83 protein-coding genes, 2 tRNA genes and 2 rRNA genes (2 of these 87 only partly in view) are annotated in these 102,571 nt (G+C 66.4%); 49 read left to right on the top strand and 38 right to left on the bottom strand.

The window, feature by feature from the left end; translation table 11 throughout:
• From BXU08_RS13385 to BXU08_RS13375, 3 genes are all read left to right on the top strand, one after another.
• Positions 1 to 1,291 (top strand): 23S ribosomal RNA (locus BXU08_RS13385) (it extends 1,504 nt beyond the left edge of the window).
• A gap of 154 nt (positions 1,292 to 1,445) precedes the next feature.
• Positions 1,446 to 1,560 (top strand): 5S ribosomal RNA (gene rrf / locus BXU08_RS13380).
• Between the two features lie 98 nt (positions 1,561 to 1,658).
• Positions 1,659 to 1,735 (top strand) — tRNA-Met (locus BXU08_RS13375).
• 200 nt (positions 1,736 to 1,935) lie between these two features.
• On the opposite strand, the gene virB11 is transcribed toward BXU08_RS13375, so the two are convergent.
• Genes virB11 through BXU08_RS13335 form a run of 8 tightly spaced genes read right to left on the bottom strand, consistent with a single transcriptional unit; the run spans position 1,936 to position 9,661 of the window.
• Complete coding sequence (gene virB11, locus BXU08_RS13370) at positions 1,936 to 2,931, bottom strand: P-type DNA transfer ATPase VirB11 (protein WP_077510506.1); 996 nt, start codon at positions 2,929 to 2,931, stop codon at positions 1,936 to 1,938.
• Complete coding sequence (locus tag BXU08_RS20370; protein WP_253190376.1) at positions 2,928 to 4,007, bottom strand: TrbI/VirB10 family protein; 1,080 nt, start codon at positions 4,005 to 4,007, stop codon at positions 2,928 to 2,930. The genes virB11 and BXU08_RS20370 overlap by 4 nt, the downstream gene beginning before the upstream one ends.
• Positions 4,007 to 4,696 carry a TrbG/VirB9 family P-type conjugative transfer protein gene (locus BXU08_RS13360; protein ID WP_171982519.1) on the bottom strand — a complete coding sequence of 230 codons (690 nt, stop codon included), beginning with the start codon at positions 4,694 to 4,696 and terminating at the stop codon, positions 4,007 to 4,009. The genes BXU08_RS20370 and BXU08_RS13360 overlap by 1 nt, the downstream gene beginning before the upstream one ends.
• Complete coding sequence (locus tag BXU08_RS13355) at positions 4,693 to 5,487, bottom strand: virB8 family protein (RefSeq protein WP_077510504.1); 795 nt, start codon at positions 5,485 to 5,487, stop codon at positions 4,693 to 4,695. Before BXU08_RS13355 ends, BXU08_RS13360 begins: the two co-directional genes overlap by 4 nt.
• Positions 5,484 to 6,722 (bottom strand): type IV secretion system protein, encoded by a 1,239-nt coding sequence (locus BXU08_RS13350; protein WP_077510503.1) that lies wholly within the window; start codon positions 6,720 to 6,722, stop codon positions 5,484 to 5,486. The genes BXU08_RS13355 and BXU08_RS13350 overlap by 4 nt, the downstream gene beginning before the upstream one ends.
• Positions 6,719 to 9,073 (bottom strand): VirB4 family type IV secretion/conjugal transfer ATPase, encoded by a 2,355-nt coding sequence (locus tag BXU08_RS13345; RefSeq protein ID WP_077510502.1) that lies wholly within the window; start codon positions 9,071 to 9,073, stop codon positions 6,719 to 6,721. The genes BXU08_RS13350 and BXU08_RS13345 overlap by 4 nt, the downstream gene beginning before the upstream one ends.
• The gene (locus tag BXU08_RS13340; RefSeq protein ID WP_077510501.1) at positions 9,052 to 9,336 is read right to left on the bottom strand and encodes a type IV secretion system protein VirB3; all 285 of its coding nucleotides are present in this window, start codon (positions 9,334 to 9,336) and stop codon (positions 9,052 to 9,054) included. Before BXU08_RS13340 ends, BXU08_RS13345 begins: the two co-directional genes overlap by 22 nt.
• 1 nt (position 9,337) lies before the next feature.
• Positions 9,338 to 9,661: a TrbC/VirB2 family protein gene (locus tag BXU08_RS13335; protein ID WP_376787759.1), complete on the bottom strand. Its 324-nt coding sequence runs from the start codon at positions 9,659 to 9,661 to the stop codon at positions 9,338 to 9,340.
• 161 nt (positions 9,662 to 9,822) lie between these two features.
• Between BXU08_RS13335 and BXU08_RS13330 the strand changes: the two genes are divergently transcribed.
• The 3 genes from BXU08_RS13330 (at position 9,823) to BXU08_RS13320 (ending at position 13,546) form a co-directional block, all read left to right on the top strand.
• On the top strand, positions 9,823 to 12,972 hold the full coding sequence (locus tag BXU08_RS13330) for a YdbH domain-containing protein (RefSeq protein ID WP_077510500.1): 3,150 nt from the start codon (positions 9,823 to 9,825) through the stop codon (positions 12,970 to 12,972).
• An 83-nt stretch (positions 12,973 to 13,055) separates the two neighbouring features.
• A complete protein-coding gene (locus tag BXU08_RS13325; protein WP_253190375.1) occupies positions 13,056 to 13,175 on the top strand; it encodes a YnbE family lipoprotein in 120 nt (39 codons plus the stop codon).
• Entirely contained in the window at positions 13,175 to 13,546 is a 372-nt protein-coding gene (locus tag BXU08_RS13320) for a YdbL family protein (protein ID WP_077510498.1), read from the top strand. The genes BXU08_RS13325 and BXU08_RS13320 overlap by 1 nt, the downstream gene beginning before the upstream one ends.
• A 178-nt stretch (positions 13,547 to 13,724) precedes the next feature.
• Here the strand turns inward: BXU08_RS13320 and BXU08_RS13315 are convergent, their stop codons facing one another.
• From BXU08_RS13315 to BXU08_RS13305, 3 genes are read right to left on the bottom strand one after another with little or no spacing between them, the layout of a single operon-like run.
• Positions 13,725 to 15,254, bottom strand: coding sequence for a DHA2 family efflux MFS transporter permease subunit (locus BXU08_RS13315; protein ID WP_077510497.1), 1,530 nt, complete (start codon positions 15,252 to 15,254; stop codon positions 13,725 to 13,727).
• A gap of 12 nt (positions 15,255 to 15,266) precedes the next feature.
• On the bottom strand, positions 15,267 to 16,415 hold the full coding sequence (locus tag BXU08_RS13310; protein ID WP_077510496.1) for an efflux RND transporter periplasmic adaptor subunit: 1,149 nt from the start codon (positions 16,413 to 16,415) through the stop codon (positions 15,267 to 15,269).
• Positions 16,408 to 17,874, bottom strand: a complete 1,467-nt coding sequence (locus BXU08_RS13305) for an efflux transporter outer membrane subunit (protein ID WP_077510495.1) — start codon at positions 17,872 to 17,874, stop codon at positions 16,408 to 16,410. The genes BXU08_RS13310 and BXU08_RS13305 overlap by 8 nt, the downstream gene beginning before the upstream one ends.
• Positions 17,875 to 17,963: 89 nt before the next feature.
• Here BXU08_RS13305 and BXU08_RS13300 point away from each other — a divergent pair, with 89 nt between their 5' ends.
• On the top strand, positions 17,964 to 18,614 hold the full coding sequence (locus BXU08_RS13300; protein ID WP_077510494.1) for a TetR/AcrR family transcriptional regulator: 651 nt from the start codon (positions 17,964 to 17,966) through the stop codon (positions 18,612 to 18,614).
• Here BXU08_RS13300 and BXU08_RS13295 read toward each other — a convergent pair.
• Positions 18,611 to 19,777 carry a phosphatidylserine/phosphatidylglycerophosphate/cardiolipin synthase family protein gene (locus BXU08_RS13295; protein WP_077510493.1) on the bottom strand — a complete coding sequence of 389 codons (1,167 nt, stop codon included), beginning with the start codon at positions 19,775 to 19,777 and terminating at the stop codon, positions 18,611 to 18,613. The two genes, BXU08_RS13300 and BXU08_RS13295, sit on opposite strands and share 4 nt — an antisense overlap.
• A gap of 214 nt (positions 19,778 to 19,991) precedes the next feature.
• Here BXU08_RS13295 and rpoZ point away from each other — a divergent pair, with 214 nt between their 5' ends.
• Positions 19,992 to 20,336, top strand: a complete 345-nt coding sequence (gene rpoZ / locus BXU08_RS13290) for a DNA-directed RNA polymerase subunit omega (RefSeq protein WP_077510492.1) — start codon at positions 19,992 to 19,994, stop codon at positions 20,334 to 20,336.
• A gap of 155 nt (positions 20,337 to 20,491) precedes the next feature.
• Here rpoZ and BXU08_RS13285 read toward each other — a convergent pair whose 3' ends face one another.
• Both BXU08_RS13285 and BXU08_RS13280 read right to left on the bottom strand, forming a co-directional pair.
• The gene (locus BXU08_RS13285; RefSeq protein WP_077510491.1) at positions 20,492 to 21,169 is read right to left on the bottom strand and encodes an RlmE family RNA methyltransferase; all 678 of its coding nucleotides are present in this window, start codon (positions 21,167 to 21,169) and stop codon (positions 20,492 to 20,494) included.
• Positions 21,166 to 22,221: a Ppx/GppA phosphatase family protein gene (locus BXU08_RS13280; RefSeq protein WP_077510490.1), complete on the bottom strand. Its 1,056-nt coding sequence runs from the start codon at positions 22,219 to 22,221 to the stop codon at positions 21,166 to 21,168. The genes BXU08_RS13285 and BXU08_RS13280 overlap by 4 nt, the downstream gene beginning before the upstream one ends.
• 153 nt (positions 22,222 to 22,374) lie before the next feature.
• Here BXU08_RS13280 and BXU08_RS13275 point away from each other — a divergent pair.
• Positions 22,375 to 22,448: transfer RNA gene (locus BXU08_RS13275), tRNA-Gln, on the top strand.
• A 953-nt stretch (positions 22,449 to 23,401) separates the two neighbouring features.
• On the opposite strand, the gene BXU08_RS13270 is transcribed toward BXU08_RS13275, so the two are convergent.
• Together BXU08_RS13270 and glf are read right to left on the bottom strand one after the other, a co-directional pair.
• Positions 23,402 to 24,349 carry a manganese catalase family protein gene (locus BXU08_RS13270; protein ID WP_077510489.1) on the bottom strand — a complete coding sequence of 316 codons (948 nt, stop codon included), beginning with the start codon at positions 24,347 to 24,349 and terminating at the stop codon, positions 23,402 to 23,404.
• A gap of 40 nt (positions 24,350 to 24,389) precedes the next feature.
• Complete coding sequence (gene glf / locus BXU08_RS13265; protein WP_253190374.1) at positions 24,390 to 26,783, bottom strand: UDP-galactopyranose mutase; 2,394 nt, start codon at positions 26,781 to 26,783, stop codon at positions 24,390 to 24,392.
• Positions 26,784 to 27,022: 239 nt separating this feature from the next.
• Between glf and BXU08_RS13260 the strand changes: the two genes are divergently transcribed.
• A complete protein-coding gene (locus BXU08_RS13260; RefSeq protein ID WP_077512394.1) occupies positions 27,023 to 29,227 on the top strand; it encodes a sugar nucleotide-binding protein in 2,205 nt (734 codons plus the stop codon).
• Positions 29,228 to 29,304: 77 nt separating this feature from the next.
• On the opposite strand, the gene BXU08_RS13255 is transcribed toward BXU08_RS13260, so the two are convergent.
• Positions 29,305 to 29,505, bottom strand: a complete 201-nt coding sequence (locus BXU08_RS13255) for a hypothetical protein (RefSeq protein WP_077510487.1) — start codon at positions 29,503 to 29,505, stop codon at positions 29,305 to 29,307.
• Positions 29,506 to 29,969: 464 nt separating this feature from the next.
• Between BXU08_RS13255 and BXU08_RS13250 the strand changes: the two genes are divergently transcribed.
• The gene (locus BXU08_RS13250) at positions 29,970 to 33,080 is read left to right on the top strand and encodes a helicase-related protein (protein WP_077510486.1); all 3,111 of its coding nucleotides are present in this window, start codon (positions 29,970 to 29,972) and stop codon (positions 33,078 to 33,080) included.
• Positions 33,081 to 33,368: 288 nt separating this feature from the next.
• Here the strand turns inward: BXU08_RS13250 and BXU08_RS13245 are convergent, their stop codons facing one another.
• Both BXU08_RS13245 and BXU08_RS13240 read right to left on the bottom strand, forming a co-directional pair.
• Positions 33,369 to 34,526 carry a cellulase family glycosylhydrolase gene (locus BXU08_RS13245; RefSeq protein ID WP_253190373.1) on the bottom strand — a complete coding sequence of 386 codons (1,158 nt, stop codon included), beginning with the start codon at positions 34,524 to 34,526 and terminating at the stop codon, positions 33,369 to 33,371.
• A gap of 239 nt (positions 34,527 to 34,765) precedes the next feature.
• Positions 34,766 to 35,209 (bottom strand): copper chaperone PCu(A)C, encoded by a 444-nt coding sequence (locus tag BXU08_RS13240; RefSeq protein WP_171982518.1) that lies wholly within the window; start codon positions 35,207 to 35,209, stop codon positions 34,766 to 34,768.
• 103 nt (positions 35,210 to 35,312) lie between these two features.
• On the opposite strand from BXU08_RS13240, the gene BXU08_RS13235 reads away from it, so the two are divergent.
• From BXU08_RS13235 to BXU08_RS13195, 9 genes are all read left to right on the top strand, one after another.
• Positions 35,313 to 36,386 carry an ABC transporter substrate-binding protein gene (locus BXU08_RS13235; protein ID WP_077510484.1) on the top strand — a complete coding sequence of 358 codons (1,074 nt, stop codon included), beginning with the start codon at positions 35,313 to 35,315 and terminating at the stop codon, positions 36,384 to 36,386.
• A gap of 8 nt (positions 36,387 to 36,394) precedes the next feature.
• A complete protein-coding gene (locus BXU08_RS13230) occupies positions 36,395 to 37,000 on the top strand; it encodes an SCO family protein (RefSeq protein WP_171982517.1) in 606 nt (201 codons plus the stop codon).
• 7 nt (positions 37,001 to 37,007) lie between these two features.
• A complete protein-coding gene (locus BXU08_RS13225; protein ID WP_216352872.1) occupies positions 37,008 to 37,454 on the top strand; it encodes a hypothetical protein in 447 nt (148 codons plus the stop codon).
• A 154-nt stretch (positions 37,455 to 37,608) separates the two neighbouring features.
• Complete coding sequence (locus BXU08_RS13220; protein ID WP_077512388.1) at positions 37,609 to 38,418, top strand: ABC transporter permease; 810 nt, start codon at positions 37,609 to 37,611, stop codon at positions 38,416 to 38,418.
• Positions 38,408 to 39,139 carry an ABC transporter ATP-binding protein gene (locus BXU08_RS13215; protein ID WP_077510482.1) on the top strand — a complete coding sequence of 244 codons (732 nt, stop codon included), beginning with the start codon at positions 38,408 to 38,410 and terminating at the stop codon, positions 39,137 to 39,139. The genes BXU08_RS13220 and BXU08_RS13215 overlap by 11 nt, the downstream gene beginning before the upstream one ends.
• Positions 39,140 to 39,516: 377 nt before the next feature.
• A complete protein-coding gene (locus BXU08_RS13210; RefSeq protein WP_077510481.1) occupies positions 39,517 to 41,742 on the top strand; it encodes a TonB-dependent receptor in 2,226 nt (741 codons plus the stop codon).
• A gap of 12 nt (positions 41,743 to 41,754) precedes the next feature.
• On the top strand, positions 41,755 to 42,756 hold the full coding sequence (locus tag BXU08_RS13205; protein ID WP_077510480.1) for a 4Fe-4S dicluster domain-containing protein: 1,002 nt from the start codon (positions 41,755 to 41,757) through the stop codon (positions 42,754 to 42,756).
• Positions 42,753 to 43,979, top strand: a complete 1,227-nt coding sequence (locus tag BXU08_RS13200; protein WP_171982516.1) for an MFS transporter — start codon at positions 42,753 to 42,755, stop codon at positions 43,977 to 43,979. The genes BXU08_RS13205 and BXU08_RS13200 overlap by 4 nt, the downstream gene beginning before the upstream one ends.
• A gap of 62 nt (positions 43,980 to 44,041) precedes the next feature.
• Positions 44,042 to 45,574 (top strand): tryptophan halogenase family protein, encoded by a 1,533-nt coding sequence (locus BXU08_RS13195; RefSeq protein ID WP_077510478.1) that lies wholly within the window; start codon positions 44,042 to 44,044, stop codon positions 45,572 to 45,574.
• Between the two features lie 334 nt (positions 45,575 to 45,908).
• On the opposite strand, the gene BXU08_RS13190 is transcribed toward BXU08_RS13195, so the two are convergent.
• Entirely contained in the window at positions 45,909 to 46,814 is a 906-nt protein-coding gene (locus BXU08_RS13190; RefSeq protein ID WP_077510477.1) for a LysR family transcriptional regulator, read from the bottom strand.
• Between the two features lie 120 nt (positions 46,815 to 46,934).
• Here BXU08_RS13190 and BXU08_RS13185 point away from each other — a divergent pair, with 120 nt between their 5' ends.
• The gene (locus tag BXU08_RS13185; protein ID WP_077510476.1) at positions 46,935 to 47,264 is read left to right on the top strand and encodes a nuclear transport factor 2 family protein; all 330 of its coding nucleotides are present in this window, start codon (positions 46,935 to 46,937) and stop codon (positions 47,262 to 47,264) included.
• A gap of 542 nt (positions 47,265 to 47,806) precedes the next feature.
• On the opposite strand, the gene BXU08_RS13180 is transcribed toward BXU08_RS13185, so the two are convergent.
• Positions 47,807 to 48,409 (bottom strand): TetR/AcrR family transcriptional regulator, encoded by a 603-nt coding sequence (locus BXU08_RS13180; protein ID WP_077510475.1) that lies wholly within the window; start codon positions 48,407 to 48,409, stop codon positions 47,807 to 47,809.
• A gap of 101 nt (positions 48,410 to 48,510) precedes the next feature.
• Between BXU08_RS13180 and BXU08_RS13175 the strand changes: the two genes are divergently transcribed.
• Positions 48,511 to 51,477, top strand: a complete 2,967-nt coding sequence (locus BXU08_RS13175; protein WP_253190597.1) for a DUF2339 domain-containing protein — start codon at positions 48,511 to 48,513, stop codon at positions 51,475 to 51,477.
• Positions 51,478 to 51,479: 2 nt separating this feature from the next.
• Positions 51,480 to 54,917, top strand: coding sequence for an acyl-[ACP]--phospholipid O-acyltransferase (locus tag BXU08_RS13170; protein ID WP_253190372.1), 3,438 nt, complete (start codon positions 51,480 to 51,482; stop codon positions 54,915 to 54,917).
• 25 nt (positions 54,918 to 54,942) lie between these two features.
• On the opposite strand, the gene BXU08_RS13165 is transcribed toward BXU08_RS13170, so the two are convergent.
• The gene (locus BXU08_RS13165) at positions 54,943 to 55,500 is read right to left on the bottom strand and encodes a TlpA disulfide reductase family protein (RefSeq protein ID WP_366926559.1); all 558 of its coding nucleotides are present in this window, start codon (positions 55,498 to 55,500) and stop codon (positions 54,943 to 54,945) included.
• A 16-nt stretch (positions 55,501 to 55,516) separates the two neighbouring features.
• Here BXU08_RS13165 and argH point away from each other — a divergent pair, with 16 nt between their 5' ends.
• The 5 genes from argH to BXU08_RS13140 are packed head-to-tail and all read left to right on the top strand — an operon-like array spanning position 55,517 to position 60,109.
• Entirely contained in the window at positions 55,517 to 56,896 is a 1,380-nt protein-coding gene (argH, locus tag BXU08_RS13160) for an argininosuccinate lyase (protein WP_077510473.1), read from the top strand.
• Complete coding sequence (locus BXU08_RS13155) at positions 56,893 to 57,135, top strand: hypothetical protein (RefSeq protein ID WP_366926558.1); 243 nt, start codon at positions 56,893 to 56,895, stop codon at positions 57,133 to 57,135. The genes argH and BXU08_RS13155 overlap by 4 nt, the downstream gene beginning before the upstream one ends.
• 9 nt (positions 57,136 to 57,144) lie before the next feature.
• A complete protein-coding gene (lysA, locus tag BXU08_RS13150; protein ID WP_077510472.1) occupies positions 57,145 to 58,404 on the top strand; it encodes a diaminopimelate decarboxylase in 1,260 nt (419 codons plus the stop codon).
• Positions 58,401 to 59,159, top strand: coding sequence for a bifunctional precorrin-2 dehydrogenase/sirohydrochlorin ferrochelatase (locus BXU08_RS13145; protein WP_077510471.1), 759 nt, complete (start codon positions 58,401 to 58,403; stop codon positions 59,157 to 59,159). The genes lysA and BXU08_RS13145 overlap by 4 nt, the downstream gene beginning before the upstream one ends.
• Entirely contained in the window at positions 59,156 to 60,109 is a 954-nt protein-coding gene (locus BXU08_RS13140) for a zinc transporter ZntB (protein WP_077510470.1), read from the top strand. The genes BXU08_RS13145 and BXU08_RS13140 overlap by 4 nt, the downstream gene beginning before the upstream one ends.
• Here BXU08_RS13140 and BXU08_RS13135 read toward each other — a convergent pair.
• Both BXU08_RS13135 and BXU08_RS13130 read right to left on the bottom strand, forming a co-directional pair.
• Entirely contained in the window at positions 60,106 to 60,690 is a 585-nt protein-coding gene (locus tag BXU08_RS13135; protein WP_077510469.1) for a two-component system response regulator, read from the bottom strand. The two genes, BXU08_RS13140 and BXU08_RS13135, sit on opposite strands and share 4 nt — an antisense overlap.
• 76 nt (positions 60,691 to 60,766) lie before the next feature.
• Positions 60,767 to 61,303: an NADPH-dependent FMN reductase gene (locus BXU08_RS13130; protein WP_077510468.1), complete on the bottom strand. Its 537-nt coding sequence runs from the start codon at positions 61,301 to 61,303 to the stop codon at positions 60,767 to 60,769.
• A gap of 96 nt (positions 61,304 to 61,399) precedes the next feature.
• On the opposite strand from BXU08_RS13130, the gene BXU08_RS13125 reads away from it, so the two are divergent.
• The gene (locus BXU08_RS13125; RefSeq protein ID WP_077510467.1) at positions 61,400 to 62,017 is read left to right on the top strand and encodes a YbhB/YbcL family Raf kinase inhibitor-like protein; all 618 of its coding nucleotides are present in this window, start codon (positions 61,400 to 61,402) and stop codon (positions 62,015 to 62,017) included.
• Between the two features lie 48 nt (positions 62,018 to 62,065).
• On the opposite strand, the gene BXU08_RS13120 is transcribed toward BXU08_RS13125, so the two are convergent.
• From BXU08_RS13120 to BXU08_RS13105, 5 genes are all read right to left on the bottom strand, one after another.
• Positions 62,066 to 62,923 (bottom strand): SDR family oxidoreductase, encoded by an 858-nt coding sequence (locus BXU08_RS13120; RefSeq protein ID WP_077510466.1) that lies wholly within the window; start codon positions 62,921 to 62,923, stop codon positions 62,066 to 62,068.
• A 94-nt stretch (positions 62,924 to 63,017) separates the two neighbouring features.
• The gene (locus BXU08_RS20475; protein WP_290439627.1) at positions 63,018 to 63,143 is read right to left on the bottom strand and encodes a hypothetical protein; all 126 of its coding nucleotides are present in this window, start codon (positions 63,141 to 63,143) and stop codon (positions 63,018 to 63,020) included.
• A gap of 289 nt (positions 63,144 to 63,432) precedes the next feature.
• On the bottom strand, positions 63,433 to 64,494 hold the full coding sequence (locus tag BXU08_RS13115; RefSeq protein ID WP_077510465.1) for a GGDEF domain-containing protein: 1,062 nt from the start codon (positions 64,492 to 64,494) through the stop codon (positions 63,433 to 63,435).
• Positions 64,495 to 64,626: 132 nt separating this feature from the next.
• Positions 64,627 to 65,172 carry a peroxiredoxin gene (locus tag BXU08_RS13110; protein ID WP_077510464.1) on the bottom strand — a complete coding sequence of 182 codons (546 nt, stop codon included), beginning with the start codon at positions 65,170 to 65,172 and terminating at the stop codon, positions 64,627 to 64,629.
• Positions 65,173 to 65,200: 28 nt separating this feature from the next.
• Positions 65,201 to 66,259, bottom strand: coding sequence for a phospholipase A (locus BXU08_RS13105; RefSeq protein ID WP_077510463.1), 1,059 nt, complete (start codon positions 66,257 to 66,259; stop codon positions 65,201 to 65,203).
• 66 nt (positions 66,260 to 66,325) lie between these two features.
• Here BXU08_RS13105 and hisN point away from each other — a divergent pair, with 66 nt between their 5' ends.
• The gene (hisN, locus tag BXU08_RS13100) at positions 66,326 to 67,108 is read left to right on the top strand and encodes a histidinol-phosphatase (RefSeq protein WP_077510462.1); all 783 of its coding nucleotides are present in this window, start codon (positions 66,326 to 66,328) and stop codon (positions 67,106 to 67,108) included.
• A gap of 104 nt (positions 67,109 to 67,212) precedes the next feature.
• Here hisN and BXU08_RS13095 read toward each other — a convergent pair whose 3' ends face one another.
• A complete protein-coding gene (locus tag BXU08_RS13095; protein ID WP_077510461.1) occupies positions 67,213 to 69,354 on the bottom strand; it encodes an AsmA family protein in 2,142 nt (713 codons plus the stop codon).
• Between the two features lie 217 nt (positions 69,355 to 69,571).
• On the opposite strand from BXU08_RS13095, the gene rpmI reads away from it, so the two are divergent.
• The 10 genes from rpmI (at position 69,572) to BXU08_RS13045 (ending at position 78,712) form a co-directional block, all read left to right on the top strand.
• Positions 69,572 to 69,775, top strand: coding sequence for a 50S ribosomal protein L35 (rpmI, locus tag BXU08_RS13090; protein ID WP_077510460.1), 204 nt, complete (start codon positions 69,572 to 69,574; stop codon positions 69,773 to 69,775).
• A 15-nt stretch (positions 69,776 to 69,790) separates the two neighbouring features.
• Entirely contained in the window at positions 69,791 to 70,156 is a 366-nt protein-coding gene (rplT, locus tag BXU08_RS13085; protein ID WP_056616278.1) for a 50S ribosomal protein L20, read from the top strand.
• Positions 70,157 to 70,357: 201 nt separating this feature from the next.
• On the top strand, positions 70,358 to 70,975 hold the full coding sequence (locus BXU08_RS13080; RefSeq protein ID WP_077510459.1) for a LysE family translocator: 618 nt from the start codon (positions 70,358 to 70,360) through the stop codon (positions 70,973 to 70,975).
• 91 nt (positions 70,976 to 71,066) lie between these two features.
• Positions 71,067 to 72,155, top strand: coding sequence for a phenylalanine--tRNA ligase subunit alpha (gene pheS / locus BXU08_RS13075; RefSeq protein WP_077510458.1), 1,089 nt, complete (start codon positions 71,067 to 71,069; stop codon positions 72,153 to 72,155).
• Positions 72,152 to 74,518 (top strand): phenylalanine--tRNA ligase subunit beta, encoded by a 2,367-nt coding sequence (pheT, locus tag BXU08_RS13070; RefSeq protein WP_077510457.1) that lies wholly within the window; start codon positions 72,152 to 72,154, stop codon positions 74,516 to 74,518. The genes pheS and pheT overlap by 4 nt, the downstream gene beginning before the upstream one ends.
• Before the next feature lie 4 nt (positions 74,519 to 74,522).
• The gene (locus tag BXU08_RS13065; protein WP_077510456.1) at positions 74,523 to 74,933 is read left to right on the top strand and encodes a hypothetical protein; all 411 of its coding nucleotides are present in this window, start codon (positions 74,523 to 74,525) and stop codon (positions 74,931 to 74,933) included.
• Positions 74,934 to 74,936: 3 nt separating this feature from the next.
• Positions 74,937 to 75,680: an SDR family NAD(P)-dependent oxidoreductase gene (locus tag BXU08_RS13060; protein ID WP_077510455.1), complete on the top strand. Its 744-nt coding sequence runs from the start codon at positions 74,937 to 74,939 to the stop codon at positions 75,678 to 75,680.
• Positions 75,681 to 75,682: 2 nt separating this feature from the next.
• Positions 75,683 to 76,558, top strand: a complete 876-nt coding sequence (locus tag BXU08_RS13055) for an aldose 1-epimerase family protein (protein ID WP_077510454.1) — start codon at positions 75,683 to 75,685, stop codon at positions 76,556 to 76,558.
• Between the two features lie 102 nt (positions 76,559 to 76,660).
• Entirely contained in the window at positions 76,661 to 78,238 is a 1,578-nt protein-coding gene (locus BXU08_RS13050) for a peptide chain release factor 3 (RefSeq protein WP_077510453.1), read from the top strand.
• A gap of 36 nt (positions 78,239 to 78,274) precedes the next feature.
• Positions 78,275 to 78,712, top strand: a complete 438-nt coding sequence (locus BXU08_RS13045) for a hypothetical protein (RefSeq protein ID WP_077510452.1) — start codon at positions 78,275 to 78,277, stop codon at positions 78,710 to 78,712.
• Here the strand turns inward: BXU08_RS13045 and BXU08_RS13040 are convergent.
• Together BXU08_RS13040 and BXU08_RS13035 are read right to left on the bottom strand one after the other, a co-directional pair.
• Positions 78,709 to 79,962, bottom strand: coding sequence for an MFS transporter (locus BXU08_RS13040; protein WP_077510451.1), 1,254 nt, complete (start codon positions 79,960 to 79,962; stop codon positions 78,709 to 78,711). The genes BXU08_RS13045 and BXU08_RS13040 overlap by 4 nt on opposite strands.
• A 77-nt stretch (positions 79,963 to 80,039) precedes the next feature.
• Positions 80,040 to 82,283 (bottom strand): TonB-dependent receptor, encoded by a 2,244-nt coding sequence (locus BXU08_RS13035; RefSeq protein ID WP_077510450.1) that lies wholly within the window; start codon positions 82,281 to 82,283, stop codon positions 80,040 to 80,042.
• Between the two features lie 113 nt (positions 82,284 to 82,396).
• Here BXU08_RS13035 and BXU08_RS13030 point away from each other — a divergent pair, with 113 nt between their 5' ends.
• Together BXU08_RS13030 and BXU08_RS13025 are read left to right on the top strand one after the other, a co-directional pair.
• Entirely contained in the window at positions 82,397 to 83,053 is a 657-nt protein-coding gene (locus tag BXU08_RS13030; RefSeq protein ID WP_077510449.1) for a TetR/AcrR family transcriptional regulator, read from the top strand.
• On the top strand, positions 83,034 to 84,089 hold the full coding sequence (locus BXU08_RS13025; protein WP_171982515.1) for a DUF4440 domain-containing protein: 1,056 nt from the start codon (positions 83,034 to 83,036) through the stop codon (positions 84,087 to 84,089). Before BXU08_RS13030 ends, BXU08_RS13025 begins: the two co-directional genes overlap by 20 nt.
• 21 nt (positions 84,090 to 84,110) lie before the next feature.
• On the opposite strand, the gene BXU08_RS13020 is transcribed toward BXU08_RS13025, so the two are convergent.
• Together BXU08_RS13020 and BXU08_RS13015 are read right to left on the bottom strand one after the other, a co-directional pair.
• On the bottom strand, positions 84,111 to 84,638 hold the full coding sequence (locus tag BXU08_RS13020; RefSeq protein ID WP_077510447.1) for a DUF177 domain-containing protein: 528 nt from the start codon (positions 84,636 to 84,638) through the stop codon (positions 84,111 to 84,113).
• Positions 84,635 to 85,147 carry a ubiquinol-cytochrome C chaperone family protein gene (locus BXU08_RS13015; protein WP_077510446.1) on the bottom strand — a complete coding sequence of 171 codons (513 nt, stop codon included), beginning with the start codon at positions 85,145 to 85,147 and terminating at the stop codon, positions 84,635 to 84,637. The genes BXU08_RS13020 and BXU08_RS13015 overlap by 4 nt, the downstream gene beginning before the upstream one ends.
• 121 nt (positions 85,148 to 85,268) lie before the next feature.
• Between BXU08_RS13015 and BXU08_RS13010 the strand changes: the two genes are divergently transcribed.
• Entirely contained in the window at positions 85,269 to 85,739 is a 471-nt protein-coding gene (locus tag BXU08_RS13010) for an outer membrane protein assembly factor BamE (RefSeq protein ID WP_150125531.1), read from the top strand.
• Positions 85,740 to 85,843: 104 nt separating this feature from the next.
• Positions 85,844 to 86,365: an RcnB family protein gene (locus tag BXU08_RS13005; RefSeq protein WP_077510444.1), complete on the top strand. Its 522-nt coding sequence runs from the start codon at positions 85,844 to 85,846 to the stop codon at positions 86,363 to 86,365.
• Positions 86,366 to 86,525: 160 nt separating this feature from the next.
• On the opposite strand, the gene pbpC is transcribed toward BXU08_RS13005, so the two are convergent.
• Together pbpC and BXU08_RS12995 are read right to left on the bottom strand one after the other, a co-directional pair.
• Entirely contained in the window at positions 86,526 to 88,628 is a 2,103-nt protein-coding gene (gene pbpC, locus BXU08_RS13000) for a penicillin-binding protein 1C (RefSeq protein ID WP_077512380.1), read from the bottom strand.
• A 243-nt stretch (positions 88,629 to 88,871) separates the two neighbouring features.
• Positions 88,872 to 94,628, bottom strand: coding sequence for an MG2 domain-containing protein (locus BXU08_RS12995; RefSeq protein WP_077510443.1), 5,757 nt, complete (start codon positions 94,626 to 94,628; stop codon positions 88,872 to 88,874).
• A gap of 187 nt (positions 94,629 to 94,815) precedes the next feature.
• Between BXU08_RS12995 and BXU08_RS12990 the strand changes: the two genes are divergently transcribed.
• From BXU08_RS12990 to BXU08_RS12970, 5 genes are all read left to right on the top strand, one after another.
• Entirely contained in the window at positions 94,816 to 96,207 is a 1,392-nt protein-coding gene (locus BXU08_RS12990; RefSeq protein WP_253190371.1) for a glycosyl transferase family protein, read from the top strand.
• Positions 96,204 to 97,214 carry a hypothetical protein gene (locus BXU08_RS20365; RefSeq protein WP_253190370.1) on the top strand — a complete coding sequence of 337 codons (1,011 nt, stop codon included), beginning with the start codon at positions 96,204 to 96,206 and terminating at the stop codon, positions 97,212 to 97,214. Before BXU08_RS12990 ends, BXU08_RS20365 begins: the two co-directional genes overlap by 4 nt.
• Before the next feature lie 48 nt (positions 97,215 to 97,262).
• Positions 97,263 to 98,177, top strand: coding sequence for a sulfite exporter TauE/SafE family protein (locus tag BXU08_RS12980; RefSeq protein ID WP_077510442.1), 915 nt, complete (start codon positions 97,263 to 97,265; stop codon positions 98,175 to 98,177).
• A 44-nt stretch (positions 98,178 to 98,221) separates the two neighbouring features.
• Positions 98,222 to 98,944 carry a TIGR02186 family protein gene (locus tag BXU08_RS12975; protein ID WP_077512374.1) on the top strand — a complete coding sequence of 241 codons (723 nt, stop codon included), beginning with the start codon at positions 98,222 to 98,224 and terminating at the stop codon, positions 98,942 to 98,944.
• A 92-nt stretch (positions 98,945 to 99,036) separates the two neighbouring features.
• Positions 99,037 to 100,710, top strand: coding sequence for an ATP-binding protein (locus BXU08_RS12970; protein ID WP_077510441.1), 1,674 nt, complete (start codon positions 99,037 to 99,039; stop codon positions 100,708 to 100,710).
• 27 nt (positions 100,711 to 100,737) lie between these two features.
• Here the strand turns inward: BXU08_RS12970 and BXU08_RS12965 are convergent, their stop codons facing one another.
• Together BXU08_RS12965 and BXU08_RS12960 are read right to left on the bottom strand one after the other, a co-directional pair.
• Positions 100,738 to 101,172, bottom strand: a complete 435-nt coding sequence (locus BXU08_RS12965) for a hypothetical protein (RefSeq protein ID WP_077510440.1) — start codon at positions 101,170 to 101,172, stop codon at positions 100,738 to 100,740.
• 40 nt (positions 101,173 to 101,212) lie between these two features.
• Positions 101,213 to 102,571: the 3' portion of a M23 family metallopeptidase gene (locus BXU08_RS12960; RefSeq protein WP_077510439.1), read on the bottom strand. 129 nt of this gene lie beyond the right edge of the window; the window shows 1,359 of its 1,488 coding nt (coding positions 130–1,488); the start codon falls outside the window, past its right edge; the stop codon is at positions 101,213 to 101,215.

Below are 102,571 nucleotides of genomic sequence, written 5' to 3'. Positions count from 1 at the left end.
TCCCGGGAAATAGCCCCACCGTATAGACCGTACCCGAAACCGACACAGGTGGTCAGGTAGAGTATACCAAGGCGCTTGAGAGAAGTGTCCTGAAGGAACTCGGCAAATTGCCTCCGTACCTTCGGAAGAAGGAGGCCCTCACTGAGCGCAAGCTTTTTGAGGGGGCACAGGCCAGGGGGTAGCGACTGTTTAGCAAAAACACAGGGCTCTGCTAAGTCGGCTTCAAGACGACGTATAGGGTCTGACGCCTGCCCGGTGCCTGAAGGTTAAGTGGAGGGGTGCAAGCTCCGAAATGAAGCCCAGGTAAACGGCGGCCGTAACTATAACGGTCCTAAGGTAGCGAAATTCCTTGTCGGGTAAGTTCCGACCTGCACGAATGGCGTAACGACTTCCCCACTGTCTCCAGGACATGCTCAGCGAAATTGAATTCTCCGTGAAGATGCGGAGTACCCGCGGTTAGACGGAAAGACCCCGTGCACCTTTACTGCAGCTTCAGAGTGGCATTAGGAAGAAACTGTGTAGAATAGGTGGGAGGCTTTGAAGCATGGGCGCCAGCCCGTGTGGAGCCACAATGTGAAATACCACCCTGTTTGTTTCTGATGTCTAACCACGCACCGTTATCCGGTGCTGGGACCCTCTGTGGCGGGTAGTTTGACTGGGGCGGTCGCCTCCTAAAGAGTAACGGAGGCGCGCGAAGGTTGGCTCAGGCCGGTTGGAAACCGGCTGTTAGAGTGCAATGGCATAAGCCAGCCTGACTGCGAGACTGACAAGTCGAGCAGAGACGAAAGTCGGTCATAGTGATCCGGTGGTCCCTCGTGGAAGGGCCATCGCTCAACGGATAAAAGGTACGCCGGGGATAACAGGCTGATAACCCCCAAGAGCTCATATCGACGGGGTTGTTTGGCACCTCGATGTCGGCTCATCACATCCTGGGGCTGGAGCAGGTCCCAAGGGTTTGGCTGTTCGCCAATTAAAGTGGTACGTGAGCTGGGTTCAGAACGTCGCGAGACAGTTTGGTCCCTATCTGCCGTGGGCGTCGAAATTTGAGAGGAGTTGACCCTAGTACGAGAGGACCGGGTTGAACATACCTCTGGTGTACCTGTCGTCGTGCCAACGGCGCAGCAGGGTAGCTATGTATGGACGGGATAACCGCTGAAAGCATCTAAGCGGGAAGCCTCCCTCGAGATAAGATTTCTTAGGACGGTCGAAGACCACGACCTTGATAGATCGGATGTGGAAGTGCGGTAACGCATGGAGCTAACCGATACTAATTGTCCTATTCGCGCTTGAGAGTCTCACCATCAATGACAGCTCTGGATAACCTCCAGCGTTCGTCGCTTGATCGGATGATCATCTACAGCTCGCAATTACACCGGTGCACGGTATCGATTTGAACCCGAATTTGCGCTCAGGATGTCCTTGGACATCCCACACGGGCTCCATTGCCTGGTGGCTATGGCGTCTGTGAACCACCCGATCCCATCCCGAACTCGGCCGTGAAACCAGACTGCGCCGATGGTACTATCGCTCAAGCGATGGAAGAGTAGGTCGTCGCCAGGCATTGAAGCCCGTGTGCGCGCAAATCCAAATTCTCGAAAAACCCATTCACAACGTCAGATCGCACAAGCGCTCCGGCGCTCGACTGGCAAATCAATTGCCGCGGGATGGAGCAGCCCGGTAGCTCGTCAGGCTCATAACCTGAAGGTCGCAGGTTCAAATCCTGCTCCCGCAACCAAACACAAAAGCCCGCCTGGCTAACCCCTCGCGGGCTTTTCTGCGTCTAAAACGCAGCGCCCCAGGAATCGCGGGCGAAGTCGCACCTCCGTCGTCGGAGGCCGCGCTTACCTGTTTCCGGCGGCCGACCATGACGTCCCGCAACTCGCGGACGCCGCACGTTTTTGTCGCGATCCTTCCCCGCAAACGATCGCGCAGGTTCTACGCAAGCAGGATCTCGGCAACGCGCCGCTTGCCGCCGCTGCGCGCGAGATGCACGAATACGTCAACCGTGCTGCGGACATACTCGCGCACGTCCTCGCGGCCCAGCCTCGTGCCGGCCTGGAGCACCAGCAGCGCGATCTGCTCGACTGCCCGCTCGGCGGAATCGGCGTGAACCGAGGTCATCGAGCCCGGGTGCCCGGTGTTGATCGCGCGCAGAAAGGCATAGGCCTCCTCGCCGCGCAACTCGCCCAGGATGATGCGGTCGGGGCGCATGCGCAGCGACGCCGCGAGCAGGTCGGTGACGCTGGTCTGAGCCTCGCCCAATGCCCCGCGCACGGCGAGCAGGCCGACGAGATTGTCGTGGTGCTGCTTAAGCTCGGGCGTGTCCTCGATGAGGATCAGGCGCTCCTCGGCCGGAATCTCGCGGATCAATGCGTTGAGGAAGGTCGTCTTGCCCGTCGATGTGCCGCCGGACACCAGAATGTTCTTGCGAGCGCGGACCGCAGTGGCGAGGGTTCCGGCGATGTCTCCGTTAGCCAGGAGGCGGGCTAGCTGCGCGTCGACCTCGCTGGGGCCGCCGGCCTTGCCGCGCATCGTAGCGTCGAAGGCGCCGGCCGAGACATAATCCTGCAGCGTCAGATCAGACGAGAGATGCTTGCGGATCGCAATCGCCATCGGGCCGCGCGTCGCCGGCGGGCCGGCCACCTGCACCCGGGCGCCGTCGGGCAGGCTCGCCGAGAGCAAGGGATGCTCGCGGCTGATGCCCTGGTGCGAGAGCGCGGCGATCTGACGCGCAAGCCGCTCGAGCGTCGGCGTATCGAGCCCGGGTGCATCGTGGCGCTCGATCGCTCCGCCCAGCGTCTCGATCCAGACTTCGCCCGGCCGGTTGACATAGATGTCGGTAACGTCGGCGCGCGCCAGCATGCCGGTGAGCGGCGCCAGGTACGAACGGAGATAGACCTGGCCTTCGCGCTCCAGCGCGGCGGCGCTCATCGCGCTTCGACGCCGGTGAAGTCGAGGTCTCGCGCGACGAAGATCGAGATGCTCGTCGCAGCCTTGACCTTGAGCGTCGGCCGCACCTGATTGGGAAAGCGGACGATCCCCGCCTGCGACTGCGGCAGCACCACGACGGGTGAATCGACTGAGCGCGAAGCGAGATTGACGCCGATATCGAGCGCCGATTGCAGGATGGCGCCGGCAAAGCGTTCGAAGAAATGGCTGTTGACGCTGGCCTTGATGCCGGCGCCGCCCAGCGTGTCGCTGGCGGGCGAACCGATCGCGATCGTCGCGCCGTCGGGGCGGATCAGCCGGACCCAGTTGACCAGCATCCGGTTCTGGCCCGCTTCCGCGTCCGAACGGTATTCGCCGATCAGCCGGCTGCCGCGCGGAATCAGGATGCGGCTCCCGTCGAAGCCTCGGACATCGCGAGAGACGATCGCGCGGGCGAGGCCGGGCCGAGTCGAATCGAGCGCGGTCTCGAGCACCGCGGGAATCAGCGTCCCCTGCGGCACCGTGGTCGGGCGGTTCGCCAGCACGCCGGCGCCGACGCGCGCGCCGGCGATGTTCATATTAGCCGGACCGCCGATCTGCGCGATCTGGCCGGGAGCGCCCTGCTGTCCCGGGCCTGTGGCGGGTGCCGGGCCGGTGGTGTCGATCACCAGCGCGGCTTCCGACGTCACCCGCGCCGGCGGTATCGGCATCGGCGGCGGTGGCGGCTGCTGGGGCATGTAGACGACTTGCGGCGGCGGCTGCCGATAGGGCGGCGCGGGCGCGGGGACCTGAACCTCGCGGACGATCACGGTCGGCGGCGGTGGTGCCGGCTCCGGGGGGACATAGAGCGAAGGCGGCGGTGCGGGCGTCGTCACCAGATCGGCCGGGCGGGGCCGTATCGCGGGCGCAGTGAGCGCGCGGCGCCGGGCATCGAGCACGACGAACAGCAACAGGCCGACCACCGCCACGCTGAACACGATCGCCCAGACCGGCGGCCCCGAGCGCGGCCGCGCTACCATCGGGAGGACAGTCGCCTCGCTGGTCGAGCGCGGATCGGCGGCGGGCGGAAGCGTCGCCATCAGCGGCCTCTGGCGACGACGCGCACCGCGGTCGCGCTGCGATTGTCGATGCGGAAGATCAGCTTGGCCTGGATGCTGTCGATCACCATTCGCCCGTCGCGCATCATCCCGTTGACGAGGGTTTCCTTGCCCTGGTCGTTGACGGCATAGATTGCCGGCAGCGAGCGCTCGGGCGGCCATTCGATATAGGTGTGGACGCCGTCGTCGTGCATGCCGCTCGGGAGCAGCGCCTTGGTGCCGCGCATCTTGTACCGGCCCAGCTGCGGCTCGGGCGCGGCCTCGGCCGTCGCCCCGGCGGGCGTCGGATATCGGAAGCGCAGGGCATAGGCCATGTCGGGCTGTGGCCCAGGCAGCGGCACCAGCTCGAACGAATAGAGCCGCGCGTCGGTGATCACCGTCATGTTGGTGCTCACGTCGCCGCGCACCGCCTTGACGAACAGCCGATCGCCGCGGCGGTTGGCGGTGACTTGCCAGCCGCTGCTGTCGCCGACCGCGACATTCTCGACGCGTTCGTCGGGCGCGAGTTCGACGATGATCTGATAGCCCGGGGCGGCGCGCAGGGTGAACACCGTGTCGGCGCTATATTCAACCGACTGGAAGCGCGGATTGGGCGGCGGCGGCAGGGTATCGGCCTGCGCCAGCGCAGCCGGCGGCGCGAGCAACAGCAAGGCGGCGAGCCACGCCCTCACAATTCGACTTCGGGCTGCGCCGGGCGCGGAGCCGGCAGCGGCGAGGGTGTAGCGGGAACGAGCGCAGCAGGGGTCGCTTGGGTTTTGGGCAGCGGAGTCGGTTCGGGCGTCGGCGCGGCTTCGGCGTTGCGCTGGTAGCGCGTCACTTCGAAGCCTAGCGGATTCACGAAGCGATCTTCCAGGCTCATCGGCTCGCCCGAATAGCGATAGCGGATCACCGACACCCAGGCGCGCGGCGCCTCGGTGCGGCCACCGGCATCGCGCCGCACCGTGTCGAAGCGAACCAGCGCGGCATTCTGCCCGATCGGCGAGACGCTCTTCACCCGCGTCTCGATCACCGTGGTGCGGGGGAGCCGCGCGAGCGGGCTGTCCGGGTTCGAAGCCTGGACGCCTGCGATATACGCGGTCCGCGCATCGCCCTGCGACCAGAGCGAGACCTTGCGGTAATTGGACTGCACTGCGGAAATGTCGAAGCTCTCGCGCGCGATGACATATTGGACGAGGAAGCTTTGGGTAAGCGCGGTATTGCCGCTGACCTGTTGCGCATCGAGCGGCTTGAGCGCCTGGACGAAGCCGGTCTGCTTGTCGACGAGCAGCGTATAGGGCTCGACTATCTTGAGCGGCGTCAGCATCAGCAGGGCGAGCGCCAGCATCAGCGACACCGCGACGGCGACGCTAGCGACGATCCATGCCGTGCGGCGCGATGCGCGCAAGGCAGTCTGCTGGTCCTCGGCCCAGCTGCCCGCTTCACGATAATAGGCGTCGAGCGCCTCGCGCGACTTGTTCTTCATGCGGTGCGGTCCCTTCGCCCGGCGCTGGCGGACACGCGGCCCTGCGCGCGGCGGCGATGGCTTTGGCTCTGGCCGAGCGGGGCAGGGGGCGATTGCGGCATGTCGCGTCCCGATGCCTTGGTTGTCGCGCTATGGGAAGCCGTCCCCGACATGCTCGCCTGCGCCGCTGCTGCTTCGCGCCGCTGGACGTGCGCGACGGCTTCCGCCACCGCGGCGGCGCGCGAAAGCTGCGCCGAAGGCACTTGCGTCTCGCGGGCAGGCTGCACTGTCTGGAATGCGTCGCCGCCGCGCCATCCGGTAGCGATCTGGCCCGGCGCCGCGCGCCAGGCGGCCGGCAGGCGGAAGCCGAGAACGAGGCGCGCGGCCATGCCGAGCCCCGCCAGCAGCGCAAGGGCGAAGGCCAGCGCGACGACCAGCAATTCGGTGGCCGCGCCGCCGATGCCGAGCTGCGCGCCCCGACGGGCGATCAGATCGGCGAGCCAGGGTTCGAGCAAGGCGAGCTCGACGGCGAGCAATATCGTCACGGCGATCGCGCCAAGTGCTGCCGCGGCGAGCGCGCGAATCCACCCCTCGAACAGGCTGCGCGTTCCATCGAACAGTAGAAAGGCTATGAAGAACGGGCCGAGCGCGAGCAACAGCCCGGCGACCAGCCGCACGGAGGCAAAACCGGCGATCGTCGCGGTAAGGTACACCAGCCGCGCGGTGCCGAGTGCGAAGGAGCCGAAGATGCTGGGCGGTTCCTGCGGCACCGGCGTGACCACTTCCTGCCCGTCGACGCCGGAGCGCACCGCTACTGCCGGACCGTTGCCGAGGCGACCGAGCTCGATCAGCGCGTCATCGACCAGCTCGAGGCGGACGGCCATGTCGCCGGTGGTGCCGGGCAATCCGGCAGGGGCGCCGATACCGGCGACCAGCTCGGCAGGACCGTGGAAGGCGATGTCATAGGCGAGCGTGCGATAGGCGGCCCAGCTCGTGGTGAGCGCCAGAACGATGCCGATCTTGACCAGCGCCAGCACGCCATCGCGCGCGCCCGGCATATCGCCGAACAGCATGCGATAGCCGAAGAACGCGACGAACAACGTCAGCATGCCGGTGAGAAGCAGTGCCAGCGGCGAGCCCGGTGCGGACAGCGCGAGATAGCCCTGCGCACCCAGCGTCTGCGCCTGGCAATCGACGAACAGCAGCACGCTATGCAGGAACGCGCCGTCGGTAATGCCGGGGCAGGCGATGCTCATGCGACGTCCATCAGCAGCGGCAGCCAGACGGCGGGGTCGTCGCCGCTGTGCGCGCGGATTTCGTCGAGCAGGCGGACGGTGCGCTCGCGGCCTGAAAGGATCGTCAGGATCTCGCGCTCGCCGGTCAGGTTGAGCCGCGCAACGACGCTTTCATTGCCATGCTTGATTAGGAAGCAATGCGCATTGTCGGGCAGCGTGCGAACCAGCTCGAATTCGTGCGCGGTGAGCCCGAAGCCCTCGATATAATCGGCCGCGCGCGCCTTGGGATTGGCCATGAAGATCTGCGTCGCGGCCTGCTCGATGATTGCACTGGCGATGCGGCTCTCCAGCGCGTCCTGCGCGCTCTGCGTGGCGAAGCCGACGATGCCGTTGCGCTTGCGGATCGTCTTTTCCCAATCCTTGATCCGCCGCACGAACACGTCGTCGTCGAGTGCCTTCCAGCCTTCGTCCACCACGATGATCGCCGCAGTTCCGTCGAGCCGCTCCTCGACGCGGTGGAACAGATACATCATCGCCGGGGTGCGCATCGCCGGATCGTCGAGGATCTGGGTCATGTCGAAGCCGACGGTGCGCGCGTCGAGATCGGTCTCGTCGCGCTCGTTGTCGAACAGCCAGGCGCGCTCGCCTTCGCCCCACCACGGCCGCAGTCGCGCCCAGAGATCGGCGGCGTGCGGGCGATGGCCGCCGCGGAACAGCTCGGCGAGGTGGCGCAGGCGGCGCTGTTCGAGCGGCTGATCGAAATTGGCGTCGATTGAATCCTTGATCCGCGCGATCTCCTCGATATCGGCGCCGCCGACGAGCAGCGATATCCAGTCGATCAGGAACTGGCGGTTGGCCGGAGTGTCGTCGATCTGGAGTGGGTTGAGGCCCGAAGGCGTGCCCGGGCGCAACAGATCGTAGCGCCCGCCGATCGCGCGCAGGAACAGCTCGGCGCCCCGGTCCTTGTCGAAGAAGATGATCCGCGGATCGAGTTTCCGTGCCTGGGCAAGCAGGAAGTTGAGCACCACCGTCTTGCCCGAGCCCGACGGCCCGATCACGGTGAAGTTGCCGAGATCGCCCTGGTGGAAGTTGAAATAATAGGGCCCGGCGGCGGTGGTCTCGAACAGCGTGACTGCATCGCCCCAGTGATTGCCGGTCGCGCGGCCCTGGGGGAGATTGTGCCCGCTGGCGAAACCGGCGAAGTTCCCGGTCGAGACCAGCCCGCGGCGCGCGATATATTTGAAGTTGCCGGGAAACTGCGCCCAGAAGGCGGGTTCCAGCGCGATCTCCTCGCGCACCGCGATGATCCCCATGTCGGCGAGCACCGCCTGCGTCTCGGCCACCCCCTCATCGACTTCGGCGGGGGTGTCGCCGCGTACTGCGATCGTCATGTGATGTTCGCCGAAGCCGGCGCGGCCGGCGGCGACATCGTCCTTGGCGCCGGACAGCTCGGTGCGCAGGCTGACCGCCTCGTCTTCGGCCGAGCGCATCCTGCGCAGCGCGAGGTTCATCCGCGACAGCGCCGCCTGACGCTCGACGAAGCCGAAGCTCTGCGAAATGGTCAGCTCGAAGGGCAGGCGAAGCAGCTCGTCGAGCATCCCCGGCGCAGTCTGGCCGGGATAGTCCTTGATCGAGACCAGGCCGGTGAAGCTGCGCGGCTGCGTGCCCGTCGGGCCGAGCTCGACGGTCTCCTGCCCGAAGCTGACGCGGCGATAGGGCAGATAGGCGCCGAGATCTTGCAACGGCAGCAGCACCGGGCGCAGCTCGCCATTGTAGAGCGAGGAGAGGAATTCGAGCGGTTCGGAGCACGGGCCCTGCGGAGTCTGGTAGACGCTCAGCAGCCTCGGCTCATAGCTGCCGAGTGCGGCGAGCAGGGCATCGCGCGCAACATCAAGCTGGCGCAGTTCGTGGCCGCTATTGGCTTCGGCCTGGCCGCCGCGCAGCCGGTCCAGGATGCCGATCCGCCCCTGCAGCGGTCGTCGGACGATCGTCAGGAACAGATCATTGACGTAAAGCCGCTTCTGCGCGAGCCGCGCCCTCCACGATGCGTCGAGCCGCTGCGAAAAGGCGTCGGGGAACGCCGCGGGCAGCTCGGCATCTACTCGGCGGCGGACGACATGGTTGTAGATCGCGAAGCGCGACGATCCAATCGACTGGAGCATCGCGTCGCGCAGGCGCTTGCGATAGTTAATCTCTTCGGTGTCCGCGGTCTCGAACAGCAGCCCGCGCAGCTGGATCACCTGGAACAGCATCCCGTCGCGCGTCTCGATCGTCCGATCGTCGACATGGCGCGCATAGGGCAAGTGGCGTCCGGCCGGCGCCTCGCGGCGCACCACTTCGGGGTCGCGGGTCAGGGCCGGTAGGAGTTGCATCGCCAGATCGCATGGTTGCGTACGCGCGGGCAGCGGCCGAGCCGCGTGATCCACAGGTCGAAGAAACGCGGCTCGCGCAGGCAGAGGATCACGCCGATGAAATGGATCACCAAGGCCGCGACGATCGCCCATGGCGACTTGAAGATCAGGAACAGCTCGGTCGCGATCACAGCATTGGCGATGAAATAGCTGTAGGTAACCCCGGCGAACATCTGCGGGCGCGTGAGCGCGACGAAGAGCTGGTCTCGCTCGAGACCGTTCACCTTATTGCCCCAGCTGCGCGGTGGACTGGATCCCGGCGACGATGCTGGCCGCGCCGAACAGGATGAAGCAGCCCAGAATCACCGTTGCGCCATAGCGCCAGTTGATCCGGCCGGTGAGCATCAACAGCCCGACCGTAGCGACGGCGATCACCGCGACGACGGTCGCCACGGTTCCCAGCAGCGTGCCTTCGAGCCAGCGTACCGCCGAGACAATCACGCCGGAGCCCGCCGGATCGGCCAGCCCTTGTCCGAGTGCCGGATCAGCCAGGATCAGCCCCGCCAAGCCCGCGGCGACCAATCGGCGCAGAAGATTACCGCCCCGCACACACCCTCCCGAATCGGCTTGAATCCATTGTCTCTGTATCGAGACCCGTGCTCGGACACGCAAGGCGAATGGTCAAGGGCCTGGGGTGATGGGCGACGCCGCCCCTTGCCCCGACGCCCTCAACCCCGGCATAGACGTCGCGCGGGAGTTGCTGCGGCGGAATGACGAAATTGGACCAAGCGCCGGAGGAAGCTACCGTGCAGGCGGCCACGCTGCGCGCGCGGCGGCCTTGGGGACGCCTTTTCCTCACACTCGCCGCGCTGCTGCTCGTCGCGCTGTTCGCGGCGTGGATGCAGCGCCGGACGATAGCGCGGGGGTTCGTCGATCAGGAACTGAGCCGGCGCGGCGTGCCGGCGCAATATCGCATCGAACAGCTTTCGCCGTGGCGCCAGCGCCTCACCGACGTTGTGATCGGCGATCCGCGCAACCCCGATTTGACCGCCGACTGGATCGAACTCGGCACGGCACTCTCGCCCTGGAGCGCCCGGGTGCTCGCGCTGCGCGCCGGGCATGTCCGCGTCAAAGGGCGGATCGTCGATGGCCGGCTGTCGCTGGGCGCGATCGACAAGCTGATGCCGGCGCCTTCGGGCAAGCCGTTCGCGCTGCCGCATGTCGAGATCGATGTCGCCGACGCCCGGCTACGACTGGATAGCGGTCACGGCATCCTCGACATCTGGCTAAAAGGCCGCGGGATGCTCGATAACGGCTTTGCCGGCACCGCGCGCATCGCGTCCACGCAGCTCGACTTGGCGGGCTGTTCGGCATTCGGCGTGTCGGGCACGCTGGCGGTCAGGATCCGCGACGCCCAACCCAGCCTTGTCGGTCCGGTGGCGGCATCGCGCGCGCACTGTGCCGACGCCCGCGCCGCCAATCCCAAGCTGACCATAGGCGCAACGCTGGGCGCCGCACTCGATCGCTGGCGCGGTGCGGCGGAATTGAGGGTGTCCGCGTTCGGATATGGCGGGCGCCGCGTCGCCGGGCTCGGCGGCAATATTACGTTCGACGGTGCGTTCGCGGGAACGCGCGGCAGGGTCGCGCTGCGGTCGGGTCGTTTCGAGAGCCCCGAACTTGCCGGGGCCGCGCTGCAGCTCGCGGGGGACTATCGCCAGCATCGCGGCGGGTTCGACTATCGCGGGACGATGGCGACGCGGTCGGCGGCGCTGCCCGGCTGGCTGCGTAACAGGATCGCCGGCTATGGCGGGTCGGCGCAGGGCACGCCGCTCGCGCCCGTCGCGGCGCAACTCGCGCGCGCTACTGCTGCCGCGGCGACGGCATTCGACGCCACCGCCGATCTTTCCGCCGGCATCTCGAATACGGGGTTCCAGTACAGCCTGCCCCGCCTACAGATCGTCTCGGCGAGCGGCGCGCGGCTCAGCTTCGACCGGGGGAGCGGAATTCGTGGCGAAGGTGCCACGCTGCTACCTCAGATCGACGGCGCGCTGGCGTTGCGCGGCGGCGGAATGCCCGAAGCGCTGATCCGCCTTTCGCAGAAGCGCGGCGACGCGCAGCTCCGTGGCGTCGGCTTCGTCCAGCCCTACGTCGCCGGCAGTGCGGCGCTGGCGCTCTCGAGGATTTCCTTCGCGCTCGGCCGCGGCGGCGGTACGATCGAGACGCTCGCCACGATCAGCGGCCCGCTGGCCAATGGCAGGATCGAGCGCCTCTCGCTGCCGCTGGATGCGCACTGGCGCGGCGCGAAAATCGTGCTCAACCGCGGCTGCGCGATTGCCGGCTTCGAGCGCGTCGCGATCGCCGGCGTGGTGCTGGCGCCGGGTCGGATACGGGCCTGCCCGATCGGCGGCGCGATGGTCAGCCTCTCGCCACGGGGGATCACCGGCGGCGTTCGTCTCGATCGCCTCGATCTCACCGGGCGCGTTGGATCGAGCCCGCTGCTGTTGCGCGCGGCAGATGCGCGCTTCCTTCTAGATACGCAGTGGTTCGCCGTGACCCGGGCTTCGGTGCGGCTGGGCGTCGCGCCTGCCACCCGTCTCGATATCGAGTCGCTGACCGGCGGCTTGTCCAGTCGCATCGCTGGGACATTCGCCGGTCTGGGCGGGCAGATCGGCAGCGTCCCGCTGGTGATCTCGGGCGGCGCGGGCAGCTGGCAGGTGTCCGGCACGGGGCTGTCGCTGACGGGAGGATTGCAAGTCTCCGATGCGGCGACCCCGCCGCGCTTCCATCCGGTTTCGAGCGGCGACGCCAGGCTGGAACTGGCCGGCAACGTCATCGTCGCGACGGCAGGGCTGCGATCGCCGGCCGCGTCGATCGGCAGCGTCGAGATCCGCCACGATCTTGGCGACGGGCGCGGCAGCGCGCTGCTCCATGTGCCGGGATTGCGCTTCGCCGAGGGCGGGCTGCAGCCCAGCGACCTCACCCCGCTCACTTTCGGCGTGATCGCCGATGTCAGCGGGTCGGTCAGCGGCGAGGGCCGGATCGTCTGGTCCCCGCAAGGCTTGTCGAGCACCGGGCGATTCAGCACCGACGGCGTCGATCTGGCGGCGGCCTTCGGGCCGGTGCGCGGGCTCGCCACCGAGTTGCGGTTCGACGATTTGCTGGGCATGCGCACGGCGCCTGGTCAGGTCGCGACCACGGTCGAGATCAACCCGGGCGTGCCGGTCCGCAACGGCACGATCCGCTTTCGTCTGCTCGACAGCCAGCGAGTCGAAGTCGAGGGCGCGCGCTGGCCGTTCGCCGGGGGCGAGCTGGTGCTGGAGCCGACGATTCTCGACTTCAGCCAGAGCCGCGAGCGGCGGCTGACTTTCCGGGTGATCGGTGCCGATGCGGCGCAGTTCCTCAAGGAAATGGAGTTCGACAATCTCGATGCCACCGGCATTTTCGACGGTACGCTGCCGATGGTCTTCGACGAGCAGGGCGGCCGCATCGAAGGCGGCAGCCTGCGCGCGCGCGGTGGCGGATCGATCGCCTATGTCGGCGAGCTGTCACAGCGCGACCTCGGATTTTGGAGCAATATGGCATTCCAGGCGCTCAAGGCGCTCGACTATCGCAATCTCACGCTCGACATGAACGGCCCGCTGGACGGCGACATGGTGACCGAGATCCGCTTTTCCGGCGTGAGCCAGGGCAAGGGGACCAAATCGAATTTCCTGCTGCGGCGGCTGGCGAAGCTGCCCTTCGTGTTCAACGTCCGGATCAACGCGCCGTTCAAGCAGCTGCTCGATTCGGTGCAGTCCTGGTACGATCCAAACCGATTGATCGAACGCAATCTGCCGACCTTGCTCGAACAACAGGAAAGAACCGGCGGCGCGACGGACGCAAAACCGGTTCAGCCTTCCGAAAGCGACAAGCTGCGATGAAAGGAGCCGCAATGAGGTTGAAACGAACAAGAGGGCTTCTGTCGATGCTGCCCATGGCGATGCTGGCCGGAGGGTGCGTAAACGTGACTGCACCCGACAAGCCGATCGTCATCAACCTCAACATATCGATCACGCAGGAAGTGGTGTACCGTCTCGATAACAAGGCGAAGACACTGATCCAGGACAACCCGGGAATTTTCTGATGCGCTCCATGCCTTTCCTCGCCGCTCTGACTGCAACCCTGCTGGTTGCCGCCCCGGCGCTTGCCCAGCGCGATCCTGCCTACTCGGCGGCACGCGCCGCGGGCCAGGTCGGCGAGCAGCCGGACGGCTATCTCGGCGTGGTTGGCGCTTCGACGCCGGCACTCCAGGCGCTGGTCAACAACATCAACATCCAGCGCAAGAAGCAGTACACCGCGCAGGCCGCAAGCGGCTCGACGGTCCAGCAGATGGCGTTCGTCACCGGCTGCAACCTGGTCCTGCGCACCGAGCCGGGCGAGAAATACCAGACCCCCGACGGCCGCTGGCTTACCCGCGGCGCTGACGCGCCGGTGCGCGACGCGCGCTGCCTTTGAGTCGTTCTGACATTCGGCAGTCCCCCTTCCTCTCAGGGAGGGGTTAGGAGTGGGTGAGAAAAGGTCGGGCTCGATGCCCGGCCTTTTCTTTTACTTTGGCACAGCTCGATGGGCTCGCTCCGCTCGCGCTCACCCCAAGCCCCTCCCTTGCAGGGAGGGGAGTCTTCCTCGCTGAACCCTAATGCGCTGCCCCCATCGCGACCGCGCGGGTCGGGCGCGGGGTCAGCCAGATGATCATCGCCGCAAAGGCGAACACCACCGCCGAGATCAGGAAGATGTGCGTGGTTGCCACTGCCATCGCTTCCTTGTCGACCAGCTGCGCGATCACCCCGCGGATCTGATCGAGCGAGAACCCCTGCGCCGCCAGCGCATCGCTGGTCGCCTGGGTGTTCATGCTCGACACGATCTCGCTGCGCGCGACGCGGCTGCTATTGTCCCACATCGTCGCCGAGATCGACGTGCCGATCGCGCCGGCCATGGTGCGCAGGAAGCTCATCACGCCTGCCGCGGCGGCAGTCTCCTCGGGCTCGACCGCGCCGAGCGCGAGCGTAGTCAGCGGAATGAAGAAGAATGGCATGCCGAAGCCCTGGAGCAGCTGCGGAAAGGCGAGCGTCCAGAAATCGGCGCCGCTGTTCCAGTGCACCCGAAGCAGCGAGGTCATCCCCAGCCAAAGGATGCCGAAGCACACCAGGGCGCGCGGATCGAACTTGCTCGATAGCTTGGCGACGATCGGCGACATGATCACCGCCGCCACCCCGGTGAAGGCCGTCGCGTATCCCGCATAGGTCGCCGTGTACCCCATGCTGGTCTGCAGCCATTGCGGGATGATCACTGCCGAAGCGAAGAAGGTCGCAAAGGCGAACGACAAAGACGCCACCGCCACGCTGAACCCGCGATGCCGGAACACCCGCAGATCCACGATCGGCTGGTCCTCGGTCAGCTCCCAGGCAAGGAACACCACGAGCCCGACTGCGGCGATTACTGCCAGCGCGATGATCGTCGGATCGCTGAACCAGTCGTGCTCGCGGCCGAGATCGAGCATGATCTGCAAAGCGCCGATCCACAGCAGCATCAGCGCGAGGCCGATGCCGTCGATCCGCATCTTCTCAGTCTTGGTTTCCGACGAACCCAGCAAGCGGAAAGCGCCAAACGCGCACAGGGCGGCGACGGGGATGTTGATGAAGAAGATCCAGTGCCACGACCACGAATCGCTGATCGTGCCGCCCAGGATCGGGCCGAGGATTGGCGCGGTGACCGTGGTCATCGCCCACACCCCCATCGCCTGCGCGCGCTGCTCGGGCTTGAAGATGCGCATCAGCAGGGTCTGGCTGAGCGGCATCAGCGGGCCGCCGCACAGTCCCTGACCGATCCGGCAGGCGACGAGCATGCCGAGCGAAGTCGAAAGCCCGCACAGCACCGAGAAGATGCCGAACCCGATCATCCCGAAGGTAAAGGTGCGGACAGTGCCGAAGCGCCCGGCGAGCCACCCCGTCAGCGGCACGCACACGGCTTCGGCGACCGCATAGGACGTGATGATCCACGTCCCCTGGCTGCTCGATATGCCCAGGCTGCCGGCGATGTGCGGCACCGAGACGTTGGCGATCGTGGTGTCGAGCACCACCATGAAATTGGTGAGCGCGAGCACCGCGCCTGCGAGAATGAGGCGGAACCCGGTAAGCGGCGCCGCTGCCTCGGCCTTGGCGTTCATGTCAGCCGATCCTTAGTTGGCGGAGACGTCGATCTCGGCGTCCATCGACAGGCCCACGCGAAGCGGATGCGCCTGCAATTCCTTCGGATCGAGCGCGACGCGGACAGGAAGGCGCTGGACCACCTTGATCCAGTTGCCCGTGGCGTTCTGCGCCGGGATCAGCGCGAAGGCGCCGCCGGTGCCGCCCGAAAGCCCGACGACACGCCCATGATATTCGACATCGCCGCCGTACAGATCCGAAGTCAGCGTCACCGGCTGGCCGACCTTGACTTGGGTAAGCTGGCCTTCCTTGAAATTGGCGTCGACATAGAGCTGACCGACCGGGACGATCAGCATCAGCGCGGTGCCGGGGGCGACGCGCTGGCCGATCTGGACATTGCGCCGGGTGATCACGCCGTCGATCGGCGCGCGGATCACGGTGCGGTCGAGCTCGAGCTTCGCCTGCGCCACCTTGGCCTGCGCAGCGAGCACTTCCGGCGCGGTCGCCACGGTGGTGCCACTGATCAGCGCGTTGTTCGCCGCAAGCTGGCCGCTGGCTGCGCCGCGAGTCGAGCTTGCCTGCGCGATCGCCGCGCGCGCCAGTTCGAGATTGGCCCTGGCGGAAGCGAATGCGTTGGTCGCGGAGCTGAGTTCGTCGCCGGATACGGCGCCGTTGGGCGCCAGCGCGCGCCGGCGCGCGAGATCGACGCGTGCCTTTTCGAACGCCGCTTGCGCCGCGGTCAGCTGCGCACGCGCGCTGGTGATGTCGGCGCCGCGCGCGTCGACCTGTGCCGCCAGCGCGGCGCTGGTCGCCGCCGCCTGGCCATATTGACGACGCGCCTTGGCGAGATCGGCTTCGGCCTGCGCAAGCGCGATCCGCGCGTCGCTGTCGTCAAGCTGGACCAGCACGTTGCCCTTGCGCACCGCCTGGGTGTCGGCGACGCGGATATTGAGCACCTGCGCGGCGATCATCGGGGTAACGCTCGCGGTATCGGCGCCGACATAGGCATTGTCGGTGCCGATATAATGGCTGCCGACCAGCGCATACCAGCCGCCATAGCCGGCGCCGGCGAGCAGCACTGCGCCGGCGATGCCGCCGAGCAGCTTCTTGCGCAGATTGGGCTTCTTGGCAGCGGCGTCCTCGGTACGAAACTGGAGGCCAGCGGGATCGGCATCAGCCATTATGAGCGTCCTTGCGTGCGGCGGTTGCCGCGATGTTGGAAAAGCCTCCGCCGAGCGCGCGGACCAGCTGGACGTCGAGCGTGAAAGCCCGCGCCTCGAGGTCGGCGACGATCTGGCGGTTCTGCAGAGTCCTGTCCTGCGCGGTCAGCACGTCGAGAAAGGTCGAGAGCCCGCCTTCATAGCGTTGCCGGGCGACTGAATAGGCGGCTTGCGAATCGGTCAAAGCCTGGCGGCTTTCGGCAAGCCGCGTGCCCAGTGCGCGCTGGCTGGTCACGGCGTCGGCGACTTCGCGGAATGCAATGGCGACCGTGCCGTCATAGGTGGCGACCGCCTCGTCATAGCCCGCGCGGGCACCCTTGTATTGGCCGGCCAATTGCCCGCCGCGGAAGATCGGCAGGCTGATCGCCGGGCCGGCCTGGCCGAAGGTCGACCCGCTTTCGAACAGGTTCGAAAGCCCGAGCGACTGGAGCCCGACCAAAGCGGTGAGGTTGACCGAAGGATAGAAATCGGCGCGCGCCACCTTGATCTGGCTGGCGGCCGCCTCGACGCGCGCCCGCGCCGCGGCGATGTCGGGGCGGCGGCCGATCAGGTCGGTGGTCACGCCGGCGGGGAGTGCCCGCGCTGCGGTCGGGTTGGCGGGCAGCGTGATGGTCAGTCCGCGATCGGGGCCCTTGCCGAGCAAGGCGGCGATGCGGTTGCGGGTCAGGCCGATCGCCTCGTCCGTCGCGGCGAGGTTGGCGCGCGCGGTGGGGACGGCGGAGTCGGCCTGCTTGAGCTCTGCGCGGGTATCGAGCCCGGCGGCGACACGGTCCGAAACCAGCTTCTGCGTCTGGGTACGCACGCTGAGCGCGGTTTCCTGCACGCGGCGCTCGGCGGAGAGGCGGGCAAGGTCGGCATAGGCACCGGCGATGTTGGTCGAGAGCACGAGCCGCGACTGTTCGAGCTCGATCCGCGCGGCCTCGGCCTGCGACGTCGCGGCGGCGAGCGCGGCGCGGTTCTTGCCCCACAGATCGAGGTCGAAGCTCAAGCTTGCGGCGACGCGGCCGCTGTCGTTCCAGCCCTGCGGCACGAACGCGGCGGGGATGCCGTTGTTATAGCTCTGCTTGGCCTCGGTGGCGCTGGCTTCGAGCCCGATCGACGGCAACCGCGCGGCGCCCGCCTGCTGGGCATAGGCCTGCGCCGAGCGCAGCCGCGCTGCGGCACCGGCGAGATCGGACGAATCGGCAAGGCCTTCCTCGATCAGTGCAGTCAGCTGCGCGTCGCCATAATCGCCCCACCAATTGGCGGTGGGCCACGCGGAAGCCGTGGCCGCGGGCGCGAAGGTCTGGCTGGCGGCATAGCTGTCGCCGGCGCGGATTTCGGGACGCGCGCCCAGCTGCGGCACCGGGGCGCAGGCAGCGAGAAACGCGGGGAGGGCGATCGTCGCAACGAGCAGCGACCGGTAAGCGGGACAAATCATGATTTAAATACCGTACTGGAGGGTACGGCAGCGCAGATGGTCTCGACCTCGCGGCTTGTCAATAGAAAATCGTACCCTATAGTACGGTTATGGAAACCCTAATCGGAAAGGCGCCCGGCAAGCGCGAGGTGCGCAAGGAAGAGCGGCGGCTCGCCATCCTCGACGTCGCCAAGCGCTCGTTCCTCGACAATGGCTATTCGGGCACGTCGATGTCGGCGATCTCGGCCGAGCTCGGCGGCTCGAAAGGCACGCTGTGGAATTACTTCCCCTCGAAGGAGGAGCTGTTCGCCGCGGTGCTCGATCACGCCACCGTCGCCTATCGCCAGCAGCTGAGCAGCGTGCTCCAGCCTTCCGGCGATCCCTATGCGACGCTCACTGCGTTCTGCCGCAGCTTCATCGGCAAGATCACGATGGAGGACGGGATAAGGTTGCACCGGCTGATCGCCGCCGAAGCGGGGCGCTTCCCCGAACTCGGCGAGATTTTCTTCCGCCGCGCGCCGCAGCCGACTCAGCAAATGCTCGCCGATTTCTTCGCGGGTCAGATGGCGGCGGGGCATATGCGCGAAGACGATCCGCTCGCCGCCGCGCGCGTACTGGCCAGCCTGTGCCTGGGCGGGCTCCACCAGCGCGTATTATGGGGAATCGGCGAAGCGACTCCGGCCGAAGTCGAGAAGGAGGCGCGCTACGTCGCCGACATCTTCGCCCGCGCCTTCGACATCGTGCACAACGGCGCGGCCTAGCGTTTTCTGGACTGTTGCGGGCCGAAATTGAGCCGCCGCGTAACGTTATAATCGAGCACTGCCATCACGAAGTACGCGGCGAACTGCTTCACCCGCGTCCACGCGCCGGTGCGCGACTTGTAGACTTCAGGCGTCACCAGTTCCGACTGCGCGATCTCGCCTTCGATGAAGCTGCGGACATGCGCGGCAAAGGCGCGGTCCTCGATCCGCAGCATCAGCTCCAGGTTGAGATATAGGCTGCGGATATCGAAATTGGCCGATCCGATATGCACGACATCGTCGATCACGAACAATTTCGTGTGCAGCTTGAGCGGCTGATATTCGTAGATCTGCACCCCCTTGCGGAGCAGGCCGGCATAAGTGAAATGCGCCGCCCAGAGCGACGCGGTATGATCGACCTTCGATGGCAGCACCAGCCGCACCCGCCCGCGCTTCCCGGCCTTGTCTAGCCGCCGCAGCATCGCCGGGTTGGGCGCGAAATAGGACGTGACCAGGTCGATCGCCCGCGCCTGCTGCATCTCGCGCTTGACCACACGCGCCCAGGGCGACAGCTGCCGCATCGGCCCGCCGAGCAGCCAGCGAGTCTTGCCCTCGGGCTCGCTCCATTCGCGCAGCATCCGCGCCAGCGAGCGGAGTGACGCGCGCGGGCGCTTCGCCCAGCGCGACAGTGCATCGAAATAGCCGACCAGCCGCGCCGCCGCAGGACCCTCGACCATCAGCCCTAGGTCGCGCCACGCGTCCTGCTCCGGCGTGCCGAAATAGCTGTCCTCGATATTGAATCCGCCGATAAGCACGCGTTCCTCGTCGGCAAGCGCAAGCTTCTGGTGGTTGCGCAGCAGATAGCGGCGACCCCAGCGCGGCACGAAGCGGCAGACATCGACCCTGGCTTCGCGCAAGGGATCGAAGAAATGGCGCGCGGCGGCGTGCTCGCTGCCGAGCCCGTCGACGATGAGATGTACCTTCACCCCGCGCCCCGCCGCCTCGATCAGCGCGTCGCGCACCGCGGCACCGGCCGAATCATCGACATAGATGTAATAGAGCACGCGCAACGACCGTTTCGCCGAGCGGATCAGCCCAAGCAGTGCCTCCATCCGATCGGGGCCTTGCGTGAGCATCGTCAGGCGGTTGCCGTCGACGGTAAAGGGCTGCGACCATCGATCCATGCCGCGTTCATGGGCTGCACCCGCGCCTGCGGCAAGGGCGTCGGTCTCCAATGCTCGCATCCGTCGCGCGATCCTCATAGGCTGTCAGCCCGTTGAACTCACAGTATGCGCGCGGGTTGCCTGCCGGAGAGCGCCCGGCACTTTTCTTGACAATCCGCGGGCCTGCGCCTATCTGCGCCCCTCTCCCGAATTCCCAATTTTCAAGGAAGCGTAGATGGCGCGCGTCACAGTCGAGGATTGCGTCGACAAGATCCCGAACCGGTTCGACCTGGTTCTGTTCGCAGCGCAACGCGCGCGGCAGATCTCGGGCGGCGCCGAGCTGACGCTCGATCGCGATCGCGACAAGAATCCGGTGGTCGCGCTTCGCGAGATCGCCGAAGAAATGATTCACCCGGCCCATCTCGAAGAGTCGGTGGTGTCCAGCCTCCAGCGCGTCCAGATTGACGATGAGGAAGCGCCGGACGAAGTCGGTTCGCTCTCGCAGTCGGCCGAGGCACTGCGCCTCACCGCGGCGGCACCGCCCCGCAATCAGAATCTGGGCGCCGACTACGAAGGCTGAGCCTTCGCAGCGACCAAACCAAAAGCGGCCCCGGAGCGATCCGGGGCCGTTTTTCGTTGCGCTCCGTTCGGGCTGAGCCTGTTGAAGGCCGCCTCTCCGCATGCGACGCGCCAGAGGATGGCCGCATTCGTCAAGCGCGCAGGGCGAACGAGGATCTACGCGGTTTCTTCGACGCGGCCCTTGAAGCCCTGCGCGACCACGAACCACTCGACCGAGCCCTTGCGGCTGGCCGGCGGCTTGGCGTGCTTCACGGTGGCGAAGTTGCGCTTCATTTCGGCGACCAGCGCCGAATCGGCACCGCCGGCAAACACCTTGGCGACGAAATCGCCGCCGGGCCCAAGCGTGCGGATCGCGAAGTCGAGGGCGGCCTCGACCAGCCCCAGCGTACGCAGCGCATCGGTCTGGGCGTGACCGACGGTGTTGGCCGCCATGTCCGACAGGATCAGGTCGGGCGCGCCGCCCAGTTCCTCGATCAGCCGTTGGGGCGCGGCATCGTCCATGAAGTCCATCTGGAGAATCGTCGCGCCGTCGATCGGATCGACCGGCAGCAAGTCGATCCCCACCACCACGGCCTTGGGCAGCCGCTTGCGCACCAATTGCGTCCAGCCGCCCGGCGCGATGCCGAGGTCGAGGACGCGCTTCGATCCTTTGAGAAAGTCGAATTTCTCATCGAGTTCGAGCAGCTTGTAGACCGCCCGGCTGCGATAGCCTTCGGCCTTGGCGCGCTTTACATAGGGGTCGTTGAGCTGGCGTTCGAGCCAGCGATTCGATTGCGGGGTCCGGCCCCGCGAAGTCTTCACGCGGGTATGCCCACGCCCGCCGCCGCGGCTCATATCGTATCCCCATTCATAAGACGCCGCAAAATGCCTTCGCGGATGCCGCGATCGGCTATTCCCAGCCGTTCGGACGGCCAGAAGTCGAGGATGGTCTCGAGGATCGCGCACCCCGCCACCACCAGATCGGCGCGTTCGCCGCCGATGCACGGCACCTGCGAACGCTCCGCCATGCTCATCAGCGAGATTCGCCGGCTGACGTCGCGCATCGCCGCCGACGGCACGATCAGTCCGTCGACGACCGATCGATCGTAGGCCGGCAGGCCCAGATGGACGCTCGCCAGCGTCGTCACGGTGCCGGACGTGCCCAGCAGCCGCCGCGTGCCCTTGGGCGTCTTGAGCCGCGCGACGAACGGCGCGAAGCTCTCGGACACCCGCGCGCGCATATCGGCATAGACCGCCGCCCCCTGATCGGCGCCGTTGGCAAGGCCCGCGGCTTCGGTGAGCGAGACCACGCCCCAGGGCGCGCTGTGCCAGTCGAGGATGCGCGGCACCGCCGCGCGCGAATCGACCAGGACGAGCTCGGTCGATCCCCCGCCGATGTCGAACACCAATGCCGGACCGTCGCCGGGTTCGAGCAGCGCATGGCAGCCCAGCACCGCTAACCGCGCCTCTTCCTCGGCAGTGATGATGTCGAGCGCGATTCCGGTCTCGTGATAGACCCGCTCGATGAATGCGGAACCGTTGGAGGCCTGGCGGCACGCCTCGGTCGCGACCGAGCGCGCCAGCGCGACATTGCGCCGCTTGAGTTTGTCCGCGCAGATCCGCAGCGCCGCGAGCGTACGGTCGATCGCCGCGTCCGAAAGCTTGCCTGTCGTGGCGAGGCCCTCGCCCAGCCGGACGATTCGCGAAAACGCGTCGATCACGGTGAAGCCGGTCCCTTGCGGCCGGGCGATCAGCAATCGGCAATTATTGGTGCCGAGATCGAGTGCGGCGAAGTGGCGCGATTCGGGCCAGCGTGCGCGGGCTGGCCGGTCCTCCGGCGGCCTGGGTATCGGTGGAGCGGAACCATCGTTCCGGCCGCGGGGCACTCTGGCTGGGCCATCCCCCATTACTTACTACTCACTTATATTCTGATCCGTCTCGGCCATGGCGACCGTCCGGTGCTTGGGTGCGAGGCTAGCGCAGCGGAAGGTGCGGAGCAAGGCGCGGTAGAGAAGCGCCGTTGACAGCGCCCGAAGCCCGCCCTATTTCGCCGGCCCTGTTGCCCCGTCGTCTAAAGGTAAGACTACGGACTCTGACTCCGTCAATTGAGGTTCGAATCCTCACGGGGCATCCAGCTTTCCCGACCTAAGTGGTTGAGAATGTACCATAGTCCGAGTGATGCGTCTCGGCGTTCCCGCATTTGGCTCCTCGTAAGCTCTTGAACGATGATGATCGTTTGCGAACGAGTGCGACAAGAAGCCCTTACTGAAGCTGGGATCGACCGCTAGGCAGCCGGAGGTGTTTTCTTGGCGATTGCCGCGTCCCGTTGTCGCTTGAGCTGGGGACGCTACCAAGCGAATCGTCAGCTAGACGCCGATCAATCCCTCAACGTGCCTCTCAGCCTAGGCAAATGACCTCCCACGCCGCTCGAGGCTGTTCGTGCCTAATGTGGACTCGTCGGCACCGGCTGCCTCGACGGCAGCTGTGCGCCCAAAGTCGGCCCTTTAGCGTCGCTGCACCGCCCCCAAACGCAGATGTCCGTTCGTTGGGGTTAAATCGCAGCTGTTGCCGCTTGCGGCCAATCCGTGTGAATTGCATCGGCTCGATAAGCGGAGTCGAGTGGCTAAATTACGAAGCTCAGCGCCGGGATGACAACGCTAGGACGTTCACGCAGGCGACCGGCAACAGGCACTCGCTGAGGTTGGTGTAACGGGCGTGCGGTCGGGAACGAATTCGATGCTCGGCACGAGCTTGGCTTCCACGGAAAGCAATACAAGCCCTTCTGATCGTGCACGTCGATCAGGCGGGATATCCGAGGTCCAGCGCGAGGACGGATCAGCCGGGCGGTCGGGCGTGCATGCTGACCCTTGATCAGCTGACGGACGATATGCGTTCCATGCCTCGAACGAAGAAGTGCGTTCGCTTCGATTCGCCATTTGGCCCGCCTTGCGCTTTCTTGCCCTAAGACAAGCGGCCGCCAGTTGGCCAATTGCAGAAACGCTTTCTGGCGATCGACTCGAAGAAGGAGGCGCCGCGACAATGTCGCGACGCCTCGTTTCGATTCCACCAAGGGCGAACAGGCATGAACTAAAGCGCGTCGGCCATCTTCGCGGCATCCGCGATGTCTTCGGCGCCGCCGAGATCTTCGCCCGTGATCAAGCCTGCACCGGGGCCCGCGCCGAGATCGACGCCGGTCTCGGGGTCGCTTTCCGGATCCGATGCGGTCCGTGCCGCCAGCTTGTCGGCTACTGCGGCATCGCCCTTGGCGAGCGTGACGGTCGCGGTGCCATCGCCGTCATCGATCGGCATGGTCTGCTCGAGATCGTCAATCCGCACCCATTGATCGCCGGTATTCCAGGGGCCGTCCGTGTCGCCTTCGCCTTGCGACGTGTTGACATAGATGTTGGCGAACTTCTCGATCCCCGGCAGCTTGCCCGACGGGAAATTGTCCTCGATCGCGTAGAGCGCCTTTTCGAACGACTTCTGGTGCGCGATTTCGCGGGTCATCAGGAACCCGAGTGCGTCCTTGATGCCCGGATCGTCGGTGATGTTGATGAGGCGCTCATAGACGATCTTCGCGCGACTTTCGGCAGCGATGTTCGAGCGCATGTCGCAGGTCGGGTCACCGCGGCTGTCGATATAGGCGGCGGTCCATGGAACACCGGACGAGTTCGTCAGCGAGGGACCGCCGCCGAACAGCAGCGACTGGGTATGGCTGTTGCCGCCCGCCGTCATCGAGAGATAGAGCTCGGCTTCTTCCATCGCGGCTTCGGCGAGCTGGGCCTTCGCACCCTTGTTCAGCATCGCGACGATCGATCCGATCACCTCGAGATGGCTGAGCTCTTCGGTTGCGATGTCCAGGAGTAGATCCTTGCGGCCCGCGTCGAGTTCGCCCAACCCCTGCGTGAAGTAGCGCATCGCCGCCGCGAGCTCGCCGTCGGCACCGCCGAATTGCTCGAGCATGAGTGATGCCAGAACCGGGTTCGGCTCCGACACCCGGACGGTATATTGTAGCCGTTTGTTGTGCATGAACATGATGCGCTCCTGTCGTCGTTAAAATCGTGCGGAATTTCGTTCAGCCCGCGCTGACCTTGCGTGCCGGCTGCTCGACGGCGGTCCGGGCGTCGGGATAGGCAGGTTCGGCCGATGACGAGGCCATCCGGCGATAGGTGGCGAGCGCCTGCCCGACGACCTGATCCATATTGTAATAGCGATAGGTCGCGAGCCGGCCGACGAACGTCACGCCGGACAGGCCGAGCGCCAGCGCTTCGTAACGCTTGAACAGCGCCTGGTTCTCGGGCCGGGGAATGGGATAATAGGGATCGCCCGTCGCGCTGGGGATCTCCCAGGTCAGGCTGGTACGCGGCGCGATCTGGCCGGTCAGATGCTTGTATTCAGTGATCCGGGTGTGCGGCACCGATTCCGCCGGGAAGTTGACCACCGCGACGTCCTGGAACCACTCACAATCGCGCGTCTCGTGCCGGAATTCGAGCGATCGATAGGGAAGCTTGCCGTATCGGTAGCCGAAATATTCGTCGATCGGCCCGGTGAAGACGAGGTGGTCGTGCGGATAGGCCTCGCGCGCTTCCTCGAAATCGACTCCGAGCAACAGGTCGATATTGGGGTGATCGAGCATGCGCTCGAACATCTTCGTGTAGCCGTCGCGCGGCATCGCCTGGAAGCTATCGTTGAAATAGCGATCGTCGGTGGAGGTTCGCGTGGGCACTCGCGCGGTGACCGACTTGTCGAGCTCGGACGGATCCATGCCCCATTGCTTGCGCGTATAGCCTCGGAAGAAGGTCTCGTAGAGTTCGCGGCCGACCTTCGAGATCACGACATCGGCCGAGGTGACGATCGGCTCGACCGGTTCGGCCTTGCCGGCGAGAAAGGCTTCCGCCTCGGCATCGCTGGAGAGATCGAGTCCATAGAGCAGATTGAGCGTGGTGCGGTTGATCGGCATCGGCACGCGCAGCCCGTCGATATCGGCCAGCACGCGGTGCTCGTATGGACGCCACTCGGTGAAGCGCGACAGATAGTCGACGATATCGCTCGAATTGGTGTGGAAGATATGGGGGCCATATTGATGGATCAGCACCCCCGCATCGTCGAGCCGGTCGAACGCGTTGCCGGCTACATGCGGCCTGCGATCGACCACCAGCACGCGCTTGCCGCCATCGCGGGCGAGACGCTCGGCCATCACCGCGCCGGCAAAGCCAGCGCCCACGACCATTACGTCATAACGTTTCACGCGTTCGGCCGGCCAGCTGGTCGGCGAGACGATCGGGTGGGCGCGATCCGCAGCGCGGATGGCCAGCGCGATCAGCTCGGACATATGCTGGAACGTCCGGTCCCACGACATGCGGGCCAACAGGACGTCGATTTCCACGCGCCAGGCGCCCGCGTCGCGTGACATTGCGAGCGCGGCATCGCAGGCCTCGACAAAGGCCTGCGGGGTGTTCGCAATCTTGACCGCTGCGACCTTGCCGTAATGACGGATGACGTCGGCGATCGGGGTCGACACCACCGGGCGCCCCGCGGCGAGATATTCCGGCGTCTTGGTCGGGCTGATGAAGCGCGTCGAATCGTTGATCGCGAACGGCATCAGGGCGACGTCCCAGCCACCCAGATAGGCCGGCAGTTCGTCATAGGTCTTGCCGCCGAGATACTGGAGATTGGGGCGCTGCGGCAGATCGGCGGGATCGATCTTGACCACCGGGCCGACAATGACGATCGACCAGTCCGGCCGCGCGTCGGCGACATGCGCCAGCAAGGCGAGGTCCATCCGCTCGTCGACCACGCCGTAGAAGCCGAAGCGCGGCCGCGGCAGGCCGGCCTGGTCCGCGGGATCTTCGTCGTGCGAACGCGCCGAGGCGAAGTGCGCGACGTCCACGCTGGACGGGAAGGCGTGAACGTTCGCGTGCCTGCCGCGCTTCGCCTCGTAAAGGCTGTAGCCGCCGGTGAAGACGATATCCGCCTGTTCGAACAGGCGCAGCTCGAGCTGCATCAGCTCGGCGGGTGCGTTCTTGAAATTGGCCAGCTCGTCCATGCAGTCATAGACGACGCACTGCGCTTCGACATGCTCGGAGAAGGGGAGCATCATCGGCGTATAGTACCAACGCATCAAGGGCTGCCCGGCATCGGCGAGGCAGGTGTCGAGCAGGCGCTTGAGCATCGCGGTTTCGTTCGCCGGCGACTGGCCGCGCGGCAGCTGCGGCGTTGCAACGGTGACTCCGGTGACGGCGCAACGCGCGGTCTCGAGCCACGGGGTCTCGCGTTCGTCCAGATAGTGCGGCTCTTCCCAGTACAGCACGTCACGTTCGCGGGCGAAGCGGCTCATCAGGTGCTGCGGACGCTGGAAGACAAATGCCCAGCGCAGATGGCTGAAGCAAAGTACGGGGCCGGCGCGCGTAGTCCCACCGCGCGTGTCGTCATTCTCCGGTACGTGACCGAAGGCGCTCAACCGGACCATGCATTTTCCCTAAATTGGAGCCGAGACCTGAAAAGAAAATCTCGTAAGGTGTGAACAACGGGACAAAATGTTCGTTCCCCAAAAAGTCCGCATGACATTGATTTATTGCAAAAATTGATCTGGATCATCAATTGATCCAGATCAATTACAGAAAGGCAATAAATAAAACTCGCCGGTGTAACTTTCAAAATGCCAAAATTATAAGGCTATTATTTACGGATATGTTGGTTGAAAAGCTGATGGCCGCGCCGATCGAGCTGTGGGGTGGGCATGAGTGCACGGTAAATCGGGTCGGCGAACGCTTCAGCGACCAGTCGCTGATCAGCGGTCACGATACGCGGCATGACGATCTCGACCGCTTCGCGGCGCTGGGCGTCACAGCGTTGCGCTACCCGGTCTTGTGGGAACGTATTGCGCCCGCCGATCCGTCTACACGCGACTGGGAGCGGACCGATGCGAGGCTCGAACGGCTGCGATCACTGCAGATCAGGCCGATCGCCGGGCTGGTCCATCATGGCAGCGGTCCGCGTTACACCAATCTGCTCGACGAAGACTTTGCGCGAGGGCTGTCGGTCTTCGCCGGCGCGGCCGCGGCGCGGTACGAATGGATCGAGGACTGGACGCCGATCAACGAGCCGCTCACCACGGCGCGCTTCTCCGCGCTCTATGGACATTGGTATCCGCATGCCAGCGACGAGCGCAGCTTCTGGCTTGCCTTGCTTAACCAGATCGACGGGATCCGACTGTCGATGCGGGAGATCCGCATCGTCAATCCGTCCGCGCGGCTGATCCAGACCGAGGATCTGGGCCGCAGCTGGTCGACTGCGCCGCTTCGTCATCAAGCAGGCTTCGACAATGTGCGGCGCTGGATGACGTGGGACCTGCTGTGCGGGCGCGTCGTCCCCGAACATGATTTGTGGAACCGGCTGGCGAATTTCGGCTTTGCCGCTCGCCTTGCCGCGATCGCCGATGATCCGTGCAGTCCTGACGTCATCGGCGTGAATCATTACCTCACCAGCGACCGCTTCCTCGACCATCGCCTGCGCCGCTATCCGGCGCATGCGATCGGTGGGAACGACGAAGAGCGCTATGCCGACGTCGAGGCGATCCGCGTGCTGAGCCCGGCACCCGCGGGGTTGCGCGGGGCGCTGCGCGAAGCGTGGCTGCGCTACCGGATTCCACTCGCAGTCACCGAGGTGCACAATGGCAGCACGCGCGACGAGCAAATGCGCTGGATGGGCGAGGCATGGCAAATCGCCGGAGAGCTGCGCCAGACAGGTGTCGATATCCGTGCCGTGACGAACTGGGCGTTGCTGGGAAGCCAGGGCTGGAACACGCTGCTGACCGGCACGGGGCGGTATGAAGCCGGAGCATTCGACACCAGAAGCGGCGCGCCGAAACCGACCGCCGTCGCGGATTTGCTGGGCGCGCTCGACCATCCGGAGGTCCAGCATCCGGTGATGCGGGGAGCAGGCTGGTGGCGGCGGCCGATCCGGTTGCTGTATCCCCCGGTGCCGCGCGCCGCGCCGGTGATCGAGACCGGTTCCGCCAAGGATCGGCAGGCGCCGGTGCCGCCGCTGCTGATCTGTGGTGCGTCCGGCACGCTCGGCCGTGCGCTGGCCAAAGCCTGCGTCCATCGCGACATCGGCCATGTGCTGCTCGATCGCCACGCGCTCGATGTGACCGAGCCGGCGAGTATCTCAGCTGCGCTCGATACGCACCGACCATGGGCAGTGATCAACGCCGCGGGCTGGGTGCGGGTGGACGAAGCGGAGGAAGCCGCCGAGGCGTGCATCCGAGTCAACACCGATGGCGCGACTGCGCTGGCGCGGCAATGCGCGGAACGCGGCATCCCCACCTTGAACTTCTCGAGCGACCTCGTCTTCGACGGCGCGAAGCGATCGCCCTATCTCGAGGCAGATGTTACCGCGCCGCTTTCGGTCTACGGAACGAGTAAGGCGCACGCCGACGCGGCGATCGCCGCGATCGAGGGCGCGCATCTCGTCATCCGCACCGCCGCGTTCTTCTCGCCTGACGACCCGCACAATTTCGCGATGCAGTTCGTCGCGCGCCTGCTCTCGGGAGAGCGCTTCGCTGCATCCGCTACGCATATCGTCTCGCCGACCTACGTCCCGCATCTCTGCGATGCCGCGCTCGATCTGCTGATCGACGGCGCAACCGGTCTTTGGCATGTCGCCGGCGACACCGGATTGTCCTGGCATGATTTCGCCCGGCGGATCGCCGATCGTTGTGGCCTGCAGCAGGCGCTCATCGACGAGTCTTCTCCGCATGAACTGAGTTGGAAAGCCGAGCGGCCGGCCTATGCTGCATTGGGAACCAGCCGCGGGCTGGCGATGCCGAGCCTCGATGCCGCGATAGGCCAGTTTTGCGATTCGCTGCCAGTTCCGTCGCGCGCCGCGCCTGTCGCTATGACCGATGCCTGAGAAGGAAGGTAGCGCGTAGATCGCGCAATCTTTGCCGCAGCACGTGCCCGCCGCGGCAGGCGAAACGGTCCATCGGCCTAAAGCGGTGAGCCCGAATGGACTATCCTTGCGTCGCCATCGGCACCGTCGCCCTTGGCGTTGTCCGGATCATTTTCCTCGCCCGGGTTGTCGCCACTCGCGGTGCCAATCTCTTTGCCTGCGTCGGGATGCACCGGGCGTTCGTTGGCCGGCCGATGTCCAGCCTCGGGCGGTATCTCCGGCGTTTCTCGGTTGTCCATCTCCGTCTCTCCTCATCGGACCCAACGCGCCGCGCATGCCTTCGGGCCAGCCAGCGCGCGGGCTCGCAGGGGGTCACGGAACGTGCGGGCACGCGCGACGAGGCGGCGGACCCGCTCGCGGGCGTCGGTTGGGCGCTATCGACGTCGGGGAGCACCCTCGATACGCCTTCGCTGATCTTGTTGGGTCGTGGCGTTCGGATTGTCGGGCCCCCGCAGCTGTGGCCGCGCTGCCCACCGATGGGGAAGGGCTACGCTTCCAGCCCTGCCCGTCGATAAATTTGTGCCGCCCGCGGGCTGTGCGGGATATCGCACGTTCTCAGCGAGTTATAGGCCCGCCGCGCTGCGCGGCTCTCATGGGGGATCGTGCAAGTGGATGTGACAGGCGTCGAAGCGATTTTCGCTTCATCGAGCACAATGCGTGCCCGTGCCGCGCTCGCGGCCACATTCGTGCGGATGCAGGGCTGATGTCGCTGTTCTGGACGGCCTCGCAGATTGCGGCGCGGCTGGAAGCGAAGGATGTGGTCTATCTCGCAGACGACGACCAGGAGGCGCAGGCGCTGACCGCGATGCTGCGCGCGATCCTTCCGGATCGAGCGATCTTCTTCATACCCTCCAGCGACGCATTGCCCGGCGACAGCGCGCCGGCGTCGCCCTCGAACGCGGGTGCGCGCGTTGCGGCGCTGCACGCGCTGCGACTTGCGCAACTGACTTCCGGACGTGCGAATTTCGCCTGCGTGCTCAGCGGAGAGGCGGCTGCCCGATTATATCCGCCGCCCGCGTCCTTCGACCGGGCATTGCCGCGCCTCTCGGTCGGAGATCCGATTGAAATCGAAGCCTTCACGACGATGCTCGCGGAAATCGGTTACTTTGCCGATGACCGCGTCGACGAACCAGGCGAGATGGCAGTGCGCGGCGAGGTGGTGGACATCTTCCCGGCCGATGCAGGGCTCCCCGCACGGATCGACGTGGCCGATGGCAGGATCGTGGCCATACGCCCCTATGACCCGGTCACCCAGCGCAGCGTCGACGAAGTAAAGACGCTGGAGATCGGACGCGCCGCCGAGCCGTCGGAGCAGGGCGCCGTATCGATCCTCGCGCATTTCCAGCCGGGGTTGCTCGCCATGTCCGAGCGCGCGGACAAGCGCCGGCGCCGTTTTCTTCAACTCGCCACCGACGCGGCGAGCGGCAAAAGCGGCGGCCTCGAAGCGGTCGCGGAGACGGATTGGACGAAGGCGATGGCGGGCTGGGAAGTCATGCATTTCGATGCCGCGTTCCAGCCGGTGCCGCGCTTTGCCGAGAAGCGCGCGCCGCTTCCGGCGCTGGTGCGATATGTGAAGCCGCTGCTCGAAACGCGGCCGCTGGTGCTGGCGGGAAGCCAGCGCGACCTGCGCTTCCTGCGCGCTCGGATCGCGAAGCGGCTGGGGCTCGCGCTGACGGAGATGGCGAGTTGGGCGGACGTCGACGGGCTTGCGCCCGGCACGGCGGGGTTGCTCGAGACGCCCGCCGACGCCGGCTTCGTCGACGCGCGCGTTATCCTCGTCAGTGCCGCCGATCTGCTCGGGAGCCGCGCCCTTGCCGACGATCGCACGACCGCCGGTGCCAACCCCTGGTCGGCGGGTCTTGCTGAACTGCGCATCGGCGATGTCATTGTCCATGAAGAACATGGCGTCGGACTTGTCAGGGGCCTTGAGCCGGCACCGGGCAGCGAAGGCGGCGAGATGATCGCGCTAGAATATGCCGGCGAAGCGCGCCGGCTGGTGCCGGTTGCCGAGGCCGACCGCATCTGGCGCTACGGCGCCGACGCCGATGCCGTCACGCTCGACAAGCTCGACGGCTCGTCGTGGCGCAAGCGCCGCGGCGAGATCAGCGCCACGATCACCGAGACCGCAAGCGCGCTTGCCGCCCTTGCCAAGGCCCGCGAACGACTGGAGGCGCCCGTTCTCCAGCCCGATGCCGCCGGCTACGAGCAGTTCGCCAGCGGATTTCCTTTCAATGAGACCGCTGATCAGGCGCGTGCGATCGCGGCCGTTCGCGCGGACCTCGGCTCCGGAAAGCCGATGGATCGGCTGGTGGTCGGCGATGTCGGGTATGGGAAGACCGAGGTCGCGCTGCGTGCTGCCGCGCTTGCCGCACTCGCCGGCCACCAGGTCGTGGTGGCTGCGCCGACGACGGTTCTCGTGCGCCAGCATCTCGCGAGCTTCCAGCGGCGGTTCGCAGCCTCGGGCCTCACGGTTGCCGGTCTCTCCCGCCTGTCGAGCACTGCGGAGAAAAAAGCAACGAAGGCCGGCCTTGCCGATGGCTCGATTGATATCGTCATCGGGACCGGCGCAGTGATGGGCAAGGGCGTCACCTTTGCCAAGCTCGGCCTGGTCGTTATCGACGAGGAGCAGCGCTTCGGCGCCGCGGACAAGGCGCGGCTTCGCGGTGCGGGCGATATCCATCTGCTCAGCCTCAGCGCGACGCCGATCCCGCGCACGCTGCAAATGGCGTTGATCGGGCTCCAGCAGATTTCGATCATCGCGACGCCCCCGGCGCGGCGCCAGCCAATCCGCACCAGCCTCGACCAGTTTGACGAAACCCGTATCCGTACCGCGCTTGTCCGCGAGAAGGGCAGGGGCGGCCAGAGCTTCGTCGTCGTGCCGCGCATCGAGGACATGGCGAGCGTTGCGGACAAGCTGCGGCGGGCGGCGCCCGAACTCGCGCTCGTCGAAGCGCATGGCAAGATGGCGCCCGGCGAGATCGACGCCGCGATGGTGGCGTTCGCTGATGGCGAAGGCGACATCCTGCTGGCGACCAACATCATCGAGGCGGGCCTCGACGTTCCGCGGGCCAATACGATGATCGTCTGGCGCGCGGACCGCTTCGGCCTGGCCCAGCTGCATCAATTGCGCGGCCGCGTCGGGCGCGGCAATCGCCGGGGGCAGGTCCTGCTGCTGACGGCGAGCGAAGATGCGATCGGCGAGCGCACGCTCAAGCGCCTGCGCACCCTCGCCAACTTCGATCGGCTGGGCGCAGGGTTCGACATCAGCGCGCGCGATCTCGATATGCGTGGTGCGGGCGATCTGTTGGGTGACACCCAGGCCGGGCACGTCAAGCTGATCGGGATCGACTTGTACCAGCACCTTCTGGGGCAGGCGCTGCGCGAGGCACGTGGCGAGGATAGCGAACGCTGGACCCCGGAGATCAATATTGGGGGCGGGGGTGCGCTGCCCGAGGGTTGGATCCCCGAGCCCGATCTGAGGCTGACCTTGTACCTTCGTCTCAGCCGCCTCGATCACGATGCCGAGATCGACGCCTTCGAAGAGGAGCTCGCCGACCGCTTCGGACCGCTACCGCCCGAGACGGCGGAGTTGCTGGCGCATGCCCGGCTGCGCGCGGCGGCGCGCCATGCGCGCGTCGGGCGCATCGACGCAGGGCCTTCCGCGATCGCGCTGACGCCGCGTCGCGATTTTACTGCCGATGCAGCTTCGCACGGACTTACGATGAAGAACGAACGCCTGCTGCTCGTCGAGGCCGTCGATCCGGGCAGCCGCGTCGAGCGGGTACAGTCGCTGCTCGAGGATATCGCGGCGTAAGCGCCTCACGCTCCGGCGAGGGTGACGGGCTTAGCCTGGAGTGACCACTCTACCTTAAACCTGTGCGTCGTCCTGCGGGGAAGGCCGGCAACAGGCGCATGTCGGAGCCTTGGGGCCCTTTACCTGTGCGGCCAACCGGCGCCGTTCCCTGCGGTTCGGCAAAGTGGGCAGCGCCGCCGTTGCTTGATGTTCATCGTCGATCGCCATTGCTTGCCAACGCTCGCGGGCACCCGTGGTTGCGGCCTGGTTCTGGCGACGCGTGACTACGTCACGGTGTGCGCCCTCGGCCTATGCCGCTCGCGCGTTAGCGTTAGCCTTCTCCCCAGGGCGAGCGGGCACCGCGCTCTTCTCGCTCGGAATCTCGATAAGCGGCCAGGCGGGCGTCCGGCTATCGATAGCATTGAGCAGGCGGAGGAACTCGACTTCCTGCGGATCGTGCGCGACCCCGCCGGCATCGAAGATGTCGTGGAACCATTTGTCCTGAAGCCCGGCGAGGTTCGGGTTCTCCCACGACTGCCAGGGAAGATGCGTCTGCGTCTTGCCGCGAACGAGGCCCCAGCAGAATGCGCCCACGCCGCATTCCTTTGCAACGGGCAGGATCGCCTCGAACGTGCTTCCCGCCGGACGCGCCATGAATTCGGTGCACAGGAGCGGACGGTCGAACGCGCGCAACCAGCCGACCCGCGCGAGAAAATCGGACGCGACGCCGTAATTATGGAAGGAAACCACATCGGACAAGGCGGTCTGGGCCTGCTGGAGGGGCGTGAGCCGGTCGGTCGACGACCAGTCACCAAGCCAGATCGCGCTGGTCAGCGGTTGCATCGGATCCATATCGCGTGCCCAGCCGAACGCATCGCGCATCAGCGGCAGAACGAGGTCCGCCTTGGCGGCGAGCTCGTCCGGGTTGCACAGCGACACTTCGGGGCCATTGTCCGGCTCGTTCCAGATATCCCAGGCAAGGATGCGCGGATCCTTGGCGAAATGCCCCACCACGCCGCGGACATAGGCTTCGAGACGCGCACGCTGGGCAGGGTCGCGGAGCGCAGGCAACCCCGGCGACTGGACCCAGCCCGAATTGTGCACGCCTGGTATCGGCTCGGGTTGCGGTCCCAGTTTCGGTTCGGGATGCCAGCACGAGTCGAACAGGACGAGCATCGTCCTGATATTGTTGCGCTCGGCCGCGGCGAGAACGAGCGCGATCCGCTCGAGCACGCCAGCCGCATCGTCGACCCACAACAGGTCATGGAGATACACGCGTACGGCATTCATGCCGACCGACGCCGCCAGTGCGAGCTCGGATTCGATCAGCGGCAGGTCGAACGTCGCCGCCTGCCACATCTCGAGCTGATTGATCGCATTGGAGGGCGTGAAGTTGCAGCCCATCGGCCAAGGGCGCGCAGCCCACCAGTCTTTCGCTTCGTCGATCGACCACCGCTCTCGCATCATTCCACTCCTGCGCACGTATCAACTCACTGATACTGCGCTGGAATTCCAGAATAGCCGTCAATGTTGAACTACGAATCTATCCTTACGCGTAGTTGGCCGCTGAAGTTCGGTCGGCATCCTCGCGCATCGCAGGCTTGCCGATCAGCGCACGCAGGGCAGCGAGGAGCGTTGCCATCACCACCGGCTTTTGGAGGCAGGGCGTATCGAACGGATCCGGGGGCACGACACCTCGGTTCGGGCTACATCGGCGACATAGGAGGCGCCGCAGCCGGTTCGATGACGGAAACCGTAACCTGGCGCTCGCCTGCCTTCTCGAATTTGAGCGTGAGCGGGAAGGTCTGCCCGGCTTTGAGCGGCTGGTTCAGGTCGGCCAGCCAGACATGCAGCCCCATCGGATTCAGACTCACCGCCTTGCTGGCCGGGACATCGATTCCCTTGAGATACTTCATCTCCATGGCGCCGCTGCCGCCCTCCATCGTCATGAGGTCGGTTCGCTTGGCGACGGGGGTAGATGCGGAAAGGAATCGATCCGCGGTCCCGGAGTTGATCGTCATATACACGGCCGCGTTTGCGGTGCGGCCGACCGTGTCGCGCGCCCACACATCCTTCAGTTCGATCGGCGCCGCCTGCTGGCAAGCCAGAAGCGGTAGCGAAAGGACAAAGACGAGAGCCGTTCGCGTCATGATAATCTCTCCAACGCCGTGCCCGCCACGGCAGCGGTCCCGCCGGCATGAAGGCCTGCCTTGTGCGGCGAGACGCCGATTTGCTACCCTCATCGCGGACCTTATGGAAAGCAAGCCTTCTCCAGGCACCGGCCTCGGCCGCGTTGTCGACCGCCGCCTGATGGTGCGCGGCGCGGTTGCTGCGGGCGTCGCCGCCGCTGTGGCACTTCCTGTGCGCAGGTTGCTGATACCCGCCGCTGTGGCCGAGCCCGTGACGGTTGGTGGCCTCGCGGTGACGTGCAACCTGACGCTGCCGGTCGCCTGTGCCGCCAACCAGGCGGCCAACCCCTTTGGCACGCGCGACGCGGCGCAGTTCGATTTCAAGTTCGCCAAATACAGCGGATGGCCTGAGCTGAAAGAGTCGCTGATGTCCGGCGACCTGCAGGCGGCTTATATGCTGGCGCCGCTGGTGATGGACTTGGCCGACAAGAAGGTCCCGGTGAAGATCGTGTCGATCGGCCACCGGTCCGGCGCGGTGATCATGGTCCGCACCGATTCCCCTTACCGAACCTTCAGCGACTTGCGCGGCAAGCGCGTCGCGATCCCTAGTCGCTTCGCCGTCGACTTCCTGTTCCTGCGCAAGATGCTGGCGCACGAGAGCATGACGACCGACGATGTCGATATCGTCGAGATGGCGCCGGCGGACATGCCGGCCGCGCTTTATGTGAAGGGAGTCGACGCCTATTGCACCGGTGAGCCCTTCGGCGCAGCAGCGCAGCGCGCCGGCTATGCCCGGGTCCTGCGGATGACGCGCGACGAATGGCCTCGGTACATGTGCTGCGTGCTGACGGTGCGCGAGGAGCTGATCAGGTCGAATCGGCCGCTGGTGCAGAACATGGTCAATTACGTGCTCGCCGCGGGTGCCTGGCTCGATGGGCAACGAAAGAACCGGGAGACGGCGGTGCGGATCGCCGCGCAACGCGAATATTTCAACCAGGATCCCAATATCCTGCGCTTCGTGATGGACCATCCCGAGGATCGCGTGACCTATGGCGACCTGCGGATGATCCCGAGTGAGTTCGACGATCTGATGCGGCAGGCCGTCGCGGCAGGCGCGCTAAAGCATCCGGTCTCCTATGCGAAATATGTAGATGAGAGCTTTGCACATGCGGCCCGGCCGGCATCGATCGCGCTCTGACTATGCCCGTGCGCCCAAGAGTCGCGATCCTCGCCGCGGTCTTGCTGCTCGCCGCGCTGGTCGCAGGCGTGATAACCAAGCGCTCCACGCCGCGGTCTACATCGCCGCGGGCGTTGAAGGCGGGCGTATTCGATCCGCCGCACCAGGCGCCCGGCTTTACGCTACGCGGATCCGACGGATCCGACGTGACGCTGGCGCGCTACCGGGGCAAGGTCGTGCTACTGACGTTCGGCTTTACCCACTGCGCGACAGTCTGTCCGACCACCCTGGCGACGCTCGCACAGGCGCGCGCCACGCTTGGCGCGCCCGGCAACTCGGTGCAGGTGATCTATGTTACCGTGGACCCGGCGCGCGACACCGCGGAGCATATGCGGGGATATCTCACGGCCTTCGATCGCAGCTTCGTCGGCGCGACAGGCGCGCCCGAAGCATTGGCGTCGGTGCGCAAGCAATATGGCGTCACGGCTGTCAAGCAAGGCTCGGGCGCCGATTATGCGATGGCCCATACCTCGTCGATTATCCTGATCGATCGCGGCGGCATGTTGCGGGCGGTAATGCCCTTTGGACATGAGCCGGCGGACTTCGTGCACGACATAAAGCTCCTGCTGGAATAGCTGGGGCATGCGGCTGAGCTCTTGGACGCGCGCGGCAGTCCGGCACCCGATCGCGATGGTGCTCTCACTCCTCGCGCTCGGCGCGCTTGGATGGGCAGCGCTCGCTCCCATCGCGGTGGCGTCGCATGATGCGGTCTACGAGATTCCCCGCGGCACCTACGCCCACCGCGCCGCGGGTGAGAAAGTCGATATCTTTCCGCAGACGATCCGGCTGAGGCTGGGGCTCAAGGACGTGCTGGTGCTCAAGAACGCGGATGAAGTGCCGCACATCTTCGGCCCGACGCTCATCATGCCTGGACAAAGCTTCCGACTGCCGTTCGAAACGGCATCGACCTACAGCTTTGAGTGCACCGCGCACCCTCATGGCGGGCTCCATGTGATCGTGGAGCCGGGTCCCGCACCTGGATTGGAAAGACTCCTCTGGCGCTGGCATTCGCTCATCAGCGCCGCTTGATCGTTGATTGCCGAGCCTCAAGGCGCCTTGTATCGCGGAAACCAAATTGCAGGCACATTACTACCTTGTTGCTCCTATACAACACTATGCGCCGGCAAAGTGGAAATATGTCGGGGCGCGACGCGGCGGCTGCTGTTTCCAGGTTGTGAATTCGATGCCGCTGTTCAAGCTTCTGGCGCGGAAGCGAGGGGACGTGAGGGAAATCGACAGCAAGCTGATGCGGGTTCTGCCCCCGCTGCTCCTGATCGCGCTTCTGATCGCGATCTGGTGGGTCGTCGTCGACCGGAGCGACAGCCCGATTTTCCCGACCCCGTGGCAGGTCGCGACGGGCGCATGGGCGCTCGCGAAGGACGGCACTTTGTGGCAGCACATCGAGGCGTCTCTGTTCCGCGTCGAAATGGGCTTCGGGCTAGCGCTTCTGGTGGGCGTGCCGCTGGGCCTGTGGATGGGCTGGGTGTCCGGCGCCTTCTATACGCTGAACCCGCTGTTCCAGATGCTGCGGCCGATTTCGCCGATCGCCTGGATCCCGGTTGCCATTCTCTGGTTCGGGGTCGGCGACTTTTCGCCGATCTTCCTGATCTTCATATCCTCGGTCTTTCCGATGATGGTGCAGACGACGGTCGGCGTGCGTACGATCGATCGGCGATATCTGAGGGCAGCGGCGAATTTCGGCGTTTCGCGATCCGTCCTGTTTCGCCGGGTCGTGATTCCTGCGGTGCTGCCGGAGATCATCGTCGGGATGCGGATCGGCCTGGGCGTCGCTTGGCTGGTCGTTGTCGCCGCCGAGATGATCGCGCTGAACTCCGGCCTTGGCTATCTCATCATGGACTCGCGCAACGCCGGCAACCGCTACGATCTGGTGATCGCGAGCATGATCCTCATCGGCGTGATCGGCTTGCTGCTCGATGGCATGACCCGCCTGCTCGAGCGGCTGAAGATGGTGAAGTGGCGCTATGTCCGATAGCAAGATCGCCATCGACGGCGTCAGCAAGGGTTTTGGAGCGCTTTCGGTCGTTGGCGGCGTGAGCTTCGACGTTCGCGAGGGCGAGTTCGTCGCGATCGTGGGCCCTTCGGGCTGCGGCAAGTCCACCTTGCTGAACATCATCGCCGGCTTCGAGCGTCCGGACCAGGGCCAGGTCAGGATCAACGGCGTCGCGCGCACAGGGCCGAGCCGCAACGGAATCATGATTTCCCAGCACGGGTCTGTGTTCCCTTGGCTTACAGTGCATGAAAATCTCATGTTCGGCCTGAGCGGCACCAGCCATGGCGACAAGAGGGCTCGCGCCGACCGCTATATCGACATGGTCGGGCTCGCTGGTTTCGAGGCGGCCTATCCGCACGAGCTGTCGGGCGGCATGCTCAAGCGCGTCGAAATCGCGCGCGCGCTCGTGGTGAAGCCCGAAATCCTCTACATGGACGAGCCCTTTTCGGCGCTCGACGCGCTGATGAGCCTGAGGATGCAGACCGAGCTGCGGCGCATCCTCGACGAAGAGCGCCACACGGTGCTGCTGATCACGCATGATGTCGAGGAAGCGATCTTCCTTGCCGACCGCATCCTGGTGCTATCGCCGCGGCCGACGATGATCCAGACGACATTCGACGTGGACCTTTCGCATCCACGCAAGCTCTCGGACCCGAGGGCGCAAGTGCTACGCGAGGCGATCCTGAAGGAACTGGGCCTTTAAGCCCCATTCGGGCGGCGCGCGATGCGTTGGAGCAAGGGCGCGCTTCACGATCTACGTATCCCGTCTGAGGATTCGGTCGATTTACAAGGGTGAAACCTGCTCCTTGCGTCGCCCGGGTTTGTTCACACGAAGCCCATCGGGCAATATGCGCAAAGCGCTTGGGGTTCTCAACTTTGAACCTATGAGCCTACATATTCTCCATCGGAGTGTAGGTACGTTTCTACAATGTTGCGAGCCTGCAACAAACTGGCGCTGGTTTGGAAAAACTGCGCCCTGGAGACCGGTTGGTCCGTTTTGGAGGCTTGCGGGCTTGCACATTTCTCGTCTCCCTTAGGCGCGAGCCGGAAAGATAAACCGGCCGGGGGAGAGGCTTCTACATGCAGAATTATCGTGTCCTGTTGCTCGCAGGGCTTTCGCTGACAACGTTGGCGGCCGTGCCGGCTGCCGCGCAGGAAGCCGCCAACGTGGTGGGCCTCCAGGAATCCGGTAGCGACGAGATCCTCGTTACCGCCCGCAAGCGCGCCGAGACGCTGCAGGACGTGCCGATGGCCGTCACCGCCGTTACGGATACCGATCTGGCGATCCGCAATGTCCAGGACGTCAACGGTCTCTACGGCGAGGTGCCGGGCCTGTTCAGCGCGCCGGGCAGCGTCAACAACAGCGCCGACAGCGCTTATCTCACGATGCGCGGCGTTGGCTTCAACGCCGGACTCGAGCCAGCGGTCGGCGTCTTCCTCGACGGCATGTACGTGCCCCAGCTCGGCTTCGACACTGCCTTCCTCGACCTCGAGCGCGTCGAAGTATTGCGCGGGCCGCAGGGCACCCTGTTCGGGCGCAACACCCAGGGCGGCGCGCTCAACCTGGTCAGCCGCCGGCCGGACGCGGATCTGCGCGGCAAGGTCCAGCTCGAGGCGGCAGAGTTCGGCAGCTACCGCGCTTCGGGCTCGCTCAGCGGCCCGATCACCGGCGGGCTCTATGCCGGCGTCAGCGGCGAATATCGCACCACCGACGGGTATCTCCACAATGTCGTGCTCGGCGGCATGCAGGACTGGTCTCGCCAGACGTCGCTGCGCGGCACGCTGCGCTGGGTGCCGTCGGATAGCATCGAGGTGATGCTGATCGGCGACTATAGTCACCGCCGCTACAATGAGGCGATCCGCGGTGTCCGCCTCGCTACGCATCGCTATGAGAGCCTGGTCGATCAGGACCAGCCCGACACCAAGGACAATCACGGTGTCCAGTTGAACGTCACCGCCCAGCTCGGCGGCGGCATCACGCTCACCTCGATCAGCGGCTATCGCTATTCGGCGGCCGACGTGTTCACCGACATGGACAGCCGGATCAGCGTCCAGAACACAGCGACCCTGCCGGCCTTCCTGCCGGTTGCAACGACGCCGCAGACCTTCAAGGGCGCCACGCTCGACGTCAACACGCGCCAGAGGTTCAAGAGCCAGGAACTCCGCCTCAACGGCAGCTTGGGCAACCTCGACTGGCTCGCTGGCGGCTATTATTTCGATCAGGATCAGGACTTCGATCGCTATCGCCGTGTCGGCCCGGGCACCCGTCCGTTCCCGGCAGCGCTCTACATCTACGAGAACCATATCGACGACCGCGATGGCTATGCCGCTTTCGGCCAGGCGAGCTGGAAGGTGACCGACAAGGTCGAGCTGACCGGGGGCGGGCGCTGGTCGCGCGAGACGGTGGTGGGCACCGGCAATCGCGGCCAGGTATTCGGCCCGCCGCTCAACCAGTTCCAACCGGTCAACAGAAACGCGCATGCGAGCTATAGCAATTTCGCCTGGATGGCCTCGGCCTCATACAAGGCGACGCCAGGCGTGCTGGCTTATGCCACCTACGCCGAGGGCTGGAAGGCGGGCGGGATCAATCGCTCGGGCAGCGCCGCGGCCAACGCACCCTATGCGGATGAAAGCTCGCAGAATTACGAGCTGGGCCTCAAGGCAGGCACGCGTGACCAGGCGCTGACGGTCAACCTGGCGCTCTACCATATCAAGATCGCCAACCAGCAGGTGACCAACGTCATCCCCGATCCAGGTGGCGGCCCGACCCCGGTGAGCGTGGTCGAGAATGCCGCGGGCAGTCATGTGACGGGCTTCGAGGCGGAAGTATCGGTGCGCCCGTTCGAGGGGCTGCGCCTGCACAGCGCCTTCTCCTATTCGCGCTCGCGCTTCGACTCGTTCGTCCGGGCCTTCACGCTGACCGACAAGACCGACTTCTCCGGCACGCCCTTCGAGAATGTGCCGGAGACGACCGCGTTCGCGGCGGCCGACTATCATCTGCCGATCGGCGGCAAGCAGGCGATCGATTTCCACGCCGAATATCAGTTCGTCGATTCGATCATCATCCAGGATAACACCCGCGCCTCTAGGTCGGGCGACCAGCTCACCGCGCCGGCCTATGACCGGATCAATGCCAGTGTGAGCTACGACATGGGCAACGGCATCCGCCTGACCGGCTTCGTCAACAACCTGCTCGACAGCTTCGACTACGCCTTCCCCTCGAGCGATCCGCTCCTCGGCGGGGACGTGTTCGTGGCGCCGCTGCCGCCGCGCCAATTCGGCATCCGGGGATCTTTCAGCTTCTAAGGAGAGAGTGTGATGGCACGTCGCGAACCGCGTACCTACGTCCCGTCGCCCGCAGTGGCGGCCTCCTGGCCGGAGGGCATTTCGGGCAACACGATCAATGGTCTGGGCGAGCGCACGCCGCGGCGTGCCTCACCCTTCTTCTGGCATCCGGCGGACCAGCATCCGTTCGGTACCCTGCAGGGCCTGGCCAGCGCCGGTTGCCGGGTCAACCAGGCCGCGACCGATGCCTTTATGGCCGCCAACACCTATCCCGAGCTCGAGCCGGTCAACCCGGAGCGCGCCGATCGCACGCCCGAGGCCTGGACCACGCTGGCACGGGATTTCGCGCAGAACAACGAAGCAGACCTGTTCGGTGCAGCACCGATGCAGGACCATTATATCGTTCAAGGTTATTCGGTGGACGAGCCCAACGTCATCCTGCTCGGCATCGCGCATGATTACGAGGAACTGAAGCAGGTTACCGACAACCGGGAAAGCGGTCGCGGCATCACCGAGGTCGGCCGCCAATATGCGCGCGGCACCCGCACCAGCTATGCGCTCGCCAACTGGATCCGGCGCCAGGGCTATATGGCCAAGCCGTTTCCGGGTCCGCGCGCCTCGTCGCTGCTGCTCATCCCCCCAGCGATCGATGCAGGGCTGGGCGAGCTCGGCAAGCATGGCTCGCTGATCAACCGCACCTATGGTTCGAACCTGCGCCTCGCCGGCGTCACTACCGACATGCCGCTGTCGTTCGACCGGCCCGACGATTTTGGGTCGGACAGCTTCTGCACCAATTGCCGCGTCTGCATGGACGCGTGCCCGCCTCAGGCAATCTCGGAGCAGAAGCAATGGGTGCGCGGGGTCGAGCGCTGGTATGTCGATTTCGACAAGTGCATTCCCTTCTTCGCCGACAATGCCGGCTGCGCGATCTGCATCGCGGTCTGCCCCTGGGCGCGGCCCGGCGTGGCCGACAATCTGTTGCTCAAGATGGCCCGGCGCCGCGAAGCGCTGGCGTTGAGCGAGGCGGCGGAGTGAGTGCCCGGGTTCCGGCGGGCCGTGTGTTCGCGCTCTGCTTCGCCGCGGGACTGTGCGAAGGCTATGACATGCTGGTCGCGGGGGTCGCCGCACCGCGCTTTGCCCCGGTGCTCGGCCTTGGACCGCAACAGGTCGGCTGGATATTCGCCGCGGCCGGGATCGGCTTGCTCCTGGGCGCGCTGATCGGCGGGCGAATGGCCGATCTTGTCGGCCGTCGCCCGGTGCTCGTCGCGTCTCTGGTCGTGCTGGGAATCTTCAGTATCGCAAGCGCGCTGGTGCATGACCTGGCGGCGCTGCTCGCGATGCGCTTTCTCGCCGGGCTGGGCCTCGGCGGCGCGCTGCCCAATATCCTGGCAATGGTCAACGAGACCAGCCCCGCGGACAAGACCGCGACGCGCGTGACCATGCTCGGCTCGGCGATGCCGTTCGGCGGCGCGGTACTGGGGTTGCTCAGCGTGCTGTTTCCCGCACTGTCGTGGCAGGCGATGTTCTGGCTCGGCGGCGTGTCGCCGATCGTGGTGGCGATCGCCTGCCAGTTCCTGCTGCCCCGGTTCCCCGTCCAGACGCCTGCGATCTCGCGAGCCCCCTTGCGCTTTGCATTGACCGGCGAGGGACGTGGCTTCCCGACCTTGCTGCTCTGGATCACCACGCTGTGCATCGCAATCTCGGTTGCGATGATGGTCAACTGGCTGCCCTCGCTGATGATCGCGCGCGACTTCGACCGCGCCGCGACCGGGCGGATCGTGATGATGCTGACCTTGGGCGGGGCCGCGAGCGGCTTCGCATTCGGACTGCTCGCCCAGCGCCTGTCCGGACGCTTCGTCTACGGCCTGGCCTGGGCCGGCGGCATCGCCGGCGTGCTCCTGATGCTGGCGGGCGGGCGTTCCGAACTGGCGACGGCGGTCGCCGCCTTCGCGCTCGGCTTCTTCCTCAGCGGCGGACAGTTCCTGCTCTACGGGTTCGCGACTGACCTTTATCCGCATGCGGTGCGCGGCACCGGCACCGGCTTTGCAGTCGGGACAGGGCGACTTGGCGCAGTTCTCGGACCGATCCTCGCCGGCTTCCTGCTGGCGCGCACCGGCAACGCCAATCATGCGATCCTCGTGTTGCTGCCGCTCCTGCTCCTTTCCTTCGTGACCGTCCTCCGTCTGTCAGGGCCGCGCGCCCCGGCGTCACGCGACGGCGCCGGCGCCGGGCAGGCGGCTGCGAGCGCCGCGGGATGATACTCCTGCACCAGCCATCCAAGGCCGTTCCCCCTGCCGCGCCTCCGGGCTAGGAGTTGGCGATGGCGGAGAAGCGCAGAATCTTGATCGTAGGCGGCGGCACCGCGGGGTGGCTGACCGCGGCCTATCTGGCGCGCTTCCTCGATCTTCCGAACAAGGCGGAGATCGAGATCACCTTGCTGGAGTCGCGCGCGCTTGGGATCATTGGGGTGGGGGAAGGCGCGTTTCCGACCATTCGCTCGACCCTTGAGTTCATCGGCATCGACGAAGCCGACTTCATCCGCAGTACGTCGGCCACCTTCAAGCAAGGCATCCGCTTCGACGACTGGCTGTATGCGCCGACATCCGATGGCCGCCGCCATCGCTATCTGCATCCGTTCGAGGCGCCCTACTACACCGAGGGCACCAGCCTCATCCCCTATTGGCTGCTCCAGGACGAAGCTGCACGCCGGCCCTTTGCCGAGGCGGTAACGATCCAGGGCCGGGTGGCCGGGAACTGCCGCGGACCCAAGCGCCCCGGGGAAGGCAGCTTTTCGGGTCCGCTCAACTATGCCTATCATTTCGATGCCCACCGGCTCGCCGCGTTGCTTGGGAAGCGAGCTGGCGAATTGGGCGTGCGTGCGCTCGAAGGACTGCTGACAGGCGTCGAACTCGACGAACGCGGTCATATCTCTGGCATCGAAACGCGTGAGCATGGTCGGTTGAAGGCGGACCTCTATATCGACTGCTCGGGTTTTCGCGCGGAGCTGATCGGCAAAGCGTTGGGTGCGCCGTTCAAGTCGGTGAAGCACCTGTTGTTCGCCGACCGCGCCTTGGCCTGCAAGATTCCCTATGACCGGCCCGATGCGCCCATCGAGAGCGTCACTATCGCCGCCGCGCACGACGCGGGCTGGACCTGGGACATCGGGCTTGAGGGCGCCCGCGGCATCGGCTGCGTCTATGCGAGCAAGTACATGGATGAGGCGCAGGCTGCGAAGATCCTGCGCGCCTATATCGGCCATGACGACTTCTCGGCGCGGCAACTCGAATTCGAGCCGGGCTACCGGGAGACTCAGTGGATCGGCAATTGCGTGGCGGTCGGCCTGTCCGGGGGCTTTGTGGAACCCCTGGAATCGACGGGCGTAGTACTGATCGAAGCGGCGGTGGGCATGCTCGCCCAGCTCTTCCCGCATGCCGGTCCGATCGACGCGCCGGCACGCCAGTTTAATGCGCTGATGACGGCCCGCTTCGACAACATCATCAACTTCCTGAAACTCCATTATTGCCTGAGCCGGCGCGAGGAGCCGTTCTGGCGGGACAATGCGGACCCCGGTTCGATTCCGGAGGCCTTGCAGGAGCTGCTGCAACGATGGCGCCATCGCCCGCCCAATCGGTTCGATTTCCTGCTCGACCTCGAGAGCTTCGCGTTCTTCAACTACCAATACATCCTCTACGGGATGGAGTATCCGACGGATCTCTCCGGAGGTCGTGGAGACTTCCCCAATGTCGAAGCAGCCGAGAAGCTATTCGATCGCATCCGTGGATTCAGCGAACGCGCTACCGCGGATCTGCCGGAACATCGCAGTCTGATCGCGCATATCAATGAACCGACATAGGATCGCCTGGGGCAATTGGCGCATCCTCTTTTTGCTGGATAGGATGACGAAGCGGTCGGGCTGCAAGCAGCCCCACGCGGGAGCTGGGGCGAACGCAACGCGGTGCCTGGAGGCGCTAGTTTGACCCCGATGAACGAGGGGGCAGCGTACCGCCCGATCTCGCCTGAAAGCCGCTGGTCTGCTTTCGGCCCACGAGCGGCAGGACCGCTTTTAGCGCGAGTTGCCAGGCTGCTTCGCGCCCAATCTTGATCATTCAGATCGCTAGCGCGCGTACCTGAAAGCCGCCGTCCGCCGCCGCCCATGCGTTAGCGGTCGTCGCTAAGGCGCGCTGAGCTTACACCGTTGCTATGGCTTTGAATTCACGTGCCAATTCAATGAAAGCGCGAAACGCAGCCGAAGGGTTTTTGCGGCCAGGATAATAAAGGCATAGGGGCGCCAATGGCGGCGTCCAGTCTTCCAGGACCTGAACCAACCTGCCAGCCTCGACATCATCACGGATGTCGGACTCCATGAAGAATCCTATGCCCGTCGCCTTCAGGACAGCGATGCGGGAAAGGCTGGCCTCGTCAAGTGTGACAGGGCCTTTGACGTCGATTTGAACCGCCTGTCCATTCTTCTCAAAGTGCCATGGATACAGCCGGCCGTCGGGCAACCTGATGCGCAGACAGGCGTGATCGAGCAGGTCTGGCGGGACGACCGGCTTTTCGGCATGCTCGAAATACGCTGGCGACGCGACCACGGCGAACCGCCGTGGCCTGCCAAGTTTCACCGCGATCATATCGCTTGGAACAAGGTCGGCGCTGCGCACGCCTATGTCGAACCCGTCAGCGACGATATCGACCAGCCGGCCTTCCGTGACGAGATCGACATGGACCTTCGGATAACGCCGCACGAATTCGAGGATGAGCGGCGACAGTATCTCACGCGCTGCCGTAGCGAACGCGTTGATCCGAAGCACGCCGGACGGCGTGTCCTGCTGTGACCGCACGCCTTCCATTGCCTCATGGATGCCTTTGAGTGCAGGCGCGACCTGTTCGACGAAATTCCGCCCGGCGTCTGTCAGTGAGACGCTGCGCGTCGTCCGATTAAACAGGCGTACGCCGAGAAGCCGCTCGGTCTTGCCGATGGTGTTGCTGAGCGCAGTCGTCGACATGCCGAGTTCGAGCGCCGCCTGGCGGAATGAAGTCTTCCGCGCGACCGCGATCACCGCGTCGAGTTCGACGAGACTATGACGTGCCATTATCCACCTTATCGCATCACTACATCCCACATCATCCCGATTATCGCCGGCATGGTCTATCCCTAAGTTGGCCTCACAGCTTTCGGCCCGACTGGCCCAGCTATGCAGAGGAGATCACCGATGACCCCAGAGCTACCCAAGCCGATCGCCGAATTCGTTGCGGCCAACGCACATCTTAATGTCGACGCCATGCTGAAGCCGTTCGCGGCGGATGCCGTCGCCCACGATATGGGCAAGAGCCATCGGGGCCATGCCGAACTGCGAACCTGGTTCGAAGAGGAGGTGATCGCGGTCAAGGCGATCTTCACGCCGGATACCGCCCGCGAAGAGGATGGTCGGGTCGTGGTGGAAGGTCCCGCCCATGGCGATTTCAAGGGCAGTCCGATCCGCTTCACCTATCGCTTCGCCCTCGAAGGTGATGCGATCAAGTCGATGGAGATCACGGCATGAGCATCAAGGCTGATCCCACCGAGTCCAAATATTCCGTAAGCCACCCTCCGTATGCGACGTCTGCTTTTGCATTTTTCGAGCATGACAGCGGACCGACCGCTAACGGCACAACGTCGGCCATTCGCTGGCGCCACGTCTGGACGGCCTGAAGTGGGGCGCTTGCAGACTGTCGGCTCGACGTGATCTGAAGAGCGCAGTAGCCATTCGGTTGGCAACCCACAAAGCGGCTGAGGTTCATTAACGCGTTCTCGGACCTATCAACACAGTATGCTCCCGCCGGCCAGAGCTGGTCGGTCACTCGCGTAACCTACTTGCCCTCGCCAACGAAACCAGCGCCCAAGCCGCCGTCGGCGAATAGATTGCCCTCAGTCAGCTACATGAAAGCGATCGTATCCGCAGCGATGCAACGCCGGTGGCGAGTAGGCCGGAATTGCAGCTGCCCGCGACGTGGATCATCACGGGGCATCCAGGTTTCCAAAAATTGAGCGGCCCGGCCGATCGCAGCGCGGTCGGGGGACTCCAGGCGGCGCGGCGCTGCCCGCTCAGTCGCGGGATGCCTGTGCTGCTGCCAGCGCCTCGCGCACGCGGACCAGCGCGGCTTCGCGCGGGTGTTTCTCCTCGAGCAGCGCGAACGTGCCGTTGAGCGCGAAGACGCAATGGCCGTGCACCGTTGCAAGCAGCGAGCGGGCGAGCGGCGCGGCGCGGTCCGCGCGATCCGGTGGCAGCACGCGCGCAATCTCTTCTTCGACGATAACGGTCAGCGTGCGCCGGCGTTGCGCGTAGCGGTCGGGGAATAGGGCGCCCTCGGGCAGGCGATGATCATAGATCGCCATCCACAGATTGCGGTTAACCGTGGCGAAATCGAAATAGCTGTCGACCAGCACCGCGATTCGATCCTTGCCGGCGGCTTCCAGTCGCTGCGCGATCGACGCCGCCCATTCGACGAAGGTGCGCGTGTTGATCGCCAGCACCAGATCGTCGAGCGAGTCGAAGACGTTGTACAGCGTGCCCACCGAATAGCCGATCCGCTTGGCCACTTCGCGCGCGGAGAAGCCGGCATAGCCGGTCTCGGCCATCAGTGCGTGGCCCGCGGACAGGATGAGCGCCTCCAGCTCGGCCCGCGTATGATCCGATCGCCGTCCCATCTACGCGCCGTACCAGCTAAATTGAACGCTGTGTAATTTTTAATTGAACAGTGATCATTTTAGCCGTATCTGCGATTCGATATTTGCGAGGGATCGTGACGATGATGGTGGTGGCGCTCGTCCTTATCGGCCTGGTCGTCGTGTGCGCGAAGCTGTGGCATCGCGCGGAGGAACTGGAGGCCCGCCTCAGCGCGCTGGAATTCGGTGCCGCCGGATTTCCGCCCGCCCATCCCGAGCCGGAAAGACGGTCCGTCGCCCGCACTCTCCATCGGCCCGAAGCGCCCGAGCCCGTGTGGGAGCCGGACCCCGTCGCCGATCGCCAGCCGGATCCGGTAGAGCCGCTGCAGTCGGCAATGGCCGAGACCTTTGCGGGTCATGAGCACTATGAGGAAGTCTCGGGCTCGGACTTCGAAGCGGAGGCGGCCGAATCGCTTCCGTTCGAGCCGCAACAGTCGGAGCCGCGCACGCGCAGCTTCACCTTCGAAGACGTTTTCGGCCGCTATTTGCCGATCTGGGCGGGTGGCGTCACGCTGGCGGTCGCCGGCTTCCTGATCGTCAAATATTCGATCGACGCCGGGCTGTTGTCGCCGCTGGTGCGCGTGATCTGCGGGCTGTTGTTCGGCGCGGGGCTCATTGCCGGCGCCGAAGTGGCGCTGCGCAACGGCCGAATCGTCCGTGACGCGCGAATCCGGCAGGCGCTGTCGGGCGCGGGACTGGCGACGCTCTACGCGGCGATCCTGGTCGCGGCCAATCTCTACCATCTCGTCGGGCCGATGACCGCATTCGCGGGGCTTGCCGCGGTGACGGCGCTGGCGGCGATTCTGTCGCTCCGCTTCGGCGCGCCGAGTGCGGTGCTGGGCTTGGTCGGCGGTCTCGCTGCGCCGGCGCTGATCGGCTCGGGATCGCCGAACATGCCGCTGCTGGCGACCTATCTGGCGCTGACCGTGGGCGGATTATGCGTGCTCGGCCGGTCGCAGCGCTGGTGGTGGCTTGGTGCGCTCGCGGTCACCGGCGGTCTCGGCTGGGGACTGCTGCTCATCGCCGGCGGCCTGCACGATGTCGCAACGACGCTTTCGGTGGGCGCGTTGACGCTGGTCGTCGCGATCGCCTTCCCGTTGCTGCTCACGGGCGTCCAGGCGCGGGCATTCCAGCTGATCAGCGCGCTGGCAGGCTGCGCCCAGATTGCCGCGGTCGTCGCGACCGGCGGGTTTGCCGGGCTCGACTGGGGACTGTTTGCGCTGATTTCGATTGCGATCGTCTGGCTGTCGCGCCGCGAAGCGCTGTTTGCCGACCTGCCGGTCGCCGGGCTCGCCACCGCCATGCTGCTGGCCGTCGCCTGGCCGGATCCGGCCGGGATGTCGCTGGCATTCGTCCTTGGCGGCGGCGCTGCGATCTATGGCGTGCCCGCACTCTGGCGCCTGTGGCGGCGCGAGGGGCGGCTGGGTGACGCCGTCCAGCTCGCCGTAATCGCGCTCGGTGCCGCCCTCGCGCCGATCACCCACTATTGGGCGCTGGCCGGGCGGATGAGCTTCGTGCCGCTTGCGCTGCTCGGCGCGGCGATTGCAGGCAGTGCCGCCGCGGCTGGCTGGCGCAATGCGGGCCGCAGCGCCGATGCACGGTTCGCCACGGTCGCGCTTCCCGCGATCGTGCTCGGCCTGCTCGCCGCAGCGCTCGCGCTGCCGGTCTGGGCGCTGGCGCCTGCAACGGCCGTCGCCGGGCTCGCCACATTGCTGCTCGCCCGCGCCTCGGCCGACGATCGTATCGAATATGGCAGCTATGCCTTCGGGTTCGCGGCGCTCTCGTTCCTGCTCGGTGGCGAAGGTGCGAACGAAGTGCTGCGCGCGATCGGCCCGACGGATATTGCCGGAACCGCGTCCAGCTGCGTCCGCTGGCTGGTGCCCGCGCTCGCGGCGATCGGCTTCGCGCTCTGGGCGGGACGAAACAGCATCCGCCAATTGGGGCAGGGGGCTGCGGTCCTGCTCGGCTATGTCGCTATGGCACAGCTGGTGCCGCATCTGTGGCAGGCGTTGATCCCGGCAGTCATGCTCGCTGCGCTGGCGCTGGCTGGAATGCGCGCGTCGTTGGCCGCGCTGGGCACCGCGGCGCTGCTCTCCGCCTGCTGGGCGCTGCAACCGCTCGCGCTCTGGCTGACCGCAGCCTGCGGCGCGCTGGTCGGCGAGCCCTTCACCGTCACGCTGCTCCCGGCGGCGAGCGATGTGGCGCTCCGTATCGTCGCGCCGCTACCTGGCCTGATCCTGCTACTGGTGCGCGGCGAGCTGCGCGCCCGGGAGCGCGAGATCGGCACGGTCGCCGCGGTGTTGCTCGGCGCGGTCGCGCTGCATGTCCCGTGGAAGTATGTGTTCGCGATCGACGGCGAGGCGATGTTCGTCGCATTCGGCATGGCCGAGCGCACCTTGTGGGAAATGCTGATCGTCGCCGCCGGCATGCTCGCGTGGCGCGCCGGGGCGCAGCGTATCGCTGCCGCGCTTGGGTTTGCCGCGCTGCTTCATTTCGGCTGGTTCACGATGCTGCTCCACAATCCGCTCTGGTCGCTCCAGGACGCGGGGCCATGGCTCGTCCCGGCCTATGCGATGGCGTTCTTCGCGATCTGGTGGTCGGCGCGCGTCGTCGATGGCGCGGCGGCGGAGCGTGTGCGCGGCTGGGCCTTCATGGCGCTGATCCTGCTGCTGGCGGCCTCGCAGCTGCGCCAGGCGTTTCACGGCACGTTGCTCGTCGCCGGGCCGACGATCCAGAGCGAGGACATCTGCCGCTCGCTGCTTGCCATCCTGCTCGCCATCGGCTTCCTGCAATGGGGCATCCGCCTTGGGCTGCGCGACTGGCGGATCGCCTCGCTGCTGTTGATGCTCGGCGCGGTGGGCAAGGTCTTCCTGTTCGACGCGGCGGGGCTCGACGGATTGCTGCGTATCGCATCGTTCGCGGCGCTGGGCTTCAGCCTGATTGGAATGGGGTGGCTCTACAGCCGCTATCTGCCCGACGCGCCCGACGAAGCGCCGTTGACCGATGAGTCACACTCGATCGATACCGTCTTAGCCGACATTCGGGGGTAATCATGTCCGCGCCAGACTTTTCGCTGCTTGCCAAGCGCCGCTTCGGTCCGCTGTTCGTCGTCCAGTTTCTGGGCGCGTTCAACGACAACGCGCTCAAATACGCGATGCTGTTCCTCGTCAACTTCACGCTCTACGCCGCCGATCCCGGCCATTCGGCGATGCTCGCGGCGATTGCGACGGGGGTGTTCTTCGTCCCTTATTTCCTGTTCTCCGCGCTGGCCGGGCAGATTGCCGATGCGTGGGACAAGGCGAAGCTGGTCCGCGCGGTCAAGGCGGCCGAAGTGGTGTTCATGGCCGTGGGGCTTGTCGGACTGTGGCTGCAATCGGTGCCGCTGCTGCTGCTCGCCTTGTTCTTCATGGGCTGCCATTCGACGATCTTCGGACCCGTCAAATATTCGATCCTGCCCCAGCATCTTGCCCCGGGCGAGATCATGGGCGGCACCGGCATGATCGAGGCGGGGACCTTCCTCGCGATCCTCGGCGGCCAGCTGCTCCCCAACTTCGTGCCGCCCTGGGAAGCGGGGCTGATCGCGACGGTGCTGGCACTGGCCGGGCTGGTCGCGAGTTTCTTCATCCCCGACGCGCCCCCCGCCAGTCCTGGCCTGCGCGTCGATCCCAATCCGCTGCGCTCGACCTGGCAGGTGCTCCGCACCGCGCATGACGGCCGCGACATCTGGCTGTGCATCCTCGGGATCAGCTGGTTTTTCGCAGTCGGCGCGGTGCTGCTCAACGATTTCGCGCCCCTGGTGTCGAACACGCTCGGCGCGGGCAAGCCAGTAGTCACCTTGTTCCTGCTGGTCTTCTCGCTCTCGATCGCCTTGGGCTCGCTGGCGGTCAACCGGCTGCTCAAGGGCCGGGTGTCGGCGCGCTACGTCCCGGTTTCGGCGTTGCTGATGGCAGCGAGCATGATCGATCTGTGGTTGTCGACACGCAGTTTCGTGATCACTGCGCCGGGCGCGAATATCGCCGCCTTCGTCCAGGCGCCAGGCAGCTGGCGCGTGCTGATCGACCTTGCCGTGATGGCGTTTTCGGGCGGCATGTTCATCGTGCCGCTCTACGCGCTGCTCCAGACCAACAGCCCGGTCGCCGAGCGCTCGCGGATCATCGCGGCCAACAACATCGTCAATGCGATCGTTGCGGTGCTGGTGATGGTGGTCGTCGCCGGGATGGCGGCGAGCGGCGTGTCGATCCCCGCGGTGATTGCGATCATGGGCTTCGCGACGCTGATCGTCGCGCTGATCTCGTGCTGGTTGCTGCCCGAAACGGTGATCAAGCGGCTAATCCGCGCGACGCTGCAGTTCCTCTATCGTGTCGAGGTCCATGGCGCGGAGAACATGCCCAGGTCCGGCGACCGCGCGGTCGTGGTGGTCAATCATGTCTCGTGGCTCGACGGGCTGCTGCTCGCGGTGTTCCTGCCCGGCAAGCCGGTGTTCGCGGTCCACACCGCGGTCGCCGCGAGCTGGTGGATCAAGCCTGCGCTCAAGCTGTTCCGCGCCTTCCCCGTCGATCCGACCAACCCGATGTCGACCAAGGCGATGGTCAAGGCAGTCAAGGCCGGCAACACGCTGGTGATCTTCCCCGAAGGCCGCATCACCGTCACCGGCGCGCTGATGAAGGTATTCGACGGCCCCGGCATGGTCGCCGACAAGGCCGATGCGCCGATCGTCCCGGTGCGCATCGACGGCGCGCAATATTCCTCCTTCTCGAAGCTGCGCGGCAAGGTGCGGCTGCGCATGTTCCCCAGGATCACGCTGACCGTGCTGCCGCCGCGCCATGTCGAGATCGAAGGCACGATGACTGCGCGTCAGCGCCGCGCGATCGCCGGACGCCGCTTGTACGACGAGATGAGCGCGATGATCTTCGCCACCTCGGATACCGATCGCACGCTGTTCCAGGCGCTGCTGGATGCCAAGGACATCAATGGCGGCGGCGCCAAAATCGTCGAGGACATCAAGCGCGAGCCGATGAGCTACAAGAAGCTGATCGTCGGCAGCATGGCGCTGGGACGCGCGTTCGACTCGCTGGCCCGCCAGGGCGAGGCGGTCGGCGTGCTGCTTCCCAATGTGTCGAGCGTCGTCGCCACCTTCTTCGCACTCCAGCGGATCGGCCGCGTGCCGGCGATGCTCAACTACACCGCCGGCCTCGCCAATCTGAAGGCGGCGTGCGGCGCGGCCGAGGTCGCCACGATCGTCACCGCGCGTGCGTTCATCACTCAGGGCAAGCTCGAGCCGATCGTCGAAGGGCTCGAGGCCGAGGGCCGCCGGATCGTCTATCTCGAAGATATCGCCGCGGGCATCGGCACGCTCGCCAAGCTGCGTGCGCTGTTCGCCGCGCGTTGGGCCGGGCGGCTGCACCGTCGCCGCAACGTCGCGCCCGACAGTCCGGCGGTGATCCTGTTCACCAGCGGCAGCGAGGGCCTGCCCAAGGGCGTGGTGCTCACCCATCGCAATCTGCTCGCCAATTGCCAGCAGCTTTCGGCGCGGATCGACTTCAATTCGTCGGATCTGGTGCTCAATGCCTTGCCGGTGTTCCATAGCTTCGGGCTGACCGGCGGGACATTGCTGCCGATCCTCAGCGGCATCCGCACGTTGCTCTATCCCAATCCGCTCCACTACCGGATCGTGCCCGCGCTGGCCTATGACGCCAATGCGACGATCCTGTTCGGCACCGATACCTTCCTCGCCGGCTATGCGCGGATGGGGCACAGCTACGACTTCTATTCGGTCCGCTACATCTTCGCGGGTGCCGAGCGGGTTCGTGACGAGACGCGCAAGATCTGGTCCGAGAAGTTCGGCGTGCGCATCTTCGAAGGCTATGGCGCGACCGAGGCTGCGCCGGTGATCGCGGTCAACACGCCGATGCACTTCAAGGCCGGCAGCGTCGGCCGATTGCTGCCGAATATCGAAGCGAAGGTCGAGCCTGTCCCGGGCATCGCCGAGGGCGGCAAGCTCTCGATCCGCGGGCCCAACATCATGGCAGGCTATATGAAGGCCGACGCACCCGGGGTGCTGCAACCGCCCGAAGGTGGCTGGCACGACACCGGCGACATCGTGTCGATCGACGACAATGGCTTTGTGACGATTCGCGGCCGCGCCAAGCGCTTTGCCAAGATCGGCGGCGAAATGGTCTCACTTCCCGCAGTCGAAGGCTACGCCGCCAGCCTCTGGCCGGACTCAGACCACGCCGCCGTCACCCGCGCCGATCCGCGAAAGGGCGAGCAACTGGTGCTGTTCACGACGCGCAAGGATGCGAAGGCGAGCGAGCTTCAGGCGTGGGGCAAGGCGAATGGTATCGCCGAACTCGCCATCCCTCGCGATATCCGGCAAGTGGCGGAGCTGCCCGTGCTGGGCACCGGCAAGCTCGATTATGTTGCGATGACTGCGCTCGCCGGCGAAACACCGGCTGCCGCCAAGCCGGTGCCGCAACCGAATTTGCTCTGAACCGCAGGCGGGGCAGGCGCCGGAGTCAGCGCGCCTCGGCGAGAAGCTTGGCGGCAGCGTCGCCGGCCCAGTCGGTGTCGCCCAGCGCCCGCCAGACTTCGCGACCTGCCGAATCGTAGAGGATGGTGGTGGGCAGGTTGACACCCATCTGCGTGCTGAACGCGACTTCGCTGTCGATGTACGGCTGGAGCTTCTTGAACTTCGCCGCCGCGAAGAACGGCGGCACCTTCTCTGGCGCGAAATCCTGACTGATCGTCACCACCTGGAGCTTGTCGCCCTCGCGCACCGCCAGCGCGTCGAGCGTCGGCATTTCCTTGACGCACGGCGCGCACCATGTCGCCCACAGGTTGAGCAGTACCGGCTTGCCGCGGAAGTCGGCGAGCGTGACTTTCTTGCCCTTGGGATCGACGAACGGGATCGTCGGCGCGGCCTCGCCCTTGTGGCTGCGGTCCAGCTTGTCGGCTGCGCTCGGCGCAGGCGTGGCTGCATTCGCGCCCTCGGCTTGCTGCTTAGGCGCGGATTGCCTATCGCAGCCGCCGGTCAGGCTCGCTGCCAGAAGGAGAAGCGTAATCGCTGGGCGCAAGGATAGCTCCAATGCCATGTGGGGTGGGCGCTTCGCTGAAGGCCCCTCTGCAGTCATGCGTGAGATAAACGCCTCGATTCCCTTCGACAAGCGGATGTGGCGCCAGGATCTGCGCGGATCCAAGGCGCATGTCGAAATGCTGGGCAAGCAGGGCATCGTCTCGCAGGAGGATGCCGCGCGGATCGGCGAGGGGCTCGATCAGGTCGCCGCCGAGTTCGAGGAACACGGCGTCCCCGATGACCTGGCGCTCGAGGACATCCACATGCTCTCCGAAGCGCGGCTGGCCGATCGGATCGGGCCCTCGGCGGGCCGCCTTCACACCGCGCGCTCGCGCAACGATCAGGTCGCGACAGATTTCCGCCTGTGGGTGCGCGACGCGATCGATCAGGCCGAGGCGGCGCTCGCCGGGCTTCAGGACGCGCTGCTCGACCGCGCCGAGGAACATGCCGATAGCGTGATGCCCGGCTTCACCCATCTCCAGAGCGCCCAGCCGGTAACGCTCGGCCACCATCTGATGGCCTATTTCGAGATGGTCGATCGCGACCGTTCGCGCTTCCGCGATGCGCGCGCGCGGATGAATCTCTGCCCCCTCGGCGCCGCCGCGCTCGCCGGCACCGGCTTCCCGCTCGACCGCGACGCCACCGCCGCGGCGCTCGGCTTCGACGGCCCGACGCGCAATTCGCTCGATTCGGTTTCCGACCGCGACTTCGCGATCGAATATCTCACTGCCGCGGCGCAGTGCAGCCTGCATCTGAGCCGCCTCGCCGAGGAATTCGTGATCTGGGCGAGTCAGCCCTTCGGCTTCGTCAGCCTGTCGGACCAATGGTCGACCGGCAGCTCGATCATGCCGCAGAAGCGCAACCCCGACGCCGCCGAGCTGGTGCGCGGTCATTCGGGACGGATCACCGGCGCACTGGTCTCGCTGATGATCACCATGAAAGGCCTGCCCCTCGCCTATTCGAAGGACATGCAGGACGATAAGCCGCCGGTGTTCGAGGCGCACGACCTGCTGGGTTTGTGCATCGCGGCGATGACCGGGATGGTCGAAAGCGCGACCTTCCGCACCGATCGCATGCGCGGACTCGCCGAATCCGGGTTCGCCACCGCTACCGATCTTGCCGACTGGCTGGTCCGTGAAGCCGGCGTGCCGTTCCGAGAGGCGCACCACATCACCGGGCGCGCCGTCGCGGCGGCGGAAGCGCAGGGCATAAGGCTCGATCAGTTATCGATCGATGCCTTGAAGGAAATCGACGCGCGCATCGACGATGGCGTATATGGCGTGCTCAGCGTCGAAGCGTCGGTGAACAGCCGCACGAGCTTCGGCGGCACTGCGCCGGCGCGGGTTCGCGCGGCGATCGCTGTGGCCCGTCAGGGTCGCGAGGAGGAAGGACGATGATGCGCGAGCTGTTGCTGCTCACCGCGATGCTGGCGCAGGCCGGCTGCGGCGCGCGCGAAGGTCTCAAACCGGCGGAAGGCGCGTCGCTGCCTCCCGCGCCCTATGGCGAGACAGCGACCCCCACGCCCGAGGATCTGCTCAAGCCGCCGGTGGCCACGCGCCCCGCGCGCAGCGACGACCTCATCGAGAGCACGGATAAGAGGCGGACCGACAAGTTCGATCTGCCGCCTCCAAACTGACGGAATATCATGGACCATTTCAATCTGATCGACGGCGAGCTGCACGTCGAGAACGTCCCGCTCGCGCGGATCGCCGAGGCAGTCGGCACCCCCGTCTACGTCTATTCGGCCGCGACCTTCCAGCGCCACGCCCGCGCCTTCCGCGACGGCCTCGCCGCGATCCCGCGCAAGCACCTCGCCTTCGCGGTCAAGGCCAATCCCAATCTCGCGGTGCTCCGCCTGCTCGCCAATGAAGGCTTCGGTGCCGACGTCGTTTCGGGCGGCGAGCTGGCGCGTGCGCTGGCGGCGGGCATGGCAGCGAAGGACGTCGTCTTCTCGGGCGTCGGCAAGACCCGCGCCGAGCTCGATCAGGCGCTCAGCGTCGGTATCGGCCAGTTCAACCTCGAGCTCGAGGAAGAGGGCGTTGTCCTCTCGCAGCTCGCCGCCGCACGCGGCCTCCGCGCCCCTGCGACGCTGCGGGTGAATCCCGATGTCGACGCCGGCACGCACGAGAAGATCTCGACCGGCCGCGCCGAGAACAAGTTCGGCCTGCCGATCGACGAGGCCCCGGCGATCTTTGATCGGCTGGCGCCGCTGCCCGGGCTCAACCTGCGCGGCGTCGCTGTCCATATCGGCAGCCAGCTTCAGAGCCTCGCGCCGCTGGAGCGCGCGTTCGAGCGCGTCGGCAAGCTCGTCGCGGAGCTGCGCGCCGCGGGGCACACCATCACCCATGTCGATCTCGGCGGCGGTCTCGGCGTGCGCTATCGCGAAGGCGACACGCCGCCGACTCCGGCCGAATTCGGCGAGATGGTCGCACGCGTCACCCAGGGCTGGGACGTCGAACTGATGTTCGAACCCGGTCGGGTGATCTCGGCCAATGCCGGCGTGCTGCTGACCGAAGTGCTGTGGGTCAAGCCCGGTCCGGTGAACCCCTGGGTCATCGTCGATTCGGCGATGAATGACCTTGCGCGCGTTGCGCTGTACGATGCCTATCACGATTTCGAATCGGTGCGCCCGAGCGGCGAAAAGTTTGTCGCCAATGTCGCCGGCCCGGTCTGCGAGAGCAGCGATGTCTTCGCCAAGGGGCGCGAGATCGATGTGGTGCAGTCGGGCGACCTCGCGATCCTGCGCAGCGCCGGGGCCTATGGCGCGACGATGGCAAGCACCTACAACAGCCGCCCGCTGGTCCCCGAAGTGCTCGTCTCTGGCGACAGGTTCGAAGTGGTCGCCGGTCGCATCTCGGCCGAAGCGATCATGGCCGAGGAACATGTCCCGGACTGGCTGAAATGAGCCTCGCCGCCCTGCCGATCTTCGTGAAGCTGGCGGGGCGGCCGGTCATCCTGATTGGTGAGGGCGAGGCGGCGGAAGCCAAGCGCCGCCTGCTCGAGCGCGCCGGCGCCGACGTGGTGGACGAAGCGGCCAATGCCAGTCTCGCCATTGTTGCGATCGACGACCCCGAGCCGATCGTCGTGCGACTTCGCGGGCGCGGCATTCTCGTTAACACGGTCGACCGCGTCGATCTTTGCGACTTCACTTTGCCCGCGATCGTCGATCGCGATCCCGTGCTGGTCGCGATCGGCACCGGCGGCGTCTCCGCCGGGCTCGCGGCGGCGCTCCGCCAGCGGCTGGAGGCGGTATTGCCGGCGTCGCTCGGCGGACTGGCGCGTGCGCTGGAAGCTGCGAAACCAGGAATACGAGGCCGCTGGCCCGGTCTTGCCGAGCGCCGCCGCGCGCTGGGTGCCGGGCTCGCCGGACCACTCGACCCGTTGACGGACCATCCGGGCGACGCAGTGGAGCAATGGCTGACCGACGCCACGGCGGCGACATCGTCGCTGCTCAGCTTCTATTTGCCTTCATATGATCCCGACGACCTCACGCTGCGCCAGGCGCGCGCGCTTGCGCAGGCCGATCGCGTCTTTCATCGTGGCGACGTGCCCGAAGCCATACTCGATCGTGCCCGCGCCGATGCCATCCGCATCGCCTGTGGAGGCATGCCGCTCGATCCGGGTGCCGGTCTGTCGGTCTATCTGGCAATGGGCGAATGAGCGGCTTTGCGTATGTCGTGCGGGGCGGCGCGGTCGAGTCGCCGCCGCTCAAGCAGGCGCTGGGCGTGCGCGCCGATCTCGTCTGGATCCATCTCACCACCAATGACGAGCGCGCCAAGGCGTGGCTCGGCGGCGAAGCGGGCCTTTCGCCCTATGTCATCGAGGCGCTTACCGCAGCCGAGACGCGTCCGCGCTGCGATTCGGTGGGCGAAGGCGCCGTGATCAACTTGCGGGGCCTTTCCTCTGAGGAGCTCGCCACCTCCGATCTGCTCGCCTCGATTCGCATCTATGCGCTCGGCGGCTGCGTCTTCTCGGTGACCCGCAAGACCTTGAGCGCGCTCCATCCGGTCCGCGAGCTGGTCAGCGCGGGCAAGGTGCTCGATCCCGGCGACCTGATCGCCGCGCTGGCGCAGGAGATCACCGAGGAGCTCGACCCGATGGTCGCCGATCTCGGCGACTCGCTCGACGATTGCGAGGAGCAGATCGCTGTCGGCCATGCCTTCGAGCTACGCCGGCTGGTCAATGGCACGCGCAGCCAGGCGATCGGCTATCGCCGCTTCCTCAATCCGCAGCGCGCCGCGCTGGAGAAGCTGGCGGCGATCCCGGGCGACTGGCTGGGTGACGACGACCGCCTGCATCTGTCCGCCGCCGCCGATCGCGCCGCGCGCATGGCCGAAGAGCTGGAGAGCATCCGCGAGCGATCGGCGCTCATCCATGAGACGCTCACCGATCTGCGCGCCGAACAACTCGACCAGCGCTCGCTGATCATCGCCATCGTCGCGATGGTGTTCCTGCCGCTGACCTTCATCACCGGCCTGCTCGGCATGAACGTGGCCGGCATCCCGTTCGCGCACGAGACTTGGGCGTTCTGGGGGGTGTTCTGGTTCTGCGTAGTGATCGCGGTGGTGATCAGCGCCTATTTCATCCGCCGACACTGGTTTGTGCGCTAGGCGGCGCTTCGCCGGGCGGCGACCTCGTCCTGCAGCTGGCGGATCGATCCGAGCAGCCGGGTGCGGTCGACACGCGCGGCGGCAAGCTCGGCTTGCGTCTCGCCAAGCTCGATCGCCCGCGCGGCGATCCGGGCATCGAGCGCGAGGTTCGAGCGCTTGAGTTCCTCGATCCGGCCCGCACGCGCCAGGATGCGCTCCACGCGCGCAGCGAGGACATCGAACGGCGTGGGCTTGGCGATCCAGTCGTCGGCGCCCGCCGCGAATGCCGCAACGGCGCCTTCCTGTTCGCTCAGGACGATCACCGGCAAATCCGCGGTCTCGCGCGATCCGCGGATCTCGGCCAGCATGTGCATCGCGCCGGTCTCAGGCATCAGCGTATCGATCAGCACCAGGTCGAACCCGCGAGCGGAAACGAGTTCGAGTGCCTGGCACGCCGAATCGCTGAGCACGACGAGGTAGCCGAGATTGCCCAGCCGCTGGGCGATCTCGTTCAGGCTGGCGCGGCAGCTGCCCGCCGCAAGGACGGTGCGTACCGCCTTGCGTCGTGCGCCGACTACCGCATGGCCCGAAGCATGTATCATTTCGCGTTCAAAACCCCCCCGGTTTCAAGCGCCGGTGCTAGCGCACAAGCCCTCACGAAAGGGTTAAATAGGAAGATCAGCGTCCCAGGAAATCGAAGATCTGGCCGACCATGACGTCCATCTGCGGCCGGCATTTGTCGACTGCGTCGCCGGGTTCGACGGTGTTGATCGCCAGCCCCATCGGCGTGGGCCAGCCGCGCAGCGAATGGGTGATCGTGCGCAGCGCCTGCAGCGTCGATACCGCCGCCTGCCAGCCCGCCGCCGTCGCGATCAGCCCAACCGGCAATCCATCGAGATAGACGCGCTCGTCGCCGCGGAGCTGCTCGACATAATCGAGCGCGGTCTTGACCAGTCCCGACAGCGTCCCGTGATAACCGGGCGACCCGACGATCACCGCGTCGGCGGTGCGCAGCGCCTCGAGATAGCGTCCGATCGCCGGGTTGCCCTCGGCATTGCCGGGCTCGTAATGCGGGAAAGCGATGTCGTCGCCGGTCAGCAAGGTGGTGCGTGCGCCGCGCGCTTCGGCGATCTCCAGCGCCCGGGCCAGGAGCCTGCCGGTCGCCGATTCCGATCTCAGGGTGCCGCCCAGGGCGACGATATGGGGTGCGCTCATGGCGCTGCGCTAGCCGAAAGCATGCAGCGGCGCCAGCATCGGCGGATAGGTCCGGCGGGTTGAAACGTTGATGCGCGCAACCAAGCGGAGAGGGTGATGCTCGAACATGTTCCCCATTGGCTCGGCAGCGCGCTCAAGGGCGCGCGTGCGGGCGCGGATAAACTGGCGATCGCGCAGCCCGGGCTCGGGAGCTTCGCGGCGCTTCATCTCGCCAGCCCGGCCTTCGCCAATGGCGCGCGGCTGCCCGAGCGCTTCACTGCCGATGGCGCAGGCGCGTCGCCGCCCTTGTTCTGGACCGGCGTACCCGAAGGCACCGAGCGGCTGGCGCTGATCGTCGAGGACCCCGACGCGCCGACGCCGCAGCCTCTGGTCCACGCCCTGGTCTGGGATCTGCCGCCGCACGATGGCGAGCTCAAGGAAGGCGCGATCCGCGCCGACGGGCCCGGCGCAGCCGATGGCAGCGATGTCGGCCGCAACAGCTTCTTAAACGAAGGCTGGCTGCCGCCCGATCCGCCCACCGGCCACGGCCCGCACCATTATGCCTTTCAGCTCTTCGCACTCGGCCCCGGCCCGGACGTCGGCGACACGCCCGGCCGCGGCGCCATCCTCAAGGCAATGAACGGACGCGTGCTCGCTGCCGGCCTGCTCACCGGCATCTATTCGCGCGGCGAGGAGGCGCCGGTCGGGCCGATCGGCAGCGTGGCGCCGGCCTAGCGTCCGGGCCCCGGCGTAGGCCGGGGAACAACAGGCATCGCGACTGGCTCAGCCGTTGACGATCGTCCCGCCATTCGGGTGCAGCACCTGCCCCGACATGTAGCTTGCGTCCTCGCAGGCGAGGAACAGGAAGCTGGGCGCTACTTCATTGGGCTGGCCGGGCCGGCCCATCGGGGTATTTTCGCCGAAGGTCTCCAGCTTTTCGGGGCTGGCACCGCCCATCGGATTGAGCGGCGTCCAGATCGGCCCGGGGGCGACGGCATTCACGCGGATGCCCTTCTCGATCAGATTTTCGGAAAGGCTCCGGGTGAATGCCGTGATTGCGCCCTTGGTGCTCGAATAGTCGAGCAGCTCCTTCGAGCCCTGGTACATGGTGACCGAGGTGCAGTTCACGATCGCAGCACCTTGTTCAAGATGCGGAACCGCTGCCTGCACCAGGAAGAACATCCCGAAGATGTTGGTCTGGAAGGTGCGCTTGAGCTGCTGCTCGGTGATGTCGGTGATATCCTTGTCGGGATGCTGTTCGCCGGCATTGTTGACGAGGATGTCGATGCGGCCGAACTTTTCGATCACCTGCGCGATCGCGCTGTCGCAAAAGGCCTTGTCGCCCACGTCGCCGGCGATGGTCAGCGCCTCGCGGCCCTCCTGGCGGACGATGTCCGCGGTCATCGCGGCATCATCATGCTCGCAAAGGTACAGGATCGCGACATCGGCGCCTTCGCGGGCATAAAGTGCGGCGACGGCGCGGCCGATGCCGCTGTCGGCGCCGGTGATCACCGCGACCTTGTCCTTCAATCGGCCTGAGCCGGGATAGCGCGGTTCCCAATCGGGCTTGGGTTCGAGTGCGCTTTCGTGTCCGGGCAGCGCATCCTCGTGGATCATGTCGATCGTATCGGTATCACTCATCGGCGGGGCTCCATGGGGAGGGTCTTGCCGAGAGAACCGGTGCGGAACGCCGGAAGTTCCGCGGGTTAGCCGCCCTGGGGCGGCGGGTCAGGGTTCAGCCGAAGAGAGCCGAACCCTGCGCCGTGGTGGCGACGATCATCGTCGCGGTGAGGCCGAACGATGCGAGGCCGAGCAGTGCGCTGCGAACCATGGTGATCTTCTCCTTCGCGAGCCGGGTCATGCGACGATCGGCAGGATCGGCGTCGAATAGACGACGAAGGCGGCGGTGAAGAGCACGGCGCCGAAAGCGGCAACGACGTGGTGAAGCGAGGAAAGACGAGCGGTCATTGAAGTAACTCCCTGGTAGGTTCGGTTGCCGGACCCTCCGGCTGCCGATGCCAACCAATATAGCAGGGAGCGTGCCAACTCGGCTAAGTTGCTGAAAAGGCTTATAGCGGCCTAGTTGGTTGAGGAAGAGTTGGGAAATTCCACACTATCGATTGGCGTAAAATGCCAATCGAAAGCGCACATCATATGTCCGTTTCCGGGCACTCGACATGCAGCCGGTTCCGGCCCGCGGTCTTCGCCGAATAGAGCAGGCGGTCCGAACGGTGGAACACCGTCGACAGGCCATCGCCGGGCAGTGCCGCAGCCAGGCCGGCAGAGAAGGTGATCTCGCCGAGCGGCGCGTCGCTTTCGCGAAGCCGATAGCGCTTGGTCGCCACCGTCGCCCGGGCGGCATCGAGCGTGGCGCGAGCGGTCTCGATATCGACGCCGGTGAACAATACGGCGAATTCCTCGCCGCCATAGCGCGCGACGAGATGGCCGGCGCAGGTCTGGCTCAGCGTCTCGGCAATCGCCTTGAGCACGCGGTCGCCCACGGCATGGCCGAAGCGGTCGTTGACCGACTTGAAGTGATCGACGTCGCACACCGCCAGGCAGATATGCGTGCCCGCGGTTGCCTGGGCCGCATAGGCTTCCTCGATCGCGCGGCGATTGGGCAGATCGGTGAGCGGGTCGCGGCGGGCATTGTCGCGGGCTTCCTCGAGCTCGCGGCGAAGGTCGCTTGCCTCGCGAGTCGCCGATTCGAGCCGCGCCTCGGCGCTGCGGACGCGATCGAGCATCGCAGTGGTAAGGCGAGTCACTTCGTCGATCGCCGGCACCCCGGCCGCCTCGGTCGAGCGCGAGATCGCCTCGGCGCTGGCGGCAAGGTCGCGGCCGAAGCCTTCGGTCTCGGCGCGCATCGCAGTGACCATGTCCTGAAAGCCTTCGACCTGCATCTGCGTGCGGGCGACGAGGCCGTTGGCCTTTTCGGTCTTTTCCTTGGCGACCTTGCCGTCGTCGGCGCTCGGCTGGACTTCGCAGCCCAGCGTCTCGATGTCGCGCTTGGTCAGGCGCACGCCGCCGTCGGTCAGCGCATAGACGGCGCGGGCCAGCGGCCCGTCCGGATTGGCGAGCAGATGATAAGCAAAGGCGTAGTTGCCGGGATCAGCCTCGAGGCGCTGATCGACCAGGAACTCGCCGATTCGGTCGTATAGGCGGCGCGACGAATCGCTTGTCTCTGCCGCCCGGACGGCCCTTGCGCCGGCCATAGCTCTACCCCTGCATCAAGTTGCGGACGATCTTGCGGTGCCGCCCGCATATCTATTGATCGAGGGGTCTAGCGACGAACTGCTAAAATAGGGTGAGCGAAAACTTTCCCAAGAATGAAGCCCGAGATCCGGTCAGCCCCGCTTCGCCTTGAGCTTGCGGACGGCGTCCAGCGTCATGCGGACATGGTCGTTGGGGTTCATATCATTGTGCGCGAAGACGATCTTGCCGCTCGGCGCGATGACATAGCTGGTGCGGCTGGTGACCGTCGTCGGCGTGCCGTCGGGCTTCTTGAGCAGGACGTCATAGCCCTTGATCACCACCGGGCTGGCCGCCGCGACCGCGAACTTGCCCGCGCAATGCTCGCTCGAGAAGCGCGCGAGCTGATCGACATTGCCCGCGGTCATGCCGATCACCGTCGCACCGGCCTTGGTGAAGTCGGGCAGTGCGGCTGCGAAGGCCGCCGCCTCGGCGTTGCAGCCGCCGGTGAACGCAGCGGGGAAGAAATAGAGGACGACCGGGCCCTTCCTGAGCGCCGCCTTCAGGCTGACGCTATAGGGCTTGCCCGCCATCGCGCCGGCCGCCGAGAAGTCGGGCGCGACGGCACCGGGCGCGAGCGCGGCCTCTACCGGCAGCGACAGCGGCAGGAGCAGGGCAGCGAGGAAAAGCTTGGTCCGCATGGCATCACTCCTGGAGTCGTTGGCCGGTCTATCGCGTCAGCGCGATGCCGATTCGGGCATGGGTATCGTTGCGTCGATAATCGTCTAGCGCCTCGCCATAGCCGGAAAAGGCCTGGCCGAAGAGATAGAATCCGATGCCGCCGCCGATCCGTGCCAGCGGATAGGAAGCGAACAGCTCGGCACCGCCCTTGCCCGTCTCGAAATTGCCGCGGCCGCTGAGCGACAGCTTGAGCCCGTCCTTCTGCTGGATCGCCGCGGTAAGCGCGGTGTACCCCAGATAGTCCTTCACGTCGGGCGCGGTTCCGAACTTGCCGACATAGAACCAGGCCTGCGGCGCGACATCGAGCCGCCAGTCGCCACCCAAGTCGAAGCTTTTCTCGACGCGGCCGAAGATGCGGTTGACGTCGATCGAGTCGACCATGCCGCGACCGTTCGAATCGTGGCGCCAGCCGAACGCCACCTTGGTCGTCTCGTCGAACGGGATGTCGGCATAGACTTCGGGGCTGTAATTGGTCGAGCGGAACGGGCCGGAGGGCTCTCGCAGCGCCCAGAACATCGTCTGGGTATATGCGAAGCGCAGATTGCCGAGCTTGAGCGGCGCATCTTCGGCAAAGGGGCGGAAGGCGAAGCTCATCTGGAGCTTCCCGCCGGCATCGCCGGTGCCGAACACGCCGTAGATCGGCTCGTGCGGTTCGAAGCGATCGACGAACGCAGAGGAGGAGCCGGTCGAGCTCTGGACCACAGTCTCCTCGGCGGGAATCACTGCGGGCGGATGGCGTTCGGACGGCGGCACTGCGGCCTGGGCGACGCTTACCGGCACGTAGCGCGCCTTGGCGAAGCCGCCCGGGGCAATCGTCGGCGTCGGGCCGGGGACGCGTTCGAGGACGAGGCGGGTGCCGTCGACGGCGGTGACTTCGATCTGGCGCGGTCCGGCATCGGCGAGCGGCGTCGCGGTTTCGTTGACCAGGAATACTTCGACGCCGCGCAACGCCTCGACTTCCGAAGCGGGCTGGGCCGGCACGGCGCGCAACTGCGCAGCGGCGGGCGCGGCGATCGAAAAGCCCAGGAGACACAGGAGGAGGCGCATGGGCGAAACGGTTGCCAGCGCTTTGTGACCTTGGCGAGTCAAAATCGGGCGGGTAGGGCCGGGGGCATGCCCGTTTCCAAGACCGATATCGCGCTCGCCGAGCGCCTTGCCGATGCCGCCGGTGCGGCGATCCGCCCTCGCTTCCGGGGCAGCTTCGGCCTCGAGGCCAAGGAGGATCTGTCGCCGGTGACGCTCGCCGACCGCGAGGCCGAGGAGGCGATGCGGCGGCTGATCGTCGCCGAGCGGCCGATGGACGGCATCATCGGCGAGGAATTCGGCGTTCGCGAGGGCTCGAGCGGCCGGCAATGGGTGCTCGATCCAATCGATGGCACCCGCGCCTTTATCGCCGGCCGCCCGATCTTCGGCACGCTGATCGCGCTCCTGGAGGATGGCTGGCCGGTGCTCGGGGTGATCGACCAGTGCGTGATCGGCGAGCGCTGGCTCGGCGTCGCGGGGCGCCCGACCTTGTTCAACGGCAAGCCGGCCGAGACGCGCCGCTGCCGCGAGCTGAAGGATGCGATTCTCGGCACGACGTCGCCGGCGCTGTTCGGCGACGATCAGCTGCACGCCTTCGAGCATCTCGACGCCGCAGTGATGAGCACCGTGCTGGGCGGCGACTGCTATAATTACGGCTGCGTCGCCAGCGGCTGGATGGACGTGGTGGTCGAGGCCGGATTGAAGCTCCACGATTTCGCCGCGCTGGTGCCGGTGGTCGAGGGCGCGGGCGGGCGGATGTGCGACTGGCAGGGCGATCCGCTCCACGCCGGCAGCAACGGCGAAGTCATCGCCGCGGGCGATCCGGCGCGCGTGGAGGACATCCTCGAAGCGCTGGCCTGCCGCGGGCATTGATTGGCGGACGGTCGGTTGGCACGCATGTCAGAACATGCGGCTTTCCGCTGAAAGCGACGGGTTGGCGCCGAAATAAGCGCCGATCGGGAGCGTAGGTACGATCTTCAGAAAATTCCCAGGAACTTCTTGCGCTGCTCCTTGCGCTCGCCCTTCGAGGCCTTGCCGTCCTCGGACTTCGCGGTGGTGCCCTTGCCGACATCGTCGCGGGGCTTGCCCTTGTCGGTGCGCTGGGAGCGGGCAGAGGCGCCGGCGAGGACCGGCCCGCAATCGGCCGCCTTGGCATCCCCGACATCGACGAACGCGATCACCGCAGCCAACGGGCTTGCGACAAGGGCGAGGCCTACACCCGCACCGGCGCGTCCGAGCAGCTCGGGACTGATCACGTCGATGCTGGGGCGCGAGAAATAGCCGCCGATGCCCACCGGCGACTGGCCGGCGAACAGGCTGAACTTCTTGCTGTCGGCCCGGAAGGCCATGTCGATCGTCTCGTTCTTGAAGCTGAACCCGCCGCGGCCCAGCATCACGCTCTTCTGCGTGTCGATCAGGATCGGATCGGCGGCGGCGATACCGTTGCGGACGCTGAACCCGATCAGGCCGCAATTGATCTGGACCGGCTCCTTCAATTTCTTCTCGAACATCTTCTGGATGAAGGTGCCGATATCGAGCTCGGCGAGCTGGATGTTGCGGGTCCAGAAGCTGCCCTTGGGCAGGATAACTGCGATGCGGCCATTCGAATTGGCCAGCGAATCGCGCACGCTGTTGCCCGATCCGGTCATCTGGACGCGTGCCTTGAGCGTGCCGGTGGTGCCCGATTCCTCGACGCCGAACCCGGCGAGCAGCACGCCCATCGGCGTGGGCGACAGGCGGATGTCATATTCGGTGAAGACCGGCTCGCGGCGCGCGTTGATCGTGATGTCCGAGCTGACGGTGCCGCGCGCGAGGCTGAAATTGAGCGGGCTGAGCTTGAGCAGGCGGTCTTCTAGGTCGAGGCCGAGCGTGATGTTCGATACCGGCAAGCTCTCGGCACGCACGGTGCGGACGGTCCAGTTGACCTTGGCGTCGAAATTCTTGAGCGCCTCGACCCGCAGCGGCGCGTCCGGCAGGATCCGCGGGGTGCCCGCCGCCTGGGTCACCACCTTGCCTGCGGCCGACGCCTGCGGGCTGTAGCCGATGAACGGGCCGGCATCGATGATGTCGAGCGTGCGCGTGGCGAGATCCGCAGTGAGCAGCAGCCGCGGCTCCTTCAGCTTCACAGTGAACTTGCCGGCGAGATCGCTGGCACCGAATCGGCCCCGCAACTTGGTGAAGCGCCATTCGTCGCCGCGCTTCGTCAGCGCCGAGCGGAAGCGATAGTTGCGCGTGTCCGGCACGGCGATGCCGGCGACTGCGAACACGTCCGCAAGGTTCTGGCCGCGCGCATCCATCTGGAGGTCGGCGCCTTCGATCTCGGTGGCGCCGGGGAGCGTGCCCGACACGTCGATCTGGGTGCGGACACCCTCGACATGGAGCTGGAGCTGGTTCTGCCCGCCCGAAACGGTGGCGTTGGGGGTGAGCAGCGCGCCGGCCAAGATAAAGCGCGTGCCGCGCGCCGTGCCGTTGCCGTCGAAGCGAATCGCGCTGGCGAACTGGGTGTCCCTGGCCTCGACCGTGTGGATGCGGATGCCGGCTTCGACCTGCATCCGCGGATCGACATAGCGGACGAGCGTGCCCTGGACGAGCGCGCGGCGGATGATCGGCAGCTCGAGCGGGTCGCCCTTCTCCTGCGACTCGTTGAAGGTCCAGGTGTTGCGCTTGCCTGCCTTGTCCCATTGCAGGTCGACATGGCCGTCCTCGAGCCCCAGCCAATTGATCCGGCGATTGCCGGTGATCAGGCTCCAGGTGGAGATTCGCGTGTCGATCTTCTTGGCCGAGAAGAAATTGCCGCGGCCGGCCCATTGCGGGTTGGAGACGGTCAGCCCCTCGGCGAGGAACTTGACGTTGAACGGCGCGAAATAGAGCTGGAAATCGCCCGCCACCTTGACCTCGCGGTTGGTCTGCGCGGCGACGATTTTCTCGAAGGTCGGCTTGAGGAAGCGGCCCTTGGTGACGAACAGGATCGCCCAGGCGAGGACGATCAGGCCGAGGATCGTGGTGACGACGGCGATCACGCTGGCGAGCGGCGTGCCCAGCGCGCGGGCCGGCTTGGCGGGCGCGTTGCCGGGGGGAGCCGGTTCGGCAGCGGTTATGGGTGCGTCACGATCTGCCATCGTGGTGAAAAGCCTGTAGACCCTGAGGGTTCCGATCCGGCCACGCTGAGAGGCGCCGCGTGTATCTTCCCCCTGGCGGGGGTACAGGACGCGGACTCAGGTTGCATTGCGGCGCGGGTGCGGCTATGCGCCCCGCTTTCCTCGGACGTCAGGAACACGCCCGGCCATCAAGGGCTGCCGCGGCTGTTCGCACGTCCGAGCTGTTAAGGAGACCAAAATGCCCAAGCTCAAGACCAAGAGCGGCGTCAAAAAGCGCTTCAAGCTCACCGCCACCGGCAAGGTGAAGCACGGAGTCGCCGGCAAGCGCCACCGCCTGATTTCGCACAACGCGAAGTACATCCGCCAGAATCGCGGCACCTCCGTGCTCGCCGACGCCGATACCGCCCGCGTTATCGCGTGGGCGCCGTACGGCCTGCGTTAAGGGAGCCCAGCAGACATGGCACGCGTAAAACGGGGTGTTACCACCCGCGCAAAGCACAAGAATATCCTGGAACAGGCGAAGGGCTATCGCGGCCGTCGCAAGAACACGATCCGCATCGCGCGGCAGGCCGTCGAAAAGGCCGGCCAGTACGCGTATCGCGACCGCAAGGTTAAGAAGCGGACCTTCCGTGGTCTCTGGATCCAGCGCATCAACGCCGGCGTTCGCGCCGAAGGCCTGACCTATTCGCAGTTCATGCACGGGCTCAAGCTCGCCGGCATCGAACTCGACCGGAAGGTCCTGGCCGATATCGCGATGCACGAAGGCGAGGCGTTTACCGCCATCGTAGCGCAGGCGAAGGCGGCACTGCCCCAGGCCGCCTGAAGCGACCTGTAGCGACCGGAAAACGGGGCGTCGGTGGATTCCACCGGCGCCCTTTTTCGTTCTGACGGTCCCCCTTCCGTCACCCCGGCCGAAGTGCCGGGGTCCACCGGGAGGCTGGGAGAGCGGCAAGAGGCGTGAGCGGCTCGCGTGGGGCACAGTGGACCCCGGCACTTCGGCCGGGGTGACGAAGGAAGGTACGAGATGGCACTGCACACCTGGTGGCTCTACGTCACTGCCGTGTTCCTGATCGCGGGGACGCCGGGCCCGAACATGCTCCATGTGATGGTGCAGAGCATCCATCACGGGCCGCGCCGTGCGCTCTTCTCGATGACCGGGCTGATGAGCGCGGTCCTGCTGTGCCTGCTCGCCTCGGCGGCGGGGCTGGGCGCGCTGCTCAAGGCGTCGCCGGGGCTGTACGACGTGCTGCGTTATGCCGGTGCGGCGTATCTGATCTGGCTGGGGATCAAGGCGTGGCGCGCGCCCATCGGCGAGGCTGCGGCCGATCCGCACACGCGGCGCTCGGCGGGCGCGCTGTTCGGCACCGGGCTCGCGACGGGCATGTCCAATCCCAAGCTGATCATCTTCGCCGCGGCGCTGTTCCCGCAATTCCTCGACACCAGCCGGCCGTTCTGGCTCCAGCTCGGCATATTGGTGGCGAGCTTCGTGGTGATCGAAGGCTTCTGGTACGGCGTCTATGCGCTGGGTGGACGCTCGCTCGCCGCCTGGCTGGCGCCTGCCAACCGCCAGCGGCTGTTCAATCGCGGCACGGGCGTGATGTTCATCGGCTTTGGCGGCGCGCTGCTGGGAAGCCGGGTGTAGCTGGTTGCTGCTCCGGCGGAAGCAGGAGCACGGGGCTTGACCTGAGGGCTCGACTGCGGTTCGAGCCTCCTCGCACTAAGAACGGATTTCCATGACCACCGATCTCGAACATTTGCGCAGCGACCTGCTCGCCTCGATCGACGCCGCGAGCGGTCTCGATGCGCTCGAGGCGCTGCGCGTCCACGCGCTCGGCAAGCAGGGCGCGATCACCGGGCTGCTCAAGACGCTGGGGGGCATGAGCCCCGAAGAGCGCCAGGAGCAGGGCCCGCGCATCCACGGGCTGCGCGAGGCAGTGACTGCAGCGCTGACCGAGCGCAAGGCGTCGCTCGAGCGGCTGGCGCTCGACGCGCGGCTGGCGAGCGAGACGCTCGACATGACCTTGCCGGTCGATGCCGTGCCCGCGGGTTCGGTGCATCCGGTGAGCCAGGTGATGGACGAGTTGGCGGAGATCTTCGCCGATCTCGGCTTTGCAGTCGCCACCGGCCCCGAGATCGAGGACGACTGGCATAATTTCACTGCGCTCAACATCCCCGAGACCCATCCGGCACGGGCGATGCACGACACCTTCTATTTCCCCGAGACCGAAGGCGACGCGCGCAAGATGCTGTTGCGCACGCACACATCGCCGGTGCAGATCCGCACGATGCTCGCGGCGGGTGGCGACAAGCCGATCCGAATCATCGCGCCCGGCCGCACCTACCGTTCGGATTCGGACGCGACCCACACCCCGATGTTCCACCAGGTCGAGGGGCTGGTGATCGACAAGGGGATCACGCTCGGCCATCTCAAATGGACGCTGGAGACCTTCCTCAAGGCGTTTTTCGAGCGCGACGATATCGTGCTGCGGCTGCGCCCGAGCTATTTCCCGTTCACCGAACCGTCGGCGGAAGTCGATGTCGGCTTCTCGGTGGTCAACGGCAAGCGCGTGATCGGCGGCTCGGAAGGCTGGATGGAAGTGCTCGGCAGCGGCATGGTCCACCGCAAGGTGATCGAGGCCGGCGGCTACGACCCCGACCAGTGGCAGGGCTTCGCGTTCGGCTGCGGGATCGATCGCCTCGCGATGCTCAAATACGGGATGGATGACTTGCGCGCGTTCTTCGACGGCGACCTGCGCTGGCTGCGCCATTACGGCTTCTCGGCGCTCGACGTGCCCACGCTGAGCGGGGGAGTGGGCGCATGAAGTTCACGCTGAGCTGGCTCAAGGAGCATCTTGAGACTTCCGCTTCGCTCGACGACGTCGTGGAGGCGCTGACTCGCGTCGGCCTCGAAGTCGAAGGCGTCGAGAATCCGGGCGAGAAGCTCGCGGCATTCCGCGTCGCCAAAGTGCTCACTGCCGAGCGCCATCCGCAAGCCGACAAGCTCCAGGTCCTCACCGTGGACACCGGCGATGGCGCGCCGCTGCAGGTCGTCTGCGGCGCACCCAATGCCCGCGCCGGACTGGTCGGCGTGCTTGGGCTTCCGGGCGCGGTGGTGCCGGCCAATGGCATGCAGCTCAAGGTTGCCGCCGTCCGCGGCGTCGAATCGAACGGCATGATGTGCTCGACACGCGAGCTCGAACTCGGCGACGATCATGACGGGATTATCGAGCTTCCCGCCGACGCGCCCATAGGCACCTCCTATCCCGATTATGCGGGCCTGAACGACGCGGTGATCGACGTTTCGATCACCCCCAATCGCCAGGATTGCATGGGCGTGCGCGGGATTGCGCGCGATCTCGCCGCCGCGGGGCTGGGCACGCTCAAGCCGCTCAAGGTCGATCCGGTCGCCACCAGCGGCGCGGGCCCCGAAGTGCGGATCGAGGCGCCCGAGGGCTGCCCGGCCTATTTCGGCCAGACCGTCAGCGGCGTGGCCAACGGCGCCTCGCCCGACTGGATGCAGCAGCGCCTCAAGGCGATCGGCCAGCGTCCGATCTCGGCGCTGGTCGATATCACCAATTACGTGATGATCGATCTTGGTCGCCCGCTGCACGTCTATGACAAGGCGAAGCTGAGCGGCGCGCTGGTGGTTCGCAAGGCGCGAGCCGGCGAACAGGTGCTCGCGCTCAACGAGAAGACCTACACGCTCGACGAGACTATCACCGTGATCGCCGACGACACCGGCGTTCACGACATCGGCGGGATCATGGGCGGCGAGGATACCGGCGTGTCCGATGCTACCACCGACGTGGTGATCGAATGCGCCTTCTTCGATCCCGAGCAAATCGCGAAGACCGGCCAGAAGCTGATGCTGACCAGCGATGCCCGCTCGCGCTTCGAACGTGGCGTGGATCCGGCGTTTCTCGAAGACGGCATCGCGATCGCGGCGCGCTATGTCGTCGATCTGTGCGGCGGCAGCGCAAGCGAAGTCACCCGCGCCGGGCAGGCGCCCACGGCACTGCGCAGCTTCGGCTATGATCCCGCACTTGCCGAGACGCTCGGCGGCCTCGCCGTCGCTGACGATCGGCAGAAGGCGATCCTTGAAAGCCTCGGCTTCGCGGTCGATGGCAGCTGGAACGTCACCGTGCCGAGCTGGCGCCGCGACGTCGACGGCGCTGCCGATCTCGTCGAGGAAGTCATCCGCATCGAAGGCATCGACAAGGTCCCCTCGACGCCGCTCGCCCGCATCCCCGGTGTCGCGCGTCCTACCGCAACGCCCGAGCAGAAGCTCGAACGCAAGCTGCGCCGCACCGCCGCCGCGCGCGGGCTCAACGAAGCAGTGACGTGGAGCTTCATCTCCGAGGCGGAAGCCGCGCCGTTCGGTGGCGGCGCGTGGAGCCTCGCCAACCCGATCAGCGAGGACATGAAGGTCATGCGGCCGTCCTTGCTCCCAGGGCTGCTCGCCGCGGCGGAGCGTAACCTCAAGCGCGGCGCCAGTGGCGTCCGGCTGTTCGAGATCGGCCGGCGCTATCTTGCCGACAAGGAGCGGCTGACGCTCGGCGTGGTGCTGGCGGGTGACCGTTCGGCGCGTGGCTGGCAGGGGGGCAAGGGCCAGCGCTTCGGCGCGTACGACGCCAAGGCCGAGGCACTGGCCTTGCTCGAGGCCGCCGGCGCGCCGGTGGCGAACCTGCAAGTGATGGGCGAGGCTGGGGATGTCTATCATCCCGGCCAGTCGGCGACCTTGCGGCTCGGGCCGAAGACGGTGCTCGCGGCATTCGGCATGGTGCATCCGGGCGTGCTCAAGGCCTTCGATCTCGACGGCGATGTTGCCGCGGTCGAGATCTATCTCGATGCGCTTCCCGCCAAACGCGGGACCGGCTTCATGCGCCCGGCCTACACGCCGCCCGCACTGCAGGCAGTGACCCGCGATTTCGCCTTCCTCGTGCCCGCCGGGCTTGCGGCGGGCGATCTCGTCCGCACGGTGAAGGGCGCCGACAAGGCGCTGATCGTCGATGTGCGGCTGTTCGACGTCTTCACCGGCACCGGTGTGCCCGAGGGGCAGAAGAGCCTTGCCGTCGAAGTGACGCTCCAGCCAGGCGAGAAGAGCTTCACCGATGCGGAATTGAAAGCGGTGGCCGACAAGGTCGTCGCCGCGGCGGGCAAGCTTGGTGCGAGCCTGCGTGGCTGAGCGAATGATCGAACGGTTCCTCCAGGGTCTTCGCGGGAAGATGGAGGATCCGGACGATTATGCATGCGTGCTCGTGGTCCTGCCGGAGGACCTCGATCCGTCCGAGCGCCACTATCGCTTCAGCATCCACATCGATGCCGAGCTGCGATTGGCCGGCGCCGGATACAGCGTCGGCGGCGGTACGCTCTACCGCAACGTCGATTTCGAGTCGGACGGGGAAGGCGAGGACGAGATCGTCTCGACCATCCTCGATCTCGGCGCGACGGACATTGATGCGGCGCGGGCGGTGCTCCGCCTGCACCTGCCTGAACTGGGTGCGCCGGTGGGCACGCTTGTCCAGTATGACGATCATGAAGACCGGTTCGACGGGGAGCAGTGGCACCTCGGCGAGCCGCGCAGCATCGAGGAGATTTGATCCATGCCCACCGCACTCATCACCGGTGTCACCGCGGGCATCGGCGAAGCCGCGGCGCGGGCGTTCGTCGGCGCAGGCTGGAAGGTGGTCGGCACCGGGCGGCGGGCCGATCGGCTGTCAGCGCTGCGGGGCGAGCTGGGCGACGCGCTCCACACGCTCGAATTCGACATCCGCGATGAGGCCGCGCGCGACGCGGCGCTCGACGGACTGCCCGAGGCGTTCCGGGGCATCGACTTGCTGATCAACAATGCCGGGCTCGCGCTGGGGCTGGAGCCCGCACAGCAGGCGGCGCTGTCCAACTGGACGACGATGATCGATACCAACATTTCCTCGCTGGTCTCGATCACGCACAAGCTTTTGCCGCAGTTAATCGATCGCAAAGGCGCGATTATCAACCTGTCCTCGGTCGCGGCAAACTATCCCTACCCCGGCGGCAACGTGTACGGCGCCACCAAGGCGTTCGTCCGCCAGTTCAGCCTCAACCTGCGCTCGGACCTAATCGGCACCGGCGTACGCGTCTGCTCGATCGAGCCGGGCATGGTCGAGACTGAATTCACTTTGGTGCGCACCGGCAGCCAGGAGACTTCGGACAAGCTCTACGGCGGCGTGAACCCGATGACCGCCGACGACATCGCCGCGACGATGCTGTGGGTCGCGCAGCAGCCGCCGCACCTCAACGTCAATGCGATCGAGCTGATGCCGGTCAACCAAGCCTGGTCGCCCTTCCTCGTGCATCGCGAGGGTTGAGCATGACGGACTGGATCGAGATCGCCAGCGCCGAACTGACTGCGGCGATCAACCCGTTCGGCGCCGAGCTTTCGTCCTTGCGCGATGCCGAAGGACGCGAGCTGATGACCGATGCCGATCCTGTGTTCTGGAGCGGACGCGCGCCGTTGCTGTTCCCCATCGTCGGGCGGCTGATGGACGATCGCTACCGTCTGGACGGCAAGGAATATCCGCTTCCCGCGCACGGCTTTGCGCGGCGGCAGAGCTTCGAGGTGATCGTGCAGGCGCCGGACCGCGCGGTATTCCGGCTGGCGGACAATGATGCGACGCGCGCCGTCTATCCGTTCGCGTTCACGCTCGACGCGGCGTTTGCGCTGGAGGGTGCGACGCTGACGACCGACGTAACGGTGACCAATCGTGGCGACGTGCCGATGCCGGCCAGCTTCGGCTTCCACCCTGCTTTTGCCTGGCCGCTGCCTTATGGTCGGCCGCGGGTGGATCACCGGATCGTATTCGAGAAGGACGAGCCGGCTGCGCTGTCCGCACTGATCAAAGGCGGCTGGATCGCACCTGAGACCTGGCCGAGCCCGCTCGACGGGCGCGTGCTGACCCTGGACGACGCGCTGTTCGAGCGCGACGCGCTGGTGTGGGACAGTCTGGCGAGCGAATCGGTGCGCTATGACGGCGGCGACGGCCCAGGGCTGGAGATCGGCTTCGTCGGGATGCCCAAGCTGGGGATCTGGACCAAGCCCGGCGCGCGCTATGTCTGTGTCGAGCCATGGCATGGGATCGCCGATCCGATCGGCTTCGCCGGCGAGATCTGGGACAAGCCGGGCATCCTGCGCTTCGAACCCGGCGAAGCGCGGACCTTCAGCATGCAGGTGACGCTGGCAGACTGACTCTCGTCCGCTCCCCGCGCTTGTCGAAGCGTGGTGCTTCTTCTACCGCCCGCAGCAACAGAACCGTGCTCCGACTGGCTCAGCACGAACGGAAAAACACGCATGTCCTCCGACCATATCAACGACCGCCGCACCTTTGCGATCATCTCGCATCCCGACGCGGGCAAGACCACGCTTACCGAAAAGCTGCTGCTATTCGGTGGCGCGATCCACTTGGCCGGTGAGGTCAAGGCGCGCGGCCAGGCGCGGCGTGCGCGATCGGACTGGATGAAGATCGAGCAGCAGCGCGGCATTTCGGTGACAAGCTCGGTGATGACTTTCGAGCGCGAGGGGATCACCTTCAACCTGCTCGATACGCCGGGCCATGAGGACTTTTCCGAGGACACCTATCGCACGCTGACCGCGGTCGATTCCGCCGTCATGGTGATCGACGTCGCCAAGGGCATCGAGAGCCAGACGCGCAAGCTGTTCGAGGTCTGCCGCCTGCGCAACGTGCCGATCATCACTTTCGTCAACAAGGTCGACCGCGAGGGGCGCGAGGTGTTCGACATCCTCGACGAAGTGGCGAATTTGCTCGCGCTGGACGTCACGCCGATGACCTGGCCGGTCGGCATGGGCGGCACGTTCGAGGGGATTTACGACCTCGCCAACAAGCGCCTGCTGCTGCCCGAGGGTGACAGCCGCGAGTTCCAGGGCAAGGTGATCCAGACGACCGGGCTCGACGATCCCCAGCTCGACGCCATCGTCTCGGCCGAGAATCTTGCCAAGCTGCGCGAGGAGGTCGAGCTGGCCGGAGTCGGCTATCCCGAATTCGATGGCGAGGCCTATCGCAACGGCGATCTCACGCCGGTCTATTTCGGATCGGCGCTCAAGGAATTCGGCGTCGATTCGCTGATCAACGCGATTGCCGAATTCGCACCGCCGCCGCGCTCGCAGCCCGCCGAGCCCGAGCCGGTCTCGCCCGACCGCGACGAAGTCACCGGCTTCGTGTTCAAGGTCCAGGCGAACATGGACCCCAATCACCGCGATCGCATCGCGTTCATGCGGCTGTGCTCGGGCACCTTCAAGCGCGGCATGAAGCTGACCCCGACCGGGCACGGCAAGCCGATCGCGATCCACTCGCCGATCCTGTTCTTTGCGCGCGAACGCGAACTGGCGGACGAGGCCTATCCGGGCGACATCATCGGCATTCCCAATCACGGCACGTTGCGGGTGGGCGACACGCTGAGCGAGCGGGCGGACGTGCGCTTCACCGGGCTGCCGAACTTCGCACCGGAAATCCTGCGCCGCGTCCAGCTCAAGGATCCGACCAAGACCAAGCAGCTGCGCAAGGCGCTGGACGACATGGCCGAGGAGGGCGTGACTCAGGTCTTCTATCCCGAGATCGGTTCGAACTGGATCATCGGCGTGGTCGGCCAGCTCCAGCTCGACGTGCTGCTCAGCCGCCTCGATGCCGAATACAAGGTCGCGGCTGGACTTGAAATGGCGCCGTTCGAGACTGCGCGCTGGATCTCGGCCGAAGATCCCAAGGACTTGGCAGAGTTCATCGGGCTGAACCGCGGCGCCATGGCCAAGGACCGCGACGGCAATCCGGTTTTCCTCGCCAAATCGGCCTGGGAAGTGGGCTATATCGCCGATCGCTATGCCAAGGTGAAGTTCGCGGCGACGCGGGAGCGGTGATCGTGTAGCAAAGCGGCGTCTCGCGTGGAGGTGCCGATGCTGCTGTCCCTTCTCCTGCAAGCCTCGCCGATCCCGGCGATGCCCGCGTTCCCGGCGTGTAGCTTCGATCAGACCGCGAAGTTGGTCGAGCGCAAGACCGACCTTCCCGCCACCGCGGCCGCCGAGCTGGAGCGGTTCTTCCAGGGCACCCAAGGCATCGCCGAAGCAGGCGACTATTTCGAATCGACCGACAATATCCGCTTCTCCGATGCGCCGCGCGCGCGGTTCGTGCGGGCCTATGGCGTGGGCAAGTTCTGGTTCGTCTGGTTCGAACGCGGCGGCATCGGACTGTCTCGGCAGGTTGTCGCGCTCGGCCCGTGGCGCGGCGACGATGGCAAGATCGGATTATATACGCTTCCCGGAAGCCACTTTTCGGGTGACCTCTGCGCCGCGTCCAAAGCCTATCTGGCCGGCGTGCGGAACGCCGGAGGCTAGTCCACCCAGTCCCGCTTGAGGAAGCGGCTCGCCAGCGCCATCAGCGCGCCGGCGACGACATACAGGCACAGCCCCGCCGCGATCGCATAGCGCAGCGCCTCGTCGCCATAAGCCGGAGTCAGCGCCTTGGAGAGCGATCCGATCGCCCAGCTGCCCAACCCAAGCCCGATCAGATTGTTGATCAGAAGGAAGCTCGCCGAGGCAGTCGCGCGCATGTGCGCGGGGACGAGGTGCTGGACCGCAGTGAGCACCGGGCCGAGCCAGACATAGACCAAAGCCTGGGGCAGCAGGAACAGCGCAAACGCCAGCGGCCAGCTGCTCGACAACACACCGGCAATGAACAGCGGCGCGCCCGCGACGTAGCAGATCGCCGGCGCCAGCGCGTACCAGCGGCGGTTGCGTGCGCCCAGGCGGTCGCCGAGCCAGCCACCGAGCAATATCCCCGCGACCCCGCCGGTGAGGAGGAGCGCGCCGAAGAACTGGCCGGTCTCGACCAGCGTCAGCCCGAAGCTGCGCTGCATCAGGCTCGGCAGCCAGAAGGCGACGCCATAGCCGCACATCGATCCGGCGGCCGCGCCGAACGCCATCAGCCAGAAGGCGGGTTTCGCGGCGAGGATGCCGAATACCCGCGCGACCGGAACCTGGTTCTCGACGGTCGCGGCGGGGCGCGGGCGATCCTTCACCACCAGCTTGAACGCCGGGGCGATCAGCAGGCCGGCCAGCCCGACGACAATGAATGCCGTCCGCCATTCTACATTCTGTGCGATATAGCCCCCGAGCAGCACGCCACCCGCGGCGCCGAGCGGAATGCCGAGCGAATAGACTGACAGCGCCCGAGCACGCCGCTCCGCCGGGAAATAATCCGAGATCAGCGCATAGCTCGGCGCGACTCCGCCGGCCTCGCCAACGCCGACGCCCAAGCGGAACAGGAACATCTGGGTGAAATTCTGCGCCAGCCCGCACAAAGCGGTGAACGCGCTCCACACGCCGAGCGAGATGGTGATCACCCAGGTCCGGCTGGTCCGGTCGGCGAGCAGCGCCAGCGGGATCGCCAGGGTCGAATAGAGCGCCGCGAAGGCGAGCCCGCCGAGCATGCCGAGCTGCGCGTCGTCGAGCCCGAGGTCTTTCTTCACCGGCTGGGCAAGGATGCTGAGGATCTGCCGGTCGAGGAAATTGAAGGTGTAGACCAGCAACAGCATCGCCAGGACGACACCGCGATAGCGGCGGCTGGGGAGAGAGACGTCGGGCATCGGGTTCCCCCTAGAAGCAAACGAGCCGGGCGTCATGCGACACCCGGCTCGGAAAGGTCACACGACAGGGTCGCCGATCAGAACCGCACTTCGACGGTGCCGGTCACCGTGCGTGGCGGGCCGTAATAGCCGATGATCGAATTGCCGGTGAGCGCCCCGGGGAAGTTGTACCCGCCCACGCGGTAGCGCTCGTCGGTCAAATTGCGCGCGGCGACGCCAACTCGGTAGCGCCCGTCACCCGAAGTCCAGTTGAGCGCCGCATCGACGAGGAAATAGCCGTCCTGGTCGAGTGCCGGGGTCGGGATCTCGAACATGTTGTAGTCGCTGCGCAGCGACACCGCGGGCGTCAGCGCGATGCTGCCGCCGGCGAGGTCGGCCGACCAGGTCGCCGAGGCATTGACGGTGAACTTCGGCGTGTTCTGGAACACCCGCTGGTCCGCCACGTCCACCGGCGTGGTGCCCCCGCCGATGAAGGTCAGGAACTCCTTGTAGTCGGCATGGGTGTAGCCGAACGACGCAGTCGCCGAGAAATGGCGCGAGGGGACGGCGCGCAGCTCGAGCTCCATGCCGTAAATGTCGGCCTTGCCGGCATTGTCGACGAAGCTGGCGATGCCGCTGGGCAGCGCGGGCACCTGGATCGTGACCTGCTGGTCCTTGTAGTTCGAATAGAAGCCGGCCAGGTTGACGAACAGCATGCGGTCGAGGAACGCGCCCTTCATCCCGACCTCCCAGCTGTCGATCGTCTCGGGCTCGTAGCCGTCTACGGTGGTCGGCGTGAACACGGCGTCGCCGCGCATGTCGAACCCGCCCGATTTGAAGCCCTGGCCGTAGCTCGCATAGAAATTGAGATCGGCGCTCGGCTGGTAGCTCAGGCTCACCCGCGGCGTGAATTTCTCGAAGCTGCGGCTGTTGGTATAGTCGGTGCGGATGAGCCCGGGGACCGCCGCGGCATTGCCGAACACCGGACTGCGGATACCGGTATAATTGCGGCGGAACACCGTCCCCGTCTTGTCGTCCTTGGTATAGCGTGCGCCCACCGAGACCTTGAACTGCTCGGTCAGGTCGAAGCTGACATCGCCGAACGCGGCGTAGCTTTTGGTGAAGACGGTGCCGGACGTCAGCGTGGTGAGGTTGGCGAGCCCGACCACGGTGTCGAATGCGCCGCTCGCGCGGCCGTTCAGGTAGAACAGCCCGGCGACGCCCTGCACGCGATCGCCCTCGAACAGCAGCTGGAGTTCCTGGGTGAACTGGCGATCGTCATAGACTGCGGGCACGTCGAGCGTCGGCAGCGCGGTGTTGTCGAAATCGATCAGCGTGTCGGTATGGCCCTCGCGCCAGGCGCTGATCGTCTTGAACGTCAGCGAGTCCGTCAGGCCGATCTCGCCGGTGGCGGAGATGCCCTTGGTCTCGACGCGGTTGTCGTCGCCGATGCCGGCGCGGGTATCGTAGACGCTGTCGGTCGGCGCGTAGCGCGGGTCGGCGCCGTTGGGGAGCAGCCGGGTGCCGTGGCGCGGGCGCGACTTGTCGAGGATGCGGTCGCCCGAGACGCGGAAGAAGATATTGTCGCTCGGAGTCAGCTCGGCCGAAAGCCGCGCGGCGATGACATCCTTGTCGTAATGCTCGGCGCCGGTGGTGAGATTCTCGCCGAAGCCGTCGCGCTTGTAGCGCGCGACGGCGCCGCCGACCGAGAAGATGTCGCCGATCGGCACGGTGAGTTGTCCGACTAGGTCGAGCTGGTTGTACGAGCCATAGGAGGCGCGTGCGACGCCGCGGAATTCGTTGCCGAGCCGCTTGGTGACGTATTTCACTGCGCCGCCGATCGTGTTGCGGCCATAGAGCGTGCCCTGTGGCCCGCGCAGCACCTCGACGCGTTCGACGTCGAAGATGTCGAGCACAGCGCCCTGCGGCCGCGCGACATAGACGTCGTCGAGATACAGCGCGACGCCGGGCTCGAAACCCCAGAGCGGGTCCTGCTGGCCGACGCCGCGGCTGAACGCGATCAGCGTCGAGTTCGAGCCGCGCGCGATCTGGAGCGTGAGGTTGGGGGTCTTGTCCTGCAGCGCGGTGATGTCCGCCGCGCCGCTGCGCGCGAGCGCGTCGCCCGAGATTACCGACATCGAGATCGGAACGTCGATCAGGCTTTCCTCGCGGCGGCGGGCAGTCACAACGATCTCGCCGTCGGCAGCGGTTTGCTCGGCTTCGGCGGTCTGCGCGGCGTCGGCAGCGGCCTGCTCCTGCGCAAAGACCGGCGCGGCAGCGAGCGCGGCGAAGGCGGCACCGGCGCGGAGAATCGTGCGGGCAGACGGAATCAGGCGTGACATGGTCGTTTTCCTCCCCAGTATCCACCCGTCTGGCATGCGGGTTGTAAGCTGTTGCCGTACGCTATACTGAAACCTGAACCGGGTTTCAACTTGGAAGAACAAGGGGAGAGACGATGCCGACCCGCAGTGGCGCGGACGCCACACCCCACAGGGTGGACAGCAGCGAAGCCGCGAGCGCGGGCAAGGAGCCGCGCACTGCGCGCGGCCGCAAGACGCTGCGCGCTATCCTCGACGCGGCGGCCGAGGAGTTCGGCGAGAAGGGCTTCCATGAGGGCTCGATCAGCGGGATCACCCGGCGGGCGGGCGTCGCGCTCGGCAGCTTCTACACCTATTTCGATTCGAAGGACGCGGTGTTCCGCGCGCTGGTTCGCGACATGTCCGAACAGGTCCGCGCGCATGTCGCGCCCGCGCTCAAGGATGCGCCCGGCCAGATCGCCGCGGAGCAGGCGGCTTTGCTGGCGTTCATCCGCTTCGCGCGCACGCACAAGGAAATCTACCGGATCATCGACGAGGCCGAGTTCGTCGATCCGGAGAGCTTCCGCATGCATTACGCCACTACCGCCGATCGCATTGCCAGGCGTCTCCAGGCGGCAGCCGAGCGCGGCGAAGTGCGTAGCGACGTGGGAGAGGTCCATGCCTGGGCGATCATGGGGATGAACGTGTTCCTCGGCCTGCGATACAGCGTCTGGGACGAGGACGTCGCACCCGAGGCGATCGCCGAGACGGTTGCGGTGATGCTGGCGCGGGGGATTGCTGCGGACGCTGGCTGAATGTCGTTTCCGCTCCCCGCGGGAGCATCGTTGCAAATCGCCGGTTCCCGGCATTATCCTCGCGAAATTGCTCGCGGGGACCAAGGCAATGATCGGCTACGGAATGTTGCTTGCCGCTGTCGCATGGCCCGGAGCCGCGTCGGCCGACGCGCGTGTCGCCGCATGCACCGCGCCTGTCGCCAATATACTGCCGAAAGCGCTGGCGGCGGAAATCGCGCGCCACAATCAGGGCATGGCTGCGGCGCGTGTTTCTGGCGACGTCGATGGACTGATGGCCCATTTCGCTCCCGATAGCGTCATCATGCCCGAGCATCAGCCGCGCCTGTTCGGCCGCGATCGCGGCGTAGCCTATTACCGCGCGTTCACCGCGCGGTTGCCGATAGCGACATACGACCCGGTCACCGTGGATATCCTGCCGCTGGCGAACGGGGCGCTGGAATGGGGAACCTTCAAGGTCCGCTACCGCAATTCTGTCCCATCACCCGTGCTCGACGGCAAATATGTGCATCTATGGCGTCGCCAGGCGGAGGGCACGCTTAAGCTGAAGGCCGAGGTGTGGGGATATGTCTCGCCCCTCGCCGATCCAGCCTCGCACTGGATCGCCGAGGTCTCAAGCGGGACGCCGGCGCAGCAGCATCCGGATGCAGGCGTCGCTGCGGAACTGGCAGCGCTCAACGCCGCAGACGCGCGATCCGTCCAGAGCCATGATACCAGCCGGATCGATCAATATGCGCAGGACGCAGTCTATCTCCCTTTCGCGGAGAAGCCCCAGCTCGGGCTCCCCGCGATCCGCGCGCACCTCACGCCCTATATCGAGCGAGGACGCGGCGCGACCTTCGATGGCGTCAACGTCGGAAACGATGGTTTCGAAGTGCTGGACGGCTATGTCATCGAATATTCGAAATTCGAAGTCCGGTGGCGCGCTGGTGAGGCGGCGGGCGTAACCTCAGGCGGTGGCTTGAGGTTGTGGCGGCGCGAGGCGGACTGCTCGCTTAAGAAAATCCGCCAGATCGGGACACATGACTACCGCCCCTGACGGGTCGCTACGCCGCGCGCGTCACTTCTTCCCCAGCAAGTCCTTGAGCCCCGCAAGCGCCCCGAGCGGCGCCGCTTCCTCCTCCGTAATCACCCCGGCCTGCCTGAGCACTTCCGCCGCTCTCGGGCTGCGCGGGAAGGGATCGAGCGCGAGCGCGAGCGTCTCCGCTGCCGCTTCGCCCAGGTCGAGCGCACTGCCGGTATAGAAAACGGTGTCGAGATCCTCCTCGGCGAGCTCGACTTCGTCGTGAGTCTCGTCCTGCCGGGGCTCGGAGAGGAATCGGATTGCGAAATTCTCGTCAATGTCGGCGGGAAGCAGATCGCCGGTGACGCCGCAGGTCTGGGTGACCGCCGCCGACAAATGGCCCGTGGCGAGAATGCCGATCGCGTCGCTGCGGAGCGTGAAGCGCGCGGTCAGCCGATCGATGCCGACGATGTCGAAGCGCCGGGCAAGCGCCGCGCGCTCCTCGGCCGAGGCCTCGATATCGACCCGGGTCTCGCCGACGCCGATCTGGTCGAGCCGGTGCAGGCGGGGGAATTCAGGAGTCATCGCGGCAGGCCCCCTGCGAGGATCGTCGCGGTGGACGTCTCTGCCAGCCGGTCGCGCAGCGCCAGCAGCTGTGCCTCGACATGCGCAAGCGCCCCATCGGACGGCGCGTTGCCGCGATAGAGATTGCGGATCATCGCCTCGCGCAGCCCTTCGCCGGCAAGCCCGGAGCGATAGGCGCCGAGCCGGCCGCCGATCATCCCCATCATTCGGCCCATATGCTTGCCGACGACGATGTCGCCGACGCCGAGTTCGCGCAACTGGCCGTCCATGTCATCGATGAAGCATTCGGCGAGCGCGGTGCTCGGCGCATTCGCCTCTGGCGCGCCTTCGAGCCGCAGCAGGACGAGCGAGAGTATTGCAGCGATCATGTCGAAGCGGCCGTCGATCGTGTCGGGAACTGCGCCTTGGGCATACCAATGCGGGGTGCGGCCGATGGCGACGATCGCGGCATAAAGTTGCGGCGATGTGCCACGATCGGGTGCGCCGAACAGGCGCTTGAACAGTCCCATGTTGCTTCTTCGTCCGTACAATGCGGGGCGCGACCTTGTTTGGCCGCATTTTGCCGCATATTGAGGCGAATGGCGCGCGATGCAATGCGTGCTGCGTGCATGCTTCGGCCTGGAGATTTCGATGCCCTTCCCCGTTCGCCTGGCCGGTTGTGCCGCGCTCCTAATTGCCATGGGCAGCACCGCGTGCACGCCGATCAAGACTCACCAGGGCTATGTGATCGACACTGAGCTGGTCGATTCGGTCCAGCCCGGCGTCGACAATCGCGAATCGGTGCTCCAGACGCTTGGCCGGCCGACGCTGACCAGCCAGTTCAACGAAGGCGAATGGTATTATGTATCGCGTGAAAGCCGGAACTTCGGCTTCAGCGATCCCAAAGTGCGCGAGCAGACCACGATACGCGTGCGTTTCGACGGCAGTGGCAACGTCGCCGCTGTCGACCGGATGAACCAGGATCTGATCGCGTCAGTCGATACCTACGGCAAGACCACGCCGACGCTGGGCCGCAAGCGCAGCTTCTTCAGCGACCTGTTCGGCAATATCGGCACGGTCGGCGCGCCGGGTACCGGCGGCGGTGGTCCTCCGGGCCAGTAAGCTTTCTGCCGGCTGACTGTGCCATTCGCGCGCGGTTCAGCGGCGGACCTCCAGATTGCAATGGTGCCGGCAATCACCGGCCCTGTGAGACTGGAGGAATCCACATGAAGAAGATCATCACTGCAGCGCTGCTGGCTGCCGTCGCGATGCCAGCCATGGCATTGCCGAGCGAGGCGAGCGCGCAATCAAATCGCGAACTGCGTCGCGACCGCCAGGACATCCGCGAAGAGCAGCGTGACCTGCGAGATGCCCGTCTGCGCGGCGACCGCAACGACGTCCGCCGCGAGCGGCGCGATGTCCGCGAAGCCCGGCAAGAATATCGCGAAGACCTGCAGGATCGCAATCGCCGCTGGGGCGACAACGATTGGCGCGACTATCGCAGCCGCAACCGCACCGTCTATGCGCGCGGTAACTGGCGGGCGCCGTTCGGTTATACCCGTTTCCGCAGCGGCGTGCGGATCGCCCCGAGCTATTACGGCTCCCGCTATGTGATCGCTGATCCGTGGCGTTATCGCCTGCCCCAGGCAGGTCGCTACCAGCGCTGGGTGCGTCACTATAATGACGTGCTGCTGATCGATACGCGCCATGGCTTCGTCGTGCGGACCATCCCGGGCTTCTATTGGTAACGACGGGTCGGATGCCGGCCCCAGGGCAACGTGCCGCCCCGGGGTTCGGCCGCGCCGATGCGGCGGCGCGGCCGGTGCCCGTGAGCACAGTCCGAAAGGGATAGGACCGCGCGATTGAACGCGCGGAAAAGCATTTCGCTCCCGTAGCGAACTCAGATTCTCAACGCACCGTGAAGAGGATCTGATCGACGACGCGGCCGCCGAAATCGATCAGCTTCAGCCGGTGCTGGCCGCGGCGGGGAAGCAGCAGCGGGCGCGAGTCCGCGGTGCCGAGATCCTCGCGGTCCAGCAGCAGCCGATGGCCGGTGACCTGGCCGGTCACCGCGACCGCGAGCCGCTGGCGATCGATCGGAATATCGGGATCAAGCGCATAGACGCTGCCCGCCACCGGATTGACGATCCGCGGGCGCCGCGCGGCCGCGGGAGCTGAGGCGATCTCCGTCAGCGCGGTTCCGGCCATGAAATATTCGCGGCGCGGCTGCTCTATCGCGTCGGCGAAGCGGATCGAACGGGCCTCGATCCCGGGCGGCGGTGAAAGCGGCTTGCTCGGCGCGCCGGCGTGCAAAGCCATCATGACGTCGCGCCATACCGGCGCCGCGCCGCTGGTGCCGGAGACGGCGCGCATGGGATCACCTTCAAGATTACCGACCCAAACGCCGACGGTGAAGCGGTCGCTGAAGCCGATGCACCAATTGTCGCGCATCGCTTTTGACGTGCCTGTCTTCACTGCGGCCCAGAAGGGCAGGCGCAGCGCGGAATCGACGCCGAAGGTGCCCGCGCGGGCATTTGGATCGGCGAGGATGTCGGCAGTGATCCACGCTGCCTCGGGCGAAGTCACCTGCCGCAGCGCCTGCTTCGATGACGCCAGAGTCAGCCGCAACGGCGACCAGCGCCCGCCGAGCGCGAGGCTGCGATAGGCACCGACCTGTTCGAGCAAAGTCACCTCGGCCGAGCCCAGCGCGAGCGAATAGCCGTAATACTGCCCGTCCTCGACCAGCCCGCGATACCCGGTGTCCCATAGCCGGTCGCGGAACGCGTCGACGCCGGTGAGCAGCAACGTGCGCACCGCGGGGACGTTGAGCGACCCGGCCAGCGCGATCCGCGCCGAGACCGGTCCCTTGAACGCCTTGTCGTAATTCTGTGGGACATAGAGGCCGGAAGCAGTGTCGAGCTGGACCGGCGAATCGTCGAGGATCGAGGCGGCGGTGAGATAACCCTTCTCGATCGCCTGCGCGTAGAGGAACGGCTTGAGCGTCGAACCCGCCTGTCGCCAAGCCGCGGCGCCATCGACTGCCGGCGCAGTGCTCTCGCCGCCGATCCCGCCGACATAGGCGCGGACTTCGCCGCTGGCATTGTCGACCACCACGACTGCGCCATCGCGTGCCCGCGTGCCGCCCAGGCCCTGGAGCTGGCGGCGCAGCGCGGCGATCGCGACCGCCTGGGTGCGCGCGTCGAGCGTCGTGGTGATCCGGGCGCCGGGCTGCGTAAGCAGCTTAGCCGAAAGATGCGGGGCCAAGCCGGGATCGAGCGCGAGGCTGCGCGCCGGACCGAGCATCGATGCGGCGGCACCGGCGAAGCGGCTGCAATCCGCGTCGCGGCCGAGCGCACAGGCGCGGCGGGCGACTTCGGTCGATCCGGCGCGGGGATTGGGCAGCAGCGCGGCGAGCAGCAGCGCATCGTCGCGCGTGAGCGCCGAGGGGGTCTTGCCGAACAGGCCGAGCGCGGCGGCGGCGATCCCCTGCGCCTCGCCGCGGAACCCGGCGAGGTTGAGATAGGCTTCGAGTATCTGGTCCTTCGACCACTCGGCCTCGAGTGCGCGGGCGGCGCGCATCTGGCGGATCTTGTCCCAGGTGCCGCGATGGCCCGGCGTCGCGAGATCGGGCGCGAGATAGGCTGCGACCTGCATCGACAGAGTCGAGGCGCCGCGCGCGCGCTTGCCATCGACTCGGTCGCGCAATGCGCCGCCCAGCGACCACCAGTCGACGCCGTTATGGCTCTGGAACCGGCGGTCCTCGGCGGCGACGAGCGTGTCGCGCGCGACAGGCGAGATATCGGCGAGGCGGACCCAGGCGAGGCGGCGCGCCTGGTAATCGACGCGGGTGCTGTCGATCAGCCGGCCGTTGCGATCGTAGAGCCAGGCTTCGGAAGGTTTCCAGTTGGCGACCACCGCTTCGTATGCGGGAAGCGGCGGCGGGCGCGTGATCCAGGCGAGCGCGACATAGCTGGTGATGAGGAGCGTGGCGGCGGTGAGCACCACGCGCATCGGCGTGAAAATGCCGCGCCAGCCGCGTTCGCGATATGCTTCGCGCTGGCGGCGCGCCCAGGCGGCGAGCGCTTCGGGAAAGTCGTCAATGCGTCGTAGAAGGTGCGAAATCGAACGCGGGAGCATGGGTGCGACCTGCCCTCACCCTTCCGGCGCTGCGCGCCTCCCTCCCTCTCCCAATGGGAGAGGGAAGGGGCCCGCCGCCGGGGGCGGTGGGAAGGGTGAAGGCAGGCGCATCACGACCTAGCGCTCCGCCACTTCCATCACTGCATTGGGCAACTGCGCGCGGATTTCGGGCGAGTACATCGCCTCTACCCGCGTCGCCGGCAGGCTGAACTTGCCCGCCGCGTTCAGTCGCATGACGTAGGAGATGGTGAAGCTGCCGCGCGGCACCCAGCCATAATAAGCGCGCCACGAGCCCTGGCCGCGCTCGATCCAATTGGGCGAGACGCCTTCCGCGGTGCCGGCCTGCGCGTTGAGCATTTCGGACTGGCCGCCGAGGCTGCCGATCACCGTCGCGCCGGTCGGCACCGGATCATTGATCACCACCCAGTTGCGCTCGGCCGAAGCCTCGACGCTGATCGTCACCTTGATCACGTCGCCGCGGGTGTAGCGCCCGGGCACCAGCCCCTGCACCACGCTGACTTGCCGCGTCATCTTGTACCCGGCCATCAGCGGTTGGGTGAGCGGCACTGCTGCCTTGACCCGGACGAACGCCCAGGGCCCGGCGCCACCGGCCTGGCGCAGCACCAAAGGCGTGGTCGCCGCCGGCAGCGGCAGGCTGAAACTGCGCTGGGGTTCGAGCAGCGGCCAGGGCCGGCTGATGCTGGCGGTGCCGAGGCTGGCGGTGGTCACGCCGGCAATCGCCTCGGCGGGATAGGCCGCCATGAACTTGCGCGCGGCGATCGTGCCCCAGGCATTGCCGGTGGTGGTGCCCCAATGGCCGCGCTGCTGGCGCATCGCCACGCCGACCATCATCTTGGCGCTATCGTCCTGCCAGCCGGGGCGGCCGAGCGTGACCATCACTGCCTTGATCGCGGCCTCGTCGTCCGACGACATCAGCCACCACGGCATATTACCCTTGTCGCTCAAGTCGATCCGCGTGCCTTCATAGACCAGCCGCTTGCGCAGTTCCTTCTCGCCATCGACGCGCAGCTGCGTGCCGTTGGCGAGGCCGGGGACCTTGGCCAGCGCGGCGAGATAGTCGGTGAGCGACGAGGTGGGCATTTCGGCGGGCGTGATGCCGAGCTGGCCGAGCATCGCACTGGTCGCCGCACCCTGCCGCGCGAGCGCCGAGAAGGCGGCGATGCGCTGGAGGCGGACATCGCCATAATCCTCGCGGCGCAGGCGCCCGTCGAGCACGGCCTTCATCGCGTCGATCATCTTGGCGCGCGGCGCTTCCGGCAGCGGCAGGCCTGCCTCGCCGGTGATCGACAGCATGTACGCAGTCAGCGCTTCCGAACCCGGCCATTCGCCGGGGAAGTAGCGCAGCAGGCCGTCGCCGTCCTGATAGGCGGGCAGCTCGCCAGCAATGGAGTTCCACATGCCGGTGTCGCCAAGCGCGATCGCACGTGAGGTGCGCTGCTCGAGGCAGCCATAGGGATAGGCCGCCATGTAATCGCGCACGCCCTGCAGCGGCGGGGCAAGCGTGTCGGCCAGCGTGATATCGACCATCCCGAAGCCGGGCAGCGCGCCGGCGGGTGGCGCGATCGAGAAGCTGGTGCCTTCGCCGACGCGGGCGAGGCTTGCCGCCCACACTTCGACCGGCACTGCCGGGATCACGTCCTGCGCCACCGTGACGCGATCGACTGCCTTGCCGTCGGCCGACTTGGCCGAGACGGTCCAGCTCAGCTTGCCGGCCTGGGGCGGTGCAGTGAGGTTCCAGGTGACGGGCGCGGCGCCGCCCGCCGGGATCTCGACGGTAAGCGGCTTGCCCTGGGCGACCGCGGGAGTAAGCGCGACTTGCGCGGTCACCCGCATCGGTTTGTCCGATCCGTTGCGCAGCGTGAACATCGCGCCATAGGTGTCACCGGTGCGGACCACCTGCGGAACGCCGGGGTAGATGCTGAGATCCTGCTGGGTGCGGACGCTCGCTTCGCCCGTGCCGAACAGGTTCGCGCCGTTGGTGGCGATCGCGACCAGCTTGAACGACGTCAATGCGTCCGACAGCGGCACCTGCACCTTGGCGCGTCCATTGCGGTCGAGCGGGACCTTGCCCTTCCACAGCAGCACAGGCTGGAAATTCTCGCGGTTGAGCCCGGAGAGATCGCCGCCGCCGCCGCCACCGGCTTCGACTGCCTTCTTGCCGTAATGGCGCTTGCCGACGACCTGCGTTTGCGCAGTCGAAGTGAGCACCGAGATCGGGCGGTCGCCCATCATCGCGGTAAGCACGTCCCAGCTTTCATTGGGGGCGAGCTGGAGCAGCGCTTCGTCGACTGCGGCGAACGCGACATCGGCTTCGCGCGCCGGCGAGCCGTCCGGGTTCTTGACCTGGACTTCGACGCTGGCGGTGTCGCGCGCCGCATAGGTGGCCTTCTCGGCTTTGACTGCGACGCCGAGGCGATGGCCTTCCCAGCCGACCTTCACCTTGGCGATGCCCATGCGATAGGCGGGCTTGGCAAGGTCGACCGTTGCAGTCGGCTTGCCGCCGTCCTGCGAGAAGGGAAGACCCCAATCGCGCGCGAGGCTCGATCCCCAATTTGCCATGCCGGATACGCGGCCGCGGACGGCCATCACGGAGACATAGACGTCGGGCGCATAGGCCGAGGGCATCGGCACCTCGATCACCGGATCCTTGCCCGACAGCCCGACGACGAAGCTGGAGAGCACGCCTTCGCGCTCGACGGTGACCAAAGCCGTCGCATCGCGGAACGGCATGCGGACCTGGAACTTGGCGGTCTCGCCGGCCTTGTATTCGAGCTGTTCGGGGATGACGTCCATGCGGTCGCCATTGTCGCCGCCGAACCACCAGTCATCATCGCCGACCAGCCAGGTCGAGCGCGTCGCGCGGGCGACATTGCCGTTGGCGTCCTTGGTGGTCGCGACGGCATGGACTTCGCCCGAGACGCCCGGATCGAGCTGGCACGTCGCCAGCCCCTGCGCGTCGGTGGTCGCCGAGCAGGTGGCGCCCAGCTTGGTCGTCTTCATCTGGTTGTCATAGGCGTAGAAGCCGCCGATCAGCCGGCGCCGCGCCGTGAGGATCTCGCGGCTATAGAGCTCGACCGAGATCGCCTGGTTGGCGAGCGGCTTGCCCGAAGTGTCGAGCGCGACGAATCGCAGGCGCAGATCGTCCTGCTTCATCAGCCAGCCGTCGGTCTTGATGCCCAATTGGACTGCGCTGGTGTAGATCGGGATGCGGCGCGAGGCAGTCAGGATCTCGCCATTGGCGTCCTGATAATCCATCTCGATCTGCATGTTGGTCGCCTGATCGAGGCTCTGGGGTACTTCGATCGACGTGCGTGCGGTGCCGTCGCCGCCGAGCGTTACCGGCAAGGTCTGGGTCGGCGGGAGCGGCGTCGATTCCTCGTCGGTCTCGCTGTCGCCGTTGAGGGGTTTTACCCCTTCGGTCAGCGCGCGGCCGCCAAAGCTGTAGCTGTCATAGCCGCTGGGCGACGTGACGCCTTCAAACCAGCCGACGCGCAGCTCGACCGGGAGGTTGCCGGCGCCGCCGCCCGAGAGATAGCCGACGAACAGGTCGAGCGGCAGCGTGCTCGGGCGCACCGCGGCTTCCTTGGGCCCGGCGACCGACGCCTTCATCGTCGGCAGCTTGAACTCGTCGATCTTGAACGATTGGCTGGTGTAGACGGTCTTCTCTTCCTCGTCCTCGATCCGCACGACCTGGACGTCGTAATCGCCCATCTTGGCGCCCTGCGGCGCGGTCCATTCGGTCTCGCCGATGCCGTTGGCGTCGATCGTCAGCGGCAAGTCGTACTTGGTGTCGGAGCCGCGGTGCGACAGGCGCAGCGTGCCGGTGAAGGCAGGCGAAGTGCCGAAGCCGCTGGCGATCGGCTGACGGACGATGTGCTTCATGTGGATCGTCTCGCCCTGACGGACGAGCGCGCGATCGAACACGGTGTGGAAAATCTGCTCCTGCTTCTGCCAGCCATAGGGCAAGTCGAAGTCATAGGGGCGGATGCCCTCGCCCCATTGCGTGAGCGTGAAGCTGAAGTCATCGGCCTTGCGCGCCGAGATCATCAACGGCGAGTCATTGCCGTTTTCGCAGCTCGAATAGGTTTCCGGCTCGGGGAGCCCGGCGGGGACGCCGAGCCGGCCCGAGACATCGGTGGTGCCCTTCGCCAGCAATTGCCCCGTGCAGCTGTCGGTGATGCGCACCTCGGCGCTGCCGACGCCTTTGCCGCTGTCGAGCGCGGTGACCCAGACCAGCGAGCTGTCACGTCCCCATTTGAAGTGGACGCTCATATTGGTGACGAGCGCGCCGGCGGCGACATAGCGTGGTGAGTTGCGGCCGAGCAGCGCATTGCCGAGCCGCGGGCTGGCGAGCTCGACGACATAGAATCCGGGCTTGGTCAGCGGGATGCCGACGACTTCGAAGTCCTTGCCCTTGCCGGGGAGCGAGACCGAGAAGGGCTTGCCGGTGGCGGGGGTGAGCAGCGGCGTTGCGCCGGTCTGATTGATCCGAACGGTCTCTTCGCCGCGCTTGATCTCGTCGCTCTTGGTCTCGGCGGCATCGTCGATCGCGCGCAGCCATTTGGCGACTTCGCCGTCGCTGCCCTCGACCTTGAGGCTCTGGCCGCCGACCGCCATCTGCTTGCCGGCGAGCTGGCCTTCGACATTGCGGACGGTGACGGGGAGGACGCCGCCCTCGGCGGCTTCGAGGATGCCGAAATCGGCGGCGAACTTCACCAGCGGCGGCGCTTCGTCGAAGCGGACGTCGAGTGGGAATCGTTCGCCGTTGGAGAGTTTCCGCCCGCTTTCGTCGGTGACGTTGGCGGGGAGCGTCAGCTTGGCGGTGACGGCGGCAGGCAGCGGCGCCTTGAACTTGACGTCGGCGATGACGGCCTTGCGCTTCTCCTCGTCGGAGAAGATCGGAGTCAGTGCCTTGCCGTCGGGCAGGGTGATGCGGATCGCCTCGGCCTGCGCGCGCGGGATCGGGGCGGAGAAGCGAACCCAGGCGTCCTGCACCGGACTGCAGCCGGCTTGCGCATTGACTCGCGAGCATTCGAAGCGCGCGGCGAAGGGCTTGCGCACGGTGAAGTCGAAACGCTGGTCGGTGCCCGCGACGCGGCCGCCGCTGGCGATGTCCTTGCCCCAGACGAGCGAGACGTCGCGGCCGGGCGGCAGGGGCCGGCGGCATTTGAGCGCGACGACGCTGGCGGTCGCCTTGGCGCGATCGGCCTCGGCGGCGGGAAGCGCCTTGGGCAGGCCGGCCTCCTCGAGGAAGCTCTGCACCGACCATTGATCGGTCCCGAGCCCGGCGAGCAGCTTGCCCGGCACATCGGCGGGGAGGACGTCGACCGGGATTTTCTCGCCGATCCCGTCGACCGCGCAATAGGCGTTGGCGCCGACCGAGGCGCGATCGGGGGCGAGATTGGCGGCGACGAGGAAGGTCTGGTCCTCCTCGATCTCGCCGCCGTAGCGGCTGGGCAGCACCGCGCGGGCGATCGGCCCGCCGCTGTCGACGGTGAACTTGGTCTGGCCGGTGAGGGCGTAGCCGGCGAGACTCTTGAGCTTGTCCTTCAGGGTGAAGGTGCAGGTGACGCCGCCGGGAAGCGCGCTGGCGAATTCGTGGACAAAAGTCTGCTGATCGACCCAGCGGCCCTCGCCGACGACGGGGCATTCGACGGTGAAGGGGCCGGCTGCGCGGGGGTCGCCCAGGGGGACCATCGGCTGGTTGAAGCGCGCGGTGAAGCGCTCGATCGCGCCGCCGCCGACGCCCGGCGTGGCCATCTCGACCTGCGGGCTGTTGTCGCCCATCGCGAGCGTGGCGCCGAGCGGTGCGGCGACCAACGCCAGGATACCGAGCCGGGCAGCGAGCTTCATGGTGCCGAAATCCCCCAAAAACGTGCGCGCACCCTAGCCGGGGCGGCGAGTCAGGCCAACGGGGAATTGAGTGACTCCGAAATGGACGAGAGTGGCAAGCACGGCCGCCAAGTCAACTTGATCATTTAATAAACAAGTCGGAAGATGACTGCATCCGAATCGGAGTTTTCGCGGTGCAGGGACGGTCGTGCTGATCACTGCGATAGACATGATTGCGCGGGAAACGACGCTGTTCGCCGCGATCTGGTTTCTCGTCGGCGGAATCGACGACTTGCTGGTCGACCTGATCTATGGCGTGCGACGCATTCGATTGCGGCTGGTCGGACGCGAGGCGTGGCCTCACCCTGCATCGGTGGCGCTGGACCCGGTGCCGCCGGGCCGGATCGCCGTGTTCGTGGCGGCGTGGGACGAATCGCAGGTGATCGGCAGGATGCTGCGCGCCGCGCTGCACCGCTTCGATCACGCCGAGTATGCGATCTATGTCGGCACCTATCCCAATGACCCCGCGACGATCGCTGCCGTCGCCGAAGTTGCGCAAACGGACCCGCGGGTGCGGCTGGTGATCGGCGGCAAGGCCGGGCCGACCACCAAGGCCGATTGCCTCAACACGCTGTGGCGGGCGCTGCTGCGCGACGAGACGGCGGAGGGCTTCGCGGCACTCGGCGTCGTGCTCCACGACGCCGAGGACATCGTCCATCCGCTCGAGCTCAAGGTCTTCGCGCACTGGCTGCCGCATTGCGCGACGGTGCAGCTGCCGGTGATGCCCTTGCCGCATCCGCGCTCGCGCTTCGTCGCCGGCCATTATTGCGACGAGTTCGCCGAGGCGCATGCAAAGACGCTCGTCGTCCGCCAGGCACTGGGTGCCGGACTGCCGCTAGCCGGAGTCGGCTGCGCGATCCGGCGCGACATGCTCGGCACGATTGCCGACGCGCGCGGCGGATCGCCGTTCGATGCGACCAGCCTCACGGAGGATTATGAGCTGGGCCTGACGATCCATGCGATGGGCGGCAAGGCAATGCTCGCCCGCGTGCCCGAGAGCCCGGGGGGCCGGCCGGTCGCCGTCCGCGCCTATTTTCCCGACACGCTCAAGGCATCGACTCGGCAAAAGGCGCGCTGGCTGACCGGAATCGCACTGGCGGGCTGGGACCGGACCGGCTGGCACGCGCGCGCACATCTGGGCGATCACTGGATGCGGATGCGCGATCGGCGCGCGACGCTGGCACTGCCGGTGCTCGCCATCGCCTATTGCACGCTGCTGCTGTGGAGCGTGTCGCTGAGCGTCCACGGGCTTGTCGGATCGCCGCCGCCCGCGCTCGACCCGCTGGTGCACGCCCTGCTCTGGGCCAATTTCGCGCTGCTCCTGTGGCGGCTGGCGGTGCGCGCGGCGTTCGTCCACCGCGCCTATGGCTGGCGCGAGGCGTGCTGGTCGGCACCGCGCGTGCTGGTCGGCAACTATATCGCGCTGTTCGCCGCGCGCCGCGCGATCGGGCTTTACACGCGGATGCTGTTCGGCGCCGCGCCGCGCTGGGACAAGACCGCGCACCAATTCCCCGATTTGCCGGAGCAGGTTGCCGGATGACGGGGCAGGGCCGGCCGATCCGATTCCTCGCGTTCATTGCCGTCGGCTGGATCGGCGTTCGCGTCGCGCTGCTCTGGTCGCAGACCGGTTCGCTGCCCGAGGCGCTTCGGCAAATCGTGCCGCGGGCACCACAAATCCTTCCCGCGGCAGTTGCGGCGCCGGCGCAGATCCGGCCGGTCCTCGCGCTTCGGACGATCCGGGTCGCGGCGATCCTGCCGGTGCGCCGTACGGTCCATGCCGTATCCGATCCTGCCTTCGACTCCGAGCGCGTCCAGATGGCGCTGCTGGGACTCGTCCAATACGGCATTCCCGCCACTGTCGGCACTGCGGCGATCGCGGCGCTGCCCGCGGCGGCGCAGCCCGATCGGCTGGCGGGCCTGCCGTCGCGCTGGTCGGCGAGTGCGTGGCTGGTGGCGCGCGCGGGCACCGGGCTCGGCGCGGCACCCGGGGCGAGCCAGCTCGGTGGCGGACAGGCGGGGCTGCGCGTCGCCTATATGCTGGTGCCGTCGCAGCGGCTCGCCGTGGTCGGGCGCGTGGTGGCGCCGCTCCGGGGAAGGGGTGCCGAGGCGTCGCTGGGCGTGGAATGGCAACCGACGCGCGCGCCGGTACGGCTCGTTGCCGAGCAGCGTTTCGGGTTGGACGGGATCAAGGGTGGCCCGGGGGTCGGCCTGCTCGCCGGGTTCGACGGTCCGGTCGCACCCGGCTTCACGCTCGAATCCTATGGCCAGGCGGGCGCGATCCGGCGGGACCGTACCCAGCCCTATGCCGATGGCGCGATCCGCGTCACCCGCGGCGTGCGGGCCGGCAGCGTGCGGGTCGCGCTCGGCGCGGGCGCATGGGGCGCGGCGCAACGCGATGCCGCGCGGCTCGACATCGGCCCGTCGGCGACGATGGCGCTGCCGATCGGCGGGCAGAATGTCCGCCTCGCGCTCGACTGGCGGCAGCGCGTCGCGGGCGAGGCGCGTCCCGGATCGGGGCTGGCGCTCACGCTGGGGAGCGATTTCTAGCCGTCGGGCTTTTGCACTGCGGCACAAACGCGGTATCGCGTCCTCCCAATGGATCTCTACCTCCCCATCGCCAACCTTTCGGTCAACGCGCTGGTGATCGTGGCGCTGGGGCTCGGCGTTGGGCTGCTTTCCGGCATGTTCGGCGTGGGCGGCGGTTTCCTGACCACCCCGCTGCTGATCTTCTACGGCATCCCGCCCACCGTCGCCGCCGCTTCGGCCGCGAGCCAGGTCACCGGCGCCAGTGTCTCGGGCGTGTTCGCACATTTCCGCCGCGGCGGCGTGGACGTGCATATGGGGCTGGTGCTCGTCGCCGGCGGCGTGGTGGGCAGCATCGTCGGCGCCGGGCTGTTCCGATTGCTCCAGGCCAGCGGCGTGATCGATACGGTGATCGCAATCCTCTATGTGCTGATGCTGGGATCGATCGGCGGGCTGATGCTCCACGAATCGATCACTGCCGTGCGAGTCGAGCGCGGCGCCCGCCCGCCGCGACCCCGCAAGCGGCGCCACCATCCGCTGGTCGCGATGCTGCCACTGCGATCGCGCTTCTATCGTTCGGGCCTGTACATCTCGCCGCTCGCGCCGCTGCTGCTCGGCTTCTTCACCGGCATCCTCACCGTACTGCTCGGCGTGGGCGGCGGGTTCATCCTGGTGCCCGCGATGCTCTATCTGCTCGGCATGGGGACGCAGGTCGTGGTCGGCACCTCGCTGTTCCAGATCCTGTTCGTCACCGCGGCGGCGACGATGGTGCATGCCACGACGACCAAGGCAGTCGATATCGTCCTCGCGGTGCTGCTGCTGATCGGGTCGGTGGCAGGGGCGCAGCTCGGCGCGCGGCTCGCGCTGAAGGCCAAGCCCGAATATCTCCGCCTGGCACTCGCGCTGATCGTGCTCGGCGTAGCGCTGCGCATGCTGCTCGGGCTCGCCTGGCGCCCCGACGAAATCTATTCGGTCGAATTGCTGTGAGGGGAGCGGCCGCCGCCTTGCTACTGCTCGCCACGCCGCTGCTGATGGGCCAGGCCAAGCCGGTGCTCGTGCCGGACGTCTCGCAGCGCGACATCGAGATCGCCTATTCGTTCACCGGCGCCGAGCTGCTGCTGTTCGGCGCGATCCTCTATCCCCGCGGCCGCGCGCCGGACCCCGAGGACGGCCCGGTCGACATCGTCGTGGTGGTCAAGGGACCCACCCAGGCCGTGCTGGCCCGCGAGAAGGAGAAGTTGGCGGGCATCTGGGTGAATGCCGAATCGATGCGCTATCGCTCGGCGCCGAGCTTCTATGCGATCGCGTCGTCGCGGCCGATCCGCCGCATCGTCGACGAGCGCACCCGGGCGATCTTCGAACTGGGAGTCGACAGCCTCCAGCTCTCTCCGGCATCGGGCGCGGTGCCCGAAGTGCAGGACCGGTTCGACCACGGGCTTGTCGATCTGCGCACCCGCAGCGGCCTGTATTATGAAGCGCCCGGCGCAGTGGAGATCACCGGGGGTGTGCTGTACCGCGCCCGGCTCAATATCCCGGCGCGCGTGCCGGTGGGCCGCTTCACTGCCGAGACCTTCCTGATCCAGAACGGCCGGGTGCTCGCCGCCGCGGTGCGGCCGATCGACATCCGCAAATCGGGGTTCGAGCGGTTCGTGGCGAGCAGCGCCCAGGACTACGCGATTCCCTATGGGCTGGTCGCGGTGGCGCTGTCGGTGCTGTTCGGCTGGGGCGCGGGCGCGCTCTGGCGGCGTTTCTAGGGTTCCTCCCTAGGGAGTGCTACGGCGGCGGGACACACGCAATCTTTACCGTCTGAATGCATGATGCTCGACGTAACCCCGGGGAGCATCGGATGGAAGGTCAGTTCGGCGCGCGTGGATTCGACAACGCAGCGCCCATTTCATCGGCGGAACCGGCCGCGCCGCGCCACCAGCCCCGCGCCATCGGCGCGGTGCTCGAGATCGCAGGCTCGTCGAGCCAGGTGATGTTCGATTCGGCCGAGATCGAGGCGCTGGGCAACAGCAGCGACGTTGCGATCGCCAATGCCGGGCAAGTCGGCAGCCAGGTCAAGATGCGCGTCGGCAGCACCTGGCTGCTCGCCAATATCCGCTCGCTTCGCCTCGATGCCAGTGGCGATCGTATCGCCGCGCAAGTCGATTTCCTGGGCGAAGGCGATGAGGAAAAGCTGACCGGCAAGCTCTACAAGTTCCGCCGCGGCGTCACCCGCTATCCGACGCCGGGCTGCGCGGTGTTTCCGGTCTCGACAGCGGATCTCAAGCAGATCTACGCCGCAGACGACCGCGCGCATATCGAGATCGGCAATGTCTATCCGACCAAGGACATCCGTGCCGCGCTGTATATCGATGCGATGCTCGGCAAGCATTTCGCGCTGCTCGGCTCGACCGGCACCGGCAAGTCGACCGCCGCGGCGCTGATCCTCCACCGGATCTGCGAGCTCGCGCCCCAGGGCCATATCGTGATGATCGATCCGCACGGCGAATATGCCAGTGCGTTCAAGACCACCGGCGCGCTCTACGACGTATCGAACCTGCAGATGCCGTATTGGCTGATGAACTTCGAGGAGCATTGCGAGGTGCTGCTCACCACGCAGGGCTCGGACCGCCAGGTCGATGCCGACATCCTCGCCAAATGCCTGTTGCTCGCCAAGAGCAAGAACCGGATCTCGCAGGAAATCGGCAAGATCACGGTCGATGCGCCGGTGCCCTATCTGCTTTCGGACCTCACTCAGATCCTCCAGCTCGAAATGGGCAAGATGGACAAGGCGACCGACACGGCGCCCTATCTGCGGCTGCGCAGCAAGATCGACGAGATCAAGGGCGATCCGCGCTATACGTTCATGTTCTCAGGCATGCTCGTCGCCGATACGATGGCGAACTTCCTGGCGCGCGTCTTCCGCCTTCCCGGAGACGGCAAGCCGATCTCGATCGTCGACGTCTCGGGCGTGCCGAGCGAGATCACGTCGGTGGTCGTCGCCGTCCTGTCGCGCATGGTGTTCGATTTCGCGATCTGGTCGCGCGGCGAGGCCAAGCGCCCGGTGCTGCTGGTCTGCGAGGAAGCGCATCGCTACGTGCCCAACGAACGCAATGCTGATGGCTCGTCGGTCGGCCGGATCCTCAGCCGGATCGCCAAGGAAGGCCGTAAGTACGGCGTGTCGCTGGGGCTGATCACGCAGCGCCCGTCGGACCTGGCCGAAGGCGTGCTCTCGCAATGCGGCACGATCCTGTCGATGCGGCTCAACAACGAGCGCGACCAGGCCTTCGTCAAGGCGGCGATGCCCGAAGGCGCGCGCGGCTTCCTCGATTCGATCCCGGCTCTCCGAAATCGGGAATGCATCGCAGTCGGCGAAGGCGTTGCGACGCCGGTGCGGCTGCTGTTCGACAGCCTGGAGGACGGCAAGCGTCCGGCGTCGGACGATCCACTCTTCTCCGAGCTGTGGCGCGAGACCGGCGGCGAGGAGCAGATGCTGGAGCGCACGATCAAGCGGTGGCGCTCGCAGGGGCGGTAGGCGCGCGGGGTTAGCGGGCTTGCGCTTTTAGTCGCGGGGTTCGGCGAAATCCGGGAAGAGCGCTTCGATTGCGCCTTGCAGGTCGTCGGTGCCGGGCAGCAGGCCGTAATGGTCGAGCAAGCGCTTCACCAGCGCCGCCTTGTGCGGGCCGATCCCCGGCATGGCTTGCAGGCCGGGAAGGTCGGGGTCGGACAGCCGGTCCGCCAGATCCCCGAGTGTCTTATAACCTGACGATGTCAGCTGGCGGCGCAGCCCCGAGGGCAATACAGACCGGCTGACCGGCAGATCGCGATCGGTGGCGTTCGGGGTGGTGCGCAGCAACCGCGTGCCGCCGGCCTTTTCGCGCGAGAGCGTCCGGCGCACATGGCCGAGCTGGCCGGTGGTCAGCCCGAGCTGGCGGCGGATCTGCCGATAGGTGCAGCCCGACGCACGCAGCGCGCGCGCTTCCTCCACGTTCAGCATGGCTTGCTGCGATGGAGTCAGCATGGCCGCGGACCCGACGTCAGTCCTCGTCCTTCTCCGCGCCGCGGCCGACGGGAACCGACAGCAGCTGGCTGAGCTTCGAGCGGAACGCGCCGAGGTCGCCGCCGGTGAGCTGGCGCAGCGAGCTGAACGCCACCGAGCGCGGGTTCACTGCGACGCCGTTCTTGTAGAGCTCGTAATGGAGATGCGGGCCGGTCGACATACCGGTATTGCCGACCGCGCCGATCACCTGGCCCTTGCGCACGGTCTGGCCATTCCGCACGACGATGCGGCTGAGATGGCCATAGCCGGTGCCGAACGCGCCGCCATGGCTGAGCTTGATGAGATTGCCATAGCCCGAGCTGCGCCCGGCGAACTGGACGACGCCGTCGGTGGCGGCATAGACCGGCGTGCCCCACGGCGCGGCGATGTCGATGCCCTTGTGCATGCGGGTATAGCCGAGGATCGGATGGCGGCGCATGCCGAAGCTCGACGAGAAGCGGCCATTGGTCGGCATCGCCATCATGCCGGTCTTGTTGCCCTTGCCGCCGCCGTCGAACCATTCGGTCTTGCCGTCGGATTCCCACGGCATCAGCTGGACCTTGTTCTCACAGCCGCTGACGCCGGCATAGAGGAGATTGCCGAGCTGGACTTCGCCGGTGGCGGCGCGCGCCTGCTTGACGATGATGTCGAACTTGCAGCCCGAGCCGAGCCGCGAGACGGGCACGCGGGTGGCCAGCGTGCGGATATAGGATTCGACGGCCTTGGCCGGCGCCCCGGCGGCGCGGGCCGAGCGGTAGAGGCTCGATCCGATCGCGCCCTGGACGCGCAGCGGCGTATGGTCGATCGCGATCGGGATCTGCTTGAGCGAGAGCTGATTGCCGGTGCGCGCGACTTCGAGCTTGAGGTCGAAGCGGGCGCGGAAGGCCATGTTCTGCAGCGGGCGCGGCTGCGCCTTGTCGGTGCGGCGACCGAGCGTGATGTCGAGCATCGTGCCGGGCTGGATATCGTCGAACGCCACTGCCTTGGTGACCAGCGCGCCGACCTGTTCGGCATCGGCGGCGCCGACGCCCGAGCGGCGCAGCGAGCTGAGCAGCGCATCGCCCGAGGCGAGCTTGAAATCGAGGCTGATGACCGGACGCTCGGGCGTGTCGGTCAGCGGCGCGACCAGCCGGGTCGCGGCGACGCGGTAGCCGGTGGTGCCGCCCTTGGAGAGCGGGGCGATCGCCTGGGCATGCGCGGCATCCCATTCGACGCCGGTAAGCGCGGGCGCGACAGTGCCGTAGATCGGGGTTTCGAGGCCCGGCGCCATCAGCCACGTCAGTGCACACAGGCCGACGCAGGTGGCGACACCGCGATACCAGGTGAGCGAGCCGATACGCGCGCCGAGATCGGGCGC

Origin of the sequence: Sphingomonas sp. LM7 (genome assembly GCF_002002925.1) — a bacterium.
Lineage (GTDB): Bacteria > Pseudomonadota > Alphaproteobacteria > Sphingomonadales > Sphingomonadaceae > Sphingomonas.
Note: the sequence above shows the minus strand (reverse complement) of the source record. Positions and strands in the feature narration are given on the sequence as shown.

Coding starts and splice junctions, on each gene's coding strand:
- virB11 (WP_077510506.1), bottom strand. CDS start 2,931: ATGAGCGCCGCCGCGCTGGAGCGCGAAGGCCAGGTCTATCTCCGTTCG.
- BXU08_RS20370 (WP_253190376.1), bottom strand. CDS start 4,007: ATGGCGACGCTTCCGCCCGCCGCCGATCCGCGCTCGACCAGCGAGGCG.
- BXU08_RS13355 (WP_077510504.1), bottom strand. CDS start 5,487: ATGAAGAACAAGTCGCGCGAGGCGCTCGACGCCTATTATCGTGAAGCG.
- BXU08_RS13350 (WP_077510503.1), bottom strand. CDS start 6,722: ATGAGCATCGCCTGCCCCGGCATTACCGACGGCGCGTTCCTGCATAGC.
- BXU08_RS13345 (WP_077510502.1), bottom strand. CDS start 9,073: ATGCAACTCCTACCGGCCCTGACCCGCGACCCCGAAGTGGTGCGCCGC.
- BXU08_RS13330 (WP_077510500.1), top strand. CDS start 9,823: ATGACGAAATTGGACCAAGCGCCGGAGGAAGCTACCGTGCAGGCGGCC.
- BXU08_RS13320 (WP_077510498.1), top strand. CDS start 13,175: ATGCGCTCCATGCCTTTCCTCGCCGCTCTGACTGCAACCCTGCTGGTT.
- BXU08_RS13315 (WP_077510497.1), bottom strand. CDS start 15,254: ATGAACGCCAAGGCCGAGGCAGCGGCGCCGCTTACCGGGTTCCGCCTC.
- BXU08_RS13310 (WP_077510496.1), bottom strand. CDS start 16,415: ATGGCTGATGCCGATCCCGCTGGCCTCCAGTTTCGTACCGAGGACGCC.
- BXU08_RS13305 (WP_077510495.1), bottom strand. CDS start 17,874: ATGATTTGTCCCGCTTACCGGTCGCTGCTCGTTGCGACGATCGCCCTC.
- BXU08_RS13300 (WP_077510494.1), top strand. CDS start 17,964: ATGGAAACCCTAATCGGAAAGGCGCCCGGCAAGCGCGAGGTGCGCAAG.
- BXU08_RS13295 (WP_077510493.1), bottom strand. CDS start 19,777: ATGGATCGATGGTCGCAGCCCTTTACCGTCGACGGCAACCGCCTGACG.
- rpoZ (WP_077510492.1), top strand. CDS start 19,992: ATGGCGCGCGTCACAGTCGAGGATTGCGTCGACAAGATCCCGAACCGG.
- BXU08_RS13285 (WP_077510491.1), bottom strand. CDS start 21,169: ATGAGCCGCGGCGGCGGGCGTGGGCATACCCGCGTGAAGACTTCGCGG.
- BXU08_RS13280 (WP_077510490.1), bottom strand. CDS start 22,221: ATGGGGGATGGCCCAGCCAGAGTGCCCCGCGGCCGGAACGATGGTTCC.
- BXU08_RS13270 (WP_077510489.1), bottom strand. CDS start 24,349: ATGTTCATGCACAACAAACGGCTACAATATACCGTCCGGGTGTCGGAG.
- glf (WP_253190374.1), bottom strand. CDS start 26,783: ATGGTCCGGTTGAGCGCCTTCGGTCACGTACCGGAGAATGACGACACG.
- BXU08_RS13260 (WP_077512394.1), top strand. CDS start 27,023: ATGGCCGCGCCGATCGAGCTGTGGGGTGGGCATGAGTGCACGGTAAAT.
- BXU08_RS13255 (WP_077510487.1), bottom strand. CDS start 29,505: ATGGACAACCGAGAAACGCCGGAGATACCGCCCGAGGCTGGACATCGG.
- BXU08_RS13250 (WP_077510486.1), top strand. CDS start 29,970: ATGTCGCTGTTCTGGACGGCCTCGCAGATTGCGGCGCGGCTGGAAGCG.
- BXU08_RS13245 (WP_253190373.1), bottom strand. CDS start 34,526: ATGATGCGAGAGCGGTGGTCGATCGACGAAGCGAAAGACTGGTGGGCT.
- BXU08_RS13240 (WP_171982518.1), bottom strand. CDS start 35,209: ATGACGCGAACGGCTCTCGTCTTTGTCCTTTCGCTACCGCTTCTGGCT.
- BXU08_RS13235 (WP_077510484.1), top strand. CDS start 35,313: ATGGAAAGCAAGCCTTCTCCAGGCACCGGCCTCGGCCGCGTTGTCGAC.
- BXU08_RS13225 (WP_216352872.1), top strand. CDS start 37,008: ATGCGGCTGAGCTCTTGGACGCGCGCGGCAGTCCGGCACCCGATCGCG.
- BXU08_RS13220 (WP_077512388.1), top strand. CDS start 37,609: ATGCCGCTGTTCAAGCTTCTGGCGCGGAAGCGAGGGGACGTGAGGGAA.
- BXU08_RS13215 (WP_077510482.1), top strand. CDS start 38,408: ATGTCCGATAGCAAGATCGCCATCGACGGCGTCAGCAAGGGTTTTGGA.
- BXU08_RS13210 (WP_077510481.1), top strand. CDS start 39,517: ATGCAGAATTATCGTGTCCTGTTGCTCGCAGGGCTTTCGCTGACAACG.
- BXU08_RS13205 (WP_077510480.1), top strand. CDS start 41,755: ATGGCACGTCGCGAACCGCGTACCTACGTCCCGTCGCCCGCAGTGGCG.
- BXU08_RS13195 (WP_077510478.1), top strand. CDS start 44,042: ATGGCGGAGAAGCGCAGAATCTTGATCGTAGGCGGCGGCACCGCGGGG.
- BXU08_RS13190 (WP_077510477.1), bottom strand. CDS start 46,814: ATGGCACGTCATAGTCTCGTCGAACTCGACGCGGTGATCGCGGTCGCG.
- BXU08_RS13185 (WP_077510476.1), top strand. CDS start 46,935: ATGACCCCAGAGCTACCCAAGCCGATCGCCGAATTCGTTGCGGCCAAC.
- BXU08_RS13180 (WP_077510475.1), bottom strand. CDS start 48,409: ATGGGACGGCGATCGGATCATACGCGGGCCGAGCTGGAGGCGCTCATC.
- BXU08_RS13175 (WP_253190597.1), top strand. CDS start 48,511: ATGATGGTGGTGGCGCTCGTCCTTATCGGCCTGGTCGTCGTGTGCGCG.
- BXU08_RS13170 (WP_253190372.1), top strand. CDS start 51,480: ATGTCCGCGCCAGACTTTTCGCTGCTTGCCAAGCGCCGCTTCGGTCCG.
- argH (WP_077510473.1), top strand. CDS start 55,517: ATGTGGGGTGGGCGCTTCGCTGAAGGCCCCTCTGCAGTCATGCGTGAG.
- BXU08_RS13155 (WP_366926558.1), top strand. CDS start 56,893: ATGATGCGCGAGCTGTTGCTGCTCACCGCGATGCTGGCGCAGGCCGGC.
- lysA (WP_077510472.1), top strand. CDS start 57,145: ATGGACCATTTCAATCTGATCGACGGCGAGCTGCACGTCGAGAACGTC.
- BXU08_RS13145 (WP_077510471.1), top strand. CDS start 58,401: ATGAGCCTCGCCGCCCTGCCGATCTTCGTGAAGCTGGCGGGGCGGCCG.
- BXU08_RS13140 (WP_077510470.1), top strand. CDS start 59,156: ATGAGCGGCTTTGCGTATGTCGTGCGGGGCGGCGCGGTCGAGTCGCCG.
- BXU08_RS13135 (WP_077510469.1), bottom strand. CDS start 60,690: ATGATACATGCTTCGGGCCATGCGGTAGTCGGCGCACGACGCAAGGCG.
- BXU08_RS13130 (WP_077510468.1), bottom strand. CDS start 61,303: ATGAGCGCACCCCATATCGTCGCCCTGGGCGGCACCCTGAGATCGGAA.
- BXU08_RS13125 (WP_077510467.1), top strand. CDS start 61,400: ATGCTCGAACATGTTCCCCATTGGCTCGGCAGCGCGCTCAAGGGCGCG.
- BXU08_RS13120 (WP_077510466.1), bottom strand. CDS start 62,923: ATGAGTGATACCGATACGATCGACATGATCCACGAGGATGCGCTGCCC.
- BXU08_RS20475 (WP_290439627.1), bottom strand. CDS start 63,143: ATGACCCGGCTCGCGAAGGAGAAGATCACCATGGTTCGCAGCGCACTG.
- BXU08_RS13115 (WP_077510465.1), bottom strand. CDS start 64,494: ATGGCCGGCGCAAGGGCCGTCCGGGCGGCAGAGACAAGCGATTCGTCG.
- BXU08_RS13110 (WP_077510464.1), bottom strand. CDS start 65,172: ATGCGGACCAAGCTTTTCCTCGCTGCCCTGCTCCTGCCGCTGTCGCTG.
- BXU08_RS13105 (WP_077510463.1), bottom strand. CDS start 66,259: ATGCGCCTCCTCCTGTGTCTCCTGGGCTTTTCGATCGCCGCGCCCGCC.
- hisN (WP_077510462.1), top strand. CDS start 66,326: ATGCCCGTTTCCAAGACCGATATCGCGCTCGCCGAGCGCCTTGCCGAT.
- BXU08_RS13095 (WP_077510461.1), bottom strand. CDS start 69,354: ATGGCAGATCGTGACGCACCCATAACCGCTGCCGAACCGGCTCCCCCC.
- rpmI (WP_077510460.1), top strand. CDS start 69,572: ATGCCCAAGCTCAAGACCAAGAGCGGCGTCAAAAAGCGCTTCAAGCTC.
- rplT (WP_056616278.1), top strand. CDS start 69,791: ATGGCACGCGTAAAACGGGGTGTTACCACCCGCGCAAAGCACAAGAAT.
- BXU08_RS13080 (WP_077510459.1), top strand. CDS start 70,358: ATGGCACTGCACACCTGGTGGCTCTACGTCACTGCCGTGTTCCTGATC.
- pheS (WP_077510458.1), top strand. CDS start 71,067: ATGACCACCGATCTCGAACATTTGCGCAGCGACCTGCTCGCCTCGATC.
- pheT (WP_077510457.1), top strand. CDS start 72,152: ATGAAGTTCACGCTGAGCTGGCTCAAGGAGCATCTTGAGACTTCCGCT.
- BXU08_RS13065 (WP_077510456.1), top strand. CDS start 74,523: ATGATCGAACGGTTCCTCCAGGGTCTTCGCGGGAAGATGGAGGATCCG.
- BXU08_RS13060 (WP_077510455.1), top strand. CDS start 74,937: ATGCCCACCGCACTCATCACCGGTGTCACCGCGGGCATCGGCGAAGCC.
- BXU08_RS13055 (WP_077510454.1), top strand. CDS start 75,683: ATGACGGACTGGATCGAGATCGCCAGCGCCGAACTGACTGCGGCGATC.
- BXU08_RS13050 (WP_077510453.1), top strand. CDS start 76,661: ATGTCCTCCGACCATATCAACGACCGCCGCACCTTTGCGATCATCTCG.
- BXU08_RS13045 (WP_077510452.1), top strand. CDS start 78,275: ATGCTGCTGTCCCTTCTCCTGCAAGCCTCGCCGATCCCGGCGATGCCC.
- BXU08_RS13040 (WP_077510451.1), bottom strand. CDS start 79,962: ATGCCCGACGTCTCTCTCCCCAGCCGCCGCTATCGCGGTGTCGTCCTG.
- BXU08_RS13035 (WP_077510450.1), bottom strand. CDS start 82,283: ATGTCACGCCTGATTCCGTCTGCCCGCACGATTCTCCGCGCCGGTGCC.
- BXU08_RS13030 (WP_077510449.1), top strand. CDS start 82,397: ATGCCGACCCGCAGTGGCGCGGACGCCACACCCCACAGGGTGGACAGC.
- BXU08_RS13020 (WP_077510447.1), bottom strand. CDS start 84,638: ATGACTCCTGAATTCCCCCGCCTGCACCGGCTCGACCAGATCGGCGTC.
- BXU08_RS13015 (WP_077510446.1), bottom strand. CDS start 85,147: ATGGGACTGTTCAAGCGCCTGTTCGGCGCACCCGATCGTGGCACATCG.
- BXU08_RS13010 (WP_150125531.1), top strand. CDS start 85,269: ATGCCCTTCCCCGTTCGCCTGGCCGGTTGTGCCGCGCTCCTAATTGCC.
- BXU08_RS13005 (WP_077510444.1), top strand. CDS start 85,844: ATGAAGAAGATCATCACTGCAGCGCTGCTGGCTGCCGTCGCGATGCCA.
- pbpC (WP_077512380.1), bottom strand. CDS start 88,628: ATGCGCGTGGTGCTCACCGCCGCCACGCTCCTCATCACCAGCTATGTC.
- BXU08_RS12995 (WP_077510443.1), bottom strand. CDS start 94,628: ATGAAGCTCGCTGCCCGGCTCGGTATCCTGGCGTTGGTCGCCGCACCG.
- BXU08_RS20365 (WP_253190370.1), top strand. CDS start 96,204: ATGACGGGGCAGGGCCGGCCGATCCGATTCCTCGCGTTCATTGCCGTC.
- BXU08_RS12980 (WP_077510442.1), top strand. CDS start 97,263: ATGGATCTCTACCTCCCCATCGCCAACCTTTCGGTCAACGCGCTGGTG.
- BXU08_RS12975 (WP_077512374.1), top strand. CDS start 98,222: ATGGGCCAGGCCAAGCCGGTGCTCGTGCCGGACGTCTCGCAGCGCGAC.
- BXU08_RS12970 (WP_077510441.1), top strand. CDS start 99,037: ATGGAAGGTCAGTTCGGCGCGCGTGGATTCGACAACGCAGCGCCCATT.
- BXU08_RS12965 (WP_077510440.1), bottom strand. CDS start 101,172: ATGCTGAACGTGGAGGAAGCGCGCGCGCTGCGTGCGTCGGGCTGCACC.